This is a genomic window from Sediminivirga luteola, assembly GCF_014639315.1.
Lineage (GTDB): Bacteria > Actinomycetota > Actinomycetes > Actinomycetales > Brevibacteriaceae > Sediminivirga > Sediminivirga luteola.
Window position 1 is genome coordinate 1 of record NZ_BMFY01000004.1, and the last position, 112,968, is coordinate 112,968.

The window sequence follows — 112,968 nt, forward strand, 5'->3', positions numbered from 1 at the left end:
CAGTCCCTTCCTATAAGAACTGAGTTCATACAGAGGAGCCGAACCTATATCACTGACTCACCCAGTCGAGGCGCCGCACTCGGCGATCTGGTGTCTGCGGGTGACTCGCGTGGCATTCACGCATACCTCCTAGTCCATGCGATTGCGAGTCACGAACCCTGGGATTGCATTTATCCAAGCCACACTTGGGTCATGGCACTAGGAATAGATCAAACCGCAGAGGTAGCATCAGCTAAGGCCGCACTATCGCGCGTGTGGGGGCGGTTGGAGAAGCACCAGCTGATAACACGCTACCGGACCGGCACGCGCACTGCTATACGTCTCTTACGTGAGGACGGCTCAGGAAAGCCCTACACACGCCCCAGAACCAGCGAGGACGGTGTATGGTTCTCACTGCCTTATTCGTTTTGGACATCAGGCTACTTTCGTAGGTTTAACCTCGCTGAGCTTGCTGTCCTACTTGTCGCGATATCGCTACCCGAAGGGTTCAACCTTCCTTACGAACGCGCACAGGCCTGGTACGGCTTGTCCGCTTCGACCGTAAAACGAGGAATTTCAGGACTTATTTCCCGAAAAGTACTCACATGCACAACGACTCGGCGCATCGAGCCGCGGTCACCTACGGGCTACACAGATTTGAGAACATACACGCTCATCGGGGCTTTTTCAAAAGATTCATGCCGTTCTGCGATGAGAGACTACCGACGCTCACGGGGGAGCCACCCCCGTAAGAAAATAGCGTAACCAGATAAGTGTTTCGGCAGATATGTCGACCGCCCTTCGCGGCAAAGATGGTCGTCTTCTGATCGCAAAGAACGACAGCTCGGTCTTGTCGGTGAGACTAGCCAGACGCTACGTCAGTCCGCTGTGCTCAGGTCGGTGACGGCGGGGCCCTCCAGAAGGGTGCCGTCGGCCGAGAACCGGGAGGCATGCAGCGGGCAGTCCCAGGAGCACTCGGCATCGTTCCAGCTCAGGATGCCGCCCATATGCGGGCACACGGCCGAGACCCGGCGGGTGACGCCATCCACCGTGGACACGCCCACCGGAGTGCCGCCCTCGCGTCCCACGACGCCCTGCCCTTCCGCGGGAGGGTCGCCGGGGAGCGAGCGCAATTCGGCAGCGGCCCAATCCGCGCCCATGCGCATGCCGATGTCCAGGTTGTCCTTCACGGCGGTGGCCACGCCGGACAGCGTGGCCGAGCGGTCCGTGAGCGCCTTCGCCCAGGGCATGTTCCCGTCGAGGATCTCGCCCGAGATCGCCAGGGCCGCGGCCACCGCATTCGTCATCCCCCATTTGTTGTATCCAGTGGCCACGTAGATGGCGCCGCCGCCTCGGGGCAGGGTGCCGAAGAAGGGCACGTAATCCGCCGGGCGATAGTCCTGCGCGGACCAGGCGTGCGTGCGCTGCGCCCCGGGGAAGTGCTCCTGCGTCCACGCTTCGAGATCGTCCACCGCGCCCTGCGGCGAGCGGGCACGACCTACGAGGTGGTCGTTGCCGCCGACCAGCAGGATTTCCTCGCCGCCGGCCGGGACGGTCCTGAGCGTCCGGCTGGGTGAGTCGACGCTCAGATACATTCCCTGCGGCATCGGCGTCCCCGCCGGCAGCCGGTAGGTCAGCGCATACGAGCGATGCCCCTTCATCTTGGCGAAATAACCGCCACGGTCCAGCACCGGCGATCCGGTCGCCAGGATCAGCCGCTCCGCCTCGACCTCGCCCTGCGTGGTCTGGATCCGCACCGGGCTGCCCGAGCTGGCGTCCGTCACCCGGGTCCCCTCCACGATCCGGCCGCCGCGCTCAACCAGCTCCCCGGCCAGGGCGTCCAATACCTCCATCGGGTGGATCTGCGCCTGGTCCGAGAGCGCCACAGCGCCGGCCACCTCGAAGGGCAGTCCGGTCGTGTTCGTCCAGAACGCAGGGAGTCCCGCGCGCTGGCAGGCGTCGAGCTCCTCCTCCAGGGACGGGATACCTGCCGGGCCGGCGGCATAGATGTACGAGGTCCGGGACTGATACTCGATGCCGCGCTCGTCCAGATACCGCAGCAGCCATGCCTGGCCCTCCCGGTTCCCCTCGACATAGGCGCCCAGCACCTCATCGGAACGACTGCTGCGGATGCTGGAGAGGTTGGTGCCCTGCAGCAGCGAGACCTTCGCCGTGGTGTTCCCGGTGGCGACCGCGCCGACGCCGCGCGCCTCCAGCACCGCGACGCTCTGCCCCGCCCGGGCCAGGAGCACCGCCGCCGTCAGACCGGTCAGGCCAGCACCGGCGACGACCGTGTCGTAGCGGCTTCCCGGCTCCAAGGTGCCAGAACCGGAGAGCCGGACGGGATGGGTGTCGAGCCAGAGTGAGCGCATTGTTCCACCTTCTATCGGGGGTACACGGCTTCGGCCGGGTACGCGGATCGGTCATGCGGGCAGCGGATCGGTCACACGGCAGCAAGGCGCCACTCAGCCGAGGGAGGCGAGCACCGCCTCGCAGGCCTCGACGCAACGCCGGCAGGCTTCCGCGCAGATGCGGCAGTGCTCGTGCATCTCGGCGTGCTGCTCGCACTCGGCGGCGCATGCCCGGCAGGCATCGCGGCACGCCTCCACGAGGGAGCGCACGGCCGTGGCGGTCGTCTCCCCCGCGCCGCGGGAGAGCACGCGTCCGGTGGCGAGGCAGACATCGGCGCAGTCCTGGTCGGTGCGGATGCAGGTGCGCAGCTCGGCCACCATCTCCTCGGAGAGGCAGGCATCCGCGCAGGCGGTACAGGCCTGGGCGCAGTCGAAGCAGGCGGCGATGCACTCGGCGAGTAGCTCGGGCTGGCCCGAAGGGGCGGGATGGTTCTGGATCATCGCGAGCGCGTAGGACATGAAGACCTCCTCAGGTGCAGCACTGCGGCGAGGGCTTCTGGCCGCAGCGGTCGCTCGTGCCAGGGCCTTCAATTCTACGGTGACGTGGATCACCGTCCTCGGCGGGGGCCTGAAGAGGCGACGCGCTCGAGACGTGACGGGCGTGGAGGCCCTCCACCGCGTCGTGAGGCGTCAGCCCTCGTCGCCGGTGCGGGCGAGGTCTTGGAGGAAACGGGTCACGACCTCGCGTTCGGCCGGGCTCAGACGCGCCGCGGCCTCGAAACGGCGGGCATGCTGGCGGCCGACGCCTTCCCGCGCCGCCCGGCGCGTCGCCGGCGAGACGTCGATGAGCACGCTGCGCCGGTCGGCGGGGTGGGGGCGGCGCACGATGTGCTCGGCCTGCGCCAGGCGGTCGAGCAGCTTGGTCGTCGAAGCGGTCGAGATACCCAGGTGAGCGGCCAGCATGCGCGGGGTGACGTCGCGGCCCTGGTTGTGCGCGGCGATCAGGTACCGGAGCGCGCGCATATCCGTCTCACCCAGGTTCATATAGCGCCGCTGCTCCCGGCTCATGTGGTCCTCCGCCTCGCGCCAGCCGCGCAGCGCGGTCATGAGCCGGACGATCTGGTCGACTTCCTCGGCCGGGATACCGGACCAGCGCACCATCTCTTCACCCGGATCGATCACCCGGGGGTCGAGCATCGCGGCGGCATCTTCGGGGCCGCCTGGCACTGGAAACGTCACAGGGCGATCCTACCGCCGGCATGAATTTCGCCATGCTAGTATCTCGCTTGGCTAACTACATGGGGATGATTCATGAGCAGTCAGCTCGTCCCGCACGCGACCCCGGCAGCATCGACCGGCCTGCCACATGTCCTCGTGCCCGGACGCTATGACGCGGTGCTGCTGGCCGGATTCGGCGGCCCGGAGGGCCAGGACGACGTACTGCCGTTCCTGCGGCGCGTCACGCGAGGACGGAACATCCCGGATGAACGGTTGGAGGAGGTCGCGCAGCACTACCGCCGCTTCGACGGGGTGAGCCCGATCAACGCGCAGAACCGCGCCCTCCGTGCGGCGTTGCAAGACGAGCTCCACTCACGCGGCCTCTCGCTACCGGTGTACTGGGGGAACCGCAACTGGAAGCCGTTCCTCACCGACGCCCTGACCCAGGCCGCCGATGACGGCCACACCAACCTCCTCGCGTTCGCCACGAGCGCGTACAGCTCCTACTCCGGATGCCGCCAGTACCGCGAGGACCTCGCCGAGGCGCTGGAACAGGCCGATCTGGCCGGTCGGGTGCAGGTGGACAAGATCCGCCAGTTCTTCGACCTTCCGGGGTTCGTGACGACGTTCGCCGAAGGCCTGCGTGAGACGCTGCAGGAACTGCGCACCTCTGGCGTGCCGGCCTCCGCCGTCCGGGTGCTCTTCTCCACCCACAGCATCCCCCTACAGCACGCGGAGAACTCGGGACCGCCGGACGCCGGTTCCGGCCCCGGGGGTGCCTATGTCGCGCAGCACCGCGCTGTGGCGGCGCGGATCATGGACGACCTTGGCGAGCTGACCCAGCCGGTCACCTGGGAGCTGGTCTACCAGTCCCGCTCGGGCCCGCCGCCTCAGCCGTGGCTGGAACCGGACATCTGCGACCGGATCGCGGAGCTTCCCGGCGAAGGCGCCGAGGCCCTCGTCATCGTCCCTCTCGGGTTCGTCAGCGACCATATGGAAGTCCTCTGGGACCTCGACAACGAGGCCCTCGCGGCAGCCGGAGCGGCCGGCCTGCGGGCGGTGCGCGTTCCGACGCCCGGCACCCACCCGGCATTCGTGGCGGGAATCGCCGATCTCATCGAGGAGCGCCTGCACGGCGAGGACCCCGGACGGCGCGGCAGCCTCACGCCGCTGGGCCCCTGGTACGACGTGTGCCGTCCAGGCTGTTGCCTCAAAGCCAGCGCCCCGGTGCGGCCCGCCGTCGCGGGTCTGGCGCCATGAGCACACGGCGGCGGATGATGGGCGATATGGCGAATGCCGGCGGCACCCGGAGCAGTGGAGCACGGTGGGCGCGCGTGACGATCCCCGCGCTCCTGGTGCTCGCCTGGCTGCTGGCCGGGATGGCCGGCGGGCCGTACTTCGGCCGGGTCGAGGAGGTCTCCTCGAACGACCGGACCGCGTATCTGCCGGACAGCGCCGAAGCCACCGAGGTGCAGCGCCGTCTGGCTGCGTTCACCGACACCGAGGCGGTCCCGGCCGTCGTCGTGTTCACCGCCGGCGAGCCCCTGGACGAAGCGGCCATGGAGACCCTGAACGCCCGGGTCCAGGACGCCGCGGCCCTGGACGTCGTCGCCGGCGAGGTCTCCCCCGCCATCCCCTCAGAGGACGAGCGTGCCGCGCAGGCCTTCGTGCCGCTGTCCGAGGAGGCCGATCTGAGCGAGGCGACCACAGCTCTCAGATCGGCTCTCACGAAGGACCTGCCCGAGGGCGTGGAGGTGTACGTCACCGGCCCGGCAGGGTTCTCCAGCGATCTGTCCGCGGCCTTCGCCGGGATCGACGGACTGCTGCTGGCGGTGGCGCTGGCAGCGGTGTTCGTCATCCTGGTGATCGTCTACCGTTCCCCTCTGCTGCCGGTGCTGGTCCTGCTGACCAGCATGCTGGCGCTGTGCGCGGCGCTGCTGGCGGTGTGGTGGCTGGCGTACTCCGGTGCGGTGCTCCTGAACGGGCAGATCCAGGGGATCCTGTTCATCCTGGTCATCGGCGCTGCCACGGACTACGCGCTGCTGTACGTCGCCAGATTCCGGGAGGAGATGCGCACCACCGGCGACCGGTGGACCGCGACGAAACGCGCCTGGCGCGGCGCGGTGGAACCGATCCTGGCCTCTGGCGGCACCGTCATCGCGGGTCTGCTGTGCCTGCTGCTGAGCCAGCTGCGCTCCAACAGCGCGCTCGGTCCCGTCGCCTCCATCGGCATCGTCAGTGCCATGCTGGCGGCGCTGACCCTGCTGCCGGCCCTGCTCATGCTCACCGGGCGAGCGGCGTTCTGGCCTCGCATCCCCCGCCCGGACGCCCCCGCCCGCACCAGGCGCGGACTCTGGGATCGCATCGCCGGTCTCGTCAGCGCCCGGCCCCGCACCCTGTGGATCGGCACGGCCGCCGTCCTGGCCGCCGGCTGCCTGGCGGTGCCGCAGCTGCAGGCATCCGGGGTGCCGCAGTCCGCACTGGTGCTGGGTTCCTCCGAGGCCCGTGCCGGGCAGGAAGCCCTCGCCGAGCACTTCCCGGCAGGCGCCGGCACCCCGGTGTACGTGGTGGTCCCCCAGGACGCGCTGCAGGACGGCGCCGATGTCCTCCTCGCCAATGACGGCATCGCGCAGGCGGCCGTCACCGCGGACAGCCCCAGCGGTTCCGCTCCGGTCACGGATGAAGGTGTCACCGCGCAGGGACCGCCTGGAACTCCGACGGCTGAGCCGGTCATCGCCGGCGGCGAGGTCCTGCTGCAGGGCACCCTCACCGACGCACCCGATTCGGCGGGGGCCGAGCAGACCGTCCGGGAGCTGCGCAAGGCCTATGCGTCCGCGGTGCCGGAGGCGCTGGTCGGCGGGGAAACCGCCACGGACCTGGACACGAACGAGGCTTCGATCCACGACCGTACGCTGATCGTGCCGCTCGTCCTGGTGGTCATCCTGCTGATCCTGATGCTCCTGCTGAGGGCCGTGATCGCACCGGTGCTGCTGGTAGGCACCACCGTGTTGTCCTTCGGCACGGCGATGGGCGTGTCGGCGCTGGTGTTCAACGGCGTCTTCGATTTCCCCGGGGCCGATCCCTCCGTGCCGCTGTACGGATTCGTTTTCCTGGTGGCGCTGGGAATCGACTACAACATCTTCCTCATGACCCGCGTCCGCGAGGAGACGATCGCGCACGGGACGCATCAGGGCGTGCTGCGCGGTCTGCGGCTCACCGGCGGGATCATCACCTCCGCCGGCCTGGTACTCGCGGCGACCTTCACGGCGCTGGCGGTGATCCCCATCCTGTTCCTGGTGCAGCTGGCGTTCATCGTCGCCTTCGGCGTGCTGCTCGATGCGCTCGTCGTGCGCTCGCTCCTGGTGCCCGCACTGGCCTACGACCTCGGCCGGGTCATCTGGTGGCCGTCCCAGCTGTCCCGCGGCCGGCACTGACCGCCGGGCGGCCCGTGCCCGGGTCAGCGCGGACCGCCCTGGCTCCCCGGAGGCCTGCGCGTGCCGCTGTGCCACACTGATGGGTGTGAGCGACGAAGCGAACTCCTTCGGCCAGGCGGCAGACTCCTACGACCGGGCCCGCCCGGAATACCCGGAAGCGGCCCTGAGGTGGCTGCTGCCGGAATCCGCGCGGCAGGTGGCGGACGTCGGCGCCGGCACCGGAAAACTGACCGGGGTGCTGGCCCGGCTCGGCATAGACGTGACGGCGGTGGAGCCCGATGGCCGGATGCGGGCGCAGCTGAGCAGGCGCCTGCCGGAGCTGAGGGCGCTGGCCGGTACGGCCGAAGAGATCCCGCTGCCCGATGCCGCCGTCGACGCGGTCACCTTCGGCCAGGCATGGCACTGGGTGGACGTCGACGCCGCCTCCGCCGAGGTGGGGCGCGTGCTGCGTCCCGGCGGCGTCCTAGGTCTGGTGTGGAACATCCGCGACACGTCTGTCCCCTGGGTCGCCGAACTGGGCGAGACGATGGGATCCAGCAAAGCCGAGCGCATGGTGGAGAGCGGGACGGTCCGCGTCGGCGCGCCGTTCGGCCCGCTGGAAGAGCACACGGTCCGCTGGGAGACGACGCTCACGGTGGACTCGCTGGTGGACCTGGCCGCTTCACGCAGCTACATCATCACCGCCGAGCCGGCTCAGCGCGAGGAGACCCTGAGGCGGGTGCGCGCCCTGGCGGAGCGCGTCGCCGGTGAGCAGGGCACTCTCACGCTCCCCTACCGCACCCACGTCTACCGTGCCGTCCGGCCCTGAGCGGCACCGACACGCCCGGAGCTACTCTGATACGAACGTCTGCACTCGCCGAACGTCGTTCCCACGCGCGCGGCGCCTCACACATCAGGCGTCATTGCGCCGCGGTGCAGTCACGTCCTGCGCGCCGGAGACGGCATCGCTTTGCGACACGCTGCGCTGTACACCGGAAAGGGTCGGGTTGACCGTGACGTCACGATCAACCCGACCCTTTCCGCCGTTTCGCGGGGGCCTCCCCGGTCAGGCGGCCGGTCAGGACCTTCCCCGGCTCAGGCGAGGTCGTACTCCTCCAGCACGCTCGTGACCAGCGCCGCGATCGCCGAGCGCTCGGAGCGAGTCAGGGTGATATGGGCGAAGAGCTCGTGACCCTTGAGCTTCTCGATCACCGCGGCCACACCGTCATGGCGGCCCACCCGCAGATTGTCCCGCTGCGCCACATCGTGGGTGAGCACCACCCGGGAGTTCTGCCCCAGACGGGAGAGCACCGTGAGCAGCACGTTCCGTTCCAGGGACTGGGCCTCGTCGACGATCACGAAGGCGTCATGCAGGGACCGGCCGCGGATGTGGGTGAGCGGCAGGACCTCCAGCAGCTCCCGGTGCGCGATCTCATCCAGGACGTTCTTGCTGACCAGGGAACCCAGCGTGTCGTAGACCGCCTCGGCCCAGGGGTTCATCTTCTCCCCCTCGGAGCCGGGCAGATAGCCCAGGTTCTGGCCGCCGACGGCGTAGAGCGGGCGGAACACCATGATCTTCTTCTGCGTCCGCTTCTCCAGCACGGCGTCCAGGCCGGCCAGCAGCGCCAGCGCGGACTTGCCCGTGCCGGCCCGGCCGCCCAGGGAGACGATCCCGAGGGAAGGATCGAGGAGCATGTCGATCGCGATGCGCTGCTCGGCCGAGCGGCCGTGCACCCCGAACACCTCCCCGTCGCCGCGTACCAGCTTCACCACGCCGGGTTCGGCGATCCGGCCCAGGGCCGAGCCGCGCGCTGACTGCATCACGAGGCCCTGGTTGAGTTCGCAGCCGTCCACCGCCTGGGTGCGCAGCTGGTGGCTGTCGAAGAGCTCACGCATCTCCGCCTCGTTCACGCTCACCTGCGCCAGGCCGGTGTACCCGGAGTCCACGGCGAGCTCGGCGAGGTACTCCTCGGCGGTGAGCCCGATCGCGGAGGCCTTGATCCGCAGCGGCACGTCCTTGGTCACCACGACGACATCGTCGCCCTGCTTCGCCAGCCGCAGGGCGACTCCCAGGATGACGGCGTCGGCGCTGGACCGGTCGATGCCACGCGGCAGATCGCTGAGGTCCCCGTGCGCCAGGTCCACCCTGAGGGTGCCGCCGGCCTCGCCGACCGGGATGGGCTGGGAGAGCGAACCGAACTCGGCGCGGAACTCGTCCAGGGTGCTCAGGGCGCGCCGGGCGGCGTATCCGAGTTCGGGGTGGTTGCGCTTTTCCTCCAGTTCCGAGACGACCATCAGCGGCACCACCACGTCGTGCTCCGCGAAGCGGAAGATGGCGTGCGGGTCCGAGAGCAGGACAGAGGTGTCGATGATGTAGGTGTGGACGGTGGTCGCCAGTCCGTTCTCCAGTGCGGTTGCGGGAGTGACGGCGGTGACTGGCGCATCGGCGATCGATGTCATAGCAGATTCCTCGCTCGGCTCGTCCCTCCGGCGGCGTCATGCCTCCGGCAGGTGCCAATCGATCTGCCGATCCTTCCCCGTAGCGGCAGATCCAGTGGTCCTTCCCGGTTGCCTGCCTCCGGCGGGTCGGCGGTATGTCCGCCGACTGTCTTCAAACTACCCCTCAAAATGCGGGGTGAGCCGGAAGGCCACGCCCGGCGGGTGTGTCGGGAAAGTGAATTCCTCGTTACGCGCGGCGCTGTTCCAGCCGGCTGCACGCGCTCGCCGCGCTGGCTGTTTCCACCCGCGCCCGGCCCGGTGACGGCTCCGCTACTTGCCGAAGCGGCGGCTGCGCTGCTCGAAGGTGCGCAGCGCGCGCAGGAAGTCCGTGCGCCGGAAGTCCGGCCAGTACGCCTCGCAGAAGTAGAACTCGGAGTAGGCGCTCTGCCACATGAGGAAACCGGAGAGGCGCTGCTCGCCCGAGGTGCGGATGATCAGGTCGGGGTCCGGCTGGCCGCGGGTGTACAGGTGGTCGGCGATCTGCTCGGGGGTGAGTTCCTCGGCGACCTGCTCCAGCGTGGCACCCTCGGCTGCGCGCTGGCGCAGCAGGGAACGCGTCGCCTCGACGATCTCCTGGCGGCCACCGTAGCCGACGGCCACATTGACTGTGCCGGCGAGAGCGCCCTCGGTCTGGGCCATGCTCTGCTCCAGGGAGCGGCGCAGCGATTCGGGGATCAGCTCCTTCGCGCCGACCAGCCGCACCCGCCGGGTGCCCTGCGCTGCGATCCGGTCCACCACGCCGGAGATGATCTCCTCCAGCGCCTGCAGCTCTTCCCGGCCCCGGGAGAGATTCTCGGTGGACAGCAGGTACAGCGTCACCACGTCGATGCCCAGCTCATCGCACCAGCCCAGGAACTCCACCAGTTTCTCGGCGCCCACCTGATGGCCGTGGCGGGTGGTGGCGCCCAGCGTCTTGGCCCATCGGCGGTTGCCGTCGGTGATGACGCCGACGTGCCTGGGCAGTTCCGCGGCGCCCCGGGCGCCCTCGTCCAGCGTCTTGAGGATGCGGCGGTCGTAGAGCCGGTACAGCCAGCCCGCCAGGGGGCCTCCGCTGCGCTTCGCCACCAGTGTGTGCTCCTCCCGAGGCCTGCTGCCCGCCGCGCCGGCAGGCTTCACGTGTCAGCGCACCGCATGAGGCGGCACCCCGAGGGCACCGCGCACCGGCGGCGCGCGTCCCCAGGATACGCCAGGTTCGCTTCGCTACCATGAGAGACGCCCGCCCACGGCGCGGCAGACCCGAGAAGGAGCACGAGGTGCCGATGACCCCTGACCAGCCGGTGACCGCCCAGGCGGCAGACGACGACGCCGGGCCGATCGAACAGGCGGTGCAGCGGGTCAGGCCCCGCCTGCGCGGCTGGTTCCACGTCGGCGCGTTCCCGGTGGCCGTCATCGGCGGCCTGGTCCTGGTGGTGCTCGCGCCGACCGTCTCGATGCGGTTCGCCTGCGCGGTCTTCGCGCTGACCGGGATGCTGCTGTTCGGCACCTCCGCGGTGTATCACCGCGGGTCCTGGTCCGTCACCGTGAAGGCGCATCTGCGGCGCTGGGACCATTCGAACATCTTCCTCATCATCGCCGGCACCTACACCCCCGTGGCGGTGATGCTGCTGCCGCCCACGCAGATGGTCTGGCTGCTGTCGATCGTGTGGGCAGGTGCGCTGATCGGAGTGGTGTTCCGGGTGTTCTGGACCTCGGCGCCGCGCTGGCTCTACGTGCCGTGTTACATCGCGATGGGCGTGGCCGGCGTCGGGTACATGGGGTACATCTTCGACGCCTCGGTCCCGGTGGGGATCCTGATCATCGTCGGCGGCGTCTTCTACATCGGCGGCGCGGTGGTGTACGGGCTCAAACGGCCTGATCCGGTGCCGCATGTGTTCGGCTTCCATGAGATCTTCCACGCCTGCACCATCGTCGGCTACGGCAGCCACTTCGCCGGGCTCGTCGTCGCCGCTGTCACCATGTGGGATCCGGCGGTCTGAGCGGGCCTCGCCGGGGCGGCGGAACCGGCCATGATTCCGGGCGCGTGCGCTAATGCCACGTGAGCACCCACGGAATTAGTGCATACCCCCGGCGCTATCTACCCGGCTGGCCCCGCCGGCGCAGCGCTGTCTACCCGGCTGGCCCCGCCGGCAGCCCGGGGCCGGTGTCCCGGGAAGACGCCGGGATGCCACCCTCACTGGGAGGCTTCGCCGGTTCTGCGCTGGGTCTCGCTCTCGCGGTGCTGAGAATCGCCCGCCCCGCTCTGGGGATCACCGGCCACCGGCTCGGCACCGGTACCGTGCTGGGCTTCGCCGGTATTGCGGTGCGTGTCCGAGTCGCCGCGTTCGGTGATGGGATACGGCGAGCGCATCATCTCCTTGGCCCGCATCCGCCGGATCCGCCGGACCATGTCCCTGGCCAGGAGCAACGCGCAGGCGGCGATGAAGAAGGTTGCCAGGAACCCTTCGATGCCGGGGGTGACGTCCTCGTCTGGAGGCGGCGTGCCCGGCTCGCGGGTCTGCGCCGTCGCGGCGATCTGCACGTCCGGGACGGGGGCGCCGATGAGGGTGCTCCCCGATCCGGTCGAATCAACGGTCGTGAAGGCGGAAGGCACTGCGGAAGTCACCGGACAAGCCTATCGCGGCTGGCTCACAGTTCGCTGGGGACGCCTGGACACCAGGTACGGCCGCGGCGTGCGCGATGCGCGAGAAGCCGCCGCACCACCCGGAACACGTCCCGAGCGAGCCGACACATCCGACCGGTTTCTCTGCCGGGTCCCATACCGCCCGTATGCGGGCGGCCGCCAGTGACCGGCAACCGCCCGTATACGGGCTCGGCGATATTCACCTCGCGTCCAGGCCCCGCCCGCAGACGTCAGACCGAGACCGCCGCCGCGGAACGGTCGAAGGACACCGGGTTCACCAGAGCGCCCAGTCCTTCGACCTCGCAGGTGACGGTCTGCCCCTCGCGCAGGAACGGCGTGCCCTCCATGCCCAGCGCCACGCCGTGCGGCGTGCCGGTCCAGAGCACATCGCCGGGTTCGAGGGTGATCACCCGGGAGAGGTACTCGATGAGGAACGGGATCGAGAAGATCATGTTCCTGGTGTTCGAGGACTGACGGACCTCTCCGTCGACGGTCGTGCTCAGATCGAGATCCTGCGGATCGGGGACGGCATCGGCGGTGGTGATCCACGGACCGATCGGCCCGAAGGTGTCCATCCCCTTGGCGAGGTCGTACTGCTTGTCGTCCCGCTGCCGGTTGCGCGCCGAGACGTCGTTGCCCACCAGGTAGCCGGCGACGTAGTCGAGAGCCTCGTCCTGGGAGACCGCGCTGGCGGTGCGTCCGATCAGCACGACGAGTTCGACCTCGTAGTCCACCTCCTCGGTGTAGGCGTTGTCGGCCACGATCCGCTCACCGGAGCCGATGAACGACGAGGGGAACTTGGAGAAGAGCACCGGCTTCTCCGGCAGGTCGCTGCCGGTCTCCTTCACGTGCAGGGCGTAGTTGCGGCCGATGGCCAGGGACTTGGGCGGGCGGACGACCGGCGCCAGGAACTCCCCCGGTGTCACCACCGCCTCGGCCGGCGCCTGCGCGATCCGTTCCCGGATGGCCGGGATCTGCTGCACCACCGCGGCGCTGTCACTCAGCTCGAAGCCGAGCGCGCTCAGGGAGTACCAGGTGTCATCACCGTCGCTGGCGGCGTAGACGATGTCGCCGGCGGTGGTGACTCGTGCGATTCTCATTTCTTCTCCTTCTTCCGTGTGATCGAGGTGACGTCCCAGAACGCGAACTTCCGCTGCGCCCAGGAGATGGCTCCGAAGAGGATGAGGCCCAGGATGCTCAGGTAGAAGATCAGGGCGAACACCCGGTCGAGTGCGATGCGTGAGGCGGCCACCCTCACCTGTTCGCCGAAGCCCACGCCTCCGCCGATGAACTCCGCGGCGACCGCGCCGGTCACGGCGGAGACGATGGCGATCTTCAGCCCCGCGAAGATGAACGGCAGCGCCCGCATGATCCGCAGCTTCCAGAAGATGTCCCAGCTGCTGGCGCGCATGGAACGGAACAGCTTGACCTCGTCCTCGGAGGCGGCGGACATCCCGGCGGCGGTGTTGATGATCACCGGGAAGACGGACATGAACGCGGCCATGAGGAACTTCGAGGAGATCCCGAAGCCGAACCAGGCGATGAAGACCGGTGTGAAGGCGATCTTGGGGCTGGCCTCGACCACGACGAACAGCGGCATCACGGCGCGCTGGCCGAACCGCGTCTGGCCGATCCACAGCCCGAGCAGGAAGCCGACCGCCGACGCCAGCAGGAAGCCCAGGACGATCTCCTGGATGGTCAGCCAGAGCTGGCCGAGCAGGAAGCCGCCGGTGGCCAGCTGGACTGCCACCACGCCGATCTCCTCGATCACCGCCAGCGGCGGGGGCAGGATGATCTCCGAGACGCCGCCGACGGCAACGATCAGCTGCCAGAACGCCAGGACGACGATGACCACGAGCAACACGGCGATGGGCTGGGGCAGGTTGTTCAGGAACGAGCCGGCCCGGCCCAGCCCGCTGCGTTTCCGTCGCCGGCCGCCGGCGCTGCGCGGTTCACGTCCCGATACGGGTGTCGTCAGTGCCATGGGGGCATCGCCTCCTCACGAATCCTCGTGCCCGCGGTCCAGCGCGCGGCGGACCCGCCCGGTGTAGTCCACGAACGCCGGCAGTGCCATGGTGTCCAGGGTGCGAGGCCGGGGCAGGTCGATGTCGATCACCTCGGAGATGCGGCCGGGCCGGGCGGACATGGCGTAGACCCGGTCCGAGAGCAGGACGGCTTCCGGGATGGAGTGGGTGACCAGCACGACGGTGGCGTCCCGCGCGGCCGCGATGCGCTGGAGTTCGAGGTCCATGCGTTCGCGGGTCAGCTCGTCCAGGGCGCCGAAGGGCTCGTCCAACAGCAGGACGTCCGGTTCGGTGATGAGCATCCGGCAGATGGCGGCGCGCTGGGCCATGCCGCCGGAGAGCTCCCCGGGGTAGCGTCGTTCGAAGCCGGCCAGGCCCACTCTCTGGAGCAGATCCTCGGCCTGGTCGCGGTAGGCCTTGGTGCGGCGTTTGCCGTGGCGCAGCTCGATCGGCAGGAGGACGTTCTCCACGGTGGTGCGCCACGGCAGCAGGGTGGCCCGCTGGAACATGATGCCGACCTCGTCGGGCGGTCCGTCCACGTCCTCCCCGTTGAGCAGGACGGTGCCCCGGCTCGGTTCCAGCAGCCCGGCCATGATCGTCAGCAGGGTCGACTTGCCGCAGCCGCTGGGCCCGATGAAGGAGACCACCTGCCCCTGCAGGATCCGCAGGTCGATGTCCTGCAGGGCGTGCACCTCCGCGGCGTCGAACACATGGTCCAGGCCCTCGATGCGGTAGACCGTCCGCGTTCCCTCCAGGGTGCCGGCGCTCATGGCTGGAACCCGTCCACAAGGTCGTTGGTGTACACCTGGTCGACGTCCACCTGGCCCTCCTCCACGTGGCCGGCGTCGACGGCGTCCTGGAGCATGGCTTCCCAGTCCTCCGCGCGCATGCTTCCCCACGGGTCCTCCGGGTACGGCGAGACGCGGGTGAGCGCGCTGATCTCCAGCAGGCGCGTGGCGTAGTCGCGGTCTTCGACCTCCTGGGGCTGGTACTCGGCGCAGTTGTCGATGGCCTGGTCGGGGTTCTCCTCCGCCCATTGCACCGCGCGGTAGAAGCCCTTGCCGAAGGCTTCGAGCGCTTCCGGCTCGGAGTCGATCAGGTCCCGCGGTGCGGCGTAGCCGTTGCCGAACATGTAGTCCACGTCCGGGGGCGTGATGTCCAGCAGGCTGAAGCCGGCGTTCTCGATGGTGGCGAATCCGTCCGAGGAGGCGGCATAGGCGTCGATGTCCCCGCGTTCAAACGCGGCCACCGCCTGTCCGCCCTCGCCCACGGTGAGCTTCTCGAAACCGTCCTCGCCGACTCCGGCGCCGTCCATGATGACGTCGACGAAGACGACCTCGTTGCCGTCCGCGGTGGCGACGCCGACCGTCTTCCCGGCCAGGTCCTCCGGGCCGGTGATGCCGGAGTCCTCCGGGGCGATGAGGAAGAACGAGCCGCCAGGGCTGGCGTTCATGAAATAGACCACGTCCTCGCCGCGCGCCTGGGCGGCCATGACCGGGACCGCCCCGGGGCCGCCGAAGTCGGCCTGACCGGCGAGCATCGCCTGCAGGACGGCGGAGGAACCGTTGACGGCCTCCACCTGCAGATCCAGGCCCTCCTCTTCGAAGAACCCCTCGGCCAGCGCCGAGTAGACGGGGAAGTTCAGGACGCAGCTGGTGTTGGCCAGCACCACGGTGAGTGAGCTGCCGTCGCCCTGTTCGCCGGCGGCTTCCTCCGCCGCCGGCCCGGAGCAGGCGGCCACCGGTAAGGCGAGCACGGCGCTGAGGGCAATCAATCGCTTCTTCATGTGACGACCTCTTTGTCGTTGTGTCGTTGCGATGGGTGATTCGTCGGCGGCGCCTATGCCGAATAATCGTTATAACGATTAGGGGTAATCTAGGGGACGGTACGATCGGCGTCAACCGTCCGGAGAAGAGGAGCATGGCCGAACCACACGCAATCCGCCGCATGTCGGAAGAGCTCGCAGCGCACAGCGTCCAGCCGCGCAGCCAGGGCTATGCGCTGCCCGGGCTGACCACGCGGGCGAGTGAGTTGGTGACCCTGATCGAGGCGAAGATCGAGGACGAGGGGCTGCAGCCGGGCGCGCATCTGGGCACCAAGGAGGATCTGAGGAAGCTCTCCGGCATGGCGCGGGCCACCGTCAACGAGGCCGTGCGGCTGTTGTGCGACCGCGGCCGGGTGGAGATGCGGCCGGGGCCAGGCGGCGGGATCTTCGTGGCGGCGCCGACGCCGATGGTGCAGCTGGGAAGGCTGTTCCTCTCGGTCGGCGACCAGGCCACGCATACCAGTCAGGTGGCGGCGGTGCGGGATCATCTGGAGTCGATGATCGTGGAGGAGGCAGTCCGGCACCGCAGTGCCGAGGACCTCCGGGACCTGGATTCATGCCTGGAGCGGATCAAGGCGCAGCGGGAGGCGAAGGAGTTCTTGTCGGCGGTGTGGACGCTGCATGAGCGGATCGCCGTGATCACCCCGAACGCGGTGCTGCGCACGACGTACCTGGGTCTCATGCAGGGCATCCGCACCGGAGTGACGGCGGTGGAGCGGACCACGGATTCGGACCGGGAGTACTTCGACAAGCGGATCGCCGCGCACGAGGCGCTGGTAGAGGCGATCAGGTCCGGGGACCCCGAGGCGGTACCGGAGGCGATCCGGATCCATCACGCCACCGAGAAGGGGTGAGGAAAGCTCAGTGCATGCGGCCCTCGTCGTCACGGACGCCGGCAAAGAGGTCCGTCTCGACGAAGTCCTCCCGCGGCAGCGGCGGCCGGCCGGTGCGGTCCAGCGCCAGCTCGAACTCCTCGGTGGGCCAGACGCTGGCGTGCACGTCCTGGCTGACGGCGAAGAAGCCGCCGTTCGGATCGATCTGGGTGGCGTGCGCCAGGAGCGCGCGGGCCCGCTGCGGAAAGTACTCGGCGCAGTGCACGCTGGTGCTCAGCCATTGCTCGCGGCGCTTTTTGTCCTTGGCCCGCTCCTCGATCCGGCGCAGCATCTCTTCGAACGGCGATTCCTCGCCGGCCTCGCGCAAAGCGGTGTCCAGTGCGCGCATCTTGGGCAGGTGGAAGTCCTGGTTGTAGTAGACCTTCTGCACCTGCCAGGGCTCCCCCAGCTCGGGACGGACGTCGGCCTGCCCGGCCGCGTCGACGGCGGCCATCGAGATCTGATGGGTCTTGATGTGGTCCGGGTGCGGGTATCCGCCGTTCTCGTCGTAGGTGGTGAGTACGTGCGGACGGAAGTCGCGGATGGCTTTCAGCAGCGGCCGCATGGCCACCTCGGTGGGTACGCGGTAGAAGCACCCCGGGGGCAGTTCGGTGTCGAAGTCACCTTCGGGGAGGCCGCCGTCGACGTGCCCGAGCCACAGATGCTCGGCACCCAGCGCCTCCGCGGCGGCGGCCATCTCCACGCGGCGCAAGCCGGCCATGTCCCGGCTGGCCTTGGGGACGGAGTTCATGGCCGGGTTGAGGATGCTGCCGCCCTCGCCGCCGGTGCAGGTGACGATCAGCACCCGGGCGCCCTGCGCGGTGTACCGCGCGGTGGTGGCCGCTCCTTTGCTGGACTCGTCGTCGGGATGGGCGTGCACCGCCATGAGACGCAGCCCCTCATAGGGCCGTTCCGCCGCCTGTCCGGGCGTCATGTATCACTCCGTCTGCCGTTGTGCGCTGGACATCCACTCGATGCCGGAACAAGTGTAGGCCACCGCGGATTCCCTGTTCGGCGACGATGGTGGCAGCGATTTCCCATCTCCTGGAGCCCCGGCCCGTCCGCTCTGTCGCGTCCCGGCGGGCACCGGAAGGCCGGGAGGCCCCGGCGGCTGCCGGCGAGCGTCCTGCACCGCCGACCACGGAAGTCCCGAGCATCACCGCGCGGTTGGATGGCATCGCCACAGCCACAACGGCCGAGGCTCTCTTCCTCAGAGCCCACACTTCCAAGCCCACCTGGCCGCGGCGACCGCGGTTCCTCACGCCGGAGTCCGCACGTCAGGGTCCGCACTCCCGAGCGCGGGCCTGCGGAACGGGCCGCCGTTCACTCCCCCGCCTGCGGGAGCCGTAGACTGGTAGGGCCGCAGGGATGCAGTGCGCAGCGCATCGGCACCCGCTTCCCCGGCGGCGCGACCCGCGACAGCTGTACGAGGAGCCTTGATGTCCACTCACGCGCCGGCCGATCTGCAGGCCAGCCGCTATGGGCGCAAGAGCAGCGGACGGCGTGGAATCCGCTACGGGATCCCGGCGGCGCTGGCTGCGGTGGCGGTAGGCGTGGCCGCCTGGTGGGCGTTCGCTCCCTCGGACTCCCCCGGCACGCCGCAGATCATCCGGTACAGCGCCCTCGATGCCGCCCATGCCAGCGCGCTGGTGGAGATCGCTCCGGATCGGCAGCGGGACACCGTGTGCGGGTTCATTGCCCGCAGCAATTTCCAGGCGGATGTGGGCTACTACGAGGTGCGGGTCCCCGCTACGGAGGCCGCCGCCCCGCAGCGACACGAGATCGTCATCCGGACCATTGAGCCGCCGACGGCCGTCGTCGCCGACGAGTGCTGGTTCGAATAGGGCGGCGCCCCGCCGGCCTGCGAAAACCCACGGCTGTTTCAAAAACCCACCGCGGATCAGCAGTGGGAATTCGAAACAGCCGTGGGTTTCTCGCCTGATGCCTCCGATGCCTGCAGGCTCAGCCCTTGAAAGGTTCCACCTTGAGCACCTTGACGTCGATCTCCTTGCCGTTCGGCGCTTCGTAGCTGGCCTTCTCGCCCACTTTGAGGCCCATGATGGCAGCGCCCAGAGGAGACTTCTCCGAGTACACGCTCAGATCGGAGTCGCCGGCGATCTCACGGCTGCCCAGCAGGAACCGCAGCTTCTTGCCGGCGACTTCCGCCTCCACGACGGTGCCCAGGGCGACCTTGTCGGTGTCGGTGGGCGCATCGCCGACCTTGGCGTGGCGCAGCAGGTGCTCCAGCTGGCGGATGCGGGCCTCCTGCTTGCCCTGCTCCTCGCGGGCAGCGTGGTAACCGCCGTTCTCCTTCAGATCGCCCTCTTCACGAGCGGCTTCGATCTTGGCGGCGATGTCGATCCGGCCCTGACCGGTGAGGTACTCAAGCTCTTTGGAAAGCCGATCGTATGCTTCCTGACTCAGCCAGGTGGCATCCTCGGTAGGTATATCGGTCATGACTCTCCTTAGGACTTAGCAATAGAGACTCCCGGGCCGCCCGCCTGTGCCGGCGACCCGGGAGCAAATGCATATGAAACGACTACGATAGCAGCCGTCCACAAGCAATTCTAGTCGCCTGTGGAGAACGGCTTCCCGGCACCCCGGTACAGTGCCCCAGGTCAGCCGCAGATCGCCACTTCTCCCACCACAGTCCGCCATGTGCGACGGTCTGCACACCGAGACACCTGCATGTCGAATGGCCCGGCCTACGCAGGCGGTCTGGGTTCCCGGGAGCGTCTGGAGGCCGCTCTAGCCCCGGGCCGGGGACCTGCCGGACCCGTCTTCCCCGCCGGCGTCGGGTTCATCAGAGTCGTCGATGGCGTCCGCATCAGGCTGCTGCCCCGCAGACGGCGTGGCGGGCTGCGCCCCCGGCGGATTCTCCGCAGCGGCGCCAGCGTCCGGTGCAAGGCCAGAGGCGCCCTCTGCGGGGATGCCGGTCTCCGGTGCCGGGTCGTCGCCGAGCTGCGGGGCGCCGGCGATGTTCTGCTGCCGCTTCTCCGCGACGAGGGCTTCGCCCGCGGCGCCGGCAGCGGCAGCCGCCCCCGAGGGGACGCCTGCAGCCTGGCTGACCATCGCATCGGCGTCCCGCTCCCGCGGCTCCCCGGAGAACGACCGTTTGATCCGGCGCCAGAGCCGGGTGAGCTTGCCCGGTCCTTGCAGCCGGTTGCGCTCTTCCGCCTCGGCGAAGATATCGCGCCCGCTCAGGTACAGGATCATGGTATTGAGCACCGCCACGACCGGCACGGCGAACAGCGCGCCGAGGATGCCGAAGGTGAAACCGCCCGCGGCCACTGCCAGCACGACGCCCAGGGGATGCACGGAGACGGCCTTGCCCATGATCAGCGGCTGCAGGACGTTGCTCTCGATCTGCTGCACCGCCAGCACGCCGAGGAGCATGATGACCGCCGGCCAGAAGCCCTGCGCCACGAGCGCGATCAGCACCGCCAGGATGCCGGTGGCCACGGCACCGACGACCGGGATGAAGGACGCCAGGAACACCAGGACGCCCAGCGGGATCACCAGCGGCAGGCCCAGGAAGGCGGCGACGAGGGCGATGCCCACCGCGTCGATGAACGCTACGAAGATCTGCACGCGCACGTACTGCACGAGGGTCTGCCAGCCACGCAGCGCGGCACCCTTGGAACGCTCACGGGCGGGCTTGGGCAGCAGCTTGATGCTCCACTCGAAGATGCGGCGGCCGTCGTAGAGGAAGAAGAAGGTGGTGAACAGCACCAGCAGCAGCATCGTCACGAACGTGCCCGCGCTGGAGGTGAACGCCGCGGCGTTGCTGGCGATGGCGCTGGAGTTCTGCTGGACCCACGCGGTGATCTCGTCGACGGCGTCCTGGAAGGCGGTGACGATGATGGTGGAGTCCAGGCCGAAGGGATTGTCCAGCGCCCAGTCGATGATGCTCTGGAATCCTTGCTGGCCGGCTTCCCACAGTTCGGAGAACCCGGCGACCAGCTGTTGCCCGACCAGGGTGAGCAGGCCCACGACGAGGGCGAGCGTACCGAGGAAAGTGGTGGCGGCGGCAAGCGCCCGCGGGAAGCCGACTCGCACGAGAGCCGCGCACACAGGAGAGAGCAGGGCGCTGATCAGGAGCGCGATCAGCAGCGGGATGACCACCACGGTGACGTGCGCCATGCCCCACAGGATGATCGCCGCGGCTGCGACCACCACGATGATGCGCCAGGACCAGGCTGCGCCGATGCGCAGCGCCGGGGAGACGTAGGGTTCGTCGATCGCCACAGGGGTATCGGGAGGCGGCGGCACTTCGAGTTCGCCGGCCCGGTCGTTCTTCCCCTGCGGCCCGCGGTTCGAGCGGATCCCGGCCAGGATGCTTTGGAACCTGCGCGAGAGCGTCGGTGACTCCTCATTCGACGACATGACCACAGCATAGCCGCTGGTGCGCCCAGGAGTCCGGGGCGTAGCCGAACCGTCATCTACGGTGTCCGGCGCACGTATGGTGCACGTGCCCGGTCCGCCCCGACCCGCGTCCTAGGATGACAGTAGCCGCCTCCGACGCGAAGGAACCGCTCATGACACTGCTTGTCCTCGCCTCCGCTTCCCCGTCCCGGCGCACTGTGCTCAGGCAGGCCGGGATCACGCCGCTGGTGCGGGTCTCCGATGTGGACGAAGACGCACTCGTCGCCAGGGAGGGCCTGACAGCGGCGGCGGACGTCGCGCAGGCACTGGCCACGGCAAAGGCGCAGTCGGTGGCAGCGAGGGACGACCTGCATGTCACGGACGCCGATGCCGCGGCTGACCCCGGCGTCTTCGAGCGAGATGGTGAGCGGCGACTACTGATCGGTTGCGACTCGGTGCTGGAACTCGACGGCGAGGTGTTCGGCAAGCCTGGGACCCCCGAGCGGGCGCGGCTGCTGTGGTCGAGGATGGCCGGCCGAGAGGCAGCGCTGCATTCGGGCCACTGGCTGATCGATCTGGACAGCGGCCAGGAAGCCGGCGCGACGTCCACCGCGCTGATCCGCACGGCGGACATCCGCGGGGACGAGCTGGAAGCGTATCTGGCGACCGGCGAGCCCCTGGCGGTGGCCGGGGCTCTGACCATCGACGGCTTCGGCGGGCCCTTCGTCACCGGGATCACGGGAGACCACCACGGGGTGCTGGGCCTGAGCCTGCCCCTGGTACGCGAGCTTGCCGGGCAGCTGGGTCACTTCTGGCCCGATCTGTGGGATCACCGCCGCTGAAGGGGTGCTCCGCCAGACTGCAACGGCTGGCCAGGGCCGCACGCCCCGCGTCCCTTCATGCGCCGACGGCGGCGAGGAGGCGGGCGATGCGTTCCAGCGCAGCTTCCCGGAAGGGGTCACCTTCGGCTTCCTGCACGTTCTCCCACAGGTGGCGGCCACCTGGAGACTTCCCCGGCGCGCATACCCCCTCCGCTACGTCCCCGTTCACGCTGAATCACCGGTGACCACCTCAACGCGTACGCCGACGGCTTCATATGTGGACCGGGCGCGAGCATCCCGCGTTGCCAGCACGAAGCCGTGCTGGCGAGCAGCGAGTGCGACGAGCCCGTCATAGGACGCCCCGCCCAGGATGCCCAGACCAGCAAGGTCGCGGTGCGCCCCGGCCGCGGCGTGAGGCGGAAGCACCGGATTCTCCACGAAGTTCGCGTCGATCAACACGACGGCATCCGCAGAACTCACGCGCGCATCTCCGGGCAGCCGGGTCAGAACAGAGTAGGTCTCCACCAGAGCGTGCCCGCTGAGAACAAGGGAACGCCCGGTCGCCCAGAGCCTGACAGCTTCATGGGCTTCATGCGATGCGACAAGCAGCGGTATGGCCACGCTCGTGTCGACCGCGCGGCGCGACTCGTCAGTCAACGCCGTCCCGCATCGATCAGCGCGAACATCTGCTCGTCCGTGACCACCGTCTTCGCACGGGAAACCAGCCGACCATCGGAGTCCCGTTCCAGCCGGGCAGTTCGCCCACCCGGCGTGATCTGCACTCCGCTGCCGTAAGGCGAGATATCCACCTTGGAACCAGGCACAAGCCCCAGCGAATCACGAATGCTCTTGGGCAGTAGCAACCGCCCTCCGGAATCAATCGTGGCTTCCATGGGAATATTCTACCACTCAGATCCCATTGTCCCCTCAGGCGCCGGCGGCGGCGAGGATGCGGGCGATGCGTTCCAGCGCGGCTTCCCGGGAGGGGTCGCCTTCGGCCTCTGGCACGTTCTCCAGGGTCGCGGTCATCCAGTACTCTCCCCCGCCGGCGACCATGAGCGAGGTGTCCGAGCCGATCACGGCCCTGATGTCCGCCAGGACTCGGGGCTCCGAGCCGCCGAGCCTGGAGTTGACCTCGGCGGTGCAGGGAACGGCCCGGTCGAAGACTTCCTCCGGTGAACTGCCGCCACGCAGGCACCACTCGTTCTCTCCGGTGGGGACCCGCTGCTCGCGGTTTTCGGCGTAGGGCACCCGCCTGTAGTCAAGCCCCGGAGGCGGATACGCGTCGCTGTCGAAGGCACCGGCCGGCAGTGAGTAACGGCAGGCATGGTCATAGATGCCGAACTTGTTGTTCTGCGCCAGGAGGATATAACTCTCTTCCTCATCGACCGTCACGTCGCCGCCGCCAAGCCAGGGTTCCAGCTGAGCGGTGACGACGCTCGCCGGCACTGGGCAGGGCTGCGCCTCGAGGTCGCCGTCCAGCCCGTTCGCCACCTCGTCGGCGAGGCCTTCCGGGTTGCCGTCGGGGACATCGCTGGCCTCCACCATGGTCGTGGGGCCGGGCCCCGGGCTGACGGTGCCGGTGGGACGCTCGTGGCACCCGGCCAGCGCAGCGGTCAGGATCACCGCCGCCGCGCCGAGCGCACGTGCCCGGTGGCTCACTGCCAGCTGGCACCGTCGTCGGTGGAACGGAGGACCTCGTCGCCTGCCCACAACCACAGCGTCCCGTCGGACGCACCGCCGACGGCGACCCCACCGGAGCCGGCATCGGTGTCGGCGCAACCGAGTTCCTCGGTCTCGTTGCCGGATGTCGTGAGCCGCTGGATCGCGATGCCGTCGCAGTCGCCGTTGCCGGCGGCGGCGATCAGAACTGCAGGGCCCGATGCGCCGGCGTCGGCGCCGATGGCGAGGGCGGCATCGGCCGTCGCGGCCTCGGACCAGGCGGCGGCGTCGGTGGTCGCCATGAGCGTGCGGTCGGCACAGAGCACGAAGGCGGTGGAGTTGTCCAGGGCGGCCAGCTGGGCGGGGGTCTCCTGACAGGGCTCGGTTCCGGTACCGGAAGGGACCAGGACCTGGTCGTCATCGATGAGCCAGTAGCCGGCGAGGCCCTCCACCGGTTCCCAGTCGGCCCCGGCGACGAAGGACTGCAGCGCGGCTGGTTCGCACCCTGTCCCGTCCAGGCCGACGAGGGTGACGCGGCTGGTGTCGGGTGCGAGCATGCGCTGGGCCGCAACGAGCGCGGGAGCGTCGGTGCTGCTCCAGGTCTGACCGCCGTCCGAGGTGAACTCCAGCGTGCTGCCCGTGCCAGGGCATTCGACCGCGGCGACCCGGAAAGCTTCATCGGCGCCGATGGGTGCCAGCACGGGAAAGGCTTCGGGCAGGCCCGGGGTATCGGCGGATTCGTCGTTCTGCTCGGTCGCCGCCGGCTCCGGGTCTTCGTCAGCCTCGGTGGTGGCCTGTTCGGCGGGAGCGCTGACCTGGACCGTGGCCGCTTCCCCGGAGGGAACCGACTGCAGCGAGCGATAGGCCCACGTCACGAGGACGACATTGACGACGACGAGGGAGGCAAGCAGCATCGCCGTCCACCGTTTACTCATATGTGCTGCACTCCTGGGGTCGGCCTCGTGAGGGGACTTTCGAACACTATAACTATTGCCCCTGCCACGGCGCTTGACCAGTAAACATGGGGGTGCAGCGTTATACACTCTCGACATGACCATCACGGACGAATCGGCGGCTCCTTCGCGCCGTCAGCGCAGGAACTCCGGCAAGAAGAAGGGCCGCTGGGTGTGGATCACCGCGCTCGTCGTGGCCGGCGCCATGCTGCTGGCGGCCTGTGTGGCCGGCGTGTACCTGTGGCGGCTGTCCAACAGCTTCGATTCGCAGGCGGAGCGGCTGGATTCCAGCGAGATTTTCCCTCAGGAAGAGAACCGTCCCGCGGACGTGAACGAGGACTCCAAGAACATCCTGCTGCTGGGCTCGGACACCCGTGGTGAGCTCGAGGATGACATCGCGGACATCCGCGGCCAGCGGGCTGACACCATCATGGTGGCGAATATCCCGGCGGACCGTTCCAGCGTGCAGGTCATGTCGATCATGCGCGACAACTGGGTGGAGATCCCCGGCCACGGGCAGGCCAAGATCAACGCCGCGCTTGCCTACGGCGGCGTCCCGCTGCTGGTGGAGACCATCGAGGGCCTGATCGGCACCCGGATCGACCACGTCGCGATCGTCGACTTCGAGGGCTTCAAGGACATCACCGATGCCCTGGGCGGGGTGACGGTGCAGAACGAGGTCGCGTTCACTAAGGGCGAGCACACGTTCAATCAGGGGCAGATCATCCTGGGTGGCGAGGAAGCGCTCACGTACGTACGGGAGCGCTATGCGTTCTCCGATGGCGACTACCAACGCGCGCGGAACCAGCAGGCGTACATCATGGGGGTCGTGCAGAAGGTACTCAGCCGGGACACCTTGACCAGTCCTGGGAGGATCGCAGACCTGGTCGACGCGGTCGCGCCGTACATGGTGACCGACGACGGCCTCAGCAGCTCGACCGCCGCTGGCATCGGCTTTTCACTCCGGAACCTCCGTTCGGACGACATCCGGTTCTTCACCTCTCCGACGAACGGCACCGGCACAGCTGGCGGAGGCCAGTCCGTCGTGCTGCCGGACTGGGACAGCTGGGAGCAGCTCCGAGAGGCCTTCGAGAACGACACCGTCGCCGAGTACGAACCGACCGGGCAGTAGCACAGGATAGCGATGCGCATCACCTACATTCATCAACACTTCCGGTTCCCTACTGAGGACGGCGGACAACGCCCATGGCAGTTCGCACGCAGACTTGCGCGGGCGGGGCACCACGTAACCGTACTTTGCGCCGGCGACGAGGAAAGAGTCTCACAGCTCGAGGGAGTCACCGTGCGACGGTTGCGCATTCCCTACAACAACGCCATGTCGAAAAGCCAGCGAATACGCGCTTTCACGCACTTCATGTGGCGTTCAACTCTCCTCGCGGCTCGCTCAAAGACAGACCTCGTCTTCGCCAGCAGCACCCCGCTAACTACTGCAGTTCCCGGCCTCATCGGCTCACGGCTTCAACGAGTGCCTTTAGTTTTCGAAGTACGGGACCTGTGGCCGTCGGTGCCAATAGAACTCGGCATTCTTAGGAACAGAGTGCTCAAAACCAGCGCGCGCGCCCTAGAAGCGGCAGCATACAAAGGCTCTCGGCATGTCATTGCACTTTCCCCGGGAATGGCCGCCGGTGTAAAACGCACCTCTCCCCGAACTCCGGTCACGATCGTGCCAAACGCCAGCGACTTCGACGAGTTCGCCGAAGGACGTCTTCGACGAAGCGAAACCCGTCGTGAACTTGGATGGGGCGACAGCGAAACAGTCATCACCTACGCTGGAAGCTTCGGTTCGACCTACGATGTACCGTGGCTCGTGGAGCTAGCGGCCGAGCTCCGCCACTGGTCAGATAACTACCGCGTAGTCATCTTCGGGGACGGGACGGCCTCGGCCGCAATGCGAGCGCGTGCCACTGAACTCGGTCTGGATACGAAGGAACTGTTACCCGGAGCACGCCCTAAATCAGAAATAGCACGCATCCTCCCCGCTGCAGACTTCGCCGTATCAACAATGACGAGTCATCCAGCTTTGGAAGTGAACTCTTTGAACAAGGTTTTCGACGCACTTGCCGCCAGCACCCCAGTAATCTTCAACCATAGCGGGTGGCTTCCAGACCTACTAGACGAAAAAGGTGCGGGGATCAAGCTAAGTCGCAACCCAGAGGCCGCCGCGGCTAACCTACATCAACTGCTCATTTCCGGCTTTGACCGCCATGCGGCCTCTCAGGCCGCGTACAACCTGGGAAAGACGCACTTCGACCGAGATACACTGTTCAAGAAATTCCGGGACGTTCTGGAGGATGCGGCAGCCGACCTATGAATACGAGCGGCCGACCCAAGCGAATGCGCATCAACCGCCCTTCCTTAACATAGCATCGGTACTTCGTACAGCCCTCATACAGCACCGGCACAAAACACAGCGCGGCAAAGCGGACAATCCCGTGCTGTCCGCAACGAAAACCACGTTCCCTCCGGCGCCACTCACCCGCAAGTTCATGTTGCGAACGCTTCGGAGCGAGGAGCGCGCGAACGCCTGAGCGAATCCACATACGCAATAAAGAGGAGGAAAGCGACGAGCATGGGCAGCCGGGTGAGTGAACGCACTATAAAGATGTGCCAACCCATCCACGCCGAATCAGCTACCGCTGACGCCACGGTGATCCAGACCAGCAGCTTCGCGACGCCTACCAAGTCCTTGTCCGTACGAGCCGCAGATCGTCGGATTCCGCGATCAATCACGCGCAAGAGAAATACAATGGAAAACCCTACGATAAGAACGCCTAACCTGAGTTGGGTCGAATGGCTTAGTGCCTTGGACTTCGCCCCTCAAGCGCGTTGAGGATCGCGGCCTACTCGGGCCCGATCGCCGGCGGCAGAGCAGTAATCGTGCCGTTGATCTCCACCGCCGCCGTCAGCAACGGCCTGATCGTGCGCAGGAACCGCCGGTTCGAAAGCCCCGTCCGATTCTGAACGGTCCGGGACACCGCCAACGCGGCGAACACGATCGTCAAGTGCGCTTCGATCGCGTCACGAGTACACGCGAAAATCGGCCGCGCCGCGAGGTCAGTCTTCGACATCCGAAACGGGCTCATCGCATTTGAGGGTGTAGCTGGTTTCTGAATCCGCCGGTTTCGAGCAGACTCCGCGCGATGTAGTTCGTCAGGTTCCGGAATCCCAGGGCCGAGCCGCGGAGGTGCTCGAGGCGGCCGTTGATGGCCTCCGTGGGGCCGTTCGAGGTGCCTGGGCGGTCGAAGAACGCGAGGATGTCGGCGGCGCGCTGCTTCAGGGTGCGGCCGAGGCGTCGTAGCTCCGTCAGCACGGTCGGGACGCTGCTGGTCAGCGAGTCGATCACGGACTGCATGACGAACTTGCCGAGCCCCGGGTCGGGTTCCCTGTAGGCGGTGACCATGCGCTGGTAGATTCCCCAGGTTGCTTCGACCTCGGCATGCTGCTCGTCGGCGAACAGTGCTTCCAGGCGCGCCTGCTGCTTCTCGGTGAGCAGACCTGCCCCGGTGTGGAGGGTGCGTCGGGCCTTGTAGAGCGGATCGTCCTTCCGGCCGCGTCTGCCGAATGCGTCGCGTTGAACGCGGCGACGGCAGACGTCGAGGGCGTCGCCGGCGAGGCGGATGACGTGGAACGGGTCCATCACCGTCACCGCGTCGGGCAGCTCCTCGCTGGCAGCGGTCTTGAACCCGGTGAACCCGTCCATCGCGACGACCTCGACCCCGTCCCGCCAGTGTTGCGGGCGCTCGGCGAGCCAGGTCTTGAACATCGCCTTCGAGCGCCCCTCGACCATGTCCAGCAGCCGGGACGGCCCCGTCTTCTCACGCACCGCGGTGAGATCGATGATCACGGTGACGTAGCGGTCACCGTGGCGGGTGTGTCGCCAGACGTGCTCGTCGACACCGACCACCCGGACGCCGTCGAACCGGCCAGGATCGTCGATCAGCACGCGCTTGCCTTCCGCGAGGACCGCGTCGTTCGCCGTGTGCCAGGACACGCCGAGGCCCGCGGCGACACGCGACACGGTGAGGTGATCGAGCACGACGCCCTCCAACGCCCACCGCATCCCACGACGAGACAGCTTCGCCCGCGCCGGCGCCGCAGCAGCGAGGTCTTCGCGCCAGGAACGCGCGCACCCGGGACACCGGTATCGGCGGACCCGGACCAGCAACGTCGTGGGCCGGTGCCCGAACGGCTCATGCGCAAGCCGCCGCGTGTCCGTCCCCCGCGACAGCGCCCGGCTGCCGCAGCCCCGGCACCACGGATCCGGCTCCGCCACGCGGCACTCGATCACCGCCCGCTCCGAGTCGATCGACTGCCCCGTCGCGACGAGCCCGAGCTCATCGAGACGGCAGAACACAGTCAGGTCAGGGGTCGCGAAGGTAGCGTGGAGCATGTCGAGGTCTTCCGGCAGATGGTCAGTGTGAGGACTTCCATCATCGGGAGACCTCGACCCTCAACCAGCCACCGACGCGCTCAGGCAGCTACCCCCTCATCCACGAAGAGCCCGCATACGAACCAGCCACGCCTTCGAACATGGCAACCGCGAGCGAGAATAGACCCAGGACGGTAACTTCACCGTAGCCGTGACGAATGAACGCGTATAGCCCAGCCAGTATACCGGCGACGGCAGCAACCCAGCCCGGACCTGCAGCGCTTGGATTTAGCGAAGACAACAGCAGGAGTAGCAATGAGAGGCCGAGACAACTCAGCATTACGGCGCCAGAAAGCAAAGCTCTTCCGCCAGGCAGGAAACCGGACTTGCCGGCATAACTGGTCATTCGGCCCACAGTTATACTTTCCGTAGTCTAATTGCAACGCGCAGCACGGTCAGAATCGTAACGAAACCGGCAACGCTGTATCCGGCTACCATACTCCAGGCCGCGCCTTGCGCCCCGTGGGTTGGTATAAAAAATATGTGTCCAGCAATCGCGGTCACCATTGCAGAAATCGGAATCAAGTTGGCTGTTCGCGAAAATCCGGCCGCGATACTCAAATTCATGCCAAAGTAACTGAAGCCATTAAACGCCGCGGCTAACGTCAACGGAAGGACGAGCGCCAAACCCGCACTGTATTCGGAACCAAAAAGGGGAACCAGAATCATCCACAAGCCGAATCCAAGAGGTGTTGCACATATAACTATAAGCCCCAGGGCACGGATCAGCTCGACCCTGAGAGCGAATCGCTTGCGACTAAGAGCTTTAGTCCAAATCGGCACTCTCGCATCGGCATAATTCTTAATTGGCCACGTCACAAGCTCCGTCATGGTGACCACAACGGTATAGACGCCGAGTTGCGCGTAGCTGGAGAATATCGGTATAAGAAACCGGTCGGCGCGCGAGCCGATAATTTCACCAACACCGGTGAGTGTCAGTTTATACCCCAGCGTCGATACCGGCCCCAGCTCTCGCGAAACCTCTCCGGTCCGAGCAAACGTACGCGCAGCCCACGCAGAAACGGCAGCGTACGGGAGCAGCACTGCTAGGCCATAAGCGGCAAGCCACGCGGTGACTAAATCAACGCCCTTATAGGCTAAGGATGTAGCTGCCGCGAGAAGAGCCAACTGCCCTAAGATGGTAGCCAGCAGGTATGCATGGGCGGTGCCCGCGACAATCGCTGCGGTACGATGCATCTTCTGCTGAACGCCGGACAGGATAAGCACAAATATGGTAACTGAGAACGCAAACCCCGCCGAAAAACTGTCCGCAGCTATTACGCCGACAATCGCCGAAACACCCACAGCAAGTAACATCGGAAGAATACTGAGACTGTCGAGCTCTCGTTGTGCTCGATAAAGGGTATGAGACGGAACGGTGCGGAAACGGAGGTAGGCTCTGTACCGGCCGAGCAAGCACAGAGTGTTGGCGACATACGCAATCTGCATGAACAAAGCTAGCTCGCCCCGCGCCGCTGGACCCAGTGCTCGCGCCGCAAACACGTTCACAATCAACGCGGTCACGGCCACAAACAGTTGTGCAAGAAGAAGTTGTGCTGCCACATTCTTCCATGCAAGTTTAGCCGAGAACTTTATAGACTTGCGAGTAGGCCGCTGCCGTTGACCTGACACGGGAACCTACTTCCGGCGTCCGGCTACGCAGACACTACCGACGCATGCGTGGTCGGCGGTTGTTAGAAAAACTGCTGGGGGACGCAAACGTTCCGAAATCGCATCCTCCTTGCAAAGAGTTATCGGTAGACCGAAACTGCGCGCACCAATCGAGGAGCGCGTTCGTTCTATTCGGGAATCGCTCGCTCTGCTGCCGTGATGACAGTGGACCCGCCCGGTCACCGTACACTGACCTGTCGGCATTCGTGGCCCCCGGTCCCTGCTAGCGACCCGCGCGCCACGGTCGAGAATTCCTGCAGGGACCGACCACTGCGGAGTGATCACCAAATTCTTGTTCACTACTCTTATGTCGCTGTGCTGCGACGTTGTGGGTTGCGTACGTCGTCGTTTTCATATGCGTAAGCATGTGCATATCGGTCTACCCTGTCGACGCCCTTCGCTGGAAGCATAGTGAGTACGATTCCGGCTATGTTTGCGTGCACCTGTTCGAGGGTCTGGAGCGCTGCCGCAATCTGTGTACGCTTTACGTGATTAGCCGCAGCAGCAACGATCACGCCGGTAGCATGCTGGCTTAATATAGCGGCATCAGTCACGGGTAGCAGCGGTGGTGAGTCAATGACTACGGCATCAAATACCCGACCAAATTCTTCTAACGCTTCCTTCATGACTCCGGATCCAAGAAGTTCACTAGGATTCGGCGGGCGCTGCCCCGCCGGAAGAACGTACATTTGGCTATCGCCCCAGCGTTGAATGACCTGTGGCGGTTCGACCCTGCCGATCAGCAAATCAGTAAGTCCGACGGACCCTTCCATCCCCAGGTATTCAGCCAGCTTCGGCCGACGCAAGTCAGCGTCGATCAATAGAACCCGTTGTTGTGTATCTGCAAGAGCAAGTGCCAGGTTCGCGGCCGTCGTGGATTTACTCTCCCCTTGAACAGAGCTCGTGATCACGAAAATACGTTCCTGCCTATCGGCCTGGAGAAACTGTAGGTTCGTGCGAATGCTCCGGAAAGCCTCAGCGTGTGGTGAAAGGGGGTCAGTATGTATCACGAGACGATGACTCTTCAAGTCTGCATCGAACGGAATGCCACCAATCACCGGCACGGATGCGAGTGCTTCGATATCGCGTTCGGTTCGTACACGCGTATCAAGCACTTCGCGGAATAAAGCGAGCCCGGAACCGGTTAAAAGTCCCACAAGCATACCCAAAACGAGGTTGACTAGCAATCGGGGACTCACAGGCGTATTTGGAGCTTCGGCGTGCTGTACGATAGACAGACGGACAGGGCTGGTTTCTGCGCCCTGCGTGGTCTCAATATCTTCGATTACAGAAGTGAGGCTGTCACTGACTGCATTTGCAATGACTGCTGCGCGGTCCGCGTCTTGATCCGTCACCGTAATTTCCAAGAGCGACGTGTCAGTAAGTGCCTGAGCACGAATATTCTCGCTTAGCTCTGCAACTTCCTCACCCGGTGCAACCTCCTGAATTACTGGGTCTAGGACGGCGGGTGTGGTAACCAGATCTGCATATGTGGCCACTCGTTGCTGGGTGAAGGTATTTCCCAGCTGCAGTTCAGAGACGCTGCCTTCATTAGAAGTCGAAACGAAGACTTTTACTGTAGCGGCATACTTTGGTGGTTGCACTAGCGAGACTGCCGCGGCGAGTGCCGTCCCGGTCAAAACGGCGGATACGATCCACACCCATGAGCGGCGTAGCACCCGGAGGTAATCCTTTAATTCCACCTGAATCTCTAACCCTTCGTGAGATTGTAAGCCGCCACGTAGCTCACTTCAAATGTTTTACAAGCATCCGAACACTCGATTCGCAACCGAAGAGAGCCTGGATCATCCTCGTGATTTGGAGTTGCACGCGGCTGACGTGCAAGTTGTCTGCGTCGTTATCGTCTTGCGGCCGCACCACCTGCGCAGTCTAACACGCGTACGGTATCCGTCCGATCGCTTCCATATCCAGAATTCGCCTGCCATGCTCGAAGCCGTGACCGATAGTTAATCGGGACTTTGCGCCGCCAGGACCCCTTGACTCGTGCGACCTTGCCACGAGATCTATTGCGCCTGTCCATGGGTTGATTTTTCAGACGGCGGAGTAGAAGGTTTCAACAGAAATCTCCCCCTTTGTTGTTTATCAGTTGCTGTTCCTACAAACGGCGCAGAAGCTACGCACGCTCCGACTCGGCGGCGGGTTTTACTAATGGTTGCGCGGGAACGCCGACGATAGTGTGTCCCGGAACTGGCGTGCGCGTGACACATGCTGCGGCCCCGATTACCGTCCCGGTGCCGATAGTAAGCCGCTGCAGCACCACTGCGCCAGCCCCTACGAGTACTCCGCTGCCCACTTTGACCTCTCCTGACACGATGGCCCCTGGGTTCACCGAGACGAAGTCGTCCAGGATCGCGTCGTGGCCGATAATCACGCCGGGATTGAGGTGAACGTGTTTTCCCAGCCGCACATTCGTCGACAGCTGCACGCCCGCACACACGACCGTGCCGGCGTCGAGCACCGTCTGCGTGCCAATGGTGGCCGTTGGGTGCACAACCGTGGTCGGCTCCCAGCCGGTGCTGTCGAAAACACCCGCCAGCGTCTGCTTGGCGTTCGGACTTCCGACACCCAAGACGTACGCTCCGGGAGCCCGGCTTCGCAGAACCTCCTCTACTCCGCCCAGGTGCTCATACCCGCGGGCGTGAAGCCGCTCAATGTTCATGCCGCTCGGGTTGTCATCGACGACGCCCACCACCTCGAACAACCGCTCCCCGGCCGCGTTCACTGCCTCGATGACATCGAGTGTCTCCCGTCCGAAACCTCCCGCGCCGATGACGACGAGTTCAGCCGCCATCAGCTTCTCCGAACTTGTTCATCGTCACATGACCTTCCGCGCTGATGCCTTCACGCGTGAGGACCGCGCGTACCGTCGACGCCAGAATCTTCAGATCGAGCATGAGGCCGCGGCGATCCACATACTCCACATCAAGCGCGAAGCGCTGCTCCCAGGAGAGGGCGTTCCGCCCGTTGACCTGCGCCAGCCCTGTCACCCCCGGACGGACTTCGTGCCTGCGGGCCTGTTCAGGCGAATACCATTCCAGGTACTCGACGAGTAGCGGGCGCGGCCCCACCAGGCTCATATCGCCGCGCAGTACGTTCCAGAGGGTCGGCAACTCATCGAGACTCGTGGACCGCAGCTTCTTGCCGAACGGAGTCAACCGCTCTTCGTCCGTGACCCAGCCCCTGGCTTCGTCGACCGGCCGCATCGTCCGGAACTTCAGCAGCGTGAACACCCTGCCATCGCGCCCCGGGCGTTCCTGCCGGAACAAGACAGGTCGTCCGAGATTCTTCGCGACGACCGCCGCCACTCCCGCCTGGATGGGCGCGGTCGCCACCAAAAGGGCTGCGGAGACGAACACATCCCCGGCGCGCTTCACGACGTCGTAGGGACGCGGAACCGAGGACCCGGTCATGCCGCAAGGAATTCCGTGATCGCCCCGAACACACGTTCGCGCTGCTCAGCGGTCAGCGCTGAACCGCTGGGAAGCGTCAGCCCGGTGCGGAAGAGCGCCTCTGAAGAACCATCGATCATGCCCCGGGACCCGGCGAACACCGGCTGAAGATGCATGGGTTTCCAGAGCGGCCGGGATTCGATGTCGCGGGCGGCCAGCGCCTCGCTCAATTCGCCGGCGGTCCACCCAGTCTTCTCCCGGTTCACCAGGACGGCAGTGAGCCACACGTTGTCGTGTTCATCACCGTCGGCACCGAGTACGGATGCACCTTCGACCGCTGCGAAAATCTCCTTGTACCGCTCCCGAAGTTCGCGCCTGCGGGCGATCATCTCGTCGAGGCGCTGCAGCTGCGCGCGCCCCAACGCGGCCAGCAGGTTGCTCAGGCGGTAGTTGTATCCAATATCGACGTGCTCGTAGTGAGCCACCGGCTGCCGCGCCTGCGTCGCAAGGTAGCGCGCATGCTGGGCGAGTTTCTCGTCATTCGTCAGGAGCGCTCCGCCACCGGAGGTGGTCATGATCTTGTTGCCGTTGAACGACAGCACGGAGGCGCGGCCGAAACTCCCAGCAGGACGACCCGCGTGAGTCGCACCCAACGCTTCAGCTGCATCAGAGATCAGCGGCACATCGAACCTCGCCGCGATATCCTCCAGTGCGGTGTAGTCCGCTGCCTTGCCCAGCAGGTCCACCGGCACGATCGCCGCGACGCGCTCACCCGCGGCGCGCAGCTGCGTCAGTGCCTCTTCAAGCAGCCCCGGGCTGATGTTCCCGGTCACCGGGTCGCTGTCGATGAAGAACGGCTCGGCGCCGGTGTAGACGATCGCGTTCGCGGTCGCAGCAAACGTCATCGTCGACGTCAACACGACGTCCCCGGGCTTTACGCCGATCCCCAGCAGGGCGAGGTGGAGTGCCGCGGTGCCCGAACTGAGCGCGACGGCGTGATCTACCCCGATCCGTGCTGTGAGTTCGTCCTCGAAGGCGTTGACGTCGGGGCCCAGCGGCGCCACCCAGCCCGACTTGATGGCGCTAAGTACGTGCTGCTCCTCGAGCTCTCCCACATCGGGCGAGGAGAGATAGATGCGCTCCGCGTTCAAGAAACGTGTTCCTTTCCCTGCGCGGTGTCCGGGGTCTGCTCAGCCGTCCCGGAGAGGGACAGTCGCGCCGACCACTCGTCTTTCCGCATTCGTTCGGGCGCAAGTTCAGACACCGTCGCATGCGTGATCTTCGGGTGGAACGGCCGCTCGTCGGACTCGCTCGCGCCGATCAGGTCCTCGTGCAGCTTCTCCCCCTCACGCAGTCCTGTGAACACGATATCGATCTTCTTACCGGACATGGCAATCATCCGCTTGGCGATGTCCAGGATGCGCACGGGCTCGCCCATATCCAGGATGAGCACCTCGCCCGTCCGGCCGATCGCGCCGGCCTGCACCACCAGCTGGCACGCTTCAGGGATGGTCATGAAGAACCGTGTGGCTTCCGGATGTGTGACCGTGAGCGGCCCGCCGGACTCGATCAGCGAGGTGAACGTCGGGAGCATCGACCCGCGGCTCCCGATGACGTTGCCGAACCGGACCGAGATGTACCGTTTGCCGGTCTGCTTCCCCATCCACGCCGTGATCTTCTCGGCAACCCGCTTGGAGTGCCCCAGGACGCTCGTGGGATTCGCCGCCTTATCGGTGGAGATGTTCACGAATGTCTCCACCTCGGCCGCTCGCGCGGCTTCGAGCACATTCAACGTGCCGAGCACGTTCGTCTTCCACGCTTCTTCCGGGTACTGCTCCAGCATCGGAAGATGTTTCAGCGCCGCGGCATGGAACACCACGTCCGGCCTGCGGGCCAGGAACAGCCGTTCCAGCTCCAGCGCGTCCCGGATGTCACCCAGAACCACATCGTTCGTGTGCAGCAGTCCGTGGCCGGAAACCGCCAGCTGGGTCAGCTGCAGGCCCGTTTCGTCCCGGTCGAACATGATGAGTTCGCTCGGTTCGAAGACACTGAGCTGCTTGCACAGCTCAGACCCGATCGAACCGCCGGCGCCTGTCACCAGAACCCGTTTGCCTTTGACATAGCTAGCGATCGAGCTCACATCCGTGTCAACCGGCTGACGACCGATCAGATCCTCGATGTTGATGTCCCGGAGATCGGACGCATGAGGCGTGCCCGCCAGGCTGTCGCTGATGGAAGGAAGCACCAGGACACGCAGACTGTTGCTGGCTGCGGAGTCCTGGACGCGGCGCAGGAACTCGGAACTCGGCCTCGCTATGCTCACGATCAGCGCTTTGGCCCCTGTCTCAGCGACGGCCTTGTCCAGATCCGCGAACGTTCCCACGTTCTTGACGCCGTGCAGCTGAAGGTTCCGTTTGGCCGGATCGTCGTCCAGGAGTCCCACCGGGCGGAACGCGGATCGCGGGTCAGTGGTCAGCGAACGCAGGAGAAGATCGCCCATCTGCCCGGCTCCGTACACCAGAGCCGGCTCCGCACCGTTCCGCGGCCGCCTGGAACCTTCCACGAAGGTGCGGCGCAGATACCTGACGCCCGCCATCAGGACGAGGGCGTAGGGCACCGCCAGCAGCACAGTGCTGCGCGGGAGGCCGTAGTCGTTGCCGAACGCAATAACCGGCAACCCCACTGCTGCCGCCGCCATCATGGCGGTCACGAACAGAGACCGGAGCTCTTGGAAGGACCCGTACCGGTAGCGGCCGCGGTATAACCACAGCGCGAGACCGATGACGATCTGCGCGGCGACAATCAGGAAACCTACGACCACCAGAGACAGAAGGGGCGCGCCGACGGCGGCGAAGTCGTAACGCGCCCAGATTGCCCATGCCAGCGCAACCCACCACGCGATGGCGTCGATGGCCATCTGGCTCACCACCAGCTGGAGCTTACGTAAACGCACCATGCTCCGGTTTGCGCCTCCTCCGGCGTACTCCAGTCCCGACTGCCACCTGCATCACGGCGTCCCTGCTGCGCGGTGACGACCCGGTACAACCAACCGCGACGATACCTTACACGGATGGTACAACCGATGACGGTCGCCACGTCTAAAAAGACGTGCTCAGCTTTTCACCCCCTGGCCTTCCGCAGTGGGTCTCCGGCATTCTTTGCATTGGCGTGATGCACGGCAGTGCGGGTACATTGCCGAACACGTAAGGATCCTAGCCGGAAGAGGTTTGCGTGCCGGACACCAACACCCCGGTCGACGACGTGCGAGCACAGTTGCAGACGCTACGACGTGCCCTGCATCGCAGCGAACTGCGACTCGCCGATGCTCGCACAGACCGCGACCGTCAACAGGCCGAGCAGGTCGTTGAGCAACTCAGTCTCGAAGCCAAGAGACTCCGAGACGAGCTGCTGTACACGCACGGGCTGCGAACCGATCGGTTTGGTAACGAGATCGTCCGATGGTGACCACGCCCGATCTGCGGCCAGTGCTAAAGCCGACGATTGCCGAGGCCGCCGGCCGGCATGCAGTGGCAGGTTATTAGAAACTCAGAAGCCGCAAGAGGCCTGAGCGCGGACTACGGGATTAACCGCATGCAGGCGGGCACCAAGCAAGGTTTTCGACTCTCAAAAAGCGAAAGACGCGATTACTGACAAATATCCTTGACATATGCCGGTACCAATCGCCCGAACGCGGAGGAAAGAGTGCCCGGACAAAATACCGACCCAGACCGCGGAACGGCGCCAGAGAACGGTACCCACCCAGTCTTCCGTTGGCCCCCGACCATCCGCGGTCCGTCAGTGACCTCCGTAGCCGGCACCGGTATGGAACGGCTAGGCCCCGGGGCGCTCATTCCGCGGAAGTGGGCACCGTTAAAACGTTGCCGGCTCGGCTCGGGCTCAGGGCCTCCCGAGTGCCCGGTAGGTCCAGCCCGCGGCACGCCAGCGTGAGGGGTCTAGCACGTTGCGACCGTCGAGGATGTTCTTCTGCGCCACCAGCCCATCCAGGGCCTCGGGGTCCAGCTCGACGTACTGCTTCCATTCGGTCAAGAGGAGAATCAGCTCGGCGCTCTCGACGGCTTCCTCAACCGTCTCCACATAACGGAGATCAGGCACGCGTCGGCGTGCGTTCTCCAGTGCCTCGGGATCCGTCACCGTCACACGCGCTCCCTGCAGGTTCATCTGCTCGGCCACGTTGAGCGCCGGCGAATCACGGATGTCGTCGCTGTTCGGCTTGAATGCCGCTCCCAGCACCGTCACGTTCCTGCCCACGATGGACCCTCCGCACACTTCACGGGCCAGGTCCACCATGCGCACCCTACGGCGCATATTGATCGCGTCCACCTCGCGCAGGAAGGACAGCGCCTGGTCGACGCCCAGCTCCCCCGCTCGTGCCATGAAGGCCCGGATGTCTTTCGGCAGGCAGCCGCCGCCAAAGCCCAGACCGGCGTTCAGGAATCGCCGGCCGATCCGCTCATCGTGACCGATCGCGTCCGCGAGCGCGGTGACATCCGCGCCGGTGGCCTCGCACAGCTCCGCCATCGCATTGATGAAGGAGATCTTGGTGGCCAGGAAGCTGTTCGCGGCGACCTTCACCAGCTGGGCGGTGGCGTAGTCGGTAGTCATCCTCGGGGACCCCTCGGCGATCGGGCTGGCGTAGACGTCGTCCAGTACCTCGACGGCTCGTTCGCCCGCAGCACCGTCCGGTACGCCGTACACCAGCCTGTCCGGGTGCAGTGTGTCCTTGACGGCGAAACCCTCCCGCAGGAACTCTGGGTTCCACACCAGTGTTGCTTCAGTACCCTCGTAAGCGGCGGCCAGTCCCTCGGCAGTGCCGACCGGCACCGTGGACTTGCCCACCACCAGGTCACCGGGCGTCACGTGCTGACGCAAGGCGCCGAAAGCAGCATCGACGTAGCGCAGGTCCGCAGCGAACTCCCCCTGCTTCTGCGGTGTACCCACACAGACGAAATGAACCTGCGAGCCTGCCGCGTCAGCGATGTCGGTGCTGAAACGGAGCCGGCCAGAAGCGACTCCCTGACTGAGCAGGTCCGGCAGATCCGGCTCAAAGAACGGCGGGCGTCCGGCGGCAAGAGCTTCCACCTTTGCCGCGTCGGTGTCAATGCCGATGACGTCGTGTCCCAGATGCGCCATGCTCGCGGCGTGGACAGCACCCAGATAACCGCATCCGATCACAGAAAGCTTCACGTCAAGACACACTAGCAGTGGAAACTAAACCGCTTCTTAACAGCGAGCGTCGGCGTGACGTTCGCTGCATCTCCGATGGAACCGCGGGCGCAGCAGGGCCGCTCGCCGCACGCCGTACCCGCGGCGCGGTCCACAGAACTGACACATACCTGTCCCTGGACTGCAAGCCCTGAGACACTATGGGAAGCCGCTGTCTTTCTCATCCCCGGTTCCAGCGGCGGAAGGCTGGTGCAGATGTTCGGTCCGCTGGTGTGGTTCGGCGGTTTCAACGTCGCAACCTGGACGTTCGCGGTCGTCCTGACCGCACTCATCGCGCTTCTGCTGACCGCTCTAGCCCAGCGAGCAGCCCGACGTCGCACTCACAACTTCGGCTTCGTCGCGGGCTCGCTCCAGGCGCGCCGTTTCCTCTACGAGCACGGGCACAAGCTCCCGCCCCACCAGACCGCGATGACGCGAGCCGGCACCCCGCCCCGCCGCGCCCCCGAGCCACCTCCGGCTGAATCCGCCGCCCCCGGTTCAGCTCAGCCGGGCCGGGGTGCCGCGCACTCCAGCCCGAGCGCTCCCCACACCGGCGCAGACGTCCCGCCGCCACCATCGTCGGCACCCAGCATCGGCACTGCGCCCCCTCATCGCGCGCCCGGACATCCTGCTCCTCCGGCATCCGGGCCGCGCTCCGCACCACCCGGTCCCGGCCAGGCGCCTTCCGCTCCCGCGCGGCCCCCGGCAGGTCCGGGGTATCCGCCATCGGGTCCTGCCTACCCCGCCTACGACGCGGGCGCGCCTTCGCCCGCCGGTCACCCCGGTGGCGCCCCGGTCAGCGCCGCACCGCGCAGCGATCTGCCGCTGAACATCCTCCTGTACGTCGGTGGTCTGCTGATCGTCGCGGCCATAGGCGCTTTCATGCTCACCACCGAGAGCACCGCCATCCGGCTCTCCTTCGCCTGGGGCGCCGCGCTCGTCTTCTACGCCGCTGGAATGGTCCTGCACCGGACCACAGCCCGCCTGCGCACCGTCGGGATCGCGTTCACCGGCACCGGCCTGGCGATCCTCCCCTTCGCCGGACTGGCACTCGGCGGCTGGGACGTCACGAGCGCCTCCGTGGCCTGGCTGCTGACCTCACTCGCCGGCGCCCTGCTGTACATGGCCGCCGCGGTCGCGCTCGGCAGCCGGATCATCTCCTGGTTGTCCATCGGGTACCTGTTCTCCTCGGTCCTGGCGGCCGTGTCCTTCGCCTCCACCGACGTCGTGTGGCACCTGGCCGTCCTGATCCTGGTCTGCACCGCCGTCCAGGGCCTCCTGTTCGCCCTCCCCCTCCACGGCGGCCCCGGGCGCCTGCTGGCCACGCCGGCCCGGCATCTCTCGGACTACCTGCCTCTGGCCGCCGCCGCGGCATTGCTGTTCGTGCGGCCAGGCGCCGCTGACATCGCGATCATCGGGATCGCCACCAGCCTGCACCTCGGCCTGGTGCGGGCCATTCGTGGCCGCTACGAGGCCGAGGCCGCGCTGCGCTTCACGGTGCCCGCAACGCTCATGGCCGCTCTCGTCTGGCTCGGCTCTCCCGCCGGACTGGGGTCGATCCCGGCACGCGGAATCATCATGGCGCTCGTCCTCGCCCTGTGCGGGCTCGCCGTCGCCGCCCTGGCGGCCGTCGCCCTGCACCGGCAGAGCACGTCGAAGAACTCACCATCGCAGCTGGACCGCGCGGCGGAGTGGACCTGGATGGCCGCGGCGTTCGGCGCGATGCTGCTGGCAGCGTGGATCACCCGCTTTGACAGCGGCGTCGAACTCTTCAACGTTCCCGCACACACCATCCCGCAGCTGATCGTGACCTTAGGTCTCCTGGCCGTCACGATCACCGCGGCCCTCCTGCTGGCCCACCGGCTGCGCTCCCTCGCCCTCGTCGTGGTCGCCGGGGCCATCCTACCGCTGCTGCCGATCAGCCTGTGGACCGCTGAACGCGTCCAGGACCCCACCGGAGTCGGCGCCCCGGCGACCTTCTTCGCCCTCACGCTGCTGCCCGTCCTCGGCTACCGTGCGCTGCCGGGCCGCCGTGCACCGGCAGTAGCCGGCCCCTTCGCCGCGCTGTACGCCGTCATCGGCGGCGTGTGGCTGGCCGTCGCCGAACCACCCCACGGCATCCTGCCGCCGATGCTGGTCCTCCTGGCGGGCTTCGGCATCCTCGTCGCCGGTGTCCTTGTCAACCGCACCGCCCACCTGGCATGGTCCTGGCCGGTGCTGCTGGGTCTGACCCTGCCGGTCCTGGTACTACGCGCCCTGGATCTGACCAGGGACTCCTGGCCGGTCGTCTTCGGCTGGGCACTCCTGACGATCAGCGTTGCCGGGCTGCTCGCCGACGCCGTCCTGCTGCTCACGCGCAGACGCGGCGCAGGACCCCTGTCCGTGGTGATCGGCGCCGCGGCCCTCCGGTTCCCCGCGCTCGTGTGGCTGATCCTTACCGCGGCCGCGGTGGTCCTCACTGACGAGGGGCGCGGCATCGCAGTGGCACTGCTGATCGGCTCGATGGTCCTGGACGCAGCCCGCACCAACGGTTTGCTGTTGCTTCTGGACGCGGGACCGCAACGTCCGGCAGGAACCCCTGCGACCGGGCAGGCATCCGCTGCCCGGCCCGCCCCTCAGGCCGCTGATCCAGCGCGGGCACGCCGGTTCGCCGGCCTCCCGCGTCTTCTGCTCACCATTCTGACGGTGCTGCCGCTGGTACAGGCGCTCCTGGCCCAGGGGCCGTCGGCGCTGCACCCGGCAGGCATCCTGATTCCGGCGGTCGCCCTGGCCGCGTGCATCGCGGCCCTGCTCCTTCACCGCATCCGGTGGCAGTACTACACCCTGGTCCCTGCGATCCTCCTGACCGCCATACCCATCGGGACTGCGCTCGCCGATCACGGCGCAGTGCAGATGGTGATCGCGCTCTGGTTGAGCTGGGCGGCGTTCTATGCGCTCAGCTGGGGCAACCGCCTCGTCGAGCAGCGCCGCACCACCGCAGACACCGGGCCGTCCGCGGCCGTTCAGCAGCCGTTCCCGTCGTCCGCTCCACCGAGCGCCGGTCAATCGTCGCCGCCGTCCACCTCGCCAGCTGCGGGTCAGCTGCAGAGCTCGCCGCCTGCTCCGCCGGGTGCCGCTCACCCGCCGTTCGCCGCGCCGCCGCAGACGCGTGAGGTTCCGTCGCCTGCCCGTCGCTCGCCGGCTCCGCGCGCGCCCCGTCTGCCCGGCGCGCTGCGTTCACCGCGGACGCTCACCATGTATCTGGCCGCCGCCGGAGCCCTGTTCCTGGCAGCGATGTTCTCCCTCGGGCTCCCCTCCGACGACGAGGTCTTCCGGTCCCTGCCACGATTCGTCGCCGGTCTGACCTTCATGGCCATCGCCGTCATGGTCGGCATGGAGGGCCTGCCACGTCCTGGCCGTCCCGCCCGGCAGCTCCTGCTGGAACCGGCCGCCTATCCGCTGGCGCTCGGCCTGCTGCTGGCACTCAGCGGCCTAGTGCGCGTCGACTTCTACATCGCGATGCATCTGCTCCTGCTGCCCGCCTTCGCCGCCGCCTTGCTGCTGGGCTGGGCACGCAGCCGCCGTACGCGGGTCCCTGAGCAGCAGCCGCCTGCGTCCGTTCGCGGCCTGAGCGGCAGCCCGGAGCCGCGGTGGATCGTCGCCATGGCGATCCTGACGTTCACCGGTCTCATCAGCACCCTGCCCGATCCGGAAGCCGGGTGGAAGTCCCTGCTGTTCCTCTGCGACCACGTCGCCCTGCTGGTCGCCGGAGCGCTCACCCGCCGGCCACTGGCCCTGTGGTGGGGCCTGGTCGCCGCGACTCTGGCAGTGGTCTTCGGTCTACGGCACATGCTGTGGCTGGCGCTGCTAGTGCTGGGACTCATCGTGATCGCGGTGGTCGTCTGGCAGCTGCTGCGGCGCAAACCCGATGCCGGCAAGAACGACGATGCCGCCACGGCGCCGCCCCCGCAGCCGCATTCACCCGCACCTGCCGCGAATCACGCGGCATATCCGCAGCACCCCTCGGCACCGCAGGCCCCGCCGGGAGCTGCCGAGTACGCGCAGCCGTGGCCGGGCGCCCAGCAAGGGCCGGCCTCCCAGCAGGCACGCCCGTACCCGTCTGCGCAGCCACCCCAGGGACCGCTGTACGGATCTCGCCAGGGGCCCCCGCCCCCGGCACGGCAGCATTTCCCTGCACCCGGGGCGGGCCAGCGCTTCCCTGCTCCCCCACCGCAGCCGATGCAACCGGACCAGCGACCACCGTCGGCGCGACCAGGCCAGCAGGACGGACCACCGGTGGCTCCTGCGCCGCCGACGGGGCAACACCGCCCGGAGTGGCACCCGCCGCAGCCCGGGCAGCGCACCTCCCCCGCTCCCTCACCGCAGCAGCCACTTCAATCGCCGCAGTCGCCGCCCCAGGGTACTGAACGCACGCCGGACACGCGCCAGGATCTCCCTCACACGGGAGCCCCTCATGCCCCGGACGAGCGTCCGGAGGGCGGGCCGCCAGAATCGCGCCGCTGAACCGGAAGCCATCCTGGAAGCGGCCGTCCGGGCGGCGAGGGCCTCAGCGCCGGGCGCGCAGATCCTCCAGGTACTCCGCGATGCGGCCGATCGCGTCGTCGAGGACGTCCACCGAGGGAAGGGTGACCAGGCGGAAGTGGTCCGCGTGCGGCCAGTTGAAGCCGGTGCCGTGGGAGACGAGGACCTTCTTCTCCCGCAGCAGCCCGAGCGCCCAGGCGGCATCGTCCGTGATCGGGTACATCTCCGGGTCCAGGCGCGGGAACAGGTACAGTGCGCCGGCGGCCTGGTTGCAGCTCACGCCGGGGATCTCATTGAGCTGCCGGTACGCGAAGTCCCGCTGCTCGCGCAGCCGGCCTCCCTCCGCGACGAGCGCGTCGATGGACTGATACCCGCCCAGCGCCGCCTGGATCGCGTACTGACCGGGCACATTGGCGCACATGCGCATGTTCGACAGCAGCGTGATGCCCTCGATCAGATTCTCCGCCCGCTGCACGGGCCCGGTGATCGCCAGCCAGCCAGAACGATAACCGCACACCCGGTAGGCCTTGGACAGTCCTGAGAACGTTAGGGTGAGCACATCGTCACCGGCGAGCGCGGCCAGGTGGCGATGCTGCGCGCCGTCGAAGACGATCTTCTCGTAGATCTCATCGGTGAGCAGGATGAGCCGGTGCTCCGCGGCGATCTGCACGAGCGCCCGCAGTGTCTCCTCGGAGTAGACCGCACCGGTCGGGTTATTCGGGTTGATCACGACGAGTGCCTTGGTCCGGGGCGTGATCCGGGATCGGATGTCCTCCGGATCCGGGTTCCAGCCGGAGCCCTCGTCGCAGGCGTAGTGCACGGCGCGCCCACCCGAGAGCGAGACCGCTCCGGTCCACAGCGGATAGTCCGGGGCCGGGATGAGGATCTCGTCGCCGTCGTCGACGAGCGCCTGCAACACGAGGGTGATCAGTTCCGAGACGCCGTTGCCGATGAAGATGTGATCGATGTCCAGATCCAGGATGCCGTGCGACTGGTAGTACTGCTGGACCGCTTTGCGGGCGGAATGGATGCCGCGGGAATCGCTGTACCCCTGGGCGTCCGGCAGGCTCGTGACCATGTCTTGCACGATCGCCTCCGGCGCCTCGAAACCGAAGGGGGCGGTGTTGCCGATGTTCAGCCGCAGCACCTTATGGCCTTCCGCTTCCATGCGCTGTGCTTCCACCAGATTCGGACCGCGGACGTCGTAACGGACATGCTGAAGCTTGGCGGACTGCCGGTAGCTGACCGGCTGCGCAGAAATGGTCATGCGGACACTGTAGCGCCTGCGTAACGCAAGCGCGAAACCCGTGTTTTCGCGGCGTTTCACCCCGTACCTCCCGCCATCTAAAAGGTATGGCGAGCAACCTGAAGACCCGGCGCCTAGATGCACTGCGCGAGCGCACGCCTTCACGGCTTCGACATCGCGCTCCAGCCGTTCCGAGACGGCCCTGAGGTGCTCGTCCCGCTCACGGGGAGGCCGCCAGCGATGAAACCGCGCACCAGAGCCGATACGGACACTCCGCTGTCCGGCGCCAACGACTGCAGCGCCCCGAGAGTTCCGGGAACAACACGGACTGTCAGCAATGGTGCCGAGTCGCGATTCGGCTTCGTCTCATTGGAGAACCCAGGCCGGCAGCACGAAACCCCCGCCGCACGTGCTGTCGCACGTAAGACGGGGGCTTCGCGATCACGCATCGCCGCCGGCTGGTGAGCCGGGCGATGGGCGCGATCAGCGCACGCCGGGTGTGGCGCGCAGGTCTTACTTGAGGGTGACGGTGGCGCCGGCGCCCTCGAGGGCCTCCTTGGCCTTCTCCGCAGCTTCCTTGTTGACGCCCTCCAGGACGGCCTTCGGAGCGGAGTCGACCAGGTCCTTGGCTTCCTTGAGGCCCAGCGAGGTCAGACCACGGACCTCCTTGATGACCGGGACCTTCTTCTCGCCGGCGGACTCGAGGATGACGTCGAACTCGTCCTTCTCCTCGGCCGGGGCGTCGCCACCAGCGGCACCACCGGCAGCCGGAGCGGCAGCAGCGGCGACGGGGGCGGCAGCGGTGACCTCGAAGACCTCTTCGAACTTCTTCACGAACTCAGAGAGCTCGATCAGGGAGAGCTCCTTGAATGCATCGATGAGCTCGTCGGTGGTGAGCTTAGCCATGAGGCTTCCTTCCATCAGCGGCCGGCGCGGACCGGCCATGTCTCGTTATGCGGGGTGGGGTGACAAGCACGCCCGATCAGGCGGCTTCCTCCTGCTTGACGCGCAGGGCTTCGACGGTGCGAACCGCCTGGGAAGCCGGAGCCGCGAACAGAGCGGCGGCCTTGGACAGGCTGCCCTTCATGGCGCCGGCAGCCTTGGCCAGCAGCACCTCGCGGGACTCCAGATCGGCGAGCTTGGTGATCTCCTCGGCCGTGAGCGCGGCACCGTCCAGGTAGCCGCCCTTGATCACGAGCTGGGAGTTCGCCTTGGCGAAGTCACGCAGAACCTTCGCTGCCTCCACCGGCTCGCCCTGAACGAAGGCGATGGCGGTAGGACCGGAAAGCTGCCCCTCGAAGGCATCGATCCCGGCCTCCTTGGCGGCGATTTCAGTCAGCGTGTTCTTCACCACGGCGTAGGTGGCGGTCTCACCGAGCTTCACGCGCAGCTCCTTGAGCTGCGCAACGGTGAGGCCGCGGTACTCGGTCAGCACAGCGGCATGCGAGTTCTCAAGGGTCTCCTTGATCTCCGCAACCGCGGCTGCCTTGTCTGGCCTCGCCATGGCATTCCTTTCGTCGATGCCGGTCCCTTGCATGAAGGTCCTCGCACACGAAAAAAGCGCTCCGCGCAGGTCGCGCGAAGCGCTTGCATGATGCGCGTCCCCATCCTGGTTAAGGACAGGACCTAAGCGCATGAAAGCTCTCGTCACGCCTGCGCAGGCCACTCATCGCGAGTGCTTAGGTCCTGCCCGCATCCCTCATGACGAGATCTGCGCGCACGACGACCGGCGGTCTTGGGCAGATACCACTGTAGGGCATGGCTTCAGTCCCCGCCAAATCCAGGGCGACGTGCGGCACGTCCGTTGCTAGCCTAAGGCGTCATGGCAACCCTCACGCCCGAACTGATCGCCCGCGAATGCCTTGGCCTGCTCGAGGCCCACGGCCCCGAGGCACTGACGTTCCGCCGCATCGGGCGCCATCTGGGCGTCGACCCCACCGCCCTGTACCGGCACTTCAAGAACAAGGACGAATTGATCCTGGCCATCGGGGATCTATTGATGGCCACCGCGATGGACGGTTACGAACCCGCCGATGACTGGGCCGAGTCCCTGCGCAACCTCCTGCACCGCAGCCGTGCGGTCTACCTGGCGCACCCGCACGCCGCCGTCCTGGCGACCACGCGCGTGACCCGCCGCGAGGGTGAGATGGCGATCGTGGAGGCGATCCTGCAGGAACTCCACCGGGCGGGCTTCCCGCCACCGGAGGCAGCGCGGCTCTACCGCGCCCTCGACGATATGAACCTCGCTTTCGCCGGCCTCGATGCCGCCTTCCGCATCCTCAGCGAAGAGCAGCAGGCCAAGGACGTCGGGGCCTGGTCACAGGAGTACGCCCAGGCCGATCCCGGCCGCTACCCCCGCATCGCCGCCACTGCAGAGCACCTGGCGGGCATCGACGAAGACCCCACCTACGAGCTCGCGCTCGACCTGATGCTGGAATCGATCGCCCGGCGCGCCGCAAACCCGCCCCGCCGCGACTAGCGGTCGCGACTAGCCTCGGCATCGCGTGCCGGCCCGGGCGTGCCTGCATCCGGCCCCGCTGCAACCGGCCGCAGCCCGCGACCGCACCGGCCACACTGCAGGCGTCCAGCGGGTCCGCAACCAGTTCGGCTCGCCCGCAGCCACTCTCCGCCGAAGACGTCCAAAAGAGAAGCAGCTGGCAATGCGTCGCCACCGCGGTCTTCGGAACTGTCACTGATGTCCTGATACAGAACTGTCACCCCGAAGTCCCGCGAGACAACAGTCGCTAGACCGCGAAGAAGCCGCGGGTTTTGCACCACCCCCTTGCCACAAGTGAAGGCGGCCGACGCCGGTTCGGTTCAGACGCACCCCGATGTCAACGCCGTTGACATCGCTCGTGTGACGTGCTTCACTCGTGTCCTGTGAGTCGCCTCACGCGCTGATGTCGTTGGTGCGGGGCGGCCTGACACCGTGAATGCGCACCGGTCCCGTACCGGCGAAGTGGAGGACAGACGCGTGACCACTCCCCCGCCAGCAACCGCCGACGAGGTGGCCGGCGCCCGTGCCGACGCTGCCGGCAGCCTCCGGCTCGACCGGGTGACCAAACGGTTCGGCGGTGCGACCGCCGTCGACGCCATCAGCTTGGACATCCGCGCCGGCGAGTTCCTCTCCCTGCTCGGACCTTCCGGTTGCGGCAAGACCACCCTGCTGCGGATGATCGCAGGCTTCGAGCAGCCCAGTGAAGGCGCGATCCTGCTCGACGGCACCGACATCACGGACACCCCCGCGCACCGGCGTCCCATCAACACCGTCTTCCAGTCCTACGCACTCTTCCCGCACATGAACGTCGCCAGCAACGTGGCCTATGGGCTCAAGCAGAGCCGTGTGCCGCGTCGGGAGATCAACAACCGGGTCCGCGAAGCCCTCGAGATGGTGCGCATGCTCGATTTCGCCGAACGCAAGCCGGTGATGCTCTCCGGCGGGCAGCAGCAGCGCATCGCACTGGCCCGGGCGCTGGTCAATCGTCCTCAAGTGCTGCTGCTCGACGAACCGATGTCAGCCCTGGACCGCAAACTCCGCGAGGAGATGCAGATCGAACTGAAGCTGCTTCAGCGGCGGCTCGGCACCACCTTCGTCTTCGTCACCCACGACCAGGAAGAGGCCCTCACACTCAGCGACCGCATCGCCGTGATGAACGGCGGGACGATCCAGCAGATCGGCGGTGCCGAGGAGATCTACGCCCGCCCGGCGAACGAGTTCGTCGCCGGGTTCATCGGCAAGCAGAACTTCGTGCCGGCTACCGTCGCCGCCCAGGATGCGTCAGGCTTGCACCTGGACTCCGCGCTCGGGCCGCTGCTGGCCGCCGCCCGGCACGCGCAGGATGCCGGCCCGCGGCAAGGCGGCACCGGACCGCACCCCGCTAGTGCTGTGCCCTACGCCGACCGGTCACGGCATCAGGACGCTCAGGCGCACACCCCGCATGCCGAGGGCCACCAGCCCCAGACCCAGACGAGCCCCCTTGCGCCGGGAACGCGGGTGAAGGCGGCGATCCGGCCAGAGGACATCAACGTCGTCGCGGCGGCCCCGAGCAGTCACGACGCCGCAGCGGCGACACTCGGCCGAGCACAAACCAGGAGCGATGGCGACGTGGCTCGGTCGCCAGGGACCAACCGGCTCATCGGCCGCGTCGGTGCCGTCTTCTTCCTGGGGGACGCCGTCTCCCATGCCGTAATACTCCCCGACGGCACTGAGATCATCGCTCGCAGCCCGCGCGCCCGCGCCGCCCAGCTCTCCACTGGAGACGCCGCCGAGTGCCGGTTCCCCGCCGAGGCCATCCAGGTGTTCGTCTCATGACACGGCGTCCCCTGCGGGTGCTCGCACCCGATGACACCGTGCGCCGGATCAGCCGGCGGCTCTTCCTCAGCGGACTCGCCGCGGCCGGAAGCTCGGCAGCGCTGGCCGCCTGCGGGGCCGGCGACGCCATCGCCCCGTCCCTCGATCCCGACGGGGAGATGGAGAGCCAGCTCAACGTTTACACCTGGGGCGAATACGACGACCCGGACGTGATCGACGCCTTCTCCGCCCGGCACGGCGTACGCGTGCAGATGGACAACTTCGGTTCGAACGAGGAGATGATGGCCAAGCTCGGCGCCGCCCGCGGCACCTCCGGGTACGACATCATCGTCCCCACAGGCATCTACATCCCCATGATGGCCGAGCGCGGGTTGCTCCAGCCGCTTGACCACGGGCTGCTGCCGAACCTGCGCAACCTCTCCCCCGCCATCGCCGATCAGGACTGGGACCCCGGCAACGAGTATTCCGTGTGCAAGGCCTGGGGCACCACCGGGTACGTGTACGACCGCACTGTGATCACCCGGCCGATGACCTCCTGGGAGGACTTCCTCCTCGCTGCGCAGGACGAAGCCAGCGGCAGCACCACCGTCCTGGAGGACCCCTGGGAGGTGTGCGCCATCTGGCTCGCCGCCCAGGGCGAGGACGTCAACACCGACGACCCCGAGCTCCTGCAGCTCTGCGAGGACGCTCTGGTGGACTCGCTCGCTCCGCATCTGCGCGCCTTCGTCTCCACCGCCACCACCGGCGTCGTCCAGGGCAGCTTCGCCCTCATCCAGGCCTATAACGGGGACGCCCGCCAAGCGCTCATGGAGACCGGCGAACCTGAGCGCTGGGAGTTCGTCTTCCCCACACCGACGGCGAATCTCTGGATGGACAACTGGTGCATCGCCGCCGGAACCCAGCACCCCGATGCCGCCTACGCCTTCATCGACGCGATGCTGGATCCCGAGGCGGCCTTCGCACAGATGGACTACGTCGGGTACGACACCGGCGTCGTGGGGCTGCGCGAACGGGCCGAGCAGGAGGAACTGGACTTCCCCGAGATCGTCTTCCCGGACCAGGAGATCCTGGACCGGCTGACGGCATCGGAGTACAACGACGGCATGGAGAAACGGGTCATCGCCTATGACCGGCTGGTGGCCGAGAGCGGGGCGGCATGAGACTGTCACGACGGATCTTCGGCACCGCGGCGCTGTCGTTCCCCACCTGGGCCTATGTGCTGTTCTTCTTCATCCTCCCGGTGGCCCTCGTGGTCTGGTACAGCTTCGGCTACAAGCCTGATGCCTTCACGACGCACGCGATGGACCAGCTGTCCTTCGATCGCTACGCCGAAGTGATGCAGCCGACCTTCCTGAGCACCTTCCTCGCGACCCTGCGGATCTCCGTCGTCGGCACCGTGCTGTGCCTGCTGATCGGCGTGCCCTTCGCGTACTGGCTGGCCGTGAAAGTCAGGCCGGAACGCCGCATGCTGCTGCTGGCACTCGTCCTCGTGCCGTTCTGGACGAACTTCCTGGTGCGGACCCTCGGCTGGCAGATCATCCTCGCCCCCGAGGGCTTCCTGTCCGGCATGCTGCAATCGATCGGGCTGCTCGGCGGGCCGCTGGACATCCTCTACACTCGCACGGCGGTGCAGATCGGCGTGGTGTACAACTATCTGCCGCTCATGATTCTGCCTCTGTTCGTAGCGATGGACCGGGCCGGGGCTACGCTCCGGGAAGCCAGCCGCGATCTGGGCGCCGGGCGCTGGCGCACCCTGTTCCAGGTGACCCTGCCCATGGCCATGCCCGGCATCGCCAGCGGCTGCCTGCTCGTGTTCATCCCGCTCATGGGCGATTACGTCACTGCCTCCGTGCTCGGCGGCGCGCAGGGTTCCATGGTGGGCCAGCTGGTCGCCAGCCAGTTCAACACGGCACAGAACTGGGCGCTCGGGTCGGCAATGGCGGTGGTCCTGATCATCTTCACCCTCGCCGCTGTGGCCCTCGCCGCCGGGCTCGGCCTACTGGCCCGCTGGGCGTTCCAGCGTTACCACCGCATCGACGTCACCGCCGATGACGCACCGGATTCCGCGGGCGCCGATGTCGGCGGCACCGCCATCACCACGGAGGGAGCGTCCCGATGAGCGCACCGGCACACCGTCGCGCACGCGGCCGCGATCTGCCCGCACGGCTGCTGGGCGTCTGGGGCGTGATCGTCTTCGCCTTCCTGTTCCTGCCCATCCTCGTCATCGTCATGTACTCCTTCAACACCGGCAGGCTCCTGGCAGCGTGGCACGGCTTCGGCTTCGACGCCTACGCTTCAGCCCTGGGCAACGACGTCATCACCGGCGCAGTGATCACCTCGTTGCAGGCCGCTCTGGGCACCGCCCTGCTGGCCAGCGCGCTGGGCACTCTCGGCGGGATCGCGCTGGCACGGGCCAGACCGCGGGCGCTGTGGGCCGCGGCGCTCACATTCCTCTTGGCCTTCACGCTGGTCACCCCGGAAATCGTCGATGGCATCGCGCTGTTGCCGTGGTTCGTGACGCTAGGCGTCGACGGCGGTCTGGCACCGTTCAACAACGGCATGGTCCGGCTCGTCATCGCCCACACCGCCATCTCGATGGCCACCGTCACGTTCGTGGTGCGGGCCCGGTTAGCGGGCATGGACCGACGACTCGAAGAAGCCGCGGCGGACCTGTACGCGTCTCCGCTGCAGCGATTCAAAGACATCACCCTGCCCCTGGCGTGGCCAGGCATCGCCGCCGGCGGTCTACTGGCGTTCACGCTCAGCCTGGACAACACCATCGTGGCCAGCTTCATCCAGCAGCCGGGCTACACGCCCTGGCCGGTGTACATCTTCTCCATGGTGCGAGTCTCCCTCCGCCCGGAGGTCGCGGCGATCTCCACCGTGATGCTCGTCCTGACCCTCCTCGCCCTGGCTCTGGTCGGCTATGTGCTACGCCGCTCCGGGGAGAGCGCCGGCGGGGTGGTGAAGACCTTCACCGGCGGCTGAGCCGGTGATCCAAGCGACAGAGAGCACGACACCCGCCCGGCGAACGCTGGCCGCCGGCATGTTTTCCATCCCGCACCCGAGAAAGGCCGTTCCGTGACCACCTTCGACATCGCCCGCCGTGAGGCGGACTGGGCTGCCATCGGTACGGCGCTGGCTGACGCCGCGCCCCTGCCGTTCTGGCTGGACGATCCCGCCCGTCCGGTTCCCTCCCGGCCGCTGGGCGGCACCGTGACCGCGGACCTGGCCATCGTCGGCGGCGGGTACACCGGTCTGTGGACCGCCGTCCAGGCCAAGGAGCGACGCCCCGACGCCACCGTGGTCCTGCTGGAGGGCGGCAGTCTCGGCTGGGCCGCGTCCGGGCGTAACGGCGGGTTCTGCGAGGCCAGTCTCACGCACGGCGCCTCGAACGGGGAGGCCCATCTGCCAGGGGAGAACGCCCGCCTGATCGAGCTCGGCATGGAGAACCTCGATGGGATCGAGGCCACGGTGAAGCGCTACGGCATGGACTGCGACTTCGAGCGCACCGGCAACATCCACATCGCCACCGAGGAGTATCAGGTGGCCGAGCTGGCCGAGGGCGCCTCGCCCGAGCACGGCGTGCGGTTCCTGGACCGGGAGTCGCTGCGCGCGATCGTGGACTCCCCCACCTACCTGGCCGGGCTGGAAGACACCCGCGGCACCGCCATGGTGCATCCGGCCAAACTGGTCTGGGAGCTGGCACGCGTCGCCCGGGAGCTGGGTGTGGAGATCTACGAGGGCACCGTCGCCCGGCGGCTGGAGCGCGATGGCGAGCGGGTCGATGTCGTCACCGACGCCGGCCGGGTGCGCGCCTCCCGGGTGGCGCTGGCGACGAACGCCTTCCCCTCGCTCCTCAAGCGTGTCTCGCTGCACACGGTCCCGGTGTACGACTACGCACTGATGACCGAACCGCTGAGCGCCGAACAGCTGGCATCCATCGGCTGGGAGGGACGGCAGGGTCTGGCCGATGGCGGCAACCAGTTCCACTACTACCGGCTCACCGCGGACAACCGCATCCTGTGGGGCGGCTATGACGCCGTCTACTACTATGGCCGGCGGATCAGCTCGCGTTATGACCAGCGGCAGGAGACCTTCGAGCGGCTGGCGGCGCACTTCTTCCACACCTTCCCCACGCTGAGGGGCCTGAGGTTCACGCACCGGTGGGGCGGCGCCATCGACACCTGCAGCCGGTTCTTCTCCTTCTTCGAGACCGCCTACGAGGGCCGGGTGGCTCACGCCGCGGGGTTCACCGGCCTGGGTGTCGGCGCTTCCCGGTTCGCCGGCGCCGTGATGCTGGACCTGCTCTCCGGGGAACGCACCGAACTGACCGAGCTGGAGCTCGTCCGCAAGAAGCCGATCCCGTTCCCGCCTGAGCCGGCGGCGTGGCTGGGCGTGAAGCTCACCACCCGGGCGCTGCACCGCGCGGATCGCAACGAGGGACGACGCGGGCCGCTGCTGAAGGTGCTCGACTCGATCGGGATGGGATTCGACTCATGAACGGCGGAGAGCCGGACGCCGCCAGGAACGGCACGGCGCCGCGCGGCAGAAAGCTCGTCTCGGCGCTGTCTCTCCAGCCGGAACACGAGGCAGTCGAGGACTGGCAGAAGGTCCCCGGAGCCCCGGAGGCAACGACGGCGACCGTACCGCTGGTGGCACCGGAGGCATTCGGGGAGGTGAGCATCGGCGTCTGGGAGATGTCCGCCGGCAGCATGCGCGATGAGGAGGCCGAGGAGGTCTTCATCGTCCTTGCCGGCAGTGCCCGGATCAAGGGCGAGGGGTGGTCGCTGGACGTGGCCGCCGGGGACGTGGTGCATCTGGAAGCCGGCGCGCAGACCGTGTGGACGGTGCACAGCCCGCTGCGGAAGGTCTATCTGATCGCGCCGTAAGTCCCGGCCAGGGCAGCGCGGAAGAGCCTGCCTCTCGAGCAGGCACGCCCGAGCAAGCGACTCCACGTCCTGCCACAGGCATCGTCCTCACCCGCGAGCTGCTCACTAGCGCCGACGCCGGCCCGCCCGCAGCTGGCGGTCTCACCGGTGCGGGCTCATTCCTGCTGGCCGGTCTCGTCGTTGCCGCGTCCGGCCAGCAGGCGTTCGGCGACCATACCGATCACCCTGCCGAAGACGAGGGAAGCGGCAATGGCCAGACCTACCGTCACGAGCAACGGCAGCTGGAACCACGCCGCCGAGGCCCAGCCGATCGCCACGCAGTACAGCGCCCACACCACGGCGGCGCCGGCCGAGAACACCAGGAACCGGCGGGGCTCCACCGCGCCGCTCCCGGCAACGAGGCATGAAGCGCCTCGGGCCAGCGGGATGAAACGGGCGCCGATGAGCGCCATCGGTGCTGCTCTGTCCAGGTACCTGGCCGATGCCTGCAGGGCGCGCTGCCGCCGGGACCCGCGCAGCAGCCGCCACTGGCTCAGATCCGTCCGGGCCGCCACCCGGTACAGGGCCAGATCGCCCAGCAGCGAGCCCAGCGCCATCGCCAGGGCCAGCCAGCTCAAGCCCTGCCAGCGCTCCTCCGCGGTCACGGCGGCCAGCGCGACCACGAGCGAGGTGGACGGCAGCGGCGGGACGAAACCCGAGAGCAGCACCGAGGCGAACACGATGAGCGCCGCCCAGGGCGTACCGGCCAGGTCGAGCGCAAACTCCGTCACCTGCTGCACGGCGGCTCCCCAAGGTCAACGGCACAGGCGCCGGAACTCCCCGCTCCAGGAACGCGGAAGGGCCCGCCTGGCCGATGGCACAGGCGGGCCCTTCCGATCATCACGCGTTCCGCGAGCGGTAGGGGGTCACTCCCCCGCGCGGGCGCGCAGCGCGGAGACGTCCAGCGGAACACCGGGACCAATGGTGGTGGTCACGGTGGCCTTGGAGATGTAACGGCCCTTGGAGGAGGACGGCTTCAGGCGCAGGATCTCTTCCAGCGCGGCGTTGAAGTTGTCCACCAGCTGGCCCTCGTCGAAGGAAACCTTGCCGATGATCAGGTGCAGGTTCGAGTGCTTGTCCACACGGAACTCGATCTTGCCGCCCTTGATGTCGGCAACGGCGCGGGCCACGTCCATGGTGACCGTGCCGGTCTTCGGGTTGGGCATGAGGCCGCGGGGACCCAGCACCTTGCCCAGGCGGCCCACCTTGCCCATGAGGTCCGGGGTCGCGACGGCTGCGTCGAAGTCGGTGAAGCCTCCAGCCACCTTCTCCAGCAGCTCGTCCGAGCCCACGTAGTCGGCGCCCGCCTCGCGGGCGGCCTCGGCCTTGTCACCGTTGGCGAAGACCAGCACGCGTGCGGTCTTACCGGTGCCGTGCGGCAGCTTCACGGTGCCCCGGACCAGCTGATCGGCCTTCCGGGGATCCACGCCCAGGCGGAGGGCGACCTCCACGGTGGCGTCGAACTTCGCCACGGAGGTGTCCTTGGCCAGGCGGATGGCGTCGGCCGGGGCGTAGAACGTATCGTCCGCGATCTTCTCCGCGGCGGCCAGATAGGCCTTACTGCGCTTTGCCATTCTGCTTATCTCCTATGCAGTCGTGGTACGGGCCAAAGCCAGCCCTGCCACTGTCTCGTCGTGTGTCTGTGCGCCCGCCGGCACCGGAAGCGGTCCTGCGGGAGCGCCGGGGAGCTCAGTCCTCGGTGGTGATGCCCATCGAGCGGGCGGTGCCGGCGACGATCTTGGCAGCAGCCTCGATGTCGTTGGCGTTGAGGTCCTGCATCTTGACCTGGGCGATCTCGCGGACCTGGTCCTTGGTCAGGCTGGCGACCTTATCGGTGTGCGGAGTGGCGGAGCCCTTCTGCACGCCCGCGGCCTTCTTGATCAGCTCGGCCGCCGGCGGGGTCTTCGTGATGAAGGTGAAGGAGCGGTCTTCGTAGACCGTGATCTCCACCGGCACCACATTGCCGCGCTGCGACTCGGTCGCGGCGTTGTAGGCCTTGCAGAACTCCATGATGTTCACGCCGTGCTGGCCCAGGGCGGGGCCGATCGGCGGAGCCGGGTTGGCCTGACCGGCCTGGATCTGGAGCTTGATCAGCCCGGCAACCTTCTTCTTGGGAGGCATTGTCGTAGTCCTTAACAATCGTCGGTGCTGTGTTCGCCCCCGTAAAGGATCGGCGGTCCGCACCATCCGCGCGGCCCGCCGGGCACGTCGGACGCGCCTGCAGGAGCAAACTCCACTATTATTCCACGCGCCCCGGCGCTATGGGAAATGAACGCCGGGGCACCTACCGGGCCGCCGCCGCGGCGATGGCCGGCAGGAGAAGGGGCCCCGCGGCCCGATCAGATCTTGGCGACCTGGTCGAAGCCCAGCTCCACCGGGACGTCGCGCTCGAAGATGGACAGCAGCACGACGAGCTTCTGGGACTCGGGCTTGATCTCGGTGATGGTGGCCGGGTGCCCCTCGAAGGAGCCTTCCTTGACCAGCACGGACTCGCCGACCTCGAACTCGACCTCGATGCTCTTGCGCTCGGCGCGCGCCTGCTCGCCGGCCTCGCGCGCGGCTTCGGCCTGACGCTCCTCGAACACCGGCGCGAGCATGCTCACGACCTCGTCCAGGCGCAGCGGCACCGGATCGTAGGCGTTGCCGACGAAGCCGGTCACGCCCGGGGTGTGACGCACGGCGCCCCAGGACTCATCGGTGAGGTCCATGCGCACCAGGACGTAGCTCGGGATGCGGACTCGGCGGACGTTCTTACGCTGGCCGTTCTTGATCTCAACGACATCCTCCATGGGGACCTGCACATCGAAGATGTAGTCCTCCATGTTGAGGCTGATGATCCGATTCTCCAGATTCGCCTTCACGCGGTTCTCGTAGCCGGCGTAGGAGTGGATGACGTACCACTCGCCGGACTGCGCGCGCAGCTCAGCCTTGAATTCCTCGAGGGGGTCGACGGCCTCTTCGGGCTCGGCGTCCGCAGCCTCTTCGGCGTCCTGCTCGGGCTCGTCGGCAACCTGCCCGGACTCGGCAGCAGCACTATCAGCGGCCTGCTCGGCCGTGTTCTCGTCACCGGTCACTGCGGCGTCGACGGCGTCGACGGTCTCATCCGCGCCCTGGGGATCGGTCGTGGAGTCCGACACGCAAAACCCGCTTTCCTGGTCTCGTGCGCCGCCTCGATCGCGGCGCCTTCAATGTGAATCTGCCTGTGTGGATCTATGGCCTCGTGCTGGGCCGGCTCAATTCCGGCGGCGCCCGGCACTCACAGCGCCGGGGCGGATGTCACCAGAGCGGCCAGATCGGCTCGCCCGCGAACACGGTGGCGGCGAGCTTGCCGAACACGAAGTCCAGCCCGGTCACGATCAGCATCATGAGGATCACGAAGCCCAACACCACGCTGGTGTAGTTGATGAGCTCCTTGCGGGTCGGCCTGACGACCTTCTTCAGCTCGGAGATCATCTCCCGGAAGAAGAGCGCGATGCGGCCAAAGAACCCGCGCTTCCTGGCCTCGGCGCCGGCCGAAGCCTCGTTGGCTGATTCCGCCACGACACCTCACTCATTCATCTGGGCTTTTGCGCAGGGTAGACAGGACTCGAACCTGCAACCTGCGGTTTTGGAGACCGCTGCGCTACCAATTGCGCCACTACCCTCTGTTGCCTGGCCATCCGCGCGCAGCTCTCACCGCGCCCGGCGCCGATGCACCACTATACCCAAACTTCGCCGCCACCGTCGAACGGGATCGCGCGGGTTCTGCCTCGTTCTGCGTTCTCCTCGTCCGGCTCCGTCCGCGGTCAGCCCGCCCCGCCGGTCTGGGCCGCCCGGCGCCGGCGGTGCAACGTCGCCCTGCACGGTGTGATCCGGAATGGTCACGTTGACCGGATAGTCACGGGCAACGTGACCATTTCAGCTATATCACCGCCGGGCCTCGCGGCCCGGTGTCGTTCTGTGCCTCCTCCGGCTCCTGCGCCGGGAGCTCACCTGCATCCGGAGCCGGCACTGGAGCGGCTGGCGGGGCGGGCATCGGCGTCCAGGGGCCCAGGGTGACCGAACGGTCGGGGTGGACGGCGATGATCCGGTAGTCCACTGCGGCCCCGGTCTGCCGGTCGAAGCGCATGAGGGTCATCTCCGCGTCCATCCTCAGCGGCCCGGGCGTGAGCGCATTGGCCAGCGCGCCGCCGGTGGTGGAGCTGACGTAGAGGATGCCGCGACCCTGCACTTCCGGCAGCACCGCCCGGTGCCAGTGCCCGGCCAGGACGAGCGGCGCGCAGCCGGCACTCAGTGCCGGGAACCCGTACCGAGGATCATGCAGGAACAGCACGTCGATGTCCCTGGTGCAGGCCTCCTGCCTCATCCGCTCGGTGAACTGCGCCTGGTCCTCGTCCCGTTCCAGGGTGGAGCCGACGCCGAACTGCGTGTAACGCGGATCCGCGTCGCCGTAGAACGTCACGCCGCCCAGCTCGATCTCTTCGTCCTCCAGCACCTCGAACCCGGCCCGGCGGGCGGCGTCGGCCGTCTCCTCGGTGTCGTGGTTGCCCTTCACGAAGAGTTTCGGGATGTGCTCCGGCACCGCGGCAGCGGCGGCGTCCACGCAGTAGTTCTCCGCCTCGGTGCCGTTCATGGTGATGTCCCCGGCGTCCAGGTAATACTCGGCGCCGGATTGCAGCAGCGCCTCGCGCACCACCTCGGGCATGCCGACGTTGCAGTGCAGATCCGCGACCATCAGGAAGGTGCTCAGGTCCTCCGCGGCATAGGAGTGCGCAGGCGGGACCAGCTGCGGCCGGTGGCCGGGACCGCCGAAACCGAGTTCCTCCCGCTCCATCTCCCAGGCGGCGCGCAGGTTGGCGCGGGCCTCGGCGTAGAACTCTTCATTCTCCTCGTAGTACTCCGTGACCAGGGCGCCCACCTCGTCGACGACGGCGGACAGACGCCCGGTCACGCGCGCCCCCTCCAGCGGCGTCCCGGCGAAGACCGCATTGCCTTCCGGCCGTTCCTGGTCTTCCCAGGTCTGCGCGATCAGGCCCGCCGCGACCAGCAGCGCAGCGCAGGAAGCGGCCGTTGTCAGGGTGAGCGGGTGCCGGCGCGCCTTGTCCTTCAGTTCGGCGCGGCGCGGCGGTCCCAGCAGCAGCCGAAGTGCCAGCACGACGACCAGGCCGGCGACGACGAAGGCCAGCTCGCGCATGAGGATGTCAGTGGTGAAGGCGCGAGTGATGTCGTCGATCAGCGCGTGCGGCTGAGCGAAGAACGTGCCGTACGCCGCGACGTCCTGACTCAGGCTGCCGATGGAGTCCGTGCTGCCGGCGGCACCCACATCGGCCGGGATCTCCCGGATGTCGGCGTGCACGCCCAGGCCGGCGGGCAGATGGCCCTCGGCGGGCATCACGACGGCGCCCAGCGGTCCCAGATCCACCACGATCTCCCCGGAGAGATTCAGGGAGTAGCGTGCCTCGTGCGGGCCGAAGTGCCGGTCCACGCTGGACGTCAGCACGGCGGCCGGGAGCGCGAGCACCGCCAGCGCGACGATGAGCCCGACCCAGCGCAGCACGACCCGCGCGGCCGCGGCGCGGTCCATCCGGCGCAGTGCCTGCACGACCCGGATTCGCTGGCGGCGCATTCCCTGCCACGAACGCCCCAGGGGACGGCGGAAGCGCGGCTGTTCCGCCGTCGGCTCGCCGGCGGTCCCGGGTGAGTTCAGCGGTTCAGAGGGCACAGCGGATGAGCTGGGGCTCCGGGACCAGGGTGATGCCGAAACGCTCCCGCACCCCGGCGCGCACGGTCCGTGCCAGCTCGAGCACCTCCTCCGTGGTCGCATCGCCGCGGTTCGTCAGCGCCAGGGTGTGCTTGGACGACAGCGCCGCCCGCGAGCCGGGCAGCCGGTACCCCTTCTCGAACCCGGCGTGGGCGATCAGCCAGGCCGCGGAGACCTTCATCCGGCCATCGGGCTGGCCGAAGGCGACGGCGTCCTCGGGCACCTGGGCCGCCTCCACGACGGGATTGGTGAAGAAGGAACCGGCAGACCACGAGTCGTGGTCGGCCGCATCGAGCACCATGCCCTTACCGCGGCGCAGGGACAGCACCGCTTCACGGACCTGCGCGGCCTCGGCGCGTTCGCCGGGCTGGACGCCCAGCGCGCGCGCCAGTTCGACGTAGGCCACCGGCGCGGACAGCGGCGAGGCCGGCAGGCGGAAGGTGACCGCCAGGACGATCTGCGGCGTACTCCCGGTGCCCTGCGCGGCACGCTTGAAGCGCGAGTCACGGTAGCCGAATCCGCACTCCGCGGCGCTTAACCGCTGCAGCTGCCCGGTGGCGCGGTCTAGCACCTCCACCCGCTCGATGGTCTGGGCGACCTCCGCGCCGTAGGCGCCGACGTTCTGGATGGGCGTGGCCCCGACGGACCCGGGGATCCCGGAGAGCGCTTCCAGTCCGGACAGGCCTGCCTCCAGGGTGGCCTGCACGAACGCGTCCCAGGGCTCCCCCGCCTCCGCGGTGACGAGCGCGTGCCCGCCACCGGCGTCGTCGATCTGGATGCCGGTGGTCCGCAGGTGCGCGACCGCACCGGGGTAACCGTCATCGGCGGGCACGAGGTTGGAGCCGCCGCCGAGCACGAGGGTCTCCGGGGGCGCATCGCGAAAGAACGCCAGCACCTCCTCCCGGCCGGTCAGCGCGTAGTAATCCCCGATGGGGCCGCCCAGCCGGAAGGTGGTGAACTCCGCCAGCCGCCTCACGAGGCCGGCTCGCCCCCGTCGCGGGCCAGGGCCGCCCGGACGGCGGCCAGGCGGACGAGCGCCTGCGACCGGCCCAGGACTTTAGCGCCGTCCGCGGTAACGGTCAGGTCCACCCGGACAGTGCCGGCGTCGGCGTCCACCGCTCCGGCGACGGCGGACACCTCGAGGGTCTGAGTGGGCTGCTCCGGGGAGCCGGACTCCGCGTCGGGCACCGGCACCGGCTTGGTGAACCGGGTCTGGTAGTCCAGCACCGCGCCGGGGTCGCCCAGCCATCCGGTCAGGACGGACACAGCCTGCCCCATCGTGAGCATGCCGTGCGCGATGACGCCGTCCAGGCCCACCTCCCGGGCGAAGCGCTCGTTCCAGTGGATCGGGTTGAAGTCCCCGCTGGCTCCCGCGTACCGGACCAGATCCGCGCGGGAGAGCGGGATGCTCGCGACGATCAGCTCTTGGCCGGCCTCGAGCGCTGGGGCGTTCTCGCCCTGGCGGACGTTGTCCTGCGCGTCCGGGGCGGCTTGCGGCTGCGTGGCTGACACGGCCTGAGTGGCATCCTGATGCGTCATATCCGTCACTCCTCTCCCCTGACGACGATGGAGGAGGTCACGGCGACGATCTCCTCGCCGTTCCCGTTCCCGGATTCAGCTCCAGCTCCAGCATCGACGATGCTGGTGCGGGTGGTGATCATGGCGTGCCCGCCCACCTGGCGGACGGATTCGACCAGAGTGCTGGCGCGCACCCGGTCTCCGGCGACGAGCGGCCGCGTGTAGGTGAACCGCTCGGAGCCGTGGACGACGCGGGAGAAGTCGATGCCTGCTTCCGGGTGGGCGATGTAGTTCCGCTCGGCCCGCTGAGCGATGATGACCGGATAGGTCGGCGGCGCGACGAGCCCGTCATAACCGAGATCCGCGGCGCGGGAGGCGTCAAAGTGCGCGGGGTGGCTCTCCTGAGTGGCGCCGGTGGCGCGGGCGAAGTCCCTGATGGATTCCGCCGAGACCTCGAACTCCTCCGGATGTTCGAAGACCCTGCCCTCGAACTCCGCGTTGACCGGGCTGCCTGGCATCTGTCACCTTTCCTCGGCGTGGCGGTACGTACGGCGCCTCGGCGTCCTCCCCTCGCGAGGGGGCCGATTGCAGGCGCATCAATGACACGGACCTCGATTATTGCGCATCACCGGCACCGGCGCCGCATCCGCCGGTGATGGCATCGGGTTCCGCGGATGCAGGACCCCGGTTTCTCTCAGCACCCCGGCATGGCGTTCCCGCGGCTGTGATGAGAACCTTGAAGAGTGACGGAAACCATCGACCCACCTGAACGTGACCTGCTGCCGGAGCTCGATGGCGTGCCCGCGGCCGCACATGTGCTCGAGGGTCTCGACCACGAAGCCGTGCGCGCACTGCTGGCGCACATCTCCGATCTGGACAGCGGTCCCGGTAGTTCCATCAGCCCGAGCCTGACCTCGCCGGACGCGCAGGAGCTCTTCCGGACGCTGCTGGAACTGCGGATGCTCGGCAAGTTCGGCATCGACGAGATCCTCACCAAGATCAATGTGCTCCGCGAGGAGTTCGAACTCACCCGCGAGCACAGCCCGATCGAGCATGTGAACTCCCGGCTGAAATCTCCCCGGAGCATTCTGGAGAAGGTCGTCCGGCGAGGCGTGACACCGAGCCGCGAGGACATCCGCCAGTACATTCACGACATCGCGGGGGTGCGGATCACCTGCGCGTTCGCCACGGACGTCTACCAGCTCGCCGAGATCCTCACCGGCCAGCCGGATATCCGCGTGGTGGAGGTCAAGGACTACATCGCCGACCCGAAGCCGAACGGCTACCAGAGCCTGCACCTCATCGTGGAGGTGCCGGTGTTCCTGTCGCAGCGGACCGAGCACACGCTGGTGGAAGTGCAGATCCGTACCATCGCGATGGATTTCTGGGCCAGCCTGGAGCACAAGATCTACTACAAGTACGACCGCGAGGTGCCCCAGCACCTGCTGGACGAGCTGCGTGACGCCGCGCGGGTGGCCAGCGAGCTGGACGAGCGGATGGCGCGGTTGCGGGACGAGGTCAACGGACTGGCCCTCACCGAGGATCCGCGGGACACGGACGGCCCAGCCCCGCGCGGCACCTGAGCATCGGGCGCACCGCGCTCCGGTCAGGTGCGTTCGACGAGGATGCCGTCCTCATCGGCCCACAGGTGCGCGCCCGGTGTGATCCGCACGCCACCGAACTCGACGGGCACGTCCACCTCGCCGATACCCTCCTTGGCGCTCTTGCGGGGGTTGGAGCCGAGCGCTTTCACCCCCAGATCGAGGCCCGCGAGCGCACGGCGGTCCCGGACCGCGCCGTTGATGACGACCCCGGCCCAGCCGTTCTGCACGGCAGAGGCGGCGATCAGATCGCCCATGAGCGCCGTCTCCAGCGAACCGGCTCCGTCGATGATCAGGACCGCGCCGTCACCGGGAGTGGCCAGGATCTGCTTGACGAGGGCGTTGTCCTGGAAACAGCGGATGGTGCGAACCGGGCCGTCGAATGCTCGGCGCCCGCCCAGGTCGAGGAACTGCAGGGACACGGAGGCGAGCGCTTCGCCGCGCTCGTCGTACAGGTCTGCGGTCGCGATGCTGGTAGTGCTCATAGACTTGACGCTACACCGTCATCGGCGGGCACCAACAGAGACTGGCAGGCGCCGTCCGGCACTGGCATCGGCCGGCGCCGGCGAACCTTGTGCGGAGATCTGCAGTGGCCGCCGGTGTCGTCAAGGACAGCCGGTGCCGTCGGGGACCGGCAGGCATCGGCGCTGAAAGGGAGAGCATGAGCCGCACGCATACGGCGAGGCTGGACGCCCCGGCCATCGTCGACGCGGCCCACACCCTGCTGCGCAGCTACGGGCTGGGCGATCTGTCCATGCGGCGCGTGGCGAAAGAACTCGGCGTGCAGCCCGGGGCGCTGTACTGGCACATCGCCAGCAAACAGGACCTCATCGCCCACCTGGCCGTGCGGATCCTCGCCCCGCTGGCACAGGTCTCGGGGACTCCCGCTCAGCATCTGCGCGCGCTGCATGAGACTGTGGTCTCCGTGCGGGACGGCGCTGAGACGGTCACCGCCGCCTGGTCTTCCAGGCCCGAGCTGCTCCCCCACCACGGGCTGCTGCGCGCTCTGCGCAAGCGCGGGGAGAGCGAGACACGGGCGCAGCTGATCGCCGAGACCGGCAGCCACTATGTCCTCGGCTTCACCCAGGGGCTCCAGACCCGTCTGGCCCTGGCGGAGGCCGACCCCGCCGCCCGCGTCGACGCCGATGAGTGGCGGGCGCGGCTGAGCGAGGGGATCGCGCTGATCACTGGCCAGGACCCCGCCGGCCGCGACCCGAGCGCTCGCGGCGCCGTCGGCACCGGACCCCTCGACCGCAGCCCCGTCAAACAGGACTCTCTCGACCAAGACCGTAGGGATCAGGCCCGCAGCGCTCAGGACCCCATCGACCCATGACCGGTGATGACGGCGCGGCTCAGCACGGCAGGGGCACGCCACCGTTCACCGGCGAACGAAGGAGGCACACCATGACCCAGCAGCCGAGCAGCGGTAGCGGGGCTGAAGCGACATCCAGTACGAGGCCCGGCACAGAGTCCCAGACCGGTGCAGCGGCCGAGACAGCGCAACCGGTCCCCGGCGTGCAGCCCGGCGAGGTGATCGGAGTCCGGCCCGGCGAGTTCGCTGGCAGGACCATGGTCTTGTCCGGGGGAAGCCGCGGCATCGGCCTGGCCATCGCCCTCGGCTGGGCACGCGGTGGTGGCAACGTCGTGTTCCTGTCCAAGACGGACGCGCCCGATCCCCGGCTTCCCGGCACGGTGCATACCGCCCAGGCGGCGATCCGCGCGGCCGGCGGGAAGGCCGTGGGCGTCGTCGGGGACCTGCGGCGGGACGATGACGTCGAGCGGCTGGTGGACACCGCCGTGCGTGAGTTCGGTGGCATCGAGGTGTGCGTGAACAACGCCAGCGTGCTGAATCTGGCCGGCACCGCGGACCTGAGCCTCAAGCGCTACGACCTGATGCAGGACGTCAATGCCCGGGGCACTTTCGCGCTGACCAAGGCGTGCCTGCCGGCGCTCACCGAATCGGGACGCGGCCACGTCATCACGCTGTCCCCGCCGCTGAACCTCGATCCGCGGTGGCTGGCGCCGCACACGGCCTACGCCCTGGCCAAGTACGGGATGACGCTGCTCACACTCGGTTTCGCGCAGGACTTCCGGGACCGCGGCATCGCGGCGGACTGCCTGTGGCCGGCCACCACCATCAAGACCGCGGCCGTGGGGAACCTGCTCGGCGGGGAGGAGCTGATGCGGGCTTCCCGTGACCCCGCCATTGTCGCCGATGCAGTCCTGACCCTGCTGCGTTCAGGGTCCGACGCCGGCCCGGGTAGCGGCCGCGACGGCAGCCCTGGCGCGGACACGGCTGGGAACGAGGCCACGGTCGAGGCGAGCGGTACCGGGCGGACGCTGCTGGATGAGGACGTGCTGGCCGAGGCGGGCATCGACGATCTGACGCCCTACGGAGGTGAAGGCCCCTTCCAGCGGGACTTCTTCCTGGACTGAACCGCTGCCCGGAGCGTTCAGGACCAGGCGACGACGACGCGTGCCGCCTGCGCGGGCACGGCAAGGTCGATTCCGGTGATCTCACGAAAACGCCGCAACCGGTTCACGATCGTGTTGCGATGGCAGTACAGCGCCGTTGCCGTCGCGCTCACGCTGCCATTGCCCAGGAAGCAGGCGACCGTCTCCCGGAGCCGTTCGACCTCATCGGGCCGCAGCCCCGCCAGCCGGTCATCCAGCAGGGCACCCAGCTCCACTCCAGTCGCGTCCATACGCATGCGGGCCAGGCGAGGCCAGTCCCCGTCCACCGTGGCCGGCCCCTTCCCGCGGGCCGCGGCGAGCTCAGCGAGGCCAGAAGCGATCCGGGCGGCAGCGGCAAGGCCGGCCAGCCCTTCGTCCGTGCGTGCCACACCGCAGGAGACCGCGTCCAGCCGCGCCATAGGGTCCACCCCGACCGCCGGTACTGACGTGACGCTCCCGGGATCAGGCCAGAACAGATACGTGCGATTCTCCGCGTCATGCAGGAACACGCGGTGCTCCACCCCGGTCACATTGGCTACGGCCCGGAGACCGGCGACCTCACGTCCAGTCGCCGCCGCGACGACGTACGGCGCATCAGCCGGTACGTCGAATGCCGTCGCGAACCGCTCCCGGGTCTCCCCCAGCCGTCCCTGAGCGCCGAACAACGCGGCGATGAACTCCTGCCGTACCCCGGCCTGCTCCTGAGCCATGGCGATCCGCGTCTCCACGTAGCTGGACCGGGTGGCCTCGGCATAGTCGTCCACCACCCGCCAGACCTCTTCGGCGCGGGCAGCCAGCAGCGTGGCGTCCTCGGGCCGGGAGACTCGCAGCAGCGTCGACCAGATCACCGGGAAATCCAGCCTGACCGCGGACATCAGGGAATCCGCCGCCAGTCCCTGCCGGGCGCGGCGGGTTCCCAGATCGTGCCCGAAACGCAGCATCCCCGGGTAGTGCTGCGGGCCAGACAGCGCGTCGATGATGAGGCCGATGGAGTCGCCCGCCGTCTGGCGCAGATCCTGGAGGCTCACCGCCTGATCGGCATAACCGGGGATCTGCTGCACCCGCTCGACGAACTCCTCGCACATCTCCGGCAGGACGGCTTTCAACGCGGTGACAAGCTCAATCCAGCGCAGATGGCGGTACCGCCCTGAACCGCCGGAATGACCGGGAATGTGCATCCGCACAGTATAGCGAGCACGATGCGCTACCCCTGGCCATCGGCGCAGACCACCCGCCAATGCAACGATGATGAGGAGAACATCCGCGCCGGCCGCCGTGCATACCCTTGCAGGTCAGGTACAGCGGTCAGCGGCATCCGCATCTACGGTCTGAGGAGAGACGCATGACGACCCAGAACCCTACTCCGCTTCCCGAGCCGGACCCGAGCGCGTTCACCGGGGACGACGCCCGGTTCATCGCCGATTTCGCGACCCTGTGCACCTTCGGCGCCACGCCCGGCGGCGGGGTGGAGCGGCAGGCCGGCTCGGCAGCGGACGGCGAGCAGCGGCACTGGTTCGCGGGTCTACTGCGCGACGCCGGGTTCGAGGTGGTGTTCGACCGGATCGGGAACCAGTTCGGCCTGCTGGAACTGGTGCCCGGCGCCCCCTATGTGGTGGTCGGCTCCCATATGGATTCCCAGCCGACGGCGGGGCGCTACGACGGAGCTTACGGGGTGCTGGCGGCCGCGCACGCGGCGTTCCGGCTCGCCGAAGTGTACCGTTCGGACGCGGCAGCCGGCCGGCAACCGAAGTACAACATCGCGGTGGTCAACTGGTTCAACGAGGAGGGCTCGCGGTTCCAGCCGTCCATGATGGGCAGCTCCGTCTACACCGGGAAGCTGGACCTGGAGACAGCGCTGGCCACTACGGACGCCCAGGGGGTGAGCGTGCGTGAAGCACTGGAGAGCGTCGGCTGCCTGGGCGAGGGCGATGGGCCGCGGGCGGCGTTCGCGGCGGAGATCCACATCGAGCAGGGCCGCAGCATGGAACGCGACGGCATCACCATCGGCGTGGTGGATTCCAACTGGGCCGCCAACAAGTACGAGTTCATCGTGCACGGCGAGCAATCCCACACCGGCTCGACGATCATCGAGGACCGCAAGGACGCGCTGCTGGGGGCGTCGATGCTGGTGCTCACCGCCCGGGAGATCGCCGACCGCTTTCCCGGTGCGCTGCACACCTCCGTGGGGCACCTGAACGTGTACCCGAACTCTCCCGTGGTGGTCGCCTCCCGGGTGAATCTGCTGCTGGATCTGCGCTCGGCGGACGAGGAGATCCTGGCCGAGGCCGATGCGCTGCTGCACCAGCGGGTGAGCGAGATCGAGCAGGCCGCGAAGGTGCGGATCGAGCGGCGGACGGGGCATTCCTGGCCGGTGACGCCGTATCAGATCGAGGGCGTGGAGCTGGCGGAGAAGGCTGCGGCGGACCTGGGACTCAGCCACGGACGGGTGAAGACGCTCGCCGGGCACGATTCGACGAACATGAAGGACCTGGTGCCGACGGTCATGCTGTTCGTGCCCTCTGCCGAGGGCATCTCCCACAACGAGCACGAGTACACCCGCGACGAGGACCTCGTGGCGGGGCTGCACATGCTCACCGAGGTGCTTGGCAAGCTCGTGGAAGGCGCGCTGGACGAGAGCTGACCGGCGGCCGGTCGCGGGAGCCGGCACATCTCTGCTCTCGGCTGGGACCCATGCGCGAGGTCAGGTAGCCTCCGGCCCTGGCGTCCCTGGTCAAAAGTTCGTGCGCACGTGCCGGCAGCGGAAGCACCCTGTCCACCTCCGGACCACCAGTGGTACAGTTTTCTGTACAGACAGGGTGCCAGTCGCGTAAGGAGGCAAGTCATGAGGACGATGAGCTACACGGAATCGCGCGCCCGGTACGCAGAGGTGCTGGATTCCGTGACGGAGAACCGCGAAGAAGTAGTGATCACCCGGGCGGGACATGAGCCAGTCGTCATCATGTCCCTGGACGATTACGAGTCTCTGCGCGAAACCGCGTATCTGATGCGCTCGCCCGCGAACGCACGCCGCTTGCTCGACGCTATGGAGCGGCTCGAAAACGGTGCGGGTGAGGAACACGAGTTGCTCGACGCCGACTGATATGCGGCTCGTGTGGGACAAGAATGCCTGGGACGATTATCTGTGGTGGCAGACACAAGATCGTAAGGTACTCCGGCGCATCAACACGCTGATCGCGGACATCATGCGCAATGGCAACAGGGGCATCGGCAAGCCCGAGCCACTCAAGCACGACTTCGCCGGGTACTGGTCTCGGCGCATCACCGATGAGCACCGGCTGGTCTACAAGGCGGCCGCCGGAGAGGTGCGCATCGCCGCCTGCCGTTACCACTACGGCCGCTGAACGCTGTTGGCAGGCCTCTTCGAGATGCCCGGCACGCTTGCGGAAGCCTCGCGGGAGGCTTGAACTCAGCAGTCGGGGACATCGGGGGTCTGCACCGGAAGCCGGCACCGGACGGTGAGTTCTCCGGCGACGAAGGGCGAAGGCAAGGCCGCACACGACGCTACCGCAGACACATCAGGGGCCGACCTCGTCAACGCACCTGGTCCCCGGCCGGGGAACTCCCGCCGGGGACCAGGTGGATCGACGTTCACGTCTCGTCGCTAACGACGCGCAGGCCGAGGTCCGCTGTACACGCGGCTCGCGACCAGGAGAATCAAGGGCGCGAGCGGAACTGCGATCAGGTGTCCAGGCACGAGGAGCAACAAGACCACGTAGCTCAGCGGGATCACGGGTGAAAAGACCGCGAAGACCACGGGGTAGAGACAGAGCCACAACGTCACCCCAACGGCCTGGCGCGCGAAGGGACGGCGCGCGAACGGCCATAGCCTACGCGCGAGCGCGTCAATCAGCGGAGCACCCAGTGCGGCGACGACTGAAGTCAGAAGGACGAACGGGACATCGCCTTCGGCGAAGAACGGTCGCGTCGTGTGGAAGAGCCTGGCTATCACTGCCCCCGCCATCGCGACCACACCCGAGACGATGAGAATCATCCACCACGGGAGCGGGTCAGCCGACGCCGGCTTGTCGCCCACAGGGCTGCGATCAGTTTCCGGCAGTTCCGCGAAGCCACTCATACCCACATGACCCTAGCAAGCATTGGTAAGAATCGAGTTCAGACTGGCCGACCCACTGCCACTCACCGCTCAGACCCGTAGCTTGAACTCGACCAGCCGCAACTTCATGGTTAGGAACCTGGTAATGCTGCGAGTTCACTTCCACCATACCGTTCGAATAGAGTCGAAACGTTGCATAGTAAGTAATGGCGCCCGCAACGCAGAACGGGTTTCCAACAATATGCTCCACCTGGACCTGAGCAAAACTTCCACCGATCTGAACAGAGTGAGGATCAATTCCATCCAAGGGCGCGGTCCGACGGTCGACGGGGCGGCCTTCCTCTAGAGCGACGGTCTCACCCATTCCTCTCATAACATCCACCCGCTGGCTATCCCAATGCGCCTGGATGTGAACTGCCGTTCGGAAGCTATCCTCCCGGACAGGATCCCCGTCAGGAAGCTGGAATCCACGGTCATCGCCCCCATGAATACCATAACCTTCACACCCGAGGCTCTGAATTCCATTAAGGACAATCTGAGCACTTGGAGCAAAAGTCCGATACGAGCTGGCTGTGCCAGGCTGTTCATTAGCAGCATACGACTGCACCTCCTCAGCAGAGCCTCCCGTAGTTGAGGGAACAGAGAGCAGCCGGACGGAATCGGCCTCGGCCTCAGAAGTAAATACCTGGTATGCCACTTCTGCATCCGCCATACCATGATCGTCATAGAATGACGTTCCCTCGACCCGCTCCTTAGCACGCCCTTGACGGGCGACCTCGCGCGCCGCGTCGTCATCCCGCCACACAAGAAGCGCCGAGCCCTCCGCGATGGCGACCCGCGCAAACGTAGGCTCGAGATCCTCAGTCACGGGATAGTCAACTGCCTCAAAACTGAGAGTGTCCTGCGCCAGCCCCTCGCCATCCCAGACAGGCCGATCACCCGGCTCTTGCCCATTTAGCTCCCGTGCCGCTCCAGCACGGCTTGACACCGGCGCCAAAATTCCTTGAGCTGTCACCTCTCGACCGCCAGAGTCCACGCCGCGATAATTCACCACCCCGTCTCCCTCTTCAAGCCGTTGAAGAGAAACCTCCTCGCCACTCGGATACTCTACAATGATATCTTCATTGGCAAAGTAAGCTTCAAATTCACCATCAGTGTTAGCAGAAGCCGGGAAGGCAGAGATAAGAAATAGAACACATGAAGCGGAAATTGCGCATGTCGCGCCTTTGTAAAACACTAAAATCGCACCATTGACTCGGGGACTGGTCACTAAAACCGTCGGGGGAAGCAACGATTTCGAGCAAGCCCAGATGTTCATCAATCGAGAGTCAAGGGTTTTACGTCAACCGGGTGGGGCGGTGAAGTAGCAGAGCCAGGTGGTTCCGCAGAGCCACTCATACCCATATGAACCCAAGGTCAGGTTCCACAGAGGCCAAGAGTTTCTGCTATTGCCTGCGCTACGACCGGCTCCCGGCGACGAGCCCTGAGCACCCGCGCGCGCGAACGATGAACGCAAACGCGAACCGAGCGTCGAGATCGCCGGAATCGCGTGCCCGGTATGCCGAGGTGTTGAGTTCGGTGACGGAGAACCACGACGAAGTGGTGGTGACACGGGCAGGACAGAGGCCGGTCGTCATCGTGTCCCTGGACGAGTACGAGTCCCTGCGCGAGACCGTTCATCTGATGCGCTCGCCCGCAAACGCGCACCGTCTGCTCGATGCGATAGAACGACTCGAAGACAGCAGCGCCAGCAGGGAGCACACTTCGCGGGAGGCTTGAGCTCAGCAGTCCGGGGCGTCGTCGGCACCGGGGATCTGAGCCGGAAGCCGGCCCCGGGCGGTGAGTTCTCCGGCGACATAGGCGGCGACCGCGTCGAGCGCCTCGGGTCCGTCGTGATAGACGGCGAGCTTGGCCGCGGCGTCACTCTGCTCGAGGATCCACGGGGCTCCCAGCGACACCGCGAACGCCGCATCGCCCGCGCCGATGCTGCCCCTCCCCAGGACGACGGCCTCCGCTGCGGTATCCGTGACCTGCACCCCGCGCTCGCCCAGCGCCCCGGCCAGCCACTCCCGTACACCCGCATCGGCGCCCTGGAGCCGGACCTCCTCAGGCGGTTCTTCCAGCCGGCACTGCCCGGCGACGACGGTGAGGGACCGCTCGGCCAGTAGCGTCCGCAGCTCCCCGGGCGAAGCCTCCGCAAGGCCCGGATCGCCGCCCAGCGCGGGCAACTCCGCAATCGAATCGGCCTCCCCGGCACGAGCGGTCCACAGCTGCAGTGCCACCACGCGTTCAGCGGCCGTCTGCAGCCGGTCCGCGTCCAGGTCTCCGCTTTCCAGGGCCGACAGCACGGCCCGGTGCGCCGCCACCGGGTCCGGCGGCATGAGCGCCAGATCCGCGCCCGCGTTCAGAGCCCGCACCGTCTCCTGGCCCGCCTCGGGAGCAGCCTGCCGGGCAGCGGCCATGTCCAGCGCGTCCGTGACGAGCACCCCGTCGTAGCCAAACTCCTCCCGCAGCAGCCGGTAGGCGCGCGGCGCCATCGACGCCGGCACGCCGTCAGTCTCCGCGAAGGCGATGTGGCCCACCATGACGCTGGCGACCCCCGCTTCGATAGCGGCCGCGAACGGAGGGAACTCACGCTCGCGAAGTTCCTCCATCCCGGCGCCGAGCTCACCGGCCTCATGATGCGTGTCCACCGTGAGCGCACCGTGCCCGGGGAAATGCTTGGCGCTGGCGGCCAGCCCCGCGCCCTGCTGCCCGCGCACCGCGGCGGCTGCGATCCGTGCCGCCAGCCCGGGATCGTCCGAGGCGGCCCGCACGCCGATGGTGATGTCCCGCGCGCCGATGGTGACATCGGCGGTCGGCGCGAAGTTCATGGTGAAGCCGAGACCCCTCAGCTCCGCGGCCTGCGCGTGGATGCTGGCGGCCGTCAGCGCCTCGTCGCCCGCGGCGCCGTGCGCCATCAGCGGCGGCATCGTCGCCGCCGCGCCGCCGAGGCGTTCGACCGGGCCGCCTTCCTGGTCGACGCTGATGAGCACCGGGGCCTCCCTGTCCTCGCCGGCGGCGGCGAGGCCGGCGGTGACGGCGCGGACGTCATCGGCGTCCGGGCTGCCCGGCAGCGCCGCGGACATCACGATCGCCCCGGCGAGATGGTGGGAACGGATCAGCTCGGCGACATAGCCGGAGTCCGCTCCGGCGGTGGCGACGATGACGCTGCCCGCCAGTTCCTCATCGTCCATCCCGGCGACGATCTCCTGGGCTCGTTCCCGGTCCTCTCCGCTCGGCCCCGGTGGCAGCTCGGCCTCCTGCACGTCGCTGTCCTCGCGCCCGGCGGCGTCGCCGGGCGGGGAGGGCTGGGCGGCCCGCTGTCCCGGGGGCATCGAGCCGCCCAGCAGAACGGCCAGGACGAGCGCGCCGAGCAGGACCAGCAGGCGGGAACGCATGCGCCCATCGTAGAACGGCGCAGCATGGGCGGTCCGGTGCCTGGCATACTGTCCTGGACCGGGAAGCATGCTGTCCTGGACCGGGAACGCCCTTCCGCGGCCCCTTTTACGCCCATCGAGACGAGGAGCGCCATGGCCATCGAGTTCGCCCCTTCGGCCCGCTCCACCATGGGCGTGGAGTGGGAACTCGCGCTGATCGACCGGGCCTCCGGTGATCTGATGCCCGTCGCGGAGCATGTGCTCCAGGCGGTGTGCGGGCAGGGACAGCAGGAGCATCCGCGCATCAAGCAGGAAATGATGACCAATATGGTCGAGGTCATCACCGGGGTGTGCCGGACGGCGGCGGAGGCCCGGGCGGACCTGACCGCCTCGGTCACGGAGCTGCGGCAGGCGACCGATCCGCTCGATCTGGAACTGCTCAGCGCCGGCACGCATCCTTTCGCGCAGTGGGCGGAGCAGCGGGTCACGCCGAAGCCGCGCTACGCCGAGCTGATCAACCGCACCCAGTGGTGGGGCCGGCACATGATGATCTTCGGCGTGCACGTGCACGTCGGCGTCGATCACCGGGACAAGGTGCTGCCCATCCTGAACTCCCTGCTGCGGTACTTCCCTCATCTGCAGGCACTCTCGGCCTCCTCACCGTACTGGGGCGGCGCGGACACCGCCTACGCCTCGAACCGGGCGATGATGTTCCGCCAGCTCCCCACCGCGGGACTGCCGTACCAGTTCCGCCGCTGGGAAGAGCTGGAGCATTACACCGCGGACATGCTCACCACCGGCGTCATCGATGAGTTCAACGAGATCCGCTGGGATCTGCGGCCGGCGCCGCATCTTGGCACCATCGAGATGCGGGTGTGCGACGGGGTGCCGACGCTGGACGAGATCATCTCGCTGGCGGCGTTCACGCAGTGCCTGGTGGACGACCTCAACGAACGGTTGAGCGCCGGGGAGGACCTTCCGACCATCCCGGACTGGTTCGTCACGGAGAACAAGTGGCGGGCCGCGCGGTATGGCATGGAGGCCATCATCATCACCGACGACGCCGGCAATGAGCGGCTGGTCACGGAGGATCTGGCGGATGAGCTGGAGCGACTCCAGCCGGTGGCGGAGCGGCTGGACTGCCTGGACGAGCTGGCCGGGGTGTGGGACATCGTGAAAGCCGGCGCCTCGTATCAGCGCCAGCGTGCCGTGGCGATGCGCCACGGCGGGAACCTGCGCGCCGTGGTCGATTCCCTGGTCGCGGAGATGAAGGCGGACCGGCCGCTACCGGACTTCAGCCGCAGCTGACCCGGCACCGCCGAGGGGTGCCCGGAACCATCGAGGCGGCACCGCCGGTGCGCGCCTATCGGGCGAGCTCGGCTTCCAGGCGGGCGCGGTGCTCGGGCCAGGCGGCGGCGAAACCGGGATGCAGCGGATAGTCAGTGACCTCGCCCAACGGCACCCAGCGCAGTTCCACGCTCTCGGGGTCGTTGACGTACTCGTCCAGTCGCTCCCGGGCGACCGCCAGGACCGTGGTGTAGCTCCACACGTCCTTGTCCAGCACATGCGTGCCGATGATGCGGACGTCGGCGCCGTCCAGGCGGGGCACGCCGGCCTCCTCGTGGCATTCGCGCAGCGCGCCGGTGACCGCGTCCTCACCCACGTCGAGCGCACCGCCGGGGATGCCCCAGGTGCCGCCGTGGGCCGACCACGCCACCCGGTGCTGCAGCAGCACGCCACGGCCGGGATCGCAGATGAGCATGCCGGCCGCGCCCAGACGGCCCCAGTACCTGCTGCCGTCTGGCGCCTCTACCCAGCCGTCGCCGGCACGGCGGTGCAGGCGCACCTCGGGAGGCGGGCCTGCCGCACCGGACGTTCCGGACACGGATTCCCGGTCGCGACGCGGCTCCCCGGCGGGCGTCCCCGGTTCCGGTGTCACGGCGGGCTCAGACAAGGACATCCTCCACGTCCAGCGAGGAGATCGCGCCGAAGTCCTGCGCCGAGGGACTCTGGCCGCGACGGACCAGCTCCGCGCCGAGAGCGGCGATCATCGCGCCGTTGTCCGTGCACAACGGCAATGGCGGCACCCGCAGCGCGATGCCGGCCTCCTCGCAGCGTTCGGCCAGCAGCTCCCGCAGCCGGCGGTTGGCTGCGACTCCGCCGCCGAGCAGCAACCGGGGGATGCCCAGGTCGCGGCAGGCCAGCACCGCTTTGGCGGTGAGGACGTCCACCACGGCTTCCTCGAAGGAGGCGGCCACATCGGCCAGCCGCAGCTCCTCGCCATCCCGTTCGGCCTGCTCAAGGCGGCGGGCCACGGCCGTCTTCAGCCCGGAGAAGGAGAAGTTGTACCGGTGGCCGCGTTCCGGCCTCAGATCGTCCGCCCGGGAAAGGCCGCGCGGGAACCTCAGCGCATCGCGCCGGCCCGGCTGGCCGTCGTCGGAGTACGTCCCCATCGCCGCGGCAGAGATGCTCGGGCCGCCCGGGTAGGGCAGGCCCAGCAGGCGCGCGGTCTTGTCGAAGGCTTCCCCGGCGGCGTCGTCGATGGTCGCGCCGAGCAGTTCCACGTCCTGGGCGACATCTCGCAGGACCAGGATCTCCGTATGCCCTCCCGAGACCAGCAGCGCCACGGTGGGTTCGGCGTCGAGCGTGCAGGCCTCGTCCAGGAGGTCCACCGCGACGTGCGCCACGAGGTGGTTCACTCCGTAGACCGGCACGTTCAACCCCTGGGCGAGGGACTTGGCGGCTGCCACGCCCACCATCAGCGCCCCGGACAGGCCGGGCCCGGCGGTGACGGCGATGCCGTCCAGGTCCCGCAGGCTCACGCCCGCCTCGCCGAGGGCTCGCTGGACGGTGGGGGCGAAGGCCTCCAGATGCGCCCGGGAGGCGACCTCCGGGACGACGCCGCCATAGCGGACGTGTTCGTCCATGCTGCTGGCGACGGCATTGGCCAGCAAGGTGCGTCCGCGCACGATGCCCACACCGGTCTCATCGCATGACGTCTCCACCCCGAGGATGAGCGGCCCTGCCCCGTTCGGGGCGGCACCGAGCGCGGGCACGGCGCTGTTCCCGGCGGCGCGGTGCACCGGCTCGGTCCTTTTCGTGGCGGCGTCCTGTGCCGGCGCGCCGGATGCAGAGGAACCCGGCCGTGGTATGGGGCTGGCCGCCGTGCCGGTCACTGCGCTCATAGGCCGTGCTCCTGGGCAAAGCGGGCCGCCAGCTGACGGTACTGGTCCTCGAGCCGCTCCATATGGCTCTCCGGATCCTCTGGCAGCGCGATCCGCTCGGCGTAGGCCTCGAAGCGGTCCGCGAAGTACTCCAGGACGGGCCCAGCCTCGGCGATCTCCTGCACGTCCAGGCCGTCGTCCGAGGGGACGAAGGTCATGGTGAAGACGATGACGTCGTCGTTCACCGTGGCGCCCAGCCGCCAGCTGGCGGAGAAGTCGATCTCGCCCTCCGGGCCGGCCTGGCCACCGAACTCGATCAGCACGGCCTGGCCGGGTTCGCACGCCACCACCAGCCCGTACCCGGCGTCGCCGAAGTCCAGGAGCCCTGCATCCTCATCGAGCCAGATCCACGGCGCGAACCACTGCTCCGTGGCCCGCGGCCCGGTCAGCTGGGCCCACGCCTGCTCCGGGCTCAGGGCCGGCCGGCGCTCGATGATCAGATCGACGCCGCCTTCCCACAGTTGCAGGCGCGGTGCGGTGTTCATACCGGGAGCCTATCAACGTGCACGGACATCGAGCCGCATGAGTACGGCGGTGACGTCATCGGCGTAATATCCGCGCCTGCGGCCCAGCACGGTGAAGCCCAGGCTCTCGTACAGGCGCCGGGCCGGTACCGCGTCCTCGCGGACCTCCAGCATGAGACGGGTGGCACCTTGACCGGCGGCAGCGTCGATGAGGGTGCTCATCAGCGACCTGCCCACGCCGCGTCCCTGCACGGCGGCATCCACGCCCACAGTCTGCACGTCCGCGTCCGGGCCGGAGACCGCCAGGCCCGCGAAGCCGCGGACCCGGCCGGCGTCCTCGGCGACCCAGTAGGACCGGCCGGCGGTGGTCAGCTCGGCCCAGAACAGCTCGGGGGCCCAGGCATCGGCGGCGAACAGCTCCCGGTCCAGTCTCACGACCTCGTCGACGTGCCACCAGCGCATGGGCTGAATGCGCGGCGTATGGTCCGGCGGAACGGCGGGAGCGGGGGGCATCAGCGCAGGCGCCGCGTCCTGGCGGGCTGCTCGGCGGCATCGGGGCGACGCAGATACTCCGGTCGCGGTGGCAGGAGATCCTGGCCGGCGGCCAGCCGTAGAACGGCGACGGCGCCGAGATCCTCTGCGCGGGGGTCCAGCAGGGATTCCTCTGGGAAGCCGGGGGCTCCGAGGACGTCCGGATACAGCGCGAACCCCCTGCCGGCGCGCACCTCACCGGGCATGAGCGTGGCAGCCATCGCGGCGGGAGCGGACACCTCCGGTCCCTCGATCCGAAGCGGCGCGCCGGCAGCGTCCATGCCGCGGTAACGGGACCAGTAGACCTCTTTGCGGCGGGCGTCGGTGGCAACGGTGACGAGCGCCTCCGCATCGCCGGCCCGGGCCAGCGCTGCATGGGCCAGAGCATCGGCGCTGTGCACTCCCCCGACCGGCACGTCCAGCGCCAGACCGAGCCCGATGGCGGCGGCGATGCCCACCCGCAGACCGGTGAACGGCCCGGGCCCGATGCCCGCGACGATGCGGCGGATCTTCTCGCGGTGCCCGCCCAGCAGTTCCTCCAGAGCGGGGGTCAGCAACTCGGCGTGCCGTCGCGCAGCCGGCTCATGCCAGGCGGCGACGGTCGTCCCGTCGTCGGCGAGGAGGGCCGCAGAAGCAGCGGCGGAAGTGTCGATGGCGAGCAGCACCGCTCCAGTGTACCGAGGGTCCTGACGGGAGACCCGGGCGCATCTCAGAGCACTAGTAGCCGACGAAGAACGCCGTCAATCGCAATTAATCCGAGAGGATCCAGTGTTCCGACCTTCCGAACCAGACGCCTCATCTAGGTATGCGGCGAAAATCCGGCGAGGGCTGCGGCCAGGGCTTCTCGCCGGGCCGCCCAGGCATCCCCAACGGCGCGAACGGTGAGCAGGCGCGGCTCGTCCAGGACATCCGTCAAGCCGTGCTCACCGGGTGCGGCCTCGGGTTCCGCCGCATCGGCGCGATCGGTGCCGTCCTTCTCCAGTGCGATCCCGCCGGCCGGCCGCACGCCCGTGCCGCGGACGCAGGGATCGCCGGAGCCGGCGGCATCAGCGGAGCGCCGATCTTCCTGCCGGACGGGCTCCTCAGCCTCCCGCAGCGCCTCGCGGTCGATGACGACCTCAAGCCGGGAGGCCGCCAGCTGCTCAGCTTTCCCCTCGCCCCATTCGACCACCACGACCGCACCGCTCAGCTGCGAATCGAGATCCAGATCGTCCAGCTCCTCCGGCCCCGAGAGGCGGTAGGCGTCCACGTGCACCAGACCCGGGCCGTCTGCGCGAGGACGGTGTTCCCGGGCGACGATGAACGTCGGTGAGGTGACCCGGCCGCGCACGCCCAACCCCTCGGCCAGGCCCTGGGTGAAGGTCGTCTTCCCGGCTCCGAGCCCGCCGGTGAGGATCAGCAGATCACCGGCACGCAGCAATCCGGCCAGTCGCAGCGCGCAGGACCGCATGGCCGCGGCATCGGCGATCTCCACGCGCAGCGGATCATCCGCCGCGGCTGCGGCCCGTTCCCCTCCGGCGTTCACGTCCACTCCCGGCGCAGCCGTGCCGCCAGCTGGGTGACCACTTCGTAGTTGATGGTGCCGGCCCAGCGGGCCCAGTCATCGGCGCCGGGGTCGCCCTCCTCAGCGCCGATGAGGGTGACCGGCTCACCCAGCCGCACGGGCGCATCGCCGACGTCCACGACGAACTGGTCCATCGCGATCCGCCCGGCCACCGGGTGACGCCGGCCGCCGATGCTCACCTCTGCCTGCCCGGAGGCGGTGCGGAGGATGCCGTCACCGTAGCCGCCGGGCACGAGCGCGAAGGTGGTCTCCTCGGGCGCACGATAGCTCAGGCCGTAGGAAGCGCCGTGCCCGGCGGGCACGCGCTTGAGGTTGACCACCGCGGAGTGCAGTTCGAGCGCCGGCCGCAAGCCCAGATCCTGGGCACTGCGTCCCTCCAGCGGCGAGAGCCCGTAGAGCGAGAGGCCGGGACGGATGGCGTCGAAGGCGGCCGAGGGGCGCGTCAGCGCGGCCGGGGAGTTCGCCAGGTGCGCCACGGCGTCCTGCGCGCCGGGGAGCTCGCGGATCTGCGCGAGCACCTCGCGGAACAGATCCTCCTGAGCGTCGTTGGCCTCGTCGTCCGGCCAGTCGGCGTTCGCCAGGTGGCTGAACACGCCGGTCAGCGCCAGTTCCGGCGCCTCCACGATCACCCGGGCCGCCGGGACCGCTTCTGTCAGGACGAAGCCGTTACGGCCCAGACCGGTGTCCAGCTTCAGATGCACCCGAGCTTGCCGGCCGGTGGCACGGGCCGCCAGGCGCACCTGCTCCAGAGCGTGGCCGGTGGAGACGCCGAGTTCGATGTCCTGCGCCACCGCGTCCTTCAGCTCAGCGCCGGGACCGTAGAGCCACGCCATCAGCGGGGCGTCGAGTCCCGCGCCGCGCAGTTCCAGTGCCTCTTCGACGGTGGCGACGCCGATCCGCCAGGCGCCGGCCTGAGCGAAAGTCCGGGCAGCTTCCAGCATGCCGTGCCCGTAGGCGTTGGCCTTCACGACGGCGATCACGCGGCCCGAGGGCGACTGCTCCCGCAGCCGGCTCAGATTGTGTTCCAGGGCAGCCCGGGAGACCCGGGCGTGGAGGGGCGTCACGGCTGGCGTCGGTGCGGGGACATCGGGCTTGCTCGGGACAGTCACAGATCAAGCCTAATGCGTCGCCGGGCGATGCCATGCGACCCCTCAGGGGTGGCCCTCACGTCACGCGGACATCTTATTTCCGGGGCCGCGCACTGATTCCCGGGGAGCTCACGCGGAATTAGTGCACCGCCGGGGACGTAACTCGACCGCGCCTGGCCTCGGTGGCCACCGCCCGAGCCGCTTGCCTGCCCGGCAGCCGGATTCACTCCAGGATGAGACGCGCCTTTGAGGCGCGTCATCGGCACGCATCCTTATCCGAAACGCAGAACCCACGACACCAGTTGTGGGTCGATGACGTTGCTTATGCCAGCGTCCGCTTCGACGGGGTCATGGGGCACCGCCAGGTCACCGATGCCTACCTCGCTCAACTGGCCCGGAGTCACAGCGGCCGGCTTGCCACGTTCGACGGTGGTCTCGCCGCACTCCACGACGATGTCTCCACATTGGTCCCGACCGGATGAGGAACGAATAGCCCGTCGGCGGACTCCGTCTCCAGCCGAACGCTCCGAGCCGGCGACTCAAGCGAGCAGGCACTCGGGAGTCCCGCCGGCTATGCCTCAGCCTCGCCGCCGACCGCCGCAGCAACGGCGTCCGCGAGTGCCAGGCGCCGCTCAGCGGTTTCCGGACGGGGATCGTCGAGCGCGCACACCACGACCCGTCCGGCGCCGACGGCGACGGTGAGCAGCGTGTCCTGGTGCGCCATCACCAGATCGCGCACCCGCCGCGTCCAGTCCGGAGCGGACTCGGCACTGGCACCGGCTGCGCGTGCCCCGGCCTCGGCACCGTAGCCCTCTTCAGGGTTCCCCGCAGCCCCACCCCCTACGGCGCCGGAACTGTTTTCCTGGCGGTGCCCGTCGTCGGCCGTCCTGGCGGCGTCCCATCCTTCGCGCGCACCGTCCACCCACGCCGGTGGCCCGAGCAGCGGATCGATGGTGGCCCGGTTGGTCACCGCGAATCGTCCCGGTCCGGTGCGAGCCGGGACGGAGACGACCTCCCGGTAGGCGGTTCCCCGCGTGGAACCGGGCACGGCACGCAGTTTCCACGTCTCGATCCGCGACTGACCCGCCGGGCCCTCTCGCCACAAGCGCAGCATCGCCCGGTCGGCGCGCCAGCCTCTGGGCAGGGCCAGGGCGACTTCGTCCTGGTCTGGGGCGCCGTTCGGCGCCGTCTCCCATCCGTGCTGCGCAGCCCACGCCGCGCGGACGGGTGCCAGCCGGTGCAGGCGTGCCGTGCCGCCCCAGTGCCGTTGCACTGTCAGGAACGCGAGCACGGCGACCACGATGATGACCGTGAAGATCGCCAGCTGCGCGAGCCGCGGCAGAGGCGCCAGCACCGGGGCGAGCCCGACCAGCGCGACCAGGGTCAGCACCGGAACGAGAAGGACAGCACCCTGCGACCAGAGCCAGGGGAAACGGGGCACATCACCGTGACCCTGGCCAGGCGCCGCCGTGCCCCGCCTATGCTCCCGGCTGTCCCGGTTCATCTCGCTCTGCTGCCTTTCCAGTTTCCAGCCGTCTTCCGGCCGTTCCGGTGCCCGCGGATCCTCCGGCCACTGCGCACCATCATGCGCCGAGCAATCCGCTCAGCGTATCCCGCACAGCCCAAGCGAGGTCGCGAGCGCGCACCGGTCCTGGCCGCCGATGGCCTGCCTCATGCCCGAGCTGCGGTCCCTGCCGGAGCTCCCTTCCGCGCCGGGGACTCCCGCCGTCCGGATGGTGGTGCCAGGCGGAGAGGCCGTGGATTTCGGCGGCCGCTGCGGCCAGCTCAGCCATGCGGGGCAGATCCTCGTGCGAGGCGCCTTCCAGGAAGCCCGCTGCCAGCGCCGCGCCGATGATGCCCGTGAGCACGTCTCCGCTGCCGGCCGTGGCCAGCCAGGGGGTTCCGGCGGACTGCGCGAACACGGGCCCGGAAGGCACGGCGACGAGCGTCACCGCGCCTTTGAGCAGCACCACAGCGGCGGTCAGCTCCGCGGCGCGGCGGGCGTACCGCACCGGCGCCGCTTCGATCTCCTCGCGTGCCGCGGGCTCCCCCAGCCGCCCGAGCAGCCGGGACAGCTCGCCGGCGTGAGGCGTCAGCACGGCGGGGAACGCCAGCGGTCCGTCGAGCAGATCCAGGGCGGCGGCGTCCAGTACCGCCGGCGGCACCCGGCTGCCGGGGCGGGCAGAGCCGTCCTGGGCGGTGCTGCCCGCGGCATCGGCGGCGATCTGGTGCATGATCGCCTGCATCCGCTCCGGTTCCGGGGCTCCCGGTCCCAGCGCCCATGCCTGGACACGGCCCTCCCCCGGCACGGTCTCGGGGCATGCCTGCAGCACCGCGGTGCGGGCGGGCTCGGCGGTGAGCACCCTGAGCATCCCGACACCGGTGGACAGCGCCGCGGTCGCGGTGAGAATCGCGGCGCCGGGATATTCGGCGGAGCCGGCAAGCAGACCCAGCACCCCGCGACTGTACTTGTGCGCCGTCTGCGCCGGCGTGGGCCATACGCCGGCCAGGTCCGCCGGTTCCAGGCTCAGCACGTCAGGTGCCGTATCGATCTCCACGCCGATGTCCGCCACCTCGACGCGGCCTGCCGCCACCCGGCCCGGGGGCAGCAGCAGGCCGGCTTTCTCCTCCGCGAAGGTGACCGTCACATCGGCGGCGATGTACTCCGGCAGGCCATCGGCGGCGTCACTGCGGGTCGTCCCGTCGGTCCCGTCCACCCCGGAGGGAATGTCAACGGCGATCACCCGCTGTGTGCCTGGCCGCGGTCCGCGCCGGCGCGCAGTCCCTTCCGGCCCGCGCCGGTGCCCGGCCGGCACGTCCGCGGCAGGCGTGTTCCGACCGGGCTCCCGCTGACCGCGGGCCTCGCGCCAGTGAGCGACCGCCGAGGCCAGCGCCGCCGGCAGCCCCGGCCGGGCTCCGGTGCCGAAGACCCCGTCCACGACCAGCTCGGCATCCGCCAGGCGCCGGCCCAGGGCGGGAGCGTCCGCCGCGTCCAGTGCCAGCGCGTCCACGAGCTCCACGCCCACGCCGGCACGGGCCAGGTGCCCGGCGGCAATCCGTGCGTCCCCGCCGTTGTTGCCGGGACCGGCCAGCACCACGGCGCGCCGGCCGTAAGCGCCTCCGGCGTGCTCACGAAGCTCCCGCAGGCACACCTGTGCCAGGGCATAGGCGGCGCGGGCCATCAACGTCTCGCCCAGGCCCCGGTCCAGCAGCGGGCGCTCGGCGGCGCGGACGTCAGCGGCTGTATAGCCTCTGCGCATGCAGTGGCCTCCTTCCGGCAGTCAAGGACCGGCGGATGCCAGCCGGTCATCCCTTACGTGCGCGCATCCCTCCGGGGAGAGTGCCTTCCGCAGGCGCATCCGCAACGGAATCATCCTTGCCGGAACCACGCCGGGCAGGCAAGCATTCACCCTGCACCCGCTTCGGCAGGCCAGCGCTCACCCCTCGGCGAGCACCTCATCGGGCAAGCGCCTACCCTTCAGCGATCACATAGGCGATGGCCAGCGCGGCGTCGTGGCTGAGCGAGAGGTGCATCCGCCGGCCGCCCAGCTCCCGCAGACGCTCGGCGACGGCGCCGCTGAGCCGCAGAGCCGGCTCGCCGTGCTCACCGGTGACCACTTCGACCTCCCGCCAGGGCAGCGTCCTGGGATAGACGAGCGCCTTGGCCGCCGCCTCCTTCGCGGCGAACCTCGCCGCCAGGGACTCCACGGTGCGCGGCGTCCCGGACGGTGTGGTCCGCTCAGCGGGGGTCAGCAGGCGGTCCAGCAGCTCGGGGGTGCGCTCGATCCGCTCCCGGAACCGGCGCACATCGGCCACGTCCACGCCGACGCCGATGATGTTCATACCGCCGGTACCGCGCTCACTCCACCGTGACGGACTTGGCGAGGTTGCGCGGCTGGTCCACGTCCAGGCCCTTGCTGGTGGCCAGCGCCATCGCGAAAATCTGCAGCGGCACGGTGGTCAGCAGCGGCGCCAGCAGGGTCGGGCTCTGGGGCACGTAGATGACCTCGGAGGCGTACTCCCGGACCGCCTCGTCGCCCTCCTCGGCGATCACGAGGGTGTTGGCGCCGCGGGCGCGGACCTCCTGGATATTGGAGATGACCTTGGCGTGGAGGGAGTCCCGGCCGCGCTTGGAGGGCACGATGATGAACACCAGCTGGCCCTCCTCGATCAGCGCGATGGGCCCGTGCTTGAGCTCTCCGGCGGCGAAGCCCTCCGCGTGGATGTAGGCGAGTTCCTTGAGTTTGAGGGCGCCCTCCAAGGCCACCGGGAACCCGACGTGGCGGCCCAGGAACAGCACCGAGCCGGCCTCGGAGTACCGCAGCGCGAGGTCCTGCACCTGGCCCTTGGTCTGCTCCAGGATCTGGCTGAGCTTGGCGGGGATCTGGTGCAGCTCGTCCAGGATGGCGCGCACCTCGTCGGCGAACTTGTTGCCGCGCAGCTGCGCCAGGTAGAGGCCCAGCAGGTAGCAGGCGGTGATCTGCGCCAGGAACGCCTTGGTGGAGGCGACGGCGATCTCCGGGCCGGCGTGGGTGTACAGCGCCGCATCGGATTCACGCGGGATGGTGGAGCCGTTGGTATTGCAGATCGCGATGACCTTGGCGCCCTGCTCGCGGGCGTGCCGGACGGCCATGATGGTGTCCATCGTCTCGCCGGACTGGGAGACGGCCACCACGAGGGTCTTCTCGTTCACCACGGGATCGCGGTAGCGGAACTCGTGCGCCAGCTCCACCTCGGTGGGGATGCGGCACCAGTGCTCGATGGCGTAACGGGCGACCTGCCCGGCGTAGGAGGCGGTGCCGCAGGCGATCACCACGATCTTGTCGATCGACTTCAGCACGGACTCGTCGATGTTCATCTCGTCCAGGACGAGCCGGCCCTCGGCGTCGGTGCGGCCCAGCAGGGTGTCGGCGACGGCCTGCGGCTGGTCGTGGATCTCCTTCTCCATGAAGGAGTCATAGCCGCCCTTTTCCGCGGCGGCGGCGTCCCAGTCCACGTGGAACGGCTTGCCCTGGACGGGGTTGCCCTGCAGATCCACGATGGCGACGCTGTCCGGGGTGATCGTGACGACCTCGTCCTGCCCGATCTCCAGGGCCTCGCGGGTGTGCTCGATGAACGCCGCGACGTCCGAGCCGAGGAAGTTCACGCCCTCGCCCAGGCCGATCACCAGCGGTGAGTTGCGGCGGGCGCCGACGACGGTGTCGGGGAAGTCGACGTGCACGGCCAGCAAGGTGAAGGCGCCTTCCAGGTCCTGCGCAGTCAGGCGCATCGCCTCGGTCAGGTCACCGCTCTGGCGGAGCTTGCCTGCCAGCCAGTGGGCCGCCACCTCGGTGTCGGTCTCGGAGTGGAACTCCACGCCCTCGTCCAGGAGCTGCTGCTTCAGCTGGGCGTAGTTCTCGATGATGCCGTTGTGGATGAGCGCGAGCTTGCCGTCATCGGCCAGGTGCGGGTGGGCGTTGTTGTCGGTCGGGCCGCCGTGGGTCGCCCAGCGGGTGTGCCCGATGCCGGTGTGCGCCTCCGGCAGTGGCGTGGCTTCCAGGTCTGCCAGCAGATTGCCGAGCTTCCCCGCGCGCTTGGCCGCGTGCACGCCCTCGCTGCCGTTGACCAGGGCCACGCCGGCGGAGTCGTATCCGCGGTATTCCATGCGCCGCAGACCGGCGAGGATGACATCGATGGCGGGAGCAGGCTCAGACGCGCCCGGAGCGGCCGGGGCGGAGACGTATCCGACGATTCCACACATGGCAGCGATTCTAGCCCGCCGCCGATGTGCATTCCCTGCACGACGGCTTCACCGGCAATGCGGAGCACGAGGTTAGTCCGGTACGTGGGGCGGCGTTGGGGCGCGCAGAGGCACAAAGCCCCTCGCAGAAGACACGATCATCGTGCCAGAACAACACCTCAATGCCGAAACACCACCGTCTACGGTGTTGTTCTGTCACCACCGTGTTGTTTTGCGCCCCTGGCACAGCGGTGCGGTTCTGGCAGGGCGGTCATCAACGGTTCGACGCGCCAAAGCGCCTGCCCGAACGGAACTGGGCCGCCGTGGGGACCGGAGCGCCCACTGCCGTGTCCGAAAGGACGTCAGGCGAGCGGCACTGTCCTCACATCCAGCCCTTCGATGCCTTCGAAGTCACCCGGATTACAGGTGTACAGCGGAATGCCCCGAGACAAGGCGGCCGCGGCGATCAGCGCATCGTAAGCGCGCGCCGCAGTCTTACGGCCGGACGCCCGCAGCGAGGCGGCGACGCTACCGAACGCCCGCGCCGCATCCGCATCGAAGGGGACGACCGGGAAGTCCGCTTCAGCCTGCTGCAGATGTCTCTGACGTGCTGCGCGCTGGTCCGCGCGGGCCGCCACGAGGGGCCCGACGGAGAGCTCGGCCAATGTGATGGAGCTGATCATCGCTTCGGCCGGAAGAGTACCTGGATCGCGTACGTCGCCAAGAGCAATGACGGTGGACGTATCGAGAATCCCCCGGGCGTCGTTCATAACGCGGCGTCCAGGAACTCATCCAGATCACGCCGGAGTTCGCTCGCATCGATGCGCGGCAACGCGCGACGCCGGGCGATGAGCTCCTCAGGGCGAGGACTCCTCCGTGGAACGGGACTCAAGACGGCCACGCTCTCACCGTCCCGGGTGACCAGCACCGATTCACCGCGCCCCACTCGCTCCAGGACCCGGCCGCCATGATTGCGAAGATCGCGGACCGTGACATGTTCCATACCATGATGGTATCACCGGTGATACGCCGACGTGCAGCATCTTTTCCGGCTCCGGCCGCCTCCACGGCAGCGACCCCTTGGCTGCGCAGAGCGATGTACGGCCGGATGCCGGCTTCAGCCCGCCGCGGCTGGGTCAGGCCGTCGGGACTGGTTCAGGCCGCCGCGGCTGGTTCAGGCCGCCACCGCTGGTTCAAGCCGCCACGGCGGAGAAGGCGGCGCGGAACCGCTCCAGCGCGTGCACCGGATCATCGGACGCCCACGCCTCCAGGGCGATGACGCCCGAGTACCCGGCATCGGCGAGCGCGGCGGCGATGTTCGGGTAGTTGATCTCCCCGGTGCCGGGCTCCTGGCGGCCGGGGACATCGGCGACCTGGATCTCACCCACCCAGGGCAGCAGTTCGCGGGTGCGTTCGATCAGGTTCCCCTCGTCGATCTGGGCGTGGTAGAGGTCGAAGTTCAGCCGCAGTGCGGGGCTATCCACCGCCTGCACCAATCGCACCGTGTCCTCCGAGCGGGCGAAGGGGGTGCCGGGGTGGTCCACGCGGGTGTTGAGGTTCTCGATGGTGAAGACCCGGCCGGCCTCCTCCCCCAGCGCCGCCAGGCGGCGGAGCGTGTCCACCGCGCGGAGCCAGTCCGATCCGCTCGTGGTCCATCGCGGGCTGACCGGTATCCCGTCCCCGTCCAGGCCGGTGCCGTGGATGTTCAGCCGGGGGCAGTCCAGTTGCGCGGCTGCGGCCAGGGAACGCTGCGCGGTCTGCAGGAACGCCTCGGCGCCGTCCGGATCGACCAGATCCCCGGAGATGTACCCCGTCATGGAGGAGAACGCGGCACCGGTGGCACGCAGCTCGCCGAGGTCCTTGGTCGTCCAGTCCCAGATCTCGACCTGGAAGCCCAGGTCGTGGATCCGGGTCACGCGCTCGGCGAAGGGCAGGTCGAGGAACAGCATCTCGGCGTTGGCCGCCAGCACGGCGCTCATCGGGCACCATCCGTCTCCGCCGGGCCACCCGGGACGATAGCGCCTTCCGAATCCAGCCGCACCGGGCCGCCGCGAGTGACGGACTCGATGCAGGCCAGCGCCACCGCAAGTGCCGCGCGGGCGTCATGACCGGTCGGACCGGCGGCCTCCCCGCTGCGCACGGCCTCCGCGAAGGCCACGAGTTCTGCCGTGTAGGCGTCGTGGAAGAGGTCGATGTTCTGCCGGGTCGTCTCGCTGCGCTGCCCATCCGCCGCGTAGTGGCGCATGGCCGTGGCACGGACATGGCCGGCGGTGACCATGCCGCCGGAGCCGAAGAACTCGCCGCGCACGTCATAGCCGTAGACGGCGGAGAAGCTGGCCTCGGCGGTGGCGAGCGCGCCGTTGTCGTAGCGGATGGTGACGACGGCGGTGTCCAGCAGCCCGTGGGGCTTGTAGTCCGGGGCCACCAGGGCATCGGCGAACGCGGAGACCTCCACCGGCCGCGCTCCCGGATTGAACCACGCCAGCGTGTCGAAGTCGTGGATGAGGGTCTCCAGGAAGATCACCCACGGCTTCACCGCCGAGGGGTCGGCCAGGCCGGGGTCGCGGGTGAGGGACCGCATCAGCTGCGGGACGCCGATACCGCCACCCTCGACGACACGATGGGCCGCGGCGAAGTCCGCGCTGAATCGCCGGTTGAAGCCGACCTGCAGGGGCACGCCGGCCCGGGCCGCTGCGGCGACGGCACGGTCGGCATCGGCGAGGGTGAGGGCCATGGGCTTCTCCACGAAGACGGCCTTGCCGGCTTCCGCCGCGGCAACCACGAGGTCCGTGTGGGTGAAGGCCGGGGAGGCGATCACGACGCCGTCCACCGCCGGATCTGCCAGGATCTCGTGCGCGTCGGTATGAGCGGTGGCGCCGAACGGCGCGGCGATGCACTCGGCGGCACCGGGGCGGGGGTCGGCGACCGCTGTGAGGACGGCGCCGGGAATACGCGTGGCGATGGTCTCGGCGTGGAAGGTGCCGATCCAGCCCGCGCCGATGAGGCCCAGCCGGACCGGGCGGGCCGGTGAGCGTCCTGCGGGGCTCGCGGACGCCGAGGACGCCGGGCCTGCCACAGCCGATGCGACCGCCTGGTCCGCTGTGACCGATGCGGCTGCCGGGGCTGCGGCGGAGGCGGCCGCCGGGCCGCTAGCTGCGCCTGGGTGGGGTGTCGGGGTCATGAGGCTCCTTCGTCCGGGCGGTAACGCCCGGCAGTTCCGTCGTCGTTGACAGGCACGTCGAATTGGCACGTGCTAGTTTAGCTGCGCACTTGCAGCGCGTTATTCACGAGTGAGGGTATCAGCAGATACTAGAACGTGCTAGTTTCTATCCGAGATCACGGGAGTTGCTGCTCGGCCTGGGTTGTGCCATGAGTGTCATCGTGACTCAGGCTCACATGCGCGTCCCGGTCATCGTGGCTCAGACCCACGGGCGCCGTCACGATCGTCGTGGTCCAAGGAACCCGGTCCACGGAATCCGTTCCTCTCGGAGGCCTGCGGTATGAGGCGCCTCGGTCATTGCTCCGGTCCGCGGCGAGGCGGCCCGGTGCTGCCCCGGACCACCAGATGCGCCGGAACGAGATGGCCCGGCGGCCCTGGCGCGTGCCCAGCAACCGCCCTGACGGACCCGCCGTCGCGGGATTCATCGGGCATCGGCCCCTCGGCGGCGCCTCCGGACGGCCCGGCCGCCGCGTCTTCGGCGGCCTCGATCCGGCGGTGGACGGCCTCGACCGCGAGCGCGGCCATCCGCTCCGGGTCCGGGTGCACGCTGGTGAGGTCCACGAACGGCAGCCGGGCGACCGTGCTGTCGTCGAACCCGATCACGGAAACGTCCTCCGGGACGCGGAGCCCGCCGCGCACGAAGGTCTCCAGCACGCCGAACGCGCAGCGGTCGTTCACGCAGACCACCGCCGTCGGCCTGTCCGTGCGGGCGAGGAGCCGCTGGGCCGCCGCGTACCCGCCTTCCTCCGTCAGCGGGCTGGGAACGACCTCGGCGTCGCCTGTCCGTCCATGCCGGTCCATGGCGTCCTGGTATCCCGCCAACCGTTCGGCGGCATTGGGTCCCTCGTCCGGGCCGATGTACGCGATCCGCCGATGCCCCAGCCCCACCAGGTGGCCGACCGCCTGGGCGATCCCGGCGGCATTGTCCACCCGGATCCGGTCGTAGGGCTCACCGCGGGCGGGGGACGCCTCCAGTCCGCCGAGCAGGACCGTGGGGATCCCCGCCGGCAGTCCCGCGATGGTGCCGGCACCGGCCTCGGCGGCGAGCACGATGAGTCCCTCGATGCGCTGTCTCATCAGTTCACCGAGTGCCACCTCCTGCGAACGCGTGCGGCCCATGGTGCTGAGCACCAGGCGGTATCCCAGCCGGCCGGCCTGCTCGTAGAGCGCATCGACCAGGTCCACCTCAAAGGGCTGCCGCATGGTGAACAGGACTCCCAGCTGCCCGCTCCTGCTGCGGCGCAGCAGCCGCGCGGACTCGTCCGGGTGGTAGCCGAGCTCGCGGGCAGCATCCAGCACCCGCCGGCGCGTGCTGTCACTGGCACCGTCGGCGTCGCGCAGCACGATGGAGACCAGCTGACGGGAAACGCCCACCCGATCGGCGATGTCCTGCATGGTGGGGCGACGCTGCCGAGGACGCGGCGGTACTGCTGCACTCATGCGGTCCATCATGTCCGGCGGCGAGGTGCTTTGACCAGGCGCTCTGACCGTGGCGGTGCACGTGGCACGGTCGTGCCCGGCGTTACGCCCGCGCTCTGGCAGCCCGGTCGTGATCCTTGTTATGCGCCGCGCCGCTGCTGGCGGCTCACCGCCGGCACGCACGCCCTGAGGGAACGGGTCGGCGGGGCGGCGCCTGACCGCGCCACCGCCGGCGTGCAGAATAGTGGGCATGCCGAATCCTGATCTCGACCGGGAACGCAGCCTCGCCGGGCTCTCCCCGCGCCGCGCCGCCGCCGAGGACGCCAGCTCGCCGTTCTGGGAGTTCGACCGGGATTCGTGGTCAAAGCTCGCCAGCTCCATGCCGCTTCCGCTCACTGACGCGGACCTGGAGCGCATCCGCGGCCTGGGCGAGCGGATCGACCTGCAGGAAGTGGAGACCATCTACCTGTCGCTGTCCCGGCTGCTGAACCTGCACGTGGCCGCCCGGGGCCAGATGCACCGCATGACGCGGAAGTTCTTCGAGCCGCTGGAGGAGAACGAGGTCGTCCCGGTGCCGGACCGCACGCCGTTCGTCATCGGCGTGGCCGGCTCGGTGGCGGTGGGCAAGTCCACGACGGCACGGGTGCTGCGGGAGCTGCTCTCCCGCTGGCCGGACACCCCCCGGGTGGAACTGCTCACCACGGACGGCTTCCTGTACCCCAATGCGGAACTCGCGCGGCGCGGCATCTCCGACCGCAAGGGCTTCCCGGAGTCCTATGACCGGCGGGCGCTGCTACGGTTCGTCTCCGCGGTGAAGTCCGGGGCGCAGGAGGTGCGCGCGCCGGTCTATTCGCATCTGACCTACGACATCGTCCCCGGCGCGGAGGTCGTCGTGCGCAGCCCCGATGTGCTCATCGTAGAGGGCCTCAATGTGCTGCAGCCGGCCCGGCCCCGCTCGGACGGGCGGTTCGGCGTCTCCGTGAGCGACTACTTCGACTTCTCCATCTACGTGGACGCGCGCACCAGCGACATCCGGGACTGGTACATCGACCGGTTCATGAAGCTCAAGACCGGCGCCTTCGCCAATCCGGAGTCGTACTTCCACCGGTACTCCAAGCTGAACGAGGACGAGGCGCGTACGCTCGCCGGCGAGATCTGGGACAACATCAACGGCCCGAACCTGCGGGAGAACGTGCTGCCCTCACGCGGCCGCGCGGACCTCATCCTGCGCAAATCCGCGGATCACGCCACCCGCCGCATCATGCTGCGCAAGCTCTAGCCGCGTCCGCCTCAGGCCTGGGCGGTCACGAACCGCGCGACCGCCGCGAGGACCTGCTCGTCGACGCCGTGGCCCAGCGCTTCGGACCGTTCTTCGGTGAGGGCCGTATGCCCGGCCATCCATTGCCTGATGCGTTCCTCGTCGGCTTCCGTGAACAGCGGGTCCATCGCGCCGTGCCCCCACAGCGCGGGCACCTGCCGCGCGGCCAGCGCCTCATCCCCCGGCATCGGCGCCGGGAAGGGCGCACCGGAGAGCTGGACCACCCAGTCGAGGGCCAGCGGGTTGCGCCGCAGCAGGTGCAGGGCGAGCATGGCGCCCTGGGAGAAGCCGATGGCGCCGATGACGCGGCCGGGAACGCTCTGCCGCCACGCCTCGACCGCGGTGGCGGACTCGTCGAGCATGCCGATGTCCGACGGGTCGATGGGTGGCGGGGCCAGCCATGCGTAACCGGCACCGGAGGCGAAGATCCCCCGCAGCGAGGCGTAGACGAACCGTCCGGGCAGCGAGGGCGTCAGGCCGAGCAGATCGTCCTCGTTGCTGCCCAGACCGTGGAGCAGCAGCACGATCCGGCTGTCCTGTCCGGGCGGATGCGGGAACCAGCGCACCGCGGCCGGGTCGATCCCGGCCGGGCCGGTGCCCAGTCGCGTCACGGGCGGGAAACCGTAGGGGTTCGGAGTGCTCATACCCGATGAGCCTACTCAAGGCCCGCTGTGCCGTGCTCGCGTCACGGCGACCGGCATGCGAGAGAACGCCGTGCTCCCTGGCAGCTTGATCTACCCTGCCCGGGACGGCAAGGCGCCTGCCGCGTCCCGCCAGCGCAGCGCCAGGTGCAGCTCAGCGAGCTGCCGGGCGTCCAGCGGATTCGCGCCGGTGAGTTCCTCGATCCGGCGTATCCGGTAGGCGATGGTGTTCACGTGGACGAACAGTGCCCGGGCGGCGGCCGACTGCGACAAACCGTGATCCAGCAGCGCCCGGAGGGTTTCCACCAGGTGCCGATGCCCGTCCAAGGGTTTCAACCGCCTGGCGATCCGGTCAGCCAGCCTCGGCCGGTCCGCGAGCAGCACCTCCACCAGGACATCCTGATACCGGGTCACCGGGGCCAGTGCGAAGTTCACGCTGGCCTGCGCCGCCGCACGCGCCTCGCTGATCGACTGCGCCGCCTGCCCGAGCTCCGCGGCGATCTCGCCGATACCGGCCACCCACCCGCCGTCGGCGTCCACCAGCCCCGGTGCGGCAGACAGCTGCGCGGCCGCGTCGACCTCCTCGCTGCGCGGGGACATCAGCAGGACGCTCATACCGTGCACATCGCCCACCAGGACGGGCGCGGTCGAGTGTGGCCTCAGCGCCTCCCGGAGCCGACGCCGCAACCGCTGCAGTTCCACCGCGTCCAGGTTCGGCGCGGCGATGGCCACCGCAAGCTGCGGATGCCGCGGGTCCAGCCCGAGGTCCCGGGCGTCCGCTTCCAGCTCCGACAGCGGGCGGCCGAGGGAGAGCTGCTGGAGGAACTGGTCCTCGCGCCGGCGACGCGCATCCTCGATGGTCGCCGATGTCTCCCGGTAGGAGTTGATCATGTGGTCGGTGAGGAGATCGAAACTGCTGATCACCAGATCGACGTGCGCACTACGGACTTCGCCCGGCCAGTCCGCTGAACGCGCCATCACATCCATCAGGATGGTCCGCTCGGTGGAACGATAAGCCTGCGCGACGGATTCCAGCGGTACCCCGAGGGCCGCGCGTCGCGCCCCCAGGTGCCGCGCTTCGCCGAGTTCGTCGAAGGTCGGCGGGCTTCCCCGCCGTGCCACGCGGATCGCCAGGCGGACGTTCTCCCGCACCGAGGGCGCGAGCTCGTCCAGCTGCATGCGGTCCGCCGAATACCCCGGATAGCGATTCCAGATGGACTCCACCGCCTGCGCGGCCAGGGCATCCTCGTCCGGCTCATAGGGCGATATTTGTGAGGTCATCACAATAGAGTAGCCCGATGATCGGAAAAGCTCCGGTGTTTCTTGGGTTGATTCCCTGAGACAGTGGAGTCATGACAGCCGAGGAAGGCGCCGACACCGTCGTCGCGCACCAGACGGCCCACCAGGCCGGACCCGACGTCGACGTCGTGGTCGCCGGCGGCGGCATGGCCGGATTGACCGCAGCCGCCACCGCGGCCAGCCACGGGGCCACGGTCCTGTTAGCGGAGGCCGGTGAGAAGCCCGGCGGCGCGGCATGGTGGTCGAACGGGCTCTTCTGGACCGCACGCGACCTGCAGACCTACCGCCGGCACATCCCCGACGGGAACCCGGTCATCGCGGAACGGATCATCGCCGGCATGGATGATGCCCTGGAACAGATCCGCGCGCTCGGGGTGCCCATCTCCGCGCACCGGACCGACCCGGTGATGGCCATAGGTGCCGGTCATGCCATCGACATCCGCGCGCTGATCCAGGAACAGGAAGCACGCCTGCGCCGGCACGGCGGCCGCATCGTCACCGGTGCGCGAGTGACCGGCGCCGCGTTACGGGAGGGAGCCGTGGACGTGCGCATCTCCTCAGGTGGATCCGAGCAGCGCGTGCGGTCCTGGGCACTGGTTCTGGCCACCGGAGGCCATCCCAGCAGCTGGCCGGCTTCCAGCGACCTCGCCGACCAGCCTGTCCCCGGCGTGGCCCGCCGGTGCCTGCTGCACAGCCGCGGGGACGGACTGAGAGCGGGGCGCGAGCTTGGCGCCGACACGGCAGGTCCCCCTGAAGGCGTTTACGGCCATCTGGTCCCGGCGCCATTGGCGGAGGACTGGACACCGGCGTCGTTCGTCCGGCTCTCGCAGTACTACTCCGACGCTGCCGTGGCTCTGGACCTCCGGGGACGCCGCTTCGCAGACGAAACCCTCGGTGACGAAGTCCTCAATCAGGCACTGCTGGACCACACCGAGACCGCGCGGGCCTCCGGCGACGCCGACGCGGGCACCACCACGCCGCCCTTGGCCGTGTTGCTCTTCGACGACCGGGTACGGCGCAGCCGGGCAACCGAGGAGTCCTATCCCGGGCTGGGTCCCCTGGACCGTTTCGCCGCCGCGGTCGATGCTGGAGGCGCCAATCTCACCGCCGAGGACGTCCCCGGCCTCGTGTACGGCCTGGCCGCCCTCGGTGTGGACACCGGAACGGCGAGGACCACCGTGGAGCGCTACCGGGAGGCGATCGCATCCCGGAGCGGCATTGCAGACGGCGTGCCCGTCACTGCCGAGGCCGACCCGTTGACCGAGGCGCCCTTCCATGCACTTCTCGTTCAGCCCTCGGTGACCATGACCTTCCACGGTGTCCGGACGGACGAGCGCTTCCGTGTCCTCGACCGCGGCGGGCGGCCCGTCCCCGGGGTCTTCGCCGCCGGTGCCGACGCAGGCGGCCTCCAAGGACGGCGGTATGCCGGCGGATTGGCTCCCTCTTTCATAGGAGGGCGCACAGCAGGTCTGGAAGCCGCCCGGCTCGCCGCCTCAGCACAGGGGACGCGACGATGAGCGCCGTACACGACACCGCCGACGTCGTCGTCATCGGAGGCGGCGGAGCCGGGCTCACCGCCGCAGCTCATGCCGCCGCCGAGGGCGCCAGCGTAATCGTCCTGGAGAAAGCACCTCACCCGGGCGGCAGCACGGGGCTATCGGTCGGCTCGTTCTCCGCGGCACGGACGACATACCAGCGCCGCGCCGGAGTAGAGGACACGGTGGCGGACTTCATCGCGGACATGGCGACGGCCAACGGAGACCTGGAATCCCGCGAGAACACCGAGTTGCGCGAACTGCTCGCCCGCGACTCCGGACCGGCATTCGAATGGCTCGCCGCCTTGGGCATCGGTTTCCTTGGTCCCACTCCCGAGCCGCCGTTCCGTCTGCCGCGGATGCACAATGTCATGCCCCACTCCGGGGTGTACATCACGGCGCTGCTGCGTGAATGCCGACGACGCGGGGTGCAGATCGTCCTGAACGCTCGGGTCGATGCGCTCCTCACCGGTGAGGAGGGAGAGGTCCTGGGCGCCCGTGCCTCAGGCCGGCGCTATAGCGCCCGTCGGGGAGTCATCCTCGCCACCGGCGACTACTCAGCCGCCGCGGACCTGAAAGCCCGGTTCGTGCACCCCGATGCCGCCGCGGTACCGCCGATCAACACCGCAGCCACCGGAGACGGCCATCGGCTCGGTACCGCCGCCGGCGGCCAGCTCACGCAGATGGACCGGCTCGCCGAGGGGCTTCGCTTCACCCCGCTACCGCGTTCGGGGCTGGTCGCGCGGCTACCCGCATCACGGGCGACGAGCGGACTCCTGGCGTGGGGCGCCCGGCAGGCACCGCGAGTCACCGCCCGGGTCGCCCGCGGAGCGCTCACCAGCTGGATGGCGCCCAGCGCCGCGATGATCGACCACGGTGCGATCCTGGTGAGCCGGCACGGCCGCAGACTGGCCGACGAGAGCGTCGAGAGCGCCCAGGCACGCGCGACGGCACGTAGTGGAGGGCCTGCGTACTTGGTGTTCGATCACGCGGTGGCCCAGCTGTTCTCCGGGTGGCCGCACCCGGTCTCCACCTTTCCCGGCGTGGCTTACGCCTATGTGCCCGACTACCGCCGGTTGCGACCGGACGTGTACCACGAGGCGCCCAGCCTCCACGGCCTGGCCGCACGCATCGGCGCCGAGGCGGACGTCCTCGGTGACACGGTCCAGCGCTGGAACAGTGCTGTCGCCGGCGGCCAGGACCTCGAGTTCGGACGCAAGCCGCCCCGGCGCGGCATCGACCAGCCCCCGTACTACGCGCTGGGTCCGCTGCACCCCTTCGTCACCCTGGCCGACGGCGGCCTCACGGTGGATCCGGACCTGCGGGTGCTACGTCCGGACGGCTCCGCGATCCCGGGCCTGCGGGCGGCGGGATCCGCCGGACAGGGCGGTCTTCAACTCGTCAACCACGGCCTGCACATCGCCTGGGCCGTGGTCTCCGGCCGGCGCGCCGGAACACTGAGCGCACGTGACCCCGCCCGCGATGCGCCGCTGCCCTTGACCGAACCGCCGTCAGCGCTGCCGCAATCGCCGAACAGCTGAGAAAGCCCTACCTCATCACCTAAGGAGCACAATGCAGAACGTCACTGAGCTGATGGACCGGCTCACCGCCCCGAGCGACGCCCTCATCGAGGATATGGCCCGCCTGGACGGCGATCTCATCGTCTTGGGCGTCGGCGGCAAGGTCGGGCCGACCCTCGCGATCCGCGCCGCACGCGCGGTTCAGGCCGCCGGGACCGGGGCCACCGTGTACGGTGCCGCGAGGTTCAGCGACCGCAGCGTCGCCGACACCCTGGAACGCGCCGGTGTCGTCCCGGTGACGGCGGACCTCACCGACGACGCGCAGATTGACGGCTTGCCCGACGCCAGGAACGTCGTGTTCATGGCCGGTCACAAGTTCGGCACCACCGGAAACGAGCACCACACCTGGATGATGAATTCGTACCTCCCGGGACGCATCGCCCAACGGTATCCAGCTGCGCGGACGGTGGCGTTCTCCACCCTTCTGATCTACCCGATGGCGCCGGTCGTCGAAGGCGGATCGAGGGAAAGCGACCCGCCGGGACCTCACGGCGAATACGCGGCCTCCTGCGTGGGCCGCGAACGCGTCTACGAGCACTTCGCCCGCGAGAACGGCACCCCGCTGGCGCTGTTCCGCCTCGGCTATGCGATCGAGACCCGTTACGGCGTCCTCGCCGAGATCGCCCAGGCGGTGAAGGACGGCACCCCCATCGACCTCTCGATGGGGCACGCCAGCGTGATCTGGCAGGGCGACGCAGCCGAGTACGCCCTGCGCTCGCTGCATCTGGCCGATACGCCACCCGTGGCGATCAACGCGACGGGACCTGAGCTGGTCTCCGTGCGCTGGCTGGCTCACCGCTTCGCCGAGCGGCTGGGACGCGAACCGGTGTTCGCCGGAGTCGAACAGCCCACCAGCTACGTGCTGGACGGCTCCGCGGCACACGAGGCTTTCGGCTATCCGCACACCACCCTGCCGCAGATGATCGACTGGGTGGCCGACTGGGTCGCCGCCGATGCCGGTTCGATCGGCAAGCCCACCAAGTTCCAGGAGCGCGGCGGGAAGTTCTGACCCCCGCGTCCCCAGTTCACCGGTACGAACGCACCCTGCGGCGTCCGGCATGAAGTCCCGCGTCTCAAGGAGGAGCGCATCATGACTCAGGAGAAATCCGCCAGCCCGCCACCGGCAGCCGAGGCCGGGATCGAATCGCCGCGCGGTTTCGGGCGGCTGCTCAAGCGGTCCGGGCCGGCGTTCCTCGCCGGCGGACTGAACATCGGCTCGGCAACCGTCACCAACAGCGTGCTGCTGGCCTCGGCAACCGGGTTCGTCTTCGGCTGGGTGTTCATCCCGGCGGTCCTGGCCACCTATGCCGCCACGCTGGTCTGCGTGCGGATCACGGCCGTGGCGCAGCGCGATCCCATCGACGCGATCCGCACCTTCGTCAACCCCGCCGTCGGCGTCATCAACGGCGTCGCGATCATCCTGGTGAACCTGGTGTTCTTCGCTGTGAACGCCGTGCTGGCCGGCGCCGCCCTGAACGCGTTGATCCCCGCCGTCCCCACGCGGCTGTGGGCCGGCATCGCGATCGTCATCACGGCTGTCCTGGCTCTGCTGCCGGGCCGCATCGGCGTGGTGTCCTCGATGCTCAAGTGGCTGATCATCGGACTCGCCTTGGCATATCTGGCCTCGCTGTTCGTCGTGCCGGTGGATTGGCTGGGCTTCCTCCAGCACACCTTCACGCCCACCCTCCCGACGTCACAGGCCGAAGTGCTGCTCTTCACCGCCGTGCTCGGGTCGGCCCTGGCCATCAATGTTCCCGTCGCCCAGGCCTATGCCAGTCGCGCCAGCGGCTACGGCCCGGCCACGCTGCGCCTCGCGCGCTTCGAGACCGGGGCCGCGAATCTCATCCTGTTCTTCGTCCAGATCGCGGTGCTCGCCGTTGTCGCTTCGACGCTGTTCCCCCAGGGGCTGGAAGTGACCTCGGCCCTGGCGGCGGCATCCGCGCTGGAGCCCATCGCCGGCCCCTTCGCCACCGCGCTGTTCGCTCTGGGCCTGCTGGGCGCGTGCATCTCCACCCTCATCGTCCAGACGCAAGTGACGGGCTACGTCACCGCTGATCTGCTGGGGTGGGACCGGGACCTCGGGTCGCGGCGCTTCAAGATCGTCCAGGTGGTCATGCTGGGCGCTGGACTGCTCATCCCGCTGCTGAACCTCGACCCGTTCTCGTGGACACCCTGGGGCGCCGCGTTCAACTCGACCTTCATGCCGATCGGCATCGCCACCTGGTGGTACCTGGCGAACAAGACATCCATCATGGGGCGGTACCGCGCCGGCGTGGGCCTGAACATCCTGATCGGCGTCGCCATGCTGATCGCCACCACCGCGGCGCTCAGGTTCTGGTACGTCACGCTGTTCGGCGGCTGAGGCGAGCCCGCCCCACCCGCTCTCCCCGGTCCTGCGCCCACCCCTCTCTCCCTGTTCCTGTCAGTCCCGTCCCATCGAAGGAGCCCTATGCGCATCGCGAACCTGCACGGCCGTCTCGTCCTCCTGACCACCTCCGGTGCACTGGATGTGCATGAGGCCAGCGAAGGCCGTTTTCCCAGCGACCCTCAGGAGGTCTATACCGACTGGGAGGCGTTCCGCTCGTGGGCACGAAATCAAGACCCCGCTCCCCCGGCCGAGACGTCCCCGGAGGAATACGGTCTTCCCGTCCCGGCGCCGCGGCAGATCTTCGCCATCGGGCTGAACTACATCGACCACGCGATGGAGTCGGGAGTGGAGCCGCCGGAGGTGCCGCCGGTGTTCACCAAGTTCGCCTCCAGCCTGACCGGGCCGTCTGGTGAGATCGTGCTGCCGGGCGAGACGGTGGACTGGGAGGTCGAGCTGGTCGCGGTGATCGGCCGCGGCGGGCGTGGGATTCCCGCCGGGCAGGCATGGGAGCACATCGCCGGGCTGGCGGTGGGGCAGGACCTCTCCGAGCGGACCGTGCAGCTGCGCCCGCCGTCCCCGCAGTTCAGCCTGGGCAAGTCCTATGCGGGCTTCGGTCCGGTCGGGCCGGTCGTGGTGAGCCCGGACGAGTTCGCCGATCCCGACGACCTCGAGGTCGTATGCCGGGTCAACGGCGAGGTCGTGCAGCACGCACGGACGTCGTCGATGATCTTCAGCATTCCCCAGCTCGTGGAGCACCTGTCCGGGGTGGCCGAGCTGCTGCCGGGGGACATCATCTTTACCGGCACACCGGCGGGCGTGGGCCTGGGTTGCACGCCTCCGTCGTACCTGCGTGCCGGGGACGTGCTCGAGACACGGATCGCCGGGATCGGTACGATGCGGCACACCATGGTGCGAGGCGCAGCGGGATGACCCACCTGCCGAACGCCTGGGACAACGGCCGCGACCCCGGACTGGCCGGTGCCGGGATGATGGTCTACGCGATGGACATCGCTGCCGAGGACGTCGCACTCTTCGAGCAGTGGTACACGCACGAGCATCTGCCCGAACGCGTGGGAATCCCCGGGTTCCGGCGCGGTCGCCGCTACACCCGGCAACCCGGTTCTTCCGGTCAGGAGCACCTGACGATCTACGAGACCGCGGATGCCACAGTGTTCGCCTCGCAACCGTACCTGGACCGGCTCGATGCGCCGACGCCGCTCACGCAGCAGGTGGTGCCGAGGTTCGTCAACGGACGGCGGGTCGTCGTCGAGGTGGTCTACTCACACGGGGGGATCGCCGGCCGGGAACTGACCCTCGCGCGCTTCTCCCCCGCTTCCGAGGCCACCACCGGGGCTGCGGAGGTCTGGAATGGCACGGTGAGGGACGCGCTGCGGGACGATCCTGGGATCTTGGGCATCCACATCGCGCGGCCGGATCCGGCGGCGACCCAGGCCAAGGCCGCCACATCCGAGGGCCGGGGCGCATCGGAGGCGGCTCCGGAGGACGCCTGGCTGCTGCTCGTCGAGGGAACCGCGGGGACCACAGCGGCGGCGCAGCGCTTGACCGCGAGTCCGGCAGTCGAGGCGGTCACCGAGATCAGCACCTACGACCTGCTCATGACGCTGCTGCCGCAGAGCTGACCGCCCCGTATGGGGGGAAGTCCCTGGTGCGCGGGGCCTGCGTCCGATGAGCGGGGCCGGGCCGCCGCGTATCGTGGGGTCATGGACGTCGTTCTCCCGGGGCCACGGCGATGATCGAGCATCTTCTCGTCAACGTCCTCCTGGTCGTGCTGTTCGTGCTGATCGGCGGGGTGTTCGCCGCCACCGAGATGGCGCTGGTGACGCTCCGGGACAGCCAGGTCGATGCGCTCGCCACGCGCGGCAAGCGCGGGTCGAAGGTCGCGACGCTGGCGCGCAGCCCCAATACGTTCCTCTCGGCGGTGCAGATCGGCGTGACCGTCGCCGGGTTCTTCTCCGCCGCCTATGGCGCCTCGTCGATCGCGCCGTCGGTCGCGCCGGTCCTGATGCGGGCAGGTGTGCCGGAGACCGTGGCGGGCACCGCCGCGACCATCGTGCTGACCCTGCTGATCGCGTATCTGTCCCTGGTGCTGGGTGAACTCGTGCCCAAGCGGCTGGCGATCCAGCGCAATGCCGCGTTCGCCTACGCCGTGGCGCCCGTCCTTGGCGGGTTCGCCACGCTGATGCGGCCGGTGATCTGGCTGCTGTCCGTCTCCACCGACGCCGTGGTGCGGCTGCTCGGTGGCGACCCGGACACCAAGGCGCAGGGCATGACGCACGACGAGCTCCGCTCCATCGTCTCCACCCACGAGGGGCTGCCGGAGGACGAGCGGCGGATGCTCGGCGATGTGCTGACCATCCGCGACCGGCAGCTCTCGGAGGTGATGACTCCGCGGCCAGATGTGATCGCGCTGGAAAGCGGGCAGAGCATCGCCCAGGCGCTCGCCCAGGTCGAGGGCATGCCGTATTCGCGCTATCCGGTGACCGAGGCCTCCATCGACGACATCATCGGCTTCGTCCACGTCCGGGACCTGCTGGAACAGGCCATCGCCGATGATTCCCGGCCGTTGTCGTCGGCGGTACGCGACCTCCCGTACTTCCCGGCCTCCGCCCGGGTGCTCCCGACGTTGACGGCGATGCGGGCGGCCAACCGGCACATCGCGGTCGTCATCGACGAGTACGGCGGCACCGACGGCATCGTCACGATGGAGGATCTGATCGAGGAGGTCGTCGGGGAGATCTTCGACGAGTACGACACGGAGGTCCAGCCGCACACCACCGCGGAAGGCGACGATATCGTCGACGCCCGGCTCAACCTGCAGGACTTCGCCGAGGCCACCGGCATCGAGCTCGAACGCGGCACCTACGACACCGTGGCCGGTTACGTGACGGCACGGCTAGGACGGCTCGCCCGGGTCGGTGACGCCGTGGACGTCGGCGAGGCCACCTTGAAGGTCACCACCGTCGACCACCGCCGCATCGCCGAGGTCGCCGTCATCCGGCACGGCGGGCCGCAGACCACCACGTAGGACCGGCCCCGGACCATCGGCTGGAGAATCGTCGTGCTAGTTGTGGGCAGACAGTGTGGTGCCGCATGAAGCTACGCTGTGCTGCATGGATACGATCACGCATCGTGACCTTAGCGACCGCTGCGTTGAGGTGCTGCGACGGGTCGAAGCAGGAGAATCGCTGCAGGTGACCGACAACAACCGCCCGGTGGCCAGGATTGCACCGGTCGGTGGGACTGTTCTTCACGATCTCATCGCTCGCGGTCAGGCGAGGCCCGCGCGCTCAGGCCTGGCCGCATTGCGCTCGCTCCGGCGGGCTCAGGCGGACCGCACGACCGCCACGATCATCGAGGACGCCCGCGGCCAGTGGTGACCACCGTATAGCTCGACACGGAGTCCGCGCTACACGGGTTGCCGGGATCCGGGTGAACGCACCCACGTAGCGCCGAACGCGCCAGACTCAGCGGACAATGTCCACCAAGCCCAGGCGGGCGGCACGGATCAGCACCTGCATCCGACTGCGCTCCGCAAGAGGAGCAAGCGCTCCCTGCGGCTCGTACGCACGTAGCCGGACACTGCTCCGCACTCAATAGACGAAAGTCGATCAGCAAAGATACTTTCGTCGATGCGCGGCCCTCGACCGAGTCGTAACCTGGGCGCAGAGGCGAAGCCGGACAGCGACAGATCACCGGCATTATTGCGGCTGAAAGTGCTGTATTCAACGAACAAGCTCAGCATGATGACTCTGCACGCGACTCCTGCGACCCTCTCATTCAAGTGACACCAAACTGCAAAGGAACAGGACTCATCAAAGGTGCAGCATCTACGACTGGCGGTGATTCTCCTCGGGCTCCGCAGCGCTCGGTGCAGCCGCCCCGGTACTTACTGCGGCACCTGCCCTGACTGTTGACGAACCCACGTCAGGCAGGTCTTGCAACAGTCAGGTGGCGATTTCTTCTAGTACCAAAAGCAAAACAACTCACAGCATGAACAACGAAGAAATGGCGCAAGCTTTACAGGCGGGCGATATTCAACAACCCGCCGCCTCGATTCCCGTCGAAGTCGCTATCAGGTCACAATCTGGTCGCGATCCCCGGGTAACGAGCCGCAACTAACTCCTCAGGCCGCATTTTGGGGCGATCGCACCTACACGACCATAGAGAGAATGTGAGATCAATATGAAGAGATTCGCACTGGCCGCTGCGGGGTGCTCACTCGCACTCCTCGGCGCCACTCCAGCTCAAGCCGCGGCTCCGGTCGGGGAATCCATCGACTACTCCATAAGCGTAGACGAGGTCGAATCGTTCCTTCTCGAACAGGGCGTCGAGCAGGACGTCGTGGATGACCTTGTCGAATCCGTCGAGGACGGCGACCCCATTGGAAGCCTCGCTGGGCTCGATCCTATCGATGAGACTACTACACGTAAAAACGATCTCGTCATCACCACGGAAACCTTCGAGGATGGCTCGGTTGAAGTCACGACCTTAGAGCAACCAATCCTCGAAGAAAACGACGATTCAGCCGAGCCCCCTGCACCTTCAGTCGCAAATAAACACGACCACTGGGCAGTCGGTGCGAGCTTTTCTCCGGCTAACCACCCTGGCGCGTTCGAAGCAAGTACAGTCGGCAGCATCAAGGATTGCAAGGTCTCCAGCGGCAGTGGGTTCAAGTCCTACAAAAACTGTGTAGTTCAGCGGAACTCCGCCACTGCAAACATATCATTCCGCGCCTCTTACACAATAGTAAACAAGGGCAATGACTACATCTCCACGATCGGGCAGGCAGGGCACCGCTGCTTCGCCGCATCTTGCAGCAACGTGAAATCCCGCATCATCAAGAAGAACGAGTCGAGCACCGGGAAGGCAGTCGCGCGCGCGTCGATGGATGTTACCCTGGCGGGTGGCATCGCATCCAGGAGCTTCTGGGTACAGCTGGAAGTAGGCGGCAACAAGGCCGTCGCGAGGAATGGTGGGTGACTGTGCGTAAAGTTCACGCCAGCGAAATATCCGACAGCGACCCGGGCTTCCCTCCAATTGCGGACATCGCCTTTTGGGGGATGGGCTTTATCGCAATTGTTTTGATGATTGCGATGATTGCCGTTGTTGTAAAGTCAGGGGCTTCGCCGCTTGAAAAGATTCTACTAACGGCACTCGTCCTCCTCGCTCCTGTTTTGGGAAGTATCATTGCCGCTGCTATACTGATATCGCGAAGGGGATCGAGAACGCTTACCTAAGGCGAACTCCGCCAAGATGCGTCGGTTAGCAAAGAAACGCATCAGCCAAGCTAAATTCTTCAATCCCACTGAGGAATAGAGAAGGTAGCAGTACCCACTAACGCTGGCCTGGTGGGTACTGCTACCTTTTGCTCCTCGCACAACCTGAGCCGGAGCCGGCAACATCGCCACGTCCACCCAGGTGACAACCCAACTGACTACCTTTCCTCAGGCTTGGTGCCCAAAAACCGGGGTCAAGGCCCATAGGACGCACGTCACGCCTGCGTTCCGTAAGAGGAGCATGCGCTCCCCGCGACTCGTACGCACGTAGCCGGACACTGCTCCGCACTCAATAGACGAAAGTCGATCAGCAAAGATACTTTCGTCGATGCGCGGCCCTCGACCGAGTCCTAACCTGGGCGCAGAGGCGAAGCCGGACAACGACAGATCGTCCGCGCCATCGCGGCCGGAAGCGACTCCAACTGGAAGAGCTGTATCAAACGATCACGAGCGGCGCGACAGCTTTTCAGTGACCCCTGCAGCCTTCTGATTTCAGTGACACCCGCTCCTGACCCTGGAGATTCCATGGCTCCTCCGTTTCTCGCGTTCGCACCTCCGGCACCTGCCCTCGCAGTGTCCGGGATACTGCTGCTCGGCCTTTCCGCGTGCACCGCGGAGGGGACCATCGCGGGCGACTGGACCGAACCGGAATGGATGGTGAACCAGGCCGCCGACCGGGAGAACTTCGTCCTCGAACTCCAGGCATGCATGGACGGGCTCGGCTGGGACAGAGAGGTCGACGAATACGGTGGTTCTCCCGACCCGTTCTTCGACACTGAAGAAATGAGTCGATTCGATTCCGACAAGGACGCCTGCCTCATTCAGATGGGAATCGATCTCGAAGCGGTCAGATCTGGTCCCACAGTTGAGTCCCTCAGCACTCGGTACGCGCAGGAACTCGACGTTCGCGAATGCCTGATCGCACAGGGTATCGAGATGGAATCCGAACCCCCGTCGGAAGACGAGTTCATCGAAGAAGGGCTCTCCTCCGATGACAGCGGCGAGGCCTGGTGGGCCTACGGCGACCCCGCAGTGATCGCAGCAGGCCCGGAACGGAACGCGGAACTCCTCACCGTGTGCCCCGAGCCCTGGGTGTTCGGCGCGGAATGAAGAACAGCAGCCCGGTGCCCGGCACTGACCGTTTCCGCACCGTTCTGCGGCTAGCCGGCGGCATAGGGGTGGTTGTGCTGGCTGTGGGCGCGGGTGTTGCCGCCGGATGGGCCGCTTTCGCGCCACCGCGTGTGGAGATGAACCTCGTCGACGCCCCCGTCTACACGGTGATCGAGGACGAGGTCGGCCGCTCGACCACGTATACCGCGACCGCCCAGTGGTCGGGCACCCCCATCGCGGCCGGTGCCGCCGAAGGCACTGTCACCTCCGTCGATGTCCCCGCCGATGGGTCCGTGGATGCCGGCGACGTGATCTATACAGTCGGGCTCCGGCCCGTGATAGTCGGAGAAGGCGCCGTCCCGTCCTTCCGTGACCTCTCGGAGGACGACGAGGGCCCGGATGTCGCCCAGCTGCAAGGAGTTCTGGCAGCGGCAGGATACTTTCGCGTCGCCCCCGACGGGGAGTTCGGACCACTCACCGTGGCCGCGGTGAAAGCCTGGCAGAAAGGTCTCGGAATCGAAGCCGATGGAATCGTCCGGGCAGGCGACATCGTTTATGTACCGGCGCTGCCCGCACGCATGACCGTGACCGACGACATCGTCCCCGGTGCCGTTCTCACCCCGGGCGTCGTCACCGCATCCGTGCTGGCAGAAGCCCCCGAGGTGGAACTCGCCATCGGTGACGGTGCGACACCGCCACCCCTGGACACACCCGTGATCATCGAGGCAGGACCCGGCACCGAGTGGAGGGGAACCGTCACCGAGTACCGCATGGACCCGGAGCTGGCCCAGCCTGAAGCCGCAATCGTCAAAGGTCCCGATGACACAGCTGTATGCGGCGACACATGTGACACGGTGCCCGTCAACGGCGCGTCCTACACCGCACGCGTGCAACTCGTGGAAGCCCGCACGGGTCCCGTCGTGCCGCTCTCGGCGATCGGCACCGGCCCGGACGGTGGCTCCTTCGTGCTCATGGCCGATGAGTCAGAGCGTGCTGTCGAGGTCCTCGTGGTCGATGGGTCCCGCGCAGTGGTGAACGGCGTGGAGGCAGGCGACGAGGTGCGCCTGTTCGCCACCGGCCCGGCTACGGAGACCGGTTCGGGCGAACCGGCTGAGACCCCCGCCGATGACGGCTGATCCCGCGGGAGCCGGTCTGCTGGCAGAATCGCTCACCTTCTCCTACCGACGTGGCGCGGACGTGGTCCTGGACGCTATCACCCATGCCTTCCCGTCCGGTGGGCTCACCGTGGTGACCGGGCCTTCAGGAATCGGGAAGTCGACCCTCCTCTACGTTCTCGCCCAGCTATTGCGGCCGGTGTCCGGCAAGGTGCTGTGGAACGGGACCGACCTCACTGCTCGTTCCGACCGGGACCGGTCGAGATGGCGGGCTTCCACGGCATCCTTCGTGTTCCAGGACGCCATGCTGGACTTGTCCCGGACGGTGCTGGACAACGTATGCGAAGGCGCCGTGTATGCGGGCCTTCCCCGCGCCGAGGCACGTGAGCGGGGTATGGATCTGCTGGCTCGTTTCGGTGTGGACCACCGCGCCAGGCACCGGCCCGGCGAGATATCCGGGGGTCAGGCGCAACGCGTGGGCCTGTGCCGTGCACTCCTCACGGAACCGCGTGTGGTCTTCGGCGATGAACCCACCGGCAATCTGGATCATGATTCCCGCGACCTCGTCTGGGAGGCCCTCATGGACCATGCCGCCGCAGGTGCCGCGGTCGTCGTCGCCACCCACGACGAGACGCTGGCAGCGGCCGCGGATCATCGTCTGGTACTCAATCCGGCGACCGCCGCGGTACCGCGCGGCAAAGAGGACGCGCCATGAAGGCGTTGTTCGCCGAGGCGCTGCGGAGCACCCTGGCCCGTCCTGTGAGCACCGGCATCTGCGGCCTCGTCGTGGCTGCCGTATGCCTGTTGTCGTTCCTCGTCATGGGCAGGACTGCGGCCACGGAAGCACAGATCGCCCGGACATTCGACTCTGCCGGGACCCGATCCCTCGTCGTCACGGACCAGACCGGGAACGCCGCGATCGCGGATTCTGCCGTTGCGGTGATCGGTGCGCTGGAGGGTGTGGACAACGTATTCGGAGTAGGACCGGCAGTGACAGTCTGGAATCCGGTAACAGGCCCGGTGACTGGGCAGGTGACGAGTTCCCGGCCTCTGATCGGCGGGCTCCCGGAATCCGCGGTCATCACGTCAGGTCGGGCACCCGAGCGTCCGTCCGAGGCCGTCATCGGGCACGAACACCTGGCGGACCTGTCGATGGACGTACCCTCGGGCACTGTGATCGGCGAGGGGACGAGCCTGGCGATCGTGGGGACGTTCTCCGCCGAGGGACCCTTGTCGGAGCTGGAGTCCACGGTGCTCCATATCCCCGCGGAGGGTGCGGTCGCGCCACTTCGGTACCTCTACGTGGAAACAGCCGAAGACGTGGATGTTCTGGCCTTGGCTGACACCGTCGAAGCAGCCGTGCCGGCCGCCGTCCCAGCGGACCTCGATGTGAGCGTTCCAGCGGCAGCGATCACCCTGCGGGACACCGTCACCGGTTCGCTGGGTGCGTCGTCCCGCCATCTCATGATGCTGATTCTTGGCGGCGGCACCATCCTCGTGGCCCTCACGATGATCGCTGCGGTCTCGGCCAGGCGGCGTGACTTCGGGCGACTGCGCGCACTGGGTGCCACGCGGTTGAACATCCTCGCCCACGTGCTGGTGCAGGCGCTGGTGGCGGGCGTCACGGGTCTGGTTGCCGGTGGAGCCGCGGGACTGATGCTTGCCTGGATGCTCTCTGGCGGCCTGCCGTCCCTGCGGTTCGCCCTGGGATTATCGGGGCTGATCCTTTACTCCGCGATCCTCGGTGCCCTGCCACCGGGGATCCTCGCGGCACTACGCGACCCGGTCCGGATCCTCCGGGTTCCCTGAGGCGGGAAAAGTCAGCGGACGATATCCACCAAGCCGAGGCGGGCGGCGTGGATCAGCACCTGGACCCGGTCCCGCACCTGCCACTTGGCCATGATCTTGCCCAGATTGGCCTTCACGGTGGCCTCCGCCAGGCCCAGGTCGGCGCCGATCTCCGCGTTCGACTTCCCTTGAGCGAGCAGGTCGACGATGGCCTGCTCACGGTCGTTGAGCCGCTCGTGCGCGGCCACTCGCGTCATCACGCGCTTCCGCGAAGTAGCGCGGACCGCTTCGATGAGGTCCCGTGCCACCCCGCGGGAGAACGCCCCGGCACCGGCGTGGATGTCACGGACCCCGTCGACGAACTCCTCGGGCTCGGCGTCCTTGACCAGGTAGCCGGATGCACCGGCCCGCAGGGCCGGCACCAGGTACTGCTCCGATGAGAAGGTCGTTACCGCGAGCACGCGGGTCTCCGGGAACTCTTCGGTGATCTGGCGCGTCGCCTCCACGCCGTCCATCACCGGCATCTGCATGTCCATGAGTACGACATCGGGCCGCAGAGTGCGCACCTGGGTGAGTGCCACGGCGCCGTCGCCGGCCTCCCCCACGACCGTCATGTCGTCGGCCCGGTCGACGAAGATGCGCATCGCCTCACGCATGAGCGGCTGATCGTCCGCCACCAGCACTTTGATCATGCTCGCATCCTATGCAGGGCCGCTTGCGAAGTCGTATCCAAAGGTCTATCGAAGCGTAGACCTTCGTCGATGCATTGTCGCGTCCTGAGCCGCACCGTCGTCTTCGGAGCACGCATTCGCGCGCCCCGTACAGACGATCAAGGAGGGCTTCTCATGGCTCGCACGTTCGCAGGAAAACGTCGTAGTCGATTGCGCGCGGCTGTAGCACTGGGGGCGGTCGCTCTCACCGTCGGCCTAGCCAACAGTGCGGCGCCTTCTGTCGCCCACTCTGCAGCAGCGCCGGGCACCGCCGGCGTGGCGCAGAGTTCCCAAGAACTCGTGGTTCCCTTAAGCCTCTGGTGCAGAGTGACCCGGCTCTGCTGACCCTCACCCCGGCATCGTTTCAGGCGCACCACCGTCGCTCGTTGGAGCAATAATTGCTGGCATGACACTCGTCAACCGCAGAGCGCCCGTCCCGAGGTTTTTCTCCACCACTTCGTTCTCCACTCGGGGCCGGGTGCTCTTCGGAAGCGTCGCCGGGTTCGCGTTCGTAGTCGAGCTAACGGCGACGCTGCTGAGAATCGACGGGAGCTCTTTCCTGGGCGTGATCGAGACTGCGGTGATCGCAGCGACTCTCATCGTGACAGCGTGGCAGCCAAGCATGGGCGGCATGCTGGTAATGCTCGCTGCTTTCTCGGCGTTCTGGTGGACAGATGCTGACGTGTTCAACCTCGCGATAGCTCCGGCTGCCGCGCTCGTCGCGCGTGCAAGTCGCCTACCCCTGGCCGTGCTGTTCGGAGCAACGGTGGTCGCATGGGCAACAGTCTTGTCCAACACTCAACAACATATGTGGTTCGACGGCGTAGGGGCAGCGACTTTGGCCGCGATCGGTGCGGCAGTGGGGGTCGCCTTCCGCATTGCCGCAGCCCGAACCGAGAAACTGCATGACCAGATCGCTGAGCACCAGCAAGAGCGCCAACGTGCGGTCACCTTCGAGCGCAAGCAGATTGCGCGCGAGCTGCACGACGTCGTCGCCCACGGCCTGACCGTGATCGCCATGCAGGCGCGGGTCCTCGACACCGCGCAAGCCCCCGCCGCGCGGGAACGCGCCCAGCTGGCCATCGGGGATGCGTCGCGCCAGGCCCTCGCCGACCTGCGCCGCATGCTCGTGACCCTGCGGGACGATATGCCGGAAGCCAGCATGGAGCCAGATGAAGCATCGGGCACCCTGGCGCAGCGTATCGACGACTTCGCGCATCGCCTGGAAACAGCTGGGGCACACGTGGACACGGCGGTCACCGACGGGATAGACCTGCCTCGCTCGAAGGAACTGACGGCGATCCGGGTGGCGCAAGAGGCGACGACGAACATCCTCAAGCACGCACCCGGCTGCCAGCACGTCACGTTCGAGGTCGCCCATGCTGACGAGGGTGTGGAGATCGTCATCACGAACTCCGCTCCCCCGCCGAACACCGAACTGCCGCCGGCATCTGGATTCGGCCTCGTCGGGCTGCGTGAACGGCTCGATCTGTTCAGCGGCACCCTTGAAGCAGGCCCGCACGAGGACGGCTGGCGGGTGCGGGCCTGGCTGCCCGGAGACGAACGGTGAGGTGGACGAGCGCGCGGTCTCGGTAACACTTCCCTCGGTGCACGGCGAACGTTCCGGACGGTGCTCGGATTGATAGAGGACCGCGACAGGGGATGAAACCACAAGACCACGTATCGACCAAAGTCTCGAGGATCAGCCGACTTTCGTCGATGCGTTAGCGGGACAGAGCGTGCCAGTGTGAGCCAGGACGTATGCCCTCAGGAACAGAAGGACTATGCATTCAGCATCTGCGATCCTGTGCTCGGTCGTGATCGGAGTCGCGCTCCTGTGCATCTCGCTCGTCTCAGGATTGACAGTCGCGGAGTCGACCGCGAACGCGGCTCTCGGACTGCTGGCAAGCCTGCTCGCCTTCTCATTCCTGCGCGACCGGTAACCGCACATGCCCAGGACGGTTGAAGGAGCCTTTTCGATGAACAACGACGGCAGACTGGCGATGACCCTCTCGGTGCTCTTCGCCGTATCGCTTGCCACGTTCGTCCTCACCGGCACGATCTCCGGGTACGAACGCGACGAGAACATCTACGGCAGCGCGGTTCAGACGATCTTCCCCGTGGCGGGCCTCGCAGCACTGGTGTCCGGGGTCGCCGCTGTCACGTTCGGCATTCGCGCACTATGGTCCCCGCAGGACCGATAAGCCGGCTGCGACCGTTACGGGCGGGCGCGGCCCTGCTGCACGCAGCCCGAAGAAGCCTCCCGCGCCGCTCACTGCGTCTGCTTTGGGTGCGATGTGTGCACCTGTTCCAGGTAGACCACGTTCCCGTTCACATAGAACCAGATTCGCGCATCGCCTTTGAGCGTGGGTTTATGCTGCCACCGCTCATGCTCGCGGCCCGAGCGCAGCACCGTCCCTCATGCCCCTTTGAGCCGGTAGTTCGTCGGCGTCGTTTCCAAGGGCGTCCTGGTCAGGAAATCCCAGCTGTCGGCAAGAGGACCGCGAATCGTGGCAACAAGATCTCTCCAACCCCTTCTGGCCCCGGGCCGTGACCCACACCTGAACGCCCCCTGTGCGCCCCGTCACACGATCCTGTACTAGGATCGGGCGCAATGCGAAAGCACCGGCAACGCAGGAACCGTCTCGCCAGGACGCTCGTCGCGGCGGCCTCGGCGGTTTCGCTGAGCCTGCTCGCCGGCTGCGTGGGCGAGGGCGTGGACCTCGGCCCCGCCTCCTCCGACCGGCTAGTGCGGGCCGCCATCGGCGGCGCGCCGGATCAGCTCGACCCGCATCAGACCTCCTCGTACTTCTCCTTCCAGGTGCTGGAGAACGTCTACGACACCCTCGTCGAACCCGATGAGAACCTTCAGATGCAGCCCGCGCTCGCCGAATCCTGGGACATCAGCGAGGACCAGCTGACCTGGACGTTCCACCTGCGCGAGGGCGTCACCTTTCACGACGGCAGCGACTTCACCGCCGAGGACGTCGTCTACTCCTACACCCGCATCATCGACGAGGAACTCGCCAACGCCTGGCGCCTGGCCACCGTCGAGGAGGTCACCGCCACGGGTGAGTACACCGTCGAGATCGGCGTCAGCCAGCCCACCCCGAACCTGCTGACCGCCATCGGCGGCTTCAAGGGCATGGCCATCGTCAGTGAGGACAACGCCGAAAGCGGTGACATCGCCCAGCATCCCATCGGCACCGGCCCCTTCAGCTTCCGCGACTCCCGCGACGGGGACTACATCTGGCTGGAATCCAATCCGGACTACTGGGGCGGCGCACCGGCCGTGGACGGCGTGCAGTTCAGCTACATCTCCGAGCCCACCACCGCCATCGCAGCGCTGCGCTCCGGAGAGGTGGACTGGACCGACTCGGTGCCGCCGCAACAGGTCGAAGCGCTCTCCCGCGACCAGGCCATCGCCCTCGACACCCTGGTGAGCACCGACTACTGGTACCTGGCGATGAACCAGGACCGCGAACCCTGGAGCGACGAACGCGTCCGCCAGGCGGTCGCCTACGCCGTGGACCGAGACTCGATCGCCCAGGTGGTCGGCTACGGCACCGCGGTGGTCAATCAGCTCGCCATCCCGGAGACCAGCCCCTGGTACGCGGCCTACGACCGGTACTCCCTCGACCCCGGCCAGGCGCAAGAACTCATGGACGAGGCCGGCGTCAGCGAGGCCAGCATGGACCTGATGGTCTCCACCGACTACCCGGAGACCGTCACCGCCGCACAGGTCATCGCGGACAACCTCGCCGCGATCGGCATCGACGTGTCCATCCGCACCCTGGACATGGCC

General features: G+C 67.9%; 105 protein-coding genes, 1 tRNA gene and 1 pseudogene (1 of these 107 only partly in view). 44 read left to right on the top strand and 63 right to left on the bottom strand.

Going from position 1 to position 112,968, the window contains the following annotated elements:
• Positions 1–857: 857 nt before the first annotated feature.
• The 3 genes from IEW13_RS05055 to IEW13_RS05065 all read right to left on the bottom strand — a co-directional run bounded on the left by IEW13_RS05055 (position 858) and on the right by IEW13_RS05065 (position 3,569).
• A complete protein-coding gene (locus tag IEW13_RS05055; RefSeq protein WP_188549859.1) occupies positions 858–2,351 on the bottom strand; it encodes an FAD-dependent oxidoreductase in 1,494 nt (497 codons plus the stop codon).
• Positions 2,352–2,444: 93 nt separating this feature from the next.
• Complete coding sequence (locus IEW13_RS05060) at positions 2,445–2,849, bottom strand: four-helix bundle copper-binding protein (RefSeq protein ID WP_188549860.1); 405 nt, start codon at positions 2,847–2,849, stop codon at positions 2,445–2,447.
• A gap of 171 nt (positions 2,850–3,020) precedes the next feature.
• Entirely contained in the window at positions 3,021–3,569 is a 549-nt protein-coding gene (locus tag IEW13_RS05065) for a MarR family winged helix-turn-helix transcriptional regulator (protein WP_229744947.1), read from the bottom strand.
• Positions 3,570–3,641: 72 nt separating this feature from the next.
• Here IEW13_RS05065 and IEW13_RS05070 point away from each other — a divergent pair, with 72 nt between their 5' ends.
• The 3 genes from IEW13_RS05070 to IEW13_RS05080 all read left to right on the top strand — a co-directional run bounded on the left by IEW13_RS05070 (position 3,642) and on the right by IEW13_RS05080 (position 7,790).
• Positions 3,642–4,808: a ferrochelatase gene (locus tag IEW13_RS05070; RefSeq protein WP_188549861.1), complete on the top strand. Its 1,167-nt coding sequence runs from the start codon at positions 3,642–3,644 to the stop codon at positions 4,806–4,808.
• A complete protein-coding gene (locus tag IEW13_RS05075) occupies positions 4,805–6,982 on the top strand; it encodes an MMPL family transporter (RefSeq protein ID WP_373283545.1) in 2,178 nt (725 codons plus the stop codon). The genes IEW13_RS05070 and IEW13_RS05075 overlap by 4 nt, the downstream gene beginning before the upstream one ends.
• Before the next feature lie 79 nt (positions 6,983–7,061).
• Complete coding sequence (locus tag IEW13_RS05080; protein WP_188549862.1) at positions 7,062–7,790, top strand: class I SAM-dependent methyltransferase; 729 nt, start codon at positions 7,062–7,064, stop codon at positions 7,788–7,790.
• A gap of 266 nt (positions 7,791–8,056) precedes the next feature.
• Here IEW13_RS05080 and phoH2 read toward each other — a convergent pair whose 3' ends face one another.
• Together phoH2 and IEW13_RS05090 are read right to left on the bottom strand one after the other, a co-directional pair.
• A complete protein-coding gene (gene phoH2 / locus IEW13_RS05085; protein ID WP_188549863.1) occupies positions 8,057–9,421 on the bottom strand; it encodes an RNA 5'-3' helicase PhoH2 in 1,365 nt (454 codons plus the stop codon).
• A gap of 309 nt (positions 9,422–9,730) precedes the next feature.
• Complete coding sequence (locus IEW13_RS05090; protein WP_229744948.1) at positions 9,731–10,525, bottom strand: isoprenyl transferase; 795 nt, start codon at positions 10,523–10,525, stop codon at positions 9,731–9,733.
• A 194-nt stretch (positions 10,526–10,719) separates the two neighbouring features.
• Here IEW13_RS05090 and trhA point away from each other — a divergent pair, with 194 nt between their 5' ends.
• Positions 10,720–11,436 (top strand): PAQR family membrane homeostasis protein TrhA, encoded by a 717-nt coding sequence (gene trhA, locus IEW13_RS05095; protein WP_229744949.1) that lies wholly within the window; start codon positions 10,720–10,722, stop codon positions 11,434–11,436.
• 194 nt (positions 11,437–11,630) lie between these two features.
• Here the strand turns inward: trhA and IEW13_RS05100 are convergent, their stop codons facing one another.
• The 5 genes from IEW13_RS05100 to IEW13_RS05120 all read right to left on the bottom strand — a co-directional run bounded on the left by IEW13_RS05100 (position 11,631) and on the right by IEW13_RS05120 (position 15,890).
• Positions 11,631–12,062 (bottom strand): hypothetical protein, encoded by a 432-nt coding sequence (locus tag IEW13_RS05100; RefSeq protein WP_188549865.1) that lies wholly within the window; start codon positions 12,060–12,062, stop codon positions 11,631–11,633.
• Positions 12,063–12,310: 248 nt separating this feature from the next.
• Positions 12,311–13,180 (bottom strand): fumarylacetoacetate hydrolase family protein, encoded by an 870-nt coding sequence (locus IEW13_RS05105; RefSeq protein ID WP_188549866.1) that lies wholly within the window; start codon positions 13,178–13,180, stop codon positions 12,311–12,313.
• Positions 13,177–14,064 (bottom strand): ABC transporter permease, encoded by an 888-nt coding sequence (locus IEW13_RS05110; RefSeq protein ID WP_188549867.1) that lies wholly within the window; start codon positions 14,062–14,064, stop codon positions 13,177–13,179. The genes IEW13_RS05105 and IEW13_RS05110 overlap by 4 nt, the downstream gene beginning before the upstream one ends.
• 15 nt (positions 14,065–14,079) lie before the next feature.
• Positions 14,080–14,874: an ABC transporter ATP-binding protein gene (locus IEW13_RS05115; protein WP_188549868.1), complete on the bottom strand. Its 795-nt coding sequence runs from the start codon at positions 14,872–14,874 to the stop codon at positions 14,080–14,082.
• Positions 14,871–15,890: an ABC transporter substrate-binding protein gene (locus tag IEW13_RS05120; protein ID WP_188549869.1), complete on the bottom strand. Its 1,020-nt coding sequence runs from the start codon at positions 15,888–15,890 to the stop codon at positions 14,871–14,873. The genes IEW13_RS05115 and IEW13_RS05120 overlap by 4 nt, the downstream gene beginning before the upstream one ends.
• A gap of 134 nt (positions 15,891–16,024) precedes the next feature.
• Between IEW13_RS05120 and IEW13_RS05125 the strand changes: the two genes are divergently transcribed.
• Positions 16,025–16,783, top strand: a complete 759-nt coding sequence (locus IEW13_RS05125) for a FadR/GntR family transcriptional regulator (RefSeq protein WP_188549870.1) — start codon at positions 16,025–16,027, stop codon at positions 16,781–16,783.
• A 7-nt stretch (positions 16,784–16,790) separates the two neighbouring features.
• Here the strand turns inward: IEW13_RS05125 and mca are convergent, their stop codons facing one another.
• Positions 16,791–17,735 (bottom strand): mycothiol conjugate amidase Mca, encoded by a 945-nt coding sequence (mca, locus tag IEW13_RS05130; protein ID WP_188549871.1) that lies wholly within the window; start codon positions 17,733–17,735, stop codon positions 16,791–16,793.
• 505 nt (positions 17,736–18,240) lie between these two features.
• On the opposite strand from mca, the gene IEW13_RS05135 reads away from it, so the two are divergent.
• Positions 18,241–18,645, top strand: a complete 405-nt coding sequence (locus IEW13_RS05135) for a DUF4307 domain-containing protein (RefSeq protein WP_188549872.1) — start codon at positions 18,241–18,243, stop codon at positions 18,643–18,645.
• Between the two features lie 118 nt (positions 18,646–18,763).
• Here the strand turns inward: IEW13_RS05135 and greA are convergent, their stop codons facing one another.
• Together greA and IEW13_RS05145 are read right to left on the bottom strand one after the other, a co-directional pair.
• On the bottom strand, positions 18,764–19,258 hold the full coding sequence (gene greA / locus IEW13_RS05140) for a transcription elongation factor GreA (RefSeq protein WP_188549873.1): 495 nt from the start codon (positions 19,256–19,258) through the stop codon (positions 18,764–18,766).
• Between the two features lie 291 nt (positions 19,259–19,549).
• Positions 19,550–21,187: an AI-2E family transporter gene (locus tag IEW13_RS05145; RefSeq protein ID WP_188549874.1), complete on the bottom strand. Its 1,638-nt coding sequence runs from the start codon at positions 21,185–21,187 to the stop codon at positions 19,550–19,552.
• A 152-nt stretch (positions 21,188–21,339) separates the two neighbouring features.
• On the opposite strand from IEW13_RS05145, the gene IEW13_RS05150 reads away from it, so the two are divergent.
• Positions 21,340–22,008 carry a nucleoside triphosphate pyrophosphatase gene (locus IEW13_RS05150; protein ID WP_188549875.1) on the top strand — a complete coding sequence of 223 codons (669 nt, stop codon included), beginning with the start codon at positions 21,340–21,342 and terminating at the stop codon, positions 22,006–22,008.
• A gap of 204 nt (positions 22,009–22,212) precedes the next feature.
• Here the strand turns inward: IEW13_RS05150 and IEW13_RS05155 are convergent, their stop codons facing one another.
• The 4 genes from IEW13_RS05155 to IEW13_RS05170 are packed head-to-tail and all read right to left on the bottom strand — an operon-like array spanning position 22,213 to position 24,584.
• Positions 22,213–22,644, bottom strand: coding sequence for a type II toxin-antitoxin system VapC family toxin (locus IEW13_RS05155; protein ID WP_188549876.1), 432 nt, complete (start codon positions 22,642–22,644; stop codon positions 22,213–22,215).
• On the bottom strand, positions 22,641–22,880 hold the full coding sequence (locus tag IEW13_RS05160; protein ID WP_188549877.1) for an AbrB/MazE/SpoVT family DNA-binding domain-containing protein: 240 nt from the start codon (positions 22,878–22,880) through the stop codon (positions 22,641–22,643). The genes IEW13_RS05155 and IEW13_RS05160 overlap by 4 nt, the downstream gene beginning before the upstream one ends.
• A 34-nt stretch (positions 22,881–22,914) precedes the next feature.
• Entirely contained in the window at positions 22,915–23,649 is a 735-nt protein-coding gene (locus IEW13_RS05165; RefSeq protein WP_188549878.1) for a hypothetical protein, read from the bottom strand.
• On the bottom strand, positions 23,646–24,584 hold the full coding sequence (locus IEW13_RS05170; protein WP_188549879.1) for a hypothetical protein: 939 nt from the start codon (positions 24,582–24,584) through the stop codon (positions 23,646–23,648). Before IEW13_RS05170 ends, IEW13_RS05165 begins: the two co-directional genes overlap by 4 nt.
• Before the next feature lie 115 nt (positions 24,585–24,699).
• Between IEW13_RS05170 and IEW13_RS05175 the strand changes: the two genes are divergently transcribed.
• The gene (locus IEW13_RS05175; protein WP_188549880.1) at positions 24,700–25,734 is read left to right on the top strand and encodes an LCP family protein; all 1,035 of its coding nucleotides are present in this window, start codon (positions 24,700–24,702) and stop codon (positions 25,732–25,734) included.
• Between the two features lie 12 nt (positions 25,735–25,746).
• Positions 25,747–26,934 (top strand): glycosyltransferase family 4 protein, encoded by a 1,188-nt coding sequence (locus IEW13_RS05180; protein WP_188549881.1) that lies wholly within the window; start codon positions 25,747–25,749, stop codon positions 26,932–26,934.
• Positions 26,935–27,463: 529 nt separating this feature from the next.
• On the opposite strand, the pseudogene IEW13_RS05185 reads toward IEW13_RS05180, so the two are convergent.
• From IEW13_RS05185 to IEW13_RS05220, 8 genes and pseudogenes are all read right to left on the bottom strand, one after another.
• Positions 27,464–27,697, bottom strand: a pseudogene (locus tag IEW13_RS05185) (IS1634 family transposase); the annotation flags it as partial.
• 5 nt (positions 27,698–27,702) lie between these two features.
• A complete protein-coding gene (locus IEW13_RS05190; RefSeq protein ID WP_188549883.1) occupies positions 27,703–29,013 on the bottom strand; it encodes an ISL3 family transposase in 1,311 nt (436 codons plus the stop codon).
• 396 nt (positions 29,014–29,409) lie between these two features.
• On the bottom strand, positions 29,410–30,615 hold the full coding sequence (locus tag IEW13_RS05195) for a lipopolysaccharide biosynthesis protein (RefSeq protein WP_188549884.1): 1,206 nt from the start codon (positions 30,613–30,615) through the stop codon (positions 29,410–29,412).
• Between the two features lie 413 nt (positions 30,616–31,028).
• A complete protein-coding gene (locus tag IEW13_RS05200) occupies positions 31,029–32,426 on the bottom strand; it encodes a tyrosine-protein kinase domain-containing protein (protein ID WP_188549885.1) in 1,398 nt (465 codons plus the stop codon).
• 431 nt (positions 32,427–32,857) lie between these two features.
• Positions 32,858–33,535, bottom strand: a complete 678-nt coding sequence (locus IEW13_RS05205; protein ID WP_188549886.1) for a NeuD/PglB/VioB family sugar acetyltransferase — start codon at positions 33,533–33,535, stop codon at positions 32,858–32,860.
• Positions 33,525–34,154: a sugar transferase gene (locus IEW13_RS05210; protein WP_188549887.1), complete on the bottom strand. Its 630-nt coding sequence runs from the start codon at positions 34,152–34,154 to the stop codon at positions 33,525–33,527. Before IEW13_RS05210 ends, IEW13_RS05205 begins: the two co-directional genes overlap by 11 nt.
• The gene (locus tag IEW13_RS05215; RefSeq protein ID WP_229744950.1) at positions 34,151–35,284 is read right to left on the bottom strand and encodes a DegT/DnrJ/EryC1/StrS family aminotransferase; all 1,134 of its coding nucleotides are present in this window, start codon (positions 35,282–35,284) and stop codon (positions 34,151–34,153) included. The genes IEW13_RS05210 and IEW13_RS05215 overlap by 4 nt, the downstream gene beginning before the upstream one ends.
• Positions 35,281–37,089, bottom strand: a complete 1,809-nt coding sequence (locus IEW13_RS05220) for a polysaccharide biosynthesis protein (RefSeq protein WP_188549888.1) — start codon at positions 37,087–37,089, stop codon at positions 35,281–35,283. The genes IEW13_RS05215 and IEW13_RS05220 overlap by 4 nt, the downstream gene beginning before the upstream one ends.
• 275 nt (positions 37,090–37,364) lie before the next feature.
• Here IEW13_RS05220 and IEW13_RS05225 point away from each other — a divergent pair, with 275 nt between their 5' ends.
• Positions 37,365–37,598, top strand: a complete 234-nt coding sequence (locus tag IEW13_RS05225; protein WP_188549889.1) for a hypothetical protein — start codon at positions 37,365–37,367, stop codon at positions 37,596–37,598.
• 432 nt (positions 37,599–38,030) lie between these two features.
• Here the strand turns inward: IEW13_RS05225 and IEW13_RS05230 are convergent, their stop codons facing one another.
• A complete protein-coding gene (locus IEW13_RS05230; RefSeq protein WP_188549890.1) occupies positions 38,031–39,338 on the bottom strand; it encodes a UDP-glucose dehydrogenase family protein in 1,308 nt (435 codons plus the stop codon).
• Between the two features lie 234 nt (positions 39,339–39,572).
• Between IEW13_RS05230 and IEW13_RS05235 the strand changes: the two genes are divergently transcribed.
• A complete protein-coding gene (locus IEW13_RS05235; protein ID WP_188549891.1) occupies positions 39,573–43,859 on the top strand; it encodes a hypothetical protein in 4,287 nt (1,428 codons plus the stop codon).
• A 43-nt stretch (positions 43,860–43,902) separates the two neighbouring features.
• Here IEW13_RS05235 and IEW13_RS05240 read toward each other — a convergent pair whose 3' ends face one another.
• The 3 genes from IEW13_RS05240 to rplJ all read right to left on the bottom strand — a co-directional run bounded on the left by IEW13_RS05240 (position 43,903) and on the right by rplJ (position 46,627).
• Positions 43,903–45,144 carry a pyridoxal phosphate-dependent aminotransferase gene (locus tag IEW13_RS05240; protein ID WP_188549892.1) on the bottom strand — a complete coding sequence of 414 codons (1,242 nt, stop codon included), beginning with the start codon at positions 45,142–45,144 and terminating at the stop codon, positions 43,903–43,905.
• 492 nt (positions 45,145–45,636) lie between these two features.
• A complete protein-coding gene (gene rplL / locus IEW13_RS05245) occupies positions 45,637–46,029 on the bottom strand; it encodes a 50S ribosomal protein L7/L12 (RefSeq protein WP_188549893.1) in 393 nt (130 codons plus the stop codon).
• A gap of 76 nt (positions 46,030–46,105) precedes the next feature.
• The gene (gene rplJ / locus IEW13_RS05250) at positions 46,106–46,627 is read right to left on the bottom strand and encodes a 50S ribosomal protein L10 (RefSeq protein WP_188549894.1); all 522 of its coding nucleotides are present in this window, start codon (positions 46,625–46,627) and stop codon (positions 46,106–46,108) included.
• A 318-nt stretch (positions 46,628–46,945) separates the two neighbouring features.
• Here rplJ and IEW13_RS05255 point away from each other — a divergent pair, with 318 nt between their 5' ends.
• The 7 genes from IEW13_RS05255 (at position 46,946) to IEW13_RS05285 (ending at position 54,327) form a co-directional block, all read left to right on the top strand.
• Positions 46,946–47,602, top strand: coding sequence for a TetR/AcrR family transcriptional regulator (locus IEW13_RS05255; RefSeq protein WP_188549895.1), 657 nt, complete (start codon positions 46,946–46,948; stop codon positions 47,600–47,602).
• Between the two features lie 495 nt (positions 47,603–48,097).
• Entirely contained in the window at positions 48,098–49,435 is a 1,338-nt protein-coding gene (locus tag IEW13_RS05260) for an ABC transporter ATP-binding protein (RefSeq protein WP_308420800.1), read from the top strand.
• Complete coding sequence (locus tag IEW13_RS05265; protein WP_188549896.1) at positions 49,432–50,595, top strand: polyamine ABC transporter substrate-binding protein; 1,164 nt, start codon at positions 49,432–49,434, stop codon at positions 50,593–50,595. The genes IEW13_RS05260 and IEW13_RS05265 overlap by 4 nt, the downstream gene beginning before the upstream one ends.
• Positions 50,592–51,554 carry an ABC transporter permease gene (locus tag IEW13_RS05270; RefSeq protein ID WP_188549897.1) on the top strand — a complete coding sequence of 321 codons (963 nt, stop codon included), beginning with the start codon at positions 50,592–50,594 and terminating at the stop codon, positions 51,552–51,554. Before IEW13_RS05265 ends, IEW13_RS05270 begins: the two co-directional genes overlap by 4 nt.
• Positions 51,551–52,423, top strand: coding sequence for an ABC transporter permease (locus IEW13_RS05275; RefSeq protein WP_188549898.1), 873 nt, complete (start codon positions 51,551–51,553; stop codon positions 52,421–52,423). Before IEW13_RS05270 ends, IEW13_RS05275 begins: the two co-directional genes overlap by 4 nt.
• A 93-nt stretch (positions 52,424–52,516) precedes the next feature.
• A complete protein-coding gene (locus tag IEW13_RS05280) occupies positions 52,517–53,938 on the top strand; it encodes an NAD(P)/FAD-dependent oxidoreductase (protein ID WP_229744951.1) in 1,422 nt (473 codons plus the stop codon).
• Entirely contained in the window at positions 53,935–54,327 is a 393-nt protein-coding gene (locus tag IEW13_RS05285) for a cupin domain-containing protein (RefSeq protein ID WP_188549899.1), read from the top strand. The genes IEW13_RS05280 and IEW13_RS05285 overlap by 4 nt, the downstream gene beginning before the upstream one ends.
• A 155-nt stretch (positions 54,328–54,482) precedes the next feature.
• Here IEW13_RS05285 and IEW13_RS05290 read toward each other — a convergent pair whose 3' ends face one another.
• The 10 genes from IEW13_RS05290 to IEW13_RS05335 form a co-directional block, all read right to left on the bottom strand.
• Positions 54,483–55,106, bottom strand: a complete 624-nt coding sequence (locus IEW13_RS05290) for a DedA family protein (protein ID WP_188549900.1) — start codon at positions 55,104–55,106, stop codon at positions 54,483–54,485.
• A 126-nt stretch (positions 55,107–55,232) separates the two neighbouring features.
• A complete protein-coding gene (rplA, locus tag IEW13_RS05295; protein ID WP_188549901.1) occupies positions 55,233–55,940 on the bottom strand; it encodes a 50S ribosomal protein L1 in 708 nt (235 codons plus the stop codon).
• A 115-nt stretch (positions 55,941–56,055) separates the two neighbouring features.
• Positions 56,056–56,487 (bottom strand): 50S ribosomal protein L11, encoded by a 432-nt coding sequence (rplK, locus tag IEW13_RS05300; RefSeq protein ID WP_188549902.1) that lies wholly within the window; start codon positions 56,485–56,487, stop codon positions 56,056–56,058.
• A 218-nt stretch (positions 56,488–56,705) separates the two neighbouring features.
• Positions 56,706–57,503, bottom strand: coding sequence for a transcription termination/antitermination protein NusG (gene nusG / locus IEW13_RS05305; RefSeq protein WP_188549903.1), 798 nt, complete (start codon positions 57,501–57,503; stop codon positions 56,706–56,708).
• A gap of 139 nt (positions 57,504–57,642) precedes the next feature.
• Entirely contained in the window at positions 57,643–57,906 is a 264-nt protein-coding gene (gene secE, locus IEW13_RS05310; protein ID WP_188549904.1) for a preprotein translocase subunit SecE, read from the bottom strand.
• Between the two features lie 31 nt (positions 57,907–57,937).
• A tRNA-Trp gene (locus IEW13_RS05315) sits at positions 57,938–58,010 on the bottom strand.
• Between the two features lie 257 nt (positions 58,011–58,267).
• Positions 58,268–59,947 (bottom strand): metallophosphoesterase family protein, encoded by a 1,680-nt coding sequence (locus tag IEW13_RS05320; RefSeq protein ID WP_188549905.1) that lies wholly within the window; start codon positions 59,945–59,947, stop codon positions 58,268–58,270.
• A 109-nt stretch (positions 59,948–60,056) separates the two neighbouring features.
• Positions 60,057–61,082, bottom strand: a complete 1,026-nt coding sequence (locus IEW13_RS05325; protein ID WP_188549906.1) for a UDP-N-acetylmuramate dehydrogenase — start codon at positions 61,080–61,082, stop codon at positions 60,057–60,059.
• Positions 61,079–61,645 (bottom strand): MaoC family dehydratase, encoded by a 567-nt coding sequence (locus tag IEW13_RS05330; RefSeq protein ID WP_188549907.1) that lies wholly within the window; start codon positions 61,643–61,645, stop codon positions 61,079–61,081. The genes IEW13_RS05325 and IEW13_RS05330 overlap by 4 nt, the downstream gene beginning before the upstream one ends.
• 5 nt (positions 61,646–61,650) lie before the next feature.
• Entirely contained in the window at positions 61,651–62,142 is a 492-nt protein-coding gene (locus tag IEW13_RS05335) for an FAS1-like dehydratase domain-containing protein (protein ID WP_188549908.1), read from the bottom strand.
• Positions 62,143–62,367: 225 nt separating this feature from the next.
• Here IEW13_RS05335 and IEW13_RS05340 point away from each other — a divergent pair, with 225 nt between their 5' ends.
• Positions 62,368–63,207: a GTP pyrophosphokinase gene (locus IEW13_RS05340; protein ID WP_229744952.1), complete on the top strand. Its 840-nt coding sequence runs from the start codon at positions 62,368–62,370 to the stop codon at positions 63,205–63,207.
• A gap of 23 nt (positions 63,208–63,230) precedes the next feature.
• On the opposite strand, the gene rraA is transcribed toward IEW13_RS05340, so the two are convergent.
• Complete coding sequence (gene rraA, locus IEW13_RS05345) at positions 63,231–63,710, bottom strand: ribonuclease E activity regulator RraA (protein ID WP_188549909.1); 480 nt, start codon at positions 63,708–63,710, stop codon at positions 63,231–63,233.
• A 176-nt stretch (positions 63,711–63,886) separates the two neighbouring features.
• Here rraA and IEW13_RS17340 point away from each other — a divergent pair, with 176 nt between their 5' ends.
• Both IEW13_RS17340 and IEW13_RS05355 read left to right on the top strand, forming a co-directional pair.
• Positions 63,887–64,558 carry a TetR/AcrR family transcriptional regulator gene (locus IEW13_RS17340; RefSeq protein WP_229744953.1) on the top strand — a complete coding sequence of 224 codons (672 nt, stop codon included), beginning with the start codon at positions 63,887–63,889 and terminating at the stop codon, positions 64,556–64,558.
• Between the two features lie 71 nt (positions 64,559–64,629).
• Positions 64,630–65,661 carry an SDR family oxidoreductase gene (locus IEW13_RS05355; RefSeq protein ID WP_188549910.1) on the top strand — a complete coding sequence of 344 codons (1,032 nt, stop codon included), beginning with the start codon at positions 64,630–64,632 and terminating at the stop codon, positions 65,659–65,661.
• A gap of 17 nt (positions 65,662–65,678) precedes the next feature.
• Here the strand turns inward: IEW13_RS05355 and IEW13_RS05360 are convergent, their stop codons facing one another.
• Entirely contained in the window at positions 65,679–66,857 is a 1,179-nt protein-coding gene (locus IEW13_RS05360; protein WP_188549911.1) for a PucR family transcriptional regulator, read from the bottom strand.
• 164 nt (positions 66,858–67,021) lie between these two features.
• Here IEW13_RS05360 and IEW13_RS05365 point away from each other — a divergent pair, with 164 nt between their 5' ends.
• The 3 genes from IEW13_RS05365 to IEW13_RS05375 all read left to right on the top strand — a co-directional run bounded on the left by IEW13_RS05365 (position 67,022) and on the right by IEW13_RS05375 (position 69,041).
• Positions 67,022–68,320: a M20 family metallo-hydrolase gene (locus IEW13_RS05365; RefSeq protein WP_188549912.1), complete on the top strand. Its 1,299-nt coding sequence runs from the start codon at positions 67,022–67,024 to the stop codon at positions 68,318–68,320.
• 201 nt (positions 68,321–68,521) lie between these two features.
• Entirely contained in the window at positions 68,522–68,779 is a 258-nt protein-coding gene (locus IEW13_RS05370; RefSeq protein WP_188549913.1) for a type II toxin-antitoxin system Phd/YefM family antitoxin, read from the top strand.
• Between the two features lies 1 nt (position 68,780).
• On the top strand, positions 68,781–69,041 hold the full coding sequence (locus IEW13_RS05375; RefSeq protein WP_188549914.1) for a Txe/YoeB family addiction module toxin: 261 nt from the start codon (positions 68,781–68,783) through the stop codon (positions 69,039–69,041).
• Between the two features lie 260 nt (positions 69,042–69,301).
• On the opposite strand, the gene IEW13_RS05380 is transcribed toward IEW13_RS05375, so the two are convergent.
• Both IEW13_RS05380 and IEW13_RS05385 read right to left on the bottom strand, forming a co-directional pair.
• Entirely contained in the window at positions 69,302–69,775 is a 474-nt protein-coding gene (locus IEW13_RS05380) for a hypothetical protein (protein WP_188549915.1), read from the bottom strand.
• Positions 69,744–71,072 carry a hypothetical protein gene (locus IEW13_RS05385; protein WP_188549916.1) on the bottom strand — a complete coding sequence of 443 codons (1,329 nt, stop codon included), beginning with the start codon at positions 71,070–71,072 and terminating at the stop codon, positions 69,744–69,746. The genes IEW13_RS05380 and IEW13_RS05385 overlap by 32 nt, the downstream gene beginning before the upstream one ends.
• Positions 71,073–71,260: 188 nt before the next feature.
• Between IEW13_RS05385 and IEW13_RS05390 the strand changes: the two genes are divergently transcribed.
• Positions 71,261–71,533: a type II toxin-antitoxin system Phd/YefM family antitoxin gene (locus tag IEW13_RS05390; RefSeq protein ID WP_188549917.1), complete on the top strand. Its 273-nt coding sequence runs from the start codon at positions 71,261–71,263 to the stop codon at positions 71,531–71,533.
• 2 nt (positions 71,534–71,535) lie between these two features.
• On the opposite strand, the gene IEW13_RS05395 is transcribed toward IEW13_RS05390, so the two are convergent.
• Positions 71,536–73,194: a glycoside hydrolase family 3 protein gene (locus IEW13_RS05395; RefSeq protein WP_188549918.1), complete on the bottom strand. Its 1,659-nt coding sequence runs from the start codon at positions 73,192–73,194 to the stop codon at positions 71,536–71,538.
• Positions 73,195–73,326: 132 nt separating this feature from the next.
• Between IEW13_RS05395 and IEW13_RS05400 the strand changes: the two genes are divergently transcribed.
• Positions 73,327–74,481, top strand: a complete 1,155-nt coding sequence (locus tag IEW13_RS05400) for a glutamate--cysteine ligase (protein WP_188549919.1) — start codon at positions 73,327–73,329, stop codon at positions 74,479–74,481.
• Between the two features lie 55 nt (positions 74,482–74,536).
• Here IEW13_RS05400 and IEW13_RS05405 read toward each other — a convergent pair whose 3' ends face one another.
• From IEW13_RS05405 to IEW13_RS05480, 16 genes are all read right to left on the bottom strand, one after another.
• Positions 74,537–75,127 carry an NUDIX hydrolase gene (locus IEW13_RS05405; RefSeq protein ID WP_229744954.1) on the bottom strand — a complete coding sequence of 197 codons (591 nt, stop codon included), beginning with the start codon at positions 75,125–75,127 and terminating at the stop codon, positions 74,537–74,539.
• Entirely contained in the window at positions 75,120–76,358 is a 1,239-nt protein-coding gene (tsaD, locus tag IEW13_RS05410) for a tRNA (adenosine(37)-N6)-threonylcarbamoyltransferase complex transferase subunit TsaD (protein ID WP_188549921.1), read from the bottom strand. The genes IEW13_RS05405 and tsaD overlap by 8 nt, the downstream gene beginning before the upstream one ends.
• On the bottom strand, positions 76,355–76,882 hold the full coding sequence (locus IEW13_RS05415; protein ID WP_188549922.1) for an SRPBCC family protein: 528 nt from the start codon (positions 76,880–76,882) through the stop codon (positions 76,355–76,357). Before IEW13_RS05415 ends, tsaD begins: the two co-directional genes overlap by 4 nt.
• A 12-nt stretch (positions 76,883–76,894) precedes the next feature.
• Positions 76,895–77,323 (bottom strand): ribosomal protein S18-alanine N-acetyltransferase, encoded by a 429-nt coding sequence (gene rimI / locus IEW13_RS05420; RefSeq protein ID WP_188549923.1) that lies wholly within the window; start codon positions 77,321–77,323, stop codon positions 76,895–76,897.
• A gap of 50 nt (positions 77,324–77,373) precedes the next feature.
• Positions 77,374–78,057, bottom strand: a complete 684-nt coding sequence (gene tsaB / locus IEW13_RS05425; protein WP_188549924.1) for a tRNA (adenosine(37)-N6)-threonylcarbamoyltransferase complex dimerization subunit type 1 TsaB — start codon at positions 78,055–78,057, stop codon at positions 77,374–77,376.
• 134 nt (positions 78,058–78,191) lie between these two features.
• On the bottom strand, positions 78,192–78,917 hold the full coding sequence (gene tsaE, locus IEW13_RS05430) for a tRNA (adenosine(37)-N6)-threonylcarbamoyltransferase complex ATPase subunit type 1 TsaE (RefSeq protein ID WP_373283550.1): 726 nt from the start codon (positions 78,915–78,917) through the stop codon (positions 78,192–78,194).
• Positions 78,914–80,065 (bottom strand): alanine racemase, encoded by a 1,152-nt coding sequence (gene alr / locus IEW13_RS05435; RefSeq protein WP_188549925.1) that lies wholly within the window; start codon positions 80,063–80,065, stop codon positions 78,914–78,916. Before alr ends, tsaE begins: the two co-directional genes overlap by 4 nt.
• A 550-nt stretch (positions 80,066–80,615) precedes the next feature.
• Positions 80,616–81,485, bottom strand: coding sequence for a hypothetical protein (locus IEW13_RS05440; RefSeq protein WP_188549926.1), 870 nt, complete (start codon positions 81,483–81,485; stop codon positions 80,616–80,618).
• 142 nt (positions 81,486–81,627) lie between these two features.
• Positions 81,628–83,304: a bifunctional ADP-dependent NAD(P)H-hydrate dehydratase/NAD(P)H-hydrate epimerase gene (locus IEW13_RS05445; protein WP_188549927.1), complete on the bottom strand. Its 1,677-nt coding sequence runs from the start codon at positions 83,302–83,304 to the stop codon at positions 81,628–81,630.
• Between the two features lie 211 nt (positions 83,305–83,515).
• Positions 83,516–83,887, bottom strand: a complete 372-nt coding sequence (locus IEW13_RS05450; RefSeq protein WP_188549928.1) for a holo-ACP synthase — start codon at positions 83,885–83,887, stop codon at positions 83,516–83,518.
• 16 nt (positions 83,888–83,903) lie between these two features.
• Positions 83,904–85,784: a glutamine--fructose-6-phosphate transaminase (isomerizing) gene (gene glmS, locus IEW13_RS05455; RefSeq protein ID WP_188549929.1), complete on the bottom strand. Its 1,881-nt coding sequence runs from the start codon at positions 85,782–85,784 to the stop codon at positions 83,904–83,906.
• A gap of 341 nt (positions 85,785–86,125) precedes the next feature.
• Positions 86,126–86,533 carry a PIN domain-containing protein gene (locus tag IEW13_RS05460; RefSeq protein WP_188549930.1) on the bottom strand — a complete coding sequence of 136 codons (408 nt, stop codon included), beginning with the start codon at positions 86,531–86,533 and terminating at the stop codon, positions 86,126–86,128.
• Positions 86,530–86,766 (bottom strand): type II toxin-antitoxin system Phd/YefM family antitoxin, encoded by a 237-nt coding sequence (locus IEW13_RS05465; protein ID WP_188549931.1) that lies wholly within the window; start codon positions 86,764–86,766, stop codon positions 86,530–86,532. Before IEW13_RS05465 ends, IEW13_RS05460 begins: the two co-directional genes overlap by 4 nt.
• A 190-nt stretch (positions 86,767–86,956) precedes the next feature.
• On the bottom strand, positions 86,957–87,742 hold the full coding sequence (locus IEW13_RS05470; RefSeq protein ID WP_188549932.1) for a TIM barrel protein: 786 nt from the start codon (positions 87,740–87,742) through the stop codon (positions 86,957–86,959).
• Positions 87,739–88,944: a Gfo/Idh/MocA family oxidoreductase gene (locus IEW13_RS05475; RefSeq protein ID WP_188549933.1), complete on the bottom strand. Its 1,206-nt coding sequence runs from the start codon at positions 88,942–88,944 to the stop codon at positions 87,739–87,741. Before IEW13_RS05475 ends, IEW13_RS05470 begins: the two co-directional genes overlap by 4 nt.
• Before the next feature lie 333 nt (positions 88,945–89,277).
• Positions 89,278–90,423 (bottom strand): LacI family DNA-binding transcriptional regulator, encoded by a 1,146-nt coding sequence (locus IEW13_RS05480; protein WP_188549934.1) that lies wholly within the window; start codon positions 90,421–90,423, stop codon positions 89,278–89,280.
• A 229-nt stretch (positions 90,424–90,652) separates the two neighbouring features.
• Here IEW13_RS05480 and coaA point away from each other — a divergent pair, with 229 nt between their 5' ends.
• Complete coding sequence (coaA, locus tag IEW13_RS05485; protein ID WP_188549935.1) at positions 90,653–91,681, top strand: type I pantothenate kinase; 1,029 nt, start codon at positions 90,653–90,655, stop codon at positions 91,679–91,681.
• Positions 91,682–91,692: 11 nt separating this feature from the next.
• Here the strand turns inward: coaA and IEW13_RS05490 are convergent, their stop codons facing one another.
• Both IEW13_RS05490 and IEW13_RS05495 read right to left on the bottom strand, forming a co-directional pair.
• The gene (locus tag IEW13_RS05490; RefSeq protein WP_188549936.1) at positions 91,693–92,364 is read right to left on the bottom strand and encodes an alpha/beta hydrolase; all 672 of its coding nucleotides are present in this window, start codon (positions 92,362–92,364) and stop codon (positions 91,693–91,695) included.
• Between the two features lie 90 nt (positions 92,365–92,454).
• Positions 92,455–93,642 carry a helix-turn-helix domain-containing protein gene (locus IEW13_RS05495; protein ID WP_188549937.1) on the bottom strand — a complete coding sequence of 396 codons (1,188 nt, stop codon included), beginning with the start codon at positions 93,640–93,642 and terminating at the stop codon, positions 92,455–92,457.
• A gap of 71 nt (positions 93,643–93,713) precedes the next feature.
• Between IEW13_RS05495 and IEW13_RS05500 the strand changes: the two genes are divergently transcribed.
• From IEW13_RS05500 to IEW13_RS05560, 13 genes are all read left to right on the top strand, one after another.
• On the top strand, positions 93,714–95,177 hold the full coding sequence (locus tag IEW13_RS05500; protein WP_188549938.1) for an FAD-dependent oxidoreductase: 1,464 nt from the start codon (positions 93,714–93,716) through the stop codon (positions 95,175–95,177).
• On the top strand, positions 95,174–96,736 hold the full coding sequence (locus IEW13_RS05505) for an FAD-dependent oxidoreductase (RefSeq protein ID WP_188549939.1): 1,563 nt from the start codon (positions 95,174–95,176) through the stop codon (positions 96,734–96,736). The genes IEW13_RS05500 and IEW13_RS05505 overlap by 4 nt, the downstream gene beginning before the upstream one ends.
• Before the next feature lie 31 nt (positions 96,737–96,767).
• Entirely contained in the window at positions 96,768–97,784 is a 1,017-nt protein-coding gene (locus IEW13_RS05510) for an NAD-dependent epimerase/dehydratase family protein (protein WP_188549940.1), read from the top strand.
• Between the two features lie 81 nt (positions 97,785–97,865).
• On the top strand, positions 97,866–99,137 hold the full coding sequence (locus tag IEW13_RS05515) for an NRAMP family divalent metal transporter (RefSeq protein ID WP_188549941.1): 1,272 nt from the start codon (positions 97,866–97,868) through the stop codon (positions 99,135–99,137).
• An 87-nt stretch (positions 99,138–99,224) separates the two neighbouring features.
• A complete protein-coding gene (locus tag IEW13_RS05520) occupies positions 99,225–100,073 on the top strand; it encodes a fumarylacetoacetate hydrolase family protein (RefSeq protein ID WP_188549942.1) in 849 nt (282 codons plus the stop codon).
• Positions 100,070–100,783 (top strand): hypothetical protein, encoded by a 714-nt coding sequence (locus IEW13_RS05525; protein WP_188549943.1) that lies wholly within the window; start codon positions 100,070–100,072, stop codon positions 100,781–100,783. The genes IEW13_RS05520 and IEW13_RS05525 overlap by 4 nt, the downstream gene beginning before the upstream one ends.
• A 110-nt stretch (positions 100,784–100,893) precedes the next feature.
• Positions 100,894–102,189: a hemolysin family protein gene (locus IEW13_RS05530; protein ID WP_188549944.1), complete on the top strand. Its 1,296-nt coding sequence runs from the start codon at positions 100,894–100,896 to the stop codon at positions 102,187–102,189.
• Positions 102,190–102,274: 85 nt separating this feature from the next.
• A complete protein-coding gene (locus IEW13_RS05535) occupies positions 102,275–102,541 on the top strand; it encodes a type II toxin-antitoxin system Phd/YefM family antitoxin (protein ID WP_188549945.1) in 267 nt (88 codons plus the stop codon).
• An 805-nt stretch (positions 102,542–103,346) separates the two neighbouring features.
• Positions 103,347–104,144 (top strand): DUF5626 family protein, encoded by a 798-nt coding sequence (locus tag IEW13_RS05540; RefSeq protein WP_188549946.1) that lies wholly within the window; start codon positions 103,347–103,349, stop codon positions 104,142–104,144.
• 821 nt (positions 104,145–104,965) lie between these two features.
• The gene (locus IEW13_RS05545) at positions 104,966–105,550 is read left to right on the top strand and encodes a hypothetical protein (protein ID WP_188549947.1); all 585 of its coding nucleotides are present in this window, start codon (positions 104,966–104,968) and stop codon (positions 105,548–105,550) included.
• A gap of 137 nt (positions 105,551–105,687) precedes the next feature.
• Positions 105,688–106,686 carry a peptidoglycan-binding domain-containing protein gene (locus tag IEW13_RS05550; RefSeq protein WP_188549948.1) on the top strand — a complete coding sequence of 333 codons (999 nt, stop codon included), beginning with the start codon at positions 105,688–105,690 and terminating at the stop codon, positions 106,684–106,686.
• On the top strand, positions 106,676–107,380 hold the full coding sequence (locus IEW13_RS05555; RefSeq protein WP_188549949.1) for an ABC transporter ATP-binding protein: 705 nt from the start codon (positions 106,676–106,678) through the stop codon (positions 107,378–107,380). Before IEW13_RS05550 ends, IEW13_RS05555 begins: the two co-directional genes overlap by 11 nt.
• Positions 107,377–108,474, top strand: a complete 1,098-nt coding sequence (locus IEW13_RS05560) for an ABC transporter permease (RefSeq protein ID WP_188549950.1) — start codon at positions 107,377–107,379, stop codon at positions 108,472–108,474. Before IEW13_RS05555 ends, IEW13_RS05560 begins: the two co-directional genes overlap by 4 nt.
• 11 nt (positions 108,475–108,485) lie before the next feature.
• Here IEW13_RS05560 and IEW13_RS05565 read toward each other — a convergent pair whose 3' ends face one another.
• Entirely contained in the window at positions 108,486–109,145 is a 660-nt protein-coding gene (locus IEW13_RS05565; RefSeq protein WP_188549951.1) for a response regulator transcription factor, read from the bottom strand.
• 424 nt (positions 109,146–109,569) lie between these two features.
• Between IEW13_RS05565 and IEW13_RS05570 the strand changes: the two genes are divergently transcribed.
• The 4 genes from IEW13_RS05570 to IEW13_RS05585 form a co-directional block, all read left to right on the top strand.
• Positions 109,570–110,733, top strand: coding sequence for a sensor histidine kinase (locus IEW13_RS05570; RefSeq protein WP_188549952.1), 1,164 nt, complete (start codon positions 109,570–109,572; stop codon positions 110,731–110,733).
• Between the two features lie 214 nt (positions 110,734–110,947).
• The gene (locus tag IEW13_RS05575; protein ID WP_188549953.1) at positions 110,948–111,106 is read left to right on the top strand and encodes a hypothetical protein; all 159 of its coding nucleotides are present in this window, start codon (positions 110,948–110,950) and stop codon (positions 111,104–111,106) included.
• Between the two features lie 36 nt (positions 111,107–111,142).
• Positions 111,143–111,367 (top strand): hypothetical protein, encoded by a 225-nt coding sequence (locus IEW13_RS05580; RefSeq protein WP_188549954.1) that lies wholly within the window; start codon positions 111,143–111,145, stop codon positions 111,365–111,367.
• 410 nt (positions 111,368–111,777) lie between these two features.
• Positions 111,778–112,968, top strand: the 5' portion of a protein-coding gene (locus IEW13_RS05585; protein ID WP_188549955.1) for an ABC transporter substrate-binding protein. 360 nt of this gene lie beyond the right edge of the window; only the first 1,191 of its 1,551 coding nucleotides appear in the window; the start codon lies at positions 111,778–111,780; its stop codon lies off the right edge, out of view.

Excerpts from the sequence above, each read along its gene's own strand:
- IEW13_RS05055 (WP_188549859.1), bottom strand. The coding sequence starts at position 2,351 with ATGCGCTCACTCTGGCTCGACACCCATCCCGTCCGGCTCTCCGGTTCT.
- IEW13_RS05060 (WP_188549860.1), bottom strand. The coding sequence starts at position 2,849 with ATGTCCTACGCGCTCGCGATGATCCAGAACCATCCCGCCCCTTCGGGC.
- IEW13_RS05070 (WP_188549861.1), top strand. The coding sequence starts at position 3,642 with ATGAGCAGTCAGCTCGTCCCGCACGCGACCCCGGCAGCATCGACCGGC.
- IEW13_RS05075 (WP_373283545.1), top strand. The coding sequence starts at position 4,805 with ATGAGCACACGGCGGCGGATGATGGGCGATATGGCGAATGCCGGCGGC.
- IEW13_RS05080 (WP_188549862.1), top strand. The coding sequence starts at position 7,062 with ATGGGTGTGAGCGACGAAGCGAACTCCTTCGGCCAGGCGGCAGACTCC.
- phoH2 (WP_188549863.1), bottom strand. The coding sequence starts at position 9,421 with ATGACATCGATCGCCGATGCGCCAGTCACCGCCGTCACTCCCGCAACC.
- trhA (WP_229744949.1), top strand. The coding sequence starts at position 10,720 with ATGACCCCTGACCAGCCGGTGACCGCCCAGGCGGCAGACGACGACGCC.
- IEW13_RS05105 (WP_188549866.1), bottom strand. The coding sequence starts at position 13,180 with ATGAGAATCGCACGAGTCACCACCGCCGGCGACATCGTCTACGCCGCC.
- IEW13_RS05110 (WP_188549867.1), bottom strand. The coding sequence starts at position 14,064 with ATGGCACTGACGACACCCGTATCGGGACGTGAACCGCGCAGCGCCGGC.
- IEW13_RS05115 (WP_188549868.1), bottom strand. The coding sequence starts at position 14,874 with ATGAGCGCCGGCACCCTGGAGGGAACGCGGACGGTCTACCGCATCGAG.
- IEW13_RS05120 (WP_188549869.1), bottom strand. The coding sequence starts at position 15,890 with ATGAAGAAGCGATTGATTGCCCTCAGCGCCGTGCTCGCCTTACCGGTG.
- IEW13_RS05125 (WP_188549870.1), top strand. The coding sequence starts at position 16,025 with ATGGCCGAACCACACGCAATCCGCCGCATGTCGGAAGAGCTCGCAGCG.
- mca (WP_188549871.1), bottom strand. The coding sequence starts at position 17,735 with ATGACGCCCGGACAGGCGGCGGAACGGCCCTATGAGGGGCTGCGTCTC.
- IEW13_RS05135 (WP_188549872.1), top strand. The coding sequence starts at position 18,241 with ATGTCCACTCACGCGCCGGCCGATCTGCAGGCCAGCCGCTATGGGCGC.
- greA (WP_188549873.1), bottom strand. The coding sequence starts at position 19,258 with ATGACCGATATACCTACCGAGGATGCCACCTGGCTGAGTCAGGAAGCA.
- IEW13_RS05145 (WP_188549874.1), bottom strand. The coding sequence starts at position 21,187 with ATGTCGTCGAATGAGGAGTCACCGACGCTCTCGCGCAGGTTCCAAAGC.
- IEW13_RS05150 (WP_188549875.1), top strand. The coding sequence starts at position 21,340 with ATGACACTGCTTGTCCTCGCCTCCGCTTCCCCGTCCCGGCGCACTGTG.
- IEW13_RS05160 (WP_188549877.1), bottom strand. The coding sequence starts at position 22,880 with ATGGAAGCCACGATTGATTCCGGAGGGCGGTTGCTACTGCCCAAGAGC.
- IEW13_RS05170 (WP_188549879.1), bottom strand. The coding sequence starts at position 24,584 with ATGAGTAAACGGTGGACGGCGATGCTGCTTGCCTCCCTCGTCGTCGTC.
- IEW13_RS05175 (WP_188549880.1), top strand. The coding sequence starts at position 24,700 with ATGACCATCACGGACGAATCGGCGGCTCCTTCGCGCCGTCAGCGCAGG.
- IEW13_RS05180 (WP_188549881.1), top strand. The coding sequence starts at position 25,747 with ATGCGCATCACCTACATTCATCAACACTTCCGGTTCCCTACTGAGGAC.
- IEW13_RS05190 (WP_188549883.1), bottom strand. The coding sequence starts at position 29,013 with ATGCTCCACGCTACCTTCGCGACCCCTGACCTGACTGTGTTCTGCCGT.
- IEW13_RS05205 (WP_188549886.1), bottom strand. The coding sequence starts at position 33,535 with ATGGCGGCTGAACTCGTCGTCATCGGCGCGGGAGGTTTCGGACGGGAG.
- IEW13_RS05210 (WP_188549887.1), bottom strand. The coding sequence starts at position 34,154 with ATGACCGGGTCCTCGGTTCCGCGTCCCTACGACGTCGTGAAGCGCGCC.
- IEW13_RS05220 (WP_188549888.1), bottom strand. The coding sequence starts at position 37,089 with ATGGTGCGTTTACGTAAGCTCCAGCTGGTGGTGAGCCAGATGGCCATC.
- IEW13_RS05235 (WP_188549891.1), top strand. The coding sequence starts at position 39,573 with ATGTTCGGTCCGCTGGTGTGGTTCGGCGGTTTCAACGTCGCAACCTGG.
- IEW13_RS05240 (WP_188549892.1), bottom strand. The coding sequence starts at position 45,144 with ATGACCATTTCTGCGCAGCCGGTCAGCTACCGGCAGTCCGCCAAGCTT.
- rplL (WP_188549893.1), bottom strand. The coding sequence starts at position 46,029 with ATGGCTAAGCTCACCACCGACGAGCTCATCGATGCATTCAAGGAGCTC.
- rplJ (WP_188549894.1), bottom strand. The coding sequence starts at position 46,627 with ATGGCGAGGCCAGACAAGGCAGCCGCGGTTGCGGAGATCAAGGAGACC.
- IEW13_RS05255 (WP_188549895.1), top strand. The coding sequence starts at position 46,946 with ATGGCAACCCTCACGCCCGAACTGATCGCCCGCGAATGCCTTGGCCTG.
- IEW13_RS05265 (WP_188549896.1), top strand. The coding sequence starts at position 49,432 with ATGACACGGCGTCCCCTGCGGGTGCTCGCACCCGATGACACCGTGCGC.
- IEW13_RS05270 (WP_188549897.1), top strand. The coding sequence starts at position 50,592 with ATGAGACTGTCACGACGGATCTTCGGCACCGCGGCGCTGTCGTTCCCC.
- IEW13_RS05275 (WP_188549898.1), top strand. The coding sequence starts at position 51,551 with ATGAGCGCACCGGCACACCGTCGCGCACGCGGCCGCGATCTGCCCGCA.
- IEW13_RS05285 (WP_188549899.1), top strand. The coding sequence starts at position 53,935 with ATGAACGGCGGAGAGCCGGACGCCGCCAGGAACGGCACGGCGCCGCGC.
- rplA (WP_188549901.1), bottom strand. The coding sequence starts at position 55,940 with ATGGCAAAGCGCAGTAAGGCCTATCTGGCCGCCGCGGAGAAGATCGCG.
- rplK (WP_188549902.1), bottom strand. The coding sequence starts at position 56,487 with ATGCCTCCCAAGAAGAAGGTTGCCGGGCTGATCAAGCTCCAGATCCAG.
- IEW13_RS05330 (WP_188549907.1), bottom strand. The coding sequence starts at position 61,645 with ATGACGCATCAGGATGCCACTCAGGCCGTGTCAGCCACGCAGCCGCAA.
- IEW13_RS05335 (WP_188549908.1), bottom strand. The coding sequence starts at position 62,142 with ATGCCAGGCAGCCCGGTCAACGCGGAGTTCGAGGGCAGGGTCTTCGAA.
- rraA (WP_188549909.1), bottom strand. The coding sequence starts at position 63,710 with ATGAGCACTACCAGCATCGCGACCGCAGACCTGTACGACGAGCGCGGC.
- IEW13_RS17340 (WP_229744953.1), top strand. The coding sequence starts at position 63,887 with ATGAGCCGCACGCATACGGCGAGGCTGGACGCCCCGGCCATCGTCGAC.
- IEW13_RS05355 (WP_188549910.1), top strand. The coding sequence starts at position 64,630 with ATGACCCAGCAGCCGAGCAGCGGTAGCGGGGCTGAAGCGACATCCAGT.
- IEW13_RS05360 (WP_188549911.1), bottom strand. The coding sequence starts at position 66,857 with ATGCACATTCCCGGTCATTCCGGCGGTTCAGGGCGGTACCGCCATCTG.
- IEW13_RS05365 (WP_188549912.1), top strand. The coding sequence starts at position 67,022 with ATGACGACCCAGAACCCTACTCCGCTTCCCGAGCCGGACCCGAGCGCG.
- IEW13_RS05370 (WP_188549913.1), top strand. The coding sequence starts at position 68,522 with ATGAGGACGATGAGCTACACGGAATCGCGCGCCCGGTACGCAGAGGTG.
- IEW13_RS05375 (WP_188549914.1), top strand. The coding sequence starts at position 68,781 with ATGCGGCTCGTGTGGGACAAGAATGCCTGGGACGATTATCTGTGGTGG.
- IEW13_RS05380 (WP_188549915.1), bottom strand. The coding sequence starts at position 69,775 with ATGAGTGGCTTCGCGGAACTGCCGGAAACTGATCGCAGCCCTGTGGGC.
- IEW13_RS05385 (WP_188549916.1), bottom strand. The coding sequence starts at position 71,072 with ATGAACATCTGGGCTTGCTCGAAATCGTTGCTTCCCCCGACGGTTTTA.
- IEW13_RS05390 (WP_188549917.1), top strand. The coding sequence starts at position 71,261 with ATGAACGCAAACGCGAACCGAGCGTCGAGATCGCCGGAATCGCGTGCC.
- IEW13_RS05395 (WP_188549918.1), bottom strand. The coding sequence starts at position 73,194 with ATGCGTTCCCGCCTGCTGGTCCTGCTCGGCGCGCTCGTCCTGGCCGTT.
- IEW13_RS05400 (WP_188549919.1), top strand. The coding sequence starts at position 73,327 with ATGGCCATCGAGTTCGCCCCTTCGGCCCGCTCCACCATGGGCGTGGAG.
- tsaD (WP_188549921.1), bottom strand. The coding sequence starts at position 76,358 with ATGAGCGCAGTGACCGGCACGGCGGCCAGCCCCATACCACGGCCGGGT.
- IEW13_RS05415 (WP_188549922.1), bottom strand. The coding sequence starts at position 76,882 with ATGAACACCGCACCGCGCCTGCAACTGTGGGAAGGCGGCGTCGATCTG.
- rimI (WP_188549923.1), bottom strand. The coding sequence starts at position 77,323 with ATGCGCTGGTGGCACGTCGACGAGGTCGTGAGACTGGACCGGGAGCTG.
- IEW13_RS05445 (WP_188549927.1), bottom strand. The coding sequence starts at position 83,304 with ATGCGCAGAGGCTATACAGCCGCTGACGTCCGCGCCGCCGAGCGCCCG.
- IEW13_RS05450 (WP_188549928.1), bottom strand. The coding sequence starts at position 83,887 with ATGAACATCATCGGCGTCGGCGTGGACGTGGCCGATGTGCGCCGGTTC.
- glmS (WP_188549929.1), bottom strand. The coding sequence starts at position 85,784 with ATGTGTGGAATCGTCGGATACGTCTCCGCCCCGGCCGCTCCGGGCGCG.
- IEW13_RS05460 (WP_188549930.1), bottom strand. The coding sequence starts at position 86,533 with ATGAACGACGCCCGGGGGATTCTCGATACGTCCACCGTCATTGCTCTT.
- IEW13_RS05465 (WP_188549931.1), bottom strand. The coding sequence starts at position 86,766 with ATGGAACATGTCACGGTCCGCGATCTTCGCAATCATGGCGGCCGGGTC.
- IEW13_RS05470 (WP_188549932.1), bottom strand. The coding sequence starts at position 87,742 with ATGAGCGCCGTGCTGGCGGCCAACGCCGAGATGCTGTTCCTCGACCTG.
- IEW13_RS05475 (WP_188549933.1), bottom strand. The coding sequence starts at position 88,944 with ATGACCCCGACACCCCACCCAGGCGCAGCTAGCGGCCCGGCGGCCGCC.
- IEW13_RS05480 (WP_188549934.1), bottom strand. The coding sequence starts at position 90,423 with ATGAGTGCAGCAGTACCGCCGCGTCCTCGGCAGCGTCGCCCCACCATG.
- coaA (WP_188549935.1), top strand. The coding sequence starts at position 90,653 with ATGCCGAATCCTGATCTCGACCGGGAACGCAGCCTCGCCGGGCTCTCC.
- IEW13_RS05490 (WP_188549936.1), bottom strand. The coding sequence starts at position 92,364 with ATGAGCACTCCGAACCCCTACGGTTTCCCGCCCGTGACGCGACTGGGC.
- IEW13_RS05495 (WP_188549937.1), bottom strand. The coding sequence starts at position 93,642 with ATGACCTCACAAATATCGCCCTATGAGCCGGACGAGGATGCCCTGGCC.
- IEW13_RS05500 (WP_188549938.1), top strand. The coding sequence starts at position 93,714 with ATGACAGCCGAGGAAGGCGCCGACACCGTCGTCGCGCACCAGACGGCC.
- IEW13_RS05505 (WP_188549939.1), top strand. The coding sequence starts at position 95,174 with ATGAGCGCCGTACACGACACCGCCGACGTCGTCGTCATCGGAGGCGGC.
- IEW13_RS05510 (WP_188549940.1), top strand. The coding sequence starts at position 96,768 with ATGCAGAACGTCACTGAGCTGATGGACCGGCTCACCGCCCCGAGCGAC.
- IEW13_RS05515 (WP_188549941.1), top strand. The coding sequence starts at position 97,866 with ATGACTCAGGAGAAATCCGCCAGCCCGCCACCGGCAGCCGAGGCCGGG.
- IEW13_RS05520 (WP_188549942.1), top strand. The coding sequence starts at position 99,225 with ATGCGCATCGCGAACCTGCACGGCCGTCTCGTCCTCCTGACCACCTCC.
- IEW13_RS05525 (WP_188549943.1), top strand. The coding sequence starts at position 100,070 with ATGACCCACCTGCCGAACGCCTGGGACAACGGCCGCGACCCCGGACTG.
- IEW13_RS05530 (WP_188549944.1), top strand. The coding sequence starts at position 100,894 with ATGATCGAGCATCTTCTCGTCAACGTCCTCCTGGTCGTGCTGTTCGTG.
- IEW13_RS05535 (WP_188549945.1), top strand. The coding sequence starts at position 102,275 with ATGGATACGATCACGCATCGTGACCTTAGCGACCGCTGCGTTGAGGTG.
- IEW13_RS05540 (WP_188549946.1), top strand. The coding sequence starts at position 103,347 with ATGAAGAGATTCGCACTGGCCGCTGCGGGGTGCTCACTCGCACTCCTC.
- IEW13_RS05545 (WP_188549947.1), top strand. The coding sequence starts at position 104,966 with ATGGCTCCTCCGTTTCTCGCGTTCGCACCTCCGGCACCTGCCCTCGCA.
- IEW13_RS05550 (WP_188549948.1), top strand. The coding sequence starts at position 105,688 with ATGAACCTCGTCGACGCCCCCGTCTACACGGTGATCGAGGACGAGGTC.
- IEW13_RS05555 (WP_188549949.1), top strand. The coding sequence starts at position 106,676 with ATGACGGCTGATCCCGCGGGAGCCGGTCTGCTGGCAGAATCGCTCACC.
- IEW13_RS05560 (WP_188549950.1), top strand. The coding sequence starts at position 107,377 with ATGAAGGCGTTGTTCGCCGAGGCGCTGCGGAGCACCCTGGCCCGTCCT.
- IEW13_RS05565 (WP_188549951.1), bottom strand. The coding sequence starts at position 109,145 with ATGATCAAAGTGCTGGTGGCGGACGATCAGCCGCTCATGCGTGAGGCG.
- IEW13_RS05570 (WP_188549952.1), top strand. The coding sequence starts at position 109,570 with ATGACACTCGTCAACCGCAGAGCGCCCGTCCCGAGGTTTTTCTCCACC.
- IEW13_RS05575 (WP_188549953.1), top strand. The coding sequence starts at position 110,948 with ATGCATTCAGCATCTGCGATCCTGTGCTCGGTCGTGATCGGAGTCGCG.
- IEW13_RS05580 (WP_188549954.1), top strand. The coding sequence starts at position 111,143 with ATGAACAACGACGGCAGACTGGCGATGACCCTCTCGGTGCTCTTCGCC.